At 71.8% G+C, this 113,409-nt stretch carries 108 protein-coding genes, 3 tRNA genes and 1 pseudogene (2 of these 112 cut by a window edge); 55 read left to right on the forward strand and 57 right to left on the reverse strand.

Translation table 11 applies throughout. From position 1 onward, the window contains the following. A protein-coding gene (locus O7634_RS09865; protein WP_278149828.1) for an epoxide hydrolase crosses the window boundary here: on the reverse strand, positions 1–1,161 show its 5' portion. Its footprint begins 24 nt before the window's first position; 1,161 of the gene's 1,185 nt are visible here — the first part of the coding sequence; its start codon is at positions 1,159–1,161; its stop codon lies beyond the left edge, outside the window. A gap of 87 nt (positions 1,162–1,248) precedes the next feature. On the opposite strand from O7634_RS09865, the gene O7634_RS09870 reads away from it, so the two are divergent. Beyond that, positions 1,249–1,902, forward strand: a complete 654-nt coding sequence (locus tag O7634_RS09870) for a TetR/AcrR family transcriptional regulator (protein WP_278149829.1) — start codon at positions 1,249–1,251, stop codon at positions 1,900–1,902. Positions 1,903–1,987: 85 nt separating this feature from the next. Then, on the forward strand, positions 1,988–4,573 hold the full coding sequence (gene clpB / locus O7634_RS09875) for an ATP-dependent chaperone ClpB (RefSeq protein ID WP_278149831.1): 2,586 nt from the start codon (positions 1,988–1,990) through the stop codon (positions 4,571–4,573). A 100-nt stretch (positions 4,574–4,673) separates the two neighbouring features. On the opposite strand, the gene O7634_RS09880 is transcribed toward clpB, so the two are convergent. Then, positions 4,674–5,777, reverse strand: coding sequence for an IS30 family transposase (locus O7634_RS09880; protein WP_347404239.1), 1,104 nt, complete (start codon positions 5,775–5,777; stop codon positions 4,674–4,676). Positions 5,778–5,864: 87 nt separating this feature from the next. Here O7634_RS09880 and O7634_RS09885 point away from each other — a divergent pair, with 87 nt between their 5' ends. From O7634_RS09885 to O7634_RS09915, 7 genes are all read left to right on the forward strand, one after another. Beyond that, positions 5,865–6,248, forward strand: coding sequence for a hypothetical protein (locus O7634_RS09885; protein ID WP_278149832.1), 384 nt, complete (start codon positions 5,865–5,867; stop codon positions 6,246–6,248). A 104-nt stretch (positions 6,249–6,352) separates the two neighbouring features. Continuing rightward, positions 6,353–6,940, forward strand: coding sequence for a DUF4178 domain-containing protein (locus tag O7634_RS09890; protein ID WP_278149833.1), 588 nt, complete (start codon positions 6,353–6,355; stop codon positions 6,938–6,940). Positions 6,941–7,029: 89 nt separating this feature from the next. Continuing rightward, positions 7,030–7,794, forward strand: a complete 765-nt coding sequence (locus O7634_RS09895) for a hypothetical protein (protein ID WP_278149834.1) — start codon at positions 7,030–7,032, stop codon at positions 7,792–7,794. Between the two features lie 72 nt (positions 7,795–7,866). Further along, the gene (locus tag O7634_RS09900; RefSeq protein ID WP_278149835.1) at positions 7,867–8,508 is read left to right on the forward strand and encodes a hypothetical protein; all 642 of its coding nucleotides are present in this window, start codon (positions 7,867–7,869) and stop codon (positions 8,506–8,508) included. A 9-nt stretch (positions 8,509–8,517) separates the two neighbouring features. Then, entirely contained in the window at positions 8,518–9,327 is an 810-nt protein-coding gene (locus O7634_RS09905; RefSeq protein ID WP_278149836.1) for an SDR family oxidoreductase, read from the forward strand. A gap of 168 nt (positions 9,328–9,495) precedes the next feature. Then, positions 9,496–10,035, forward strand: coding sequence for an orotate phosphoribosyltransferase (pyrE, locus tag O7634_RS09910; protein ID WP_278149837.1), 540 nt, complete (start codon positions 9,496–9,498; stop codon positions 10,033–10,035). 57 nt (positions 10,036–10,092) lie between these two features. Further along, the gene (locus O7634_RS09915) at positions 10,093–10,470 is read left to right on the forward strand and encodes a metalloregulator ArsR/SmtB family transcription factor (protein WP_030332125.1); all 378 of its coding nucleotides are present in this window, start codon (positions 10,093–10,095) and stop codon (positions 10,468–10,470) included. Positions 10,471–10,638: 168 nt separating this feature from the next. On the opposite strand, the gene O7634_RS09920 is transcribed toward O7634_RS09915, so the two are convergent. Both O7634_RS09920 and O7634_RS09925 read right to left on the reverse strand, forming a co-directional pair. Beyond that, on the reverse strand, positions 10,639–11,463 hold the full coding sequence (locus tag O7634_RS09920) for a DedA family protein (protein WP_278149838.1): 825 nt from the start codon (positions 11,461–11,463) through the stop codon (positions 10,639–10,641). Positions 11,464–11,590: 127 nt separating this feature from the next. Then, on the reverse strand, positions 11,591–13,153 hold the full coding sequence (locus O7634_RS09925) for an LPXTG cell wall anchor domain-containing protein (RefSeq protein ID WP_278149839.1): 1,563 nt from the start codon (positions 13,151–13,153) through the stop codon (positions 11,591–11,593). Positions 13,154–13,332: 179 nt separating this feature from the next. Here O7634_RS09925 and O7634_RS09930 point away from each other — a divergent pair, with 179 nt between their 5' ends. Then, positions 13,333–13,812, forward strand: coding sequence for a SigE family RNA polymerase sigma factor (locus tag O7634_RS09930; protein WP_278149840.1), 480 nt, complete (start codon positions 13,333–13,335; stop codon positions 13,810–13,812). Positions 13,813–13,814: 2 nt separating this feature from the next. Beyond that, entirely contained in the window at positions 13,815–14,882 is a 1,068-nt protein-coding gene (locus tag O7634_RS09935; protein ID WP_278149841.1) for an LCP family protein, read from the forward strand. Positions 14,883–14,894: 12 nt separating this feature from the next. Here the strand turns inward: O7634_RS09935 and O7634_RS09940 are convergent, their stop codons facing one another. Continuing rightward, positions 14,895–15,107 (reverse strand): hypothetical protein, encoded by a 213-nt coding sequence (locus O7634_RS09940; RefSeq protein WP_278149842.1) that lies wholly within the window; start codon positions 15,105–15,107, stop codon positions 14,895–14,897. Positions 15,108–15,232: 125 nt separating this feature from the next. Between O7634_RS09940 and O7634_RS09945 the strand changes: the two genes are divergently transcribed. Continuing rightward, a complete protein-coding gene (locus O7634_RS09945; RefSeq protein WP_278149843.1) occupies positions 15,233–15,616 on the forward strand; it encodes a phage holin family protein in 384 nt (127 codons plus the stop codon). A gap of 135 nt (positions 15,617–15,751) precedes the next feature. Then, complete coding sequence (gene fbaA / locus O7634_RS09950; protein ID WP_278149844.1) at positions 15,752–16,777, forward strand: class II fructose-bisphosphate aldolase; 1,026 nt, start codon at positions 15,752–15,754, stop codon at positions 16,775–16,777. Between the two features lie 51 nt (positions 16,778–16,828). Here the strand turns inward: fbaA and O7634_RS09955 are convergent, their stop codons facing one another. Continuing rightward, positions 16,829–18,022, reverse strand: coding sequence for a hypothetical protein (locus O7634_RS09955; RefSeq protein WP_278149845.1), 1,194 nt, complete (start codon positions 18,020–18,022; stop codon positions 16,829–16,831). A 249-nt stretch (positions 18,023–18,271) separates the two neighbouring features. Here O7634_RS09955 and O7634_RS09960 point away from each other — a divergent pair, with 249 nt between their 5' ends. Then, positions 18,272–18,700, forward strand: a complete 429-nt coding sequence (locus O7634_RS09960; RefSeq protein WP_278149846.1) for a DUF3151 domain-containing protein — start codon at positions 18,272–18,274, stop codon at positions 18,698–18,700. Positions 18,701–18,745: 45 nt separating this feature from the next. On the opposite strand, the gene O7634_RS09965 is transcribed toward O7634_RS09960, so the two are convergent. Then, positions 18,746–21,028, reverse strand: coding sequence for a chromosome partitioning protein (locus O7634_RS09965; protein WP_278149847.1), 2,283 nt, complete (start codon positions 21,026–21,028; stop codon positions 18,746–18,748). An 80-nt stretch (positions 21,029–21,108) separates the two neighbouring features. Beyond that, a complete protein-coding gene (locus tag O7634_RS09970) occupies positions 21,109–22,128 on the reverse strand; it encodes a diacylglycerol kinase family protein (protein ID WP_278149848.1) in 1,020 nt (339 codons plus the stop codon). A gap of 122 nt (positions 22,129–22,250) precedes the next feature. Between O7634_RS09970 and O7634_RS09975 the strand changes: the two genes are divergently transcribed. The 3 genes from O7634_RS09975 to purD all read left to right on the forward strand — a co-directional run bounded on the left by O7634_RS09975 (position 22,251) and on the right by purD (position 26,120). Beyond that, the gene (locus tag O7634_RS09975; RefSeq protein WP_278149849.1) at positions 22,251–23,540 is read left to right on the forward strand and encodes an adenylosuccinate synthase; all 1,290 of its coding nucleotides are present in this window, start codon (positions 22,251–22,253) and stop codon (positions 23,538–23,540) included. 215 nt (positions 23,541–23,755) lie between these two features. Further along, positions 23,756–24,688, forward strand: a complete 933-nt coding sequence (locus O7634_RS09980) for a type IV toxin-antitoxin system AbiEi family antitoxin domain-containing protein (RefSeq protein WP_278149850.1) — start codon at positions 23,756–23,758, stop codon at positions 24,686–24,688. Positions 24,689–24,869: 181 nt separating this feature from the next. Beyond that, positions 24,870–26,120, forward strand: coding sequence for a phosphoribosylamine--glycine ligase (purD, locus tag O7634_RS09985; RefSeq protein WP_278149851.1), 1,251 nt, complete (start codon positions 24,870–24,872; stop codon positions 26,118–26,120). Between the two features lie 39 nt (positions 26,121–26,159). Here purD and O7634_RS09990 read toward each other — a convergent pair whose 3' ends face one another. Beyond that, the gene (locus tag O7634_RS09990; RefSeq protein ID WP_278149852.1) at positions 26,160–27,239 is read right to left on the reverse strand and encodes a DUF418 domain-containing protein; all 1,080 of its coding nucleotides are present in this window, start codon (positions 27,237–27,239) and stop codon (positions 26,160–26,162) included. Between the two features lie 161 nt (positions 27,240–27,400). Between O7634_RS09990 and O7634_RS09995 the strand changes: the two genes are divergently transcribed. Together O7634_RS09995 and O7634_RS10000 are read left to right on the forward strand one after the other, a co-directional pair. Further along, a complete protein-coding gene (locus tag O7634_RS09995) occupies positions 27,401–28,531 on the forward strand; it encodes a histidine kinase (RefSeq protein WP_278149853.1) in 1,131 nt (376 codons plus the stop codon). Beyond that, positions 28,528–29,169 (forward strand): response regulator transcription factor, encoded by a 642-nt coding sequence (locus tag O7634_RS10000; RefSeq protein ID WP_278149854.1) that lies wholly within the window; start codon positions 28,528–28,530, stop codon positions 29,167–29,169. The genes O7634_RS09995 and O7634_RS10000 overlap by 4 nt, the downstream gene beginning before the upstream one ends. 14 nt (positions 29,170–29,183) lie before the next feature. On the opposite strand, the gene O7634_RS10005 is transcribed toward O7634_RS10000, so the two are convergent. From O7634_RS10005 to O7634_RS10015, 3 genes are all read right to left on the reverse strand, one after another. Beyond that, on the reverse strand, positions 29,184–30,746 hold the full coding sequence (locus O7634_RS10005) for an AMP-binding protein (RefSeq protein ID WP_278153925.1): 1,563 nt from the start codon (positions 30,744–30,746) through the stop codon (positions 29,184–29,186). Positions 30,747–30,994: 248 nt separating this feature from the next. Further along, positions 30,995–32,209, reverse strand: a complete 1,215-nt coding sequence (locus O7634_RS10010) for an acyl-CoA dehydrogenase family protein (RefSeq protein WP_278149855.1) — start codon at positions 32,207–32,209, stop codon at positions 30,995–30,997. 1 nt (position 32,210) lies between these two features. After that, complete coding sequence (locus O7634_RS10015) at positions 32,211–32,663, reverse strand: SCP2 sterol-binding domain-containing protein (RefSeq protein ID WP_278149856.1); 453 nt, start codon at positions 32,661–32,663, stop codon at positions 32,211–32,213. A gap of 68 nt (positions 32,664–32,731) precedes the next feature. On the opposite strand from O7634_RS10015, the gene O7634_RS10020 reads away from it, so the two are divergent. Continuing rightward, entirely contained in the window at positions 32,732–33,370 is a 639-nt protein-coding gene (locus O7634_RS10020) for a TetR/AcrR family transcriptional regulator (RefSeq protein WP_278149857.1), read from the forward strand. Positions 33,371–33,380: 10 nt separating this feature from the next. On the opposite strand, the gene O7634_RS10025 is transcribed toward O7634_RS10020, so the two are convergent. Then, positions 33,381–34,028 carry a DedA family protein gene (locus O7634_RS10025; protein WP_278153926.1) on the reverse strand — a complete coding sequence of 216 codons (648 nt, stop codon included), beginning with the start codon at positions 34,026–34,028 and terminating at the stop codon, positions 33,381–33,383. 167 nt (positions 34,029–34,195) lie between these two features. Between O7634_RS10025 and O7634_RS10030 the strand changes: the two genes are divergently transcribed. Both O7634_RS10030 and O7634_RS10035 read left to right on the forward strand, forming a co-directional pair. Beyond that, positions 34,196–35,365 carry a histidine kinase gene (locus O7634_RS10030; RefSeq protein WP_278149858.1) on the forward strand — a complete coding sequence of 390 codons (1,170 nt, stop codon included), beginning with the start codon at positions 34,196–34,198 and terminating at the stop codon, positions 35,363–35,365. Next, entirely contained in the window at positions 35,362–36,003 is a 642-nt protein-coding gene (locus O7634_RS10035; RefSeq protein WP_278149859.1) for a response regulator transcription factor, read from the forward strand. Before O7634_RS10030 ends, O7634_RS10035 begins: the two co-directional genes overlap by 4 nt. Before the next feature lie 24 nt (positions 36,004–36,027). Here the strand turns inward: O7634_RS10035 and O7634_RS10040 are convergent, their stop codons facing one another. Continuing rightward, on the reverse strand, positions 36,028–36,648 hold the full coding sequence (locus tag O7634_RS10040; RefSeq protein WP_278149860.1) for a DedA family protein: 621 nt from the start codon (positions 36,646–36,648) through the stop codon (positions 36,028–36,030). A 152-nt stretch (positions 36,649–36,800) separates the two neighbouring features. Continuing rightward, a complete protein-coding gene (locus tag O7634_RS10045; protein WP_278149861.1) occupies positions 36,801–37,730 on the reverse strand; it encodes an SMP-30/gluconolactonase/LRE family protein in 930 nt (309 codons plus the stop codon). A gap of 101 nt (positions 37,731–37,831) precedes the next feature. Between O7634_RS10045 and O7634_RS10050 the strand changes: the two genes are divergently transcribed. Beyond that, on the forward strand, positions 37,832–38,326 hold the full coding sequence (locus O7634_RS10050; protein WP_278149862.1) for an Lrp/AsnC family transcriptional regulator: 495 nt from the start codon (positions 37,832–37,834) through the stop codon (positions 38,324–38,326). Here the strand turns inward: O7634_RS10050 and O7634_RS10055 are convergent. The 6 genes from O7634_RS10055 to O7634_RS10080 form a co-directional block, all read right to left on the reverse strand. Further along, entirely contained in the window at positions 38,296–39,579 is a 1,284-nt protein-coding gene (locus tag O7634_RS10055) for an adenylosuccinate synthetase (RefSeq protein WP_278149863.1), read from the reverse strand. The genes O7634_RS10050 and O7634_RS10055 overlap by 31 nt on opposite strands. Beyond that, positions 39,576–40,535 (reverse strand): hypothetical protein, encoded by a 960-nt coding sequence (locus O7634_RS10060; protein WP_278149864.1) that lies wholly within the window; start codon positions 40,533–40,535, stop codon positions 39,576–39,578. The genes O7634_RS10055 and O7634_RS10060 overlap by 4 nt, the downstream gene beginning before the upstream one ends. A 9-nt stretch (positions 40,536–40,544) precedes the next feature. Beyond that, positions 40,545–41,516, reverse strand: a complete 972-nt coding sequence (locus O7634_RS10065; RefSeq protein ID WP_278149865.1) for a serine/threonine protein kinase — start codon at positions 41,514–41,516, stop codon at positions 40,545–40,547. Next, entirely contained in the window at positions 41,513–42,268 is a 756-nt protein-coding gene (locus O7634_RS10070; RefSeq protein ID WP_278149866.1) for an NUDIX domain-containing protein, read from the reverse strand. Before O7634_RS10070 ends, O7634_RS10065 begins: the two co-directional genes overlap by 4 nt. A 78-nt stretch (positions 42,269–42,346) precedes the next feature. After that, positions 42,347–43,162, reverse strand: a complete 816-nt coding sequence (locus O7634_RS10075; RefSeq protein WP_278153927.1) for a MaoC/PaaZ C-terminal domain-containing protein — start codon at positions 43,160–43,162, stop codon at positions 42,347–42,349. Positions 43,163–43,302: 140 nt separating this feature from the next. Beyond that, on the reverse strand, positions 43,303–44,649 hold the full coding sequence (locus tag O7634_RS10080; RefSeq protein WP_278149867.1) for a 3-oxoacyl-ACP reductase: 1,347 nt from the start codon (positions 44,647–44,649) through the stop codon (positions 43,303–43,305). Between the two features lie 56 nt (positions 44,650–44,705). Here O7634_RS10080 and O7634_RS10085 point away from each other — a divergent pair, with 56 nt between their 5' ends. Both O7634_RS10085 and purB read left to right on the forward strand, forming a co-directional pair. After that, a complete protein-coding gene (locus O7634_RS10085) occupies positions 44,706–45,998 on the forward strand; it encodes an acetyl-CoA C-acetyltransferase (protein ID WP_278149868.1) in 1,293 nt (430 codons plus the stop codon). Positions 45,999–46,052: 54 nt separating this feature from the next. Further along, on the forward strand, positions 46,053–47,477 hold the full coding sequence (purB, locus tag O7634_RS10090) for an adenylosuccinate lyase (RefSeq protein ID WP_278153928.1): 1,425 nt from the start codon (positions 46,053–46,055) through the stop codon (positions 47,475–47,477). A 167-nt stretch (positions 47,478–47,644) separates the two neighbouring features. On the opposite strand, the gene O7634_RS10095 is transcribed toward purB, so the two are convergent. Next, on the reverse strand, positions 47,645–48,208 hold the full coding sequence (locus O7634_RS10095; RefSeq protein WP_278149869.1) for a YbjQ family protein: 564 nt from the start codon (positions 48,206–48,208) through the stop codon (positions 47,645–47,647). 23 nt (positions 48,209–48,231) lie between these two features. Next, positions 48,232–48,915 (reverse strand): trypsin-like serine protease, encoded by a 684-nt coding sequence (locus tag O7634_RS10100; protein ID WP_278149870.1) that lies wholly within the window; start codon positions 48,913–48,915, stop codon positions 48,232–48,234. A 355-nt stretch (positions 48,916–49,270) separates the two neighbouring features. Between O7634_RS10100 and purS the strand changes: the two genes are divergently transcribed. Genes purS through O7634_RS10120 form a run of 4 tightly spaced genes read left to right on the forward strand, consistent with a single transcriptional unit; the run spans position 49,271 to position 53,681 of the window. Continuing rightward, positions 49,271–49,534 carry a phosphoribosylformylglycinamidine synthase subunit PurS gene (gene purS / locus O7634_RS10105; RefSeq protein WP_120779088.1) on the forward strand — a complete coding sequence of 88 codons (264 nt, stop codon included), beginning with the start codon at positions 49,271–49,273 and terminating at the stop codon, positions 49,532–49,534. Continuing rightward, a complete protein-coding gene (purQ, locus tag O7634_RS10110) occupies positions 49,531–50,214 on the forward strand; it encodes a phosphoribosylformylglycinamidine synthase subunit PurQ (protein ID WP_278149871.1) in 684 nt (227 codons plus the stop codon). Before purS ends, purQ begins: the two co-directional genes overlap by 4 nt. 46 nt (positions 50,215–50,260) lie before the next feature. Continuing rightward, positions 50,261–52,921 (forward strand): phosphoribosylformylglycinamidine synthase subunit PurL, encoded by a 2,661-nt coding sequence (gene purL / locus O7634_RS10115; RefSeq protein ID WP_278149872.1) that lies wholly within the window; start codon positions 50,261–50,263, stop codon positions 52,919–52,921. A 4-nt stretch (positions 52,922–52,925) separates the two neighbouring features. Next, positions 52,926–53,681, forward strand: coding sequence for a 2-phosphosulfolactate phosphatase (locus O7634_RS10120; protein ID WP_278149873.1), 756 nt, complete (start codon positions 52,926–52,928; stop codon positions 53,679–53,681). A 209-nt stretch (positions 53,682–53,890) separates the two neighbouring features. Here the strand turns inward: O7634_RS10120 and O7634_RS10125 are convergent, their stop codons facing one another. Further along, a complete protein-coding gene (locus tag O7634_RS10125) occupies positions 53,891–55,867 on the reverse strand; it encodes a carboxypeptidase-like regulatory domain-containing protein (RefSeq protein WP_278149874.1) in 1,977 nt (658 codons plus the stop codon). Between the two features lie 161 nt (positions 55,868–56,028). Between O7634_RS10125 and O7634_RS10130 the strand changes: the two genes are divergently transcribed. From O7634_RS10130 to amcA, 5 genes are all read left to right on the forward strand, one after another. Next, entirely contained in the window at positions 56,029–56,382 is a 354-nt protein-coding gene (locus O7634_RS10130; RefSeq protein ID WP_278149875.1) for a sterol carrier family protein, read from the forward strand. Between the two features lie 168 nt (positions 56,383–56,550). Next, positions 56,551–58,089 carry an amidophosphoribosyltransferase gene (purF, locus tag O7634_RS10135; protein ID WP_278149876.1) on the forward strand — a complete coding sequence of 513 codons (1,539 nt, stop codon included), beginning with the start codon at positions 56,551–56,553 and terminating at the stop codon, positions 58,087–58,089. A gap of 74 nt (positions 58,090–58,163) precedes the next feature. Beyond that, the gene (purM, locus tag O7634_RS10140; RefSeq protein ID WP_278149877.1) at positions 58,164–59,318 is read left to right on the forward strand and encodes a phosphoribosylformylglycinamidine cyclo-ligase; all 1,155 of its coding nucleotides are present in this window, start codon (positions 58,164–58,166) and stop codon (positions 59,316–59,318) included. Positions 59,319–59,449: 131 nt separating this feature from the next. Beyond that, positions 59,450–60,553, forward strand: a complete 1,104-nt coding sequence (gene amcB, locus O7634_RS10145) for a cyclophane-forming radical SAM peptide maturase AmcB (RefSeq protein ID WP_347404311.1) — start codon at positions 59,450–59,452, stop codon at positions 60,551–60,553. Next, positions 60,522–60,749, forward strand: coding sequence for a multiple cyclophane-containing RiPP AmcA (amcA, locus tag O7634_RS10150; RefSeq protein ID WP_278149879.1), 228 nt, complete (start codon positions 60,522–60,524; stop codon positions 60,747–60,749). Before amcB ends, amcA begins: the two co-directional genes overlap by 32 nt. A gap of 137 nt (positions 60,750–60,886) precedes the next feature. Here amcA and O7634_RS10155 read toward each other — a convergent pair whose 3' ends face one another. After that, complete coding sequence (locus tag O7634_RS10155; protein WP_030332207.1) at positions 60,887–61,102, reverse strand: DUF3073 domain-containing protein; 216 nt, start codon at positions 61,100–61,102, stop codon at positions 60,887–60,889. Between the two features lie 301 nt (positions 61,103–61,403). After that, positions 61,404–62,486 (reverse strand): Glu/Leu/Phe/Val dehydrogenase, encoded by a 1,083-nt coding sequence (locus O7634_RS10160; RefSeq protein ID WP_278149880.1) that lies wholly within the window; start codon positions 62,484–62,486, stop codon positions 61,404–61,406. A gap of 193 nt (positions 62,487–62,679) precedes the next feature. Between O7634_RS10160 and O7634_RS10165 the strand changes: the two genes are divergently transcribed. After that, complete coding sequence (locus O7634_RS10165; RefSeq protein ID WP_278149881.1) at positions 62,680–63,519, forward strand: hypothetical protein; 840 nt, start codon at positions 62,680–62,682, stop codon at positions 63,517–63,519. Between the two features lie 250 nt (positions 63,520–63,769). Next, a complete protein-coding gene (locus tag O7634_RS10170; RefSeq protein WP_007073996.1) occupies positions 63,770–63,979 on the forward strand; it encodes a BldC family transcriptional regulator in 210 nt (69 codons plus the stop codon). Positions 63,980–64,052: 73 nt separating this feature from the next. Here O7634_RS10170 and O7634_RS10175 read toward each other — a convergent pair whose 3' ends face one another. Then, the gene (locus tag O7634_RS10175) at positions 64,053–64,442 is read right to left on the reverse strand and encodes a PPOX class F420-dependent oxidoreductase (protein WP_278149882.1); all 390 of its coding nucleotides are present in this window, start codon (positions 64,440–64,442) and stop codon (positions 64,053–64,055) included. Positions 64,443–64,496: 54 nt separating this feature from the next. Between O7634_RS10175 and O7634_RS10180 the strand changes: the two genes are divergently transcribed. Beyond that, entirely contained in the window at positions 64,497–65,276 is a 780-nt protein-coding gene (locus tag O7634_RS10180; RefSeq protein ID WP_278149883.1) for a class I SAM-dependent methyltransferase, read from the forward strand. 49 nt (positions 65,277–65,325) lie between these two features. On the opposite strand, the gene O7634_RS10185 is transcribed toward O7634_RS10180, so the two are convergent. Then, positions 65,326–65,613 carry a hypothetical protein gene (locus O7634_RS10185; RefSeq protein WP_278149884.1) on the reverse strand — a complete coding sequence of 96 codons (288 nt, stop codon included), beginning with the start codon at positions 65,611–65,613 and terminating at the stop codon, positions 65,326–65,328. Positions 65,614–65,789: 176 nt separating this feature from the next. On the opposite strand from O7634_RS10185, the gene O7634_RS10190 reads away from it, so the two are divergent. After that, positions 65,790–66,647 carry a 3-hydroxyacyl-CoA dehydrogenase family protein gene (locus O7634_RS10190; protein ID WP_278149885.1) on the forward strand — a complete coding sequence of 286 codons (858 nt, stop codon included), beginning with the start codon at positions 65,790–65,792 and terminating at the stop codon, positions 66,645–66,647. Next, positions 66,644–67,387, forward strand: a complete 744-nt coding sequence (locus tag O7634_RS10195; RefSeq protein ID WP_278149886.1) for an enoyl-CoA hydratase/isomerase family protein — start codon at positions 66,644–66,646, stop codon at positions 67,385–67,387. The genes O7634_RS10190 and O7634_RS10195 overlap by 4 nt, the downstream gene beginning before the upstream one ends. A gap of 64 nt (positions 67,388–67,451) precedes the next feature. Here O7634_RS10195 and O7634_RS10200 read toward each other — a convergent pair whose 3' ends face one another. Further along, entirely contained in the window at positions 67,452–68,795 is a 1,344-nt protein-coding gene (locus O7634_RS10200) for an ABC transporter substrate-binding protein (RefSeq protein WP_278149887.1), read from the reverse strand. Between the two features lie 155 nt (positions 68,796–68,950). Between O7634_RS10200 and O7634_RS10205 the strand changes: the two genes are divergently transcribed. Continuing rightward, positions 68,951–69,340 (forward strand): hypothetical protein, encoded by a 390-nt coding sequence (locus tag O7634_RS10205; RefSeq protein WP_278149888.1) that lies wholly within the window; start codon positions 68,951–68,953, stop codon positions 69,338–69,340. A 55-nt stretch (positions 69,341–69,395) separates the two neighbouring features. Here O7634_RS10205 and O7634_RS10210 read toward each other — a convergent pair whose 3' ends face one another. Further along, complete coding sequence (locus O7634_RS10210; RefSeq protein ID WP_278149889.1) at positions 69,396–69,836, reverse strand: hypothetical protein; 441 nt, start codon at positions 69,834–69,836, stop codon at positions 69,396–69,398. Between the two features lie 117 nt (positions 69,837–69,953). Here O7634_RS10210 and O7634_RS10215 point away from each other — a divergent pair, with 117 nt between their 5' ends. After that, positions 69,954–70,661: a DUF2786 domain-containing protein gene (locus O7634_RS10215; protein WP_278153929.1), complete on the forward strand. Its 708-nt coding sequence runs from the start codon at positions 69,954–69,956 to the stop codon at positions 70,659–70,661. Positions 70,662–70,718: 57 nt separating this feature from the next. Here O7634_RS10215 and O7634_RS10220 read toward each other — a convergent pair whose 3' ends face one another. Continuing rightward, positions 70,719–71,243: an SRPBCC family protein gene (locus O7634_RS10220; protein ID WP_278149890.1), complete on the reverse strand. Its 525-nt coding sequence runs from the start codon at positions 71,241–71,243 to the stop codon at positions 70,719–70,721. Between the two features lie 166 nt (positions 71,244–71,409). Here O7634_RS10220 and O7634_RS10225 point away from each other — a divergent pair, with 166 nt between their 5' ends. Further along, positions 71,410–72,477 (forward strand): hypothetical protein, encoded by a 1,068-nt coding sequence (locus O7634_RS10225; RefSeq protein ID WP_278149891.1) that lies wholly within the window; start codon positions 71,410–71,412, stop codon positions 72,475–72,477. Between the two features lie 250 nt (positions 72,478–72,727). Here O7634_RS10225 and O7634_RS10230 read toward each other — a convergent pair. From O7634_RS10230 to O7634_RS10265, 8 genes are all read right to left on the reverse strand, one after another. Next, positions 72,728–72,801 (reverse strand) — tRNA-Phe (locus O7634_RS10230). Positions 72,802–72,900: 99 nt separating this feature from the next. Continuing rightward, a tRNA-Asp gene (locus O7634_RS10235) sits at positions 72,901–72,974 on the reverse strand. Positions 72,975–73,005: 31 nt separating this feature from the next. Continuing rightward, positions 73,006–73,078, reverse strand: a tRNA-Glu gene (locus tag O7634_RS10240). Between the two features lie 154 nt (positions 73,079–73,232). Further along, complete coding sequence (locus O7634_RS10245) at positions 73,233–74,015, reverse strand: polysaccharide deacetylase family protein (protein WP_278149892.1); 783 nt, start codon at positions 74,013–74,015, stop codon at positions 73,233–73,235. A 75-nt stretch (positions 74,016–74,090) separates the two neighbouring features. Then, complete coding sequence (locus O7634_RS10250; RefSeq protein ID WP_278153930.1) at positions 74,091–75,035, reverse strand: MerR family transcriptional regulator; 945 nt, start codon at positions 75,033–75,035, stop codon at positions 74,091–74,093. Beyond that, positions 75,025–75,633, reverse strand: coding sequence for an isopentenyl-diphosphate Delta-isomerase (gene idi, locus O7634_RS10255; protein WP_278149893.1), 609 nt, complete (start codon positions 75,631–75,633; stop codon positions 75,025–75,027). Before idi ends, O7634_RS10250 begins: the two co-directional genes overlap by 11 nt. Continuing rightward, on the reverse strand, positions 75,630–77,111 hold the full coding sequence (gene crtI, locus O7634_RS10260) for a phytoene desaturase family protein (protein ID WP_278149894.1): 1,482 nt from the start codon (positions 77,109–77,111) through the stop codon (positions 75,630–75,632). Before crtI ends, idi begins: the two co-directional genes overlap by 4 nt. 28 nt (positions 77,112–77,139) lie before the next feature. Beyond that, positions 77,140–78,282, reverse strand: coding sequence for a polyprenyl synthetase family protein (locus tag O7634_RS10265; protein WP_278149895.1), 1,143 nt, complete (start codon positions 78,280–78,282; stop codon positions 77,140–77,142). Between the two features lie 64 nt (positions 78,283–78,346). Here O7634_RS10265 and O7634_RS10270 point away from each other — a divergent pair, with 64 nt between their 5' ends. Together O7634_RS10270 and O7634_RS10275 are read left to right on the forward strand one after the other, a co-directional pair. Next, positions 78,347–79,270 (forward strand): phytoene/squalene synthase family protein, encoded by a 924-nt coding sequence (locus tag O7634_RS10270; RefSeq protein WP_278149896.1) that lies wholly within the window; start codon positions 78,347–78,349, stop codon positions 79,268–79,270. Then, complete coding sequence (locus tag O7634_RS10275; protein ID WP_278149897.1) at positions 79,267–80,592, forward strand: deoxyribodipyrimidine photo-lyase; 1,326 nt, start codon at positions 79,267–79,269, stop codon at positions 80,590–80,592. Before O7634_RS10270 ends, O7634_RS10275 begins: the two co-directional genes overlap by 4 nt. Before the next feature lie 9 nt (positions 80,593–80,601). On the opposite strand, the gene O7634_RS10280 is transcribed toward O7634_RS10275, so the two are convergent. Continuing rightward, entirely contained in the window at positions 80,602–81,678 is a 1,077-nt protein-coding gene (locus O7634_RS10280; RefSeq protein WP_278149898.1) for a serine hydrolase domain-containing protein, read from the reverse strand. A gap of 90 nt (positions 81,679–81,768) precedes the next feature. On the opposite strand from O7634_RS10280, the gene O7634_RS10285 reads away from it, so the two are divergent. The 7 genes from O7634_RS10285 to O7634_RS10315 all read left to right on the forward strand — a co-directional run bounded on the left by O7634_RS10285 (position 81,769) and on the right by O7634_RS10315 (position 93,577). Beyond that, positions 81,769–83,241, forward strand: a complete 1,473-nt coding sequence (locus O7634_RS10285) for an FAD-dependent oxidoreductase (protein ID WP_278149899.1) — start codon at positions 81,769–81,771, stop codon at positions 83,239–83,241. Positions 83,242–83,323: 82 nt separating this feature from the next. Next, entirely contained in the window at positions 83,324–84,328 is a 1,005-nt protein-coding gene (locus tag O7634_RS10290; RefSeq protein ID WP_278149900.1) for a LacI family DNA-binding transcriptional regulator, read from the forward strand. Between the two features lie 340 nt (positions 84,329–84,668). Next, positions 84,669–86,048, forward strand: a complete 1,380-nt coding sequence (locus tag O7634_RS10295; RefSeq protein ID WP_278149901.1) for an extracellular solute-binding protein — start codon at positions 84,669–84,671, stop codon at positions 86,046–86,048. Between the two features lie 182 nt (positions 86,049–86,230). After that, the gene (locus tag O7634_RS10300) at positions 86,231–87,091 is read left to right on the forward strand and encodes a sugar ABC transporter permease (RefSeq protein ID WP_278153931.1); all 861 of its coding nucleotides are present in this window, start codon (positions 86,231–86,233) and stop codon (positions 87,089–87,091) included. A 12-nt stretch (positions 87,092–87,103) separates the two neighbouring features. Continuing rightward, a complete protein-coding gene (locus tag O7634_RS10305) occupies positions 87,104–87,991 on the forward strand; it encodes a carbohydrate ABC transporter permease (RefSeq protein ID WP_278149902.1) in 888 nt (295 codons plus the stop codon). Positions 87,992–88,085: 94 nt separating this feature from the next. Further along, a complete protein-coding gene (locus O7634_RS10310; RefSeq protein WP_278149903.1) occupies positions 88,086–89,738 on the forward strand; it encodes a glycoside hydrolase family 13 protein in 1,653 nt (550 codons plus the stop codon). 146 nt (positions 89,739–89,884) lie between these two features. Continuing rightward, complete coding sequence (locus O7634_RS10315; protein WP_278149904.1) at positions 89,885–93,577, forward strand: discoidin domain-containing protein; 3,693 nt, start codon at positions 89,885–89,887, stop codon at positions 93,575–93,577. Position 93,578: 1 nt separating this feature from the next. On the opposite strand, the gene O7634_RS10320 is transcribed toward O7634_RS10315, so the two are convergent. Then, positions 93,579–94,379 (reverse strand): crotonase/enoyl-CoA hydratase family protein, encoded by an 801-nt coding sequence (locus O7634_RS10320; protein ID WP_278149905.1) that lies wholly within the window; start codon positions 94,377–94,379, stop codon positions 93,579–93,581. A gap of 218 nt (positions 94,380–94,597) precedes the next feature. Between O7634_RS10320 and O7634_RS10325 the strand changes: the two genes are divergently transcribed. Then, a complete protein-coding gene (locus O7634_RS10325) occupies positions 94,598–95,452 on the forward strand; it encodes a Rieske 2Fe-2S domain-containing protein (RefSeq protein ID WP_278149906.1) in 855 nt (284 codons plus the stop codon). A gap of 393 nt (positions 95,453–95,845) precedes the next feature. On the opposite strand, the pseudogene O7634_RS10330 reads toward O7634_RS10325, so the two are convergent. The 12 genes and pseudogenes from O7634_RS10330 to O7634_RS10385 all read right to left on the reverse strand — a co-directional run. Next, a pseudogene (locus tag O7634_RS10330) lies at positions 95,846–96,790 on the reverse strand (LysM domain-containing protein); the annotation flags it as partial. Positions 96,791–96,804: 14 nt separating this feature from the next. After that, positions 96,805–97,254: a pilus assembly protein TadG-related protein gene (locus O7634_RS10335; protein ID WP_278149907.1), complete on the reverse strand. Its 450-nt coding sequence runs from the start codon at positions 97,252–97,254 to the stop codon at positions 96,805–96,807. Then, on the reverse strand, positions 97,251–97,718 hold the full coding sequence (locus O7634_RS10340; RefSeq protein ID WP_278149908.1) for a TadE/TadG family type IV pilus assembly protein: 468 nt from the start codon (positions 97,716–97,718) through the stop codon (positions 97,251–97,253). Before O7634_RS10340 ends, O7634_RS10335 begins: the two co-directional genes overlap by 4 nt. Further along, positions 97,715–98,158 carry a TadE family protein gene (locus tag O7634_RS10345; protein WP_278149909.1) on the reverse strand — a complete coding sequence of 148 codons (444 nt, stop codon included), beginning with the start codon at positions 98,156–98,158 and terminating at the stop codon, positions 97,715–97,717. The genes O7634_RS10340 and O7634_RS10345 overlap by 4 nt, the downstream gene beginning before the upstream one ends. Before the next feature lie 5 nt (positions 98,159–98,163). Then, on the reverse strand, positions 98,164–98,367 hold the full coding sequence (locus O7634_RS10350) for a hypothetical protein (RefSeq protein WP_278149910.1): 204 nt from the start codon (positions 98,365–98,367) through the stop codon (positions 98,164–98,166). A gap of 25 nt (positions 98,368–98,392) precedes the next feature. Further along, complete coding sequence (locus O7634_RS10355) at positions 98,393–99,259, reverse strand: type II secretion system F family protein (RefSeq protein ID WP_278149912.1); 867 nt, start codon at positions 99,257–99,259, stop codon at positions 98,393–98,395. Beyond that, complete coding sequence (locus O7634_RS10360; RefSeq protein ID WP_278149913.1) at positions 99,256–100,158, reverse strand: type II secretion system F family protein; 903 nt, start codon at positions 100,156–100,158, stop codon at positions 99,256–99,258. The genes O7634_RS10355 and O7634_RS10360 overlap by 4 nt, the downstream gene beginning before the upstream one ends. Positions 100,159–100,162: 4 nt before the next feature. Continuing rightward, the gene (locus O7634_RS10365) at positions 100,163–101,704 is read right to left on the reverse strand and encodes an ATPase, T2SS/T4P/T4SS family (protein ID WP_278149914.1); all 1,542 of its coding nucleotides are present in this window, start codon (positions 101,702–101,704) and stop codon (positions 100,163–100,165) included. Continuing rightward, complete coding sequence (locus O7634_RS10370; RefSeq protein ID WP_278149915.1) at positions 101,694–102,494, reverse strand: ParA family protein; 801 nt, start codon at positions 102,492–102,494, stop codon at positions 101,694–101,696. The genes O7634_RS10365 and O7634_RS10370 overlap by 11 nt, the downstream gene beginning before the upstream one ends. 2 nt (positions 102,495–102,496) lie before the next feature. Then, a complete protein-coding gene (locus O7634_RS10375; protein ID WP_278149916.1) occupies positions 102,497–103,159 on the reverse strand; it encodes an SAF domain-containing protein in 663 nt (220 codons plus the stop codon). Beyond that, positions 103,156–104,025, reverse strand: a complete 870-nt coding sequence (locus O7634_RS10380; RefSeq protein WP_278153932.1) for a hypothetical protein — start codon at positions 104,023–104,025, stop codon at positions 103,156–103,158. Before O7634_RS10380 ends, O7634_RS10375 begins: the two co-directional genes overlap by 4 nt. Before the next feature lie 68 nt (positions 104,026–104,093). Next, the gene (locus O7634_RS10385; RefSeq protein WP_278149917.1) at positions 104,094–104,663 is read right to left on the reverse strand and encodes a hypothetical protein; all 570 of its coding nucleotides are present in this window, start codon (positions 104,661–104,663) and stop codon (positions 104,094–104,096) included. A gap of 473 nt (positions 104,664–105,136) precedes the next feature. Here O7634_RS10385 and O7634_RS10390 point away from each other — a divergent pair, with 473 nt between their 5' ends. Then, positions 105,137–105,952, forward strand: a complete 816-nt coding sequence (locus O7634_RS10390; protein WP_278149918.1) for an A24 family peptidase — start codon at positions 105,137–105,139, stop codon at positions 105,950–105,952. A gap of 31 nt (positions 105,953–105,983) precedes the next feature. Here the strand turns inward: O7634_RS10390 and O7634_RS10395 are convergent, their stop codons facing one another. Further along, on the reverse strand, positions 105,984–106,613 hold the full coding sequence (locus tag O7634_RS10395; protein ID WP_278149919.1) for a phosphatase PAP2 family protein: 630 nt from the start codon (positions 106,611–106,613) through the stop codon (positions 105,984–105,986). Between the two features lie 146 nt (positions 106,614–106,759). Here O7634_RS10395 and O7634_RS10400 point away from each other — a divergent pair, with 146 nt between their 5' ends. Beyond that, positions 106,760–109,159: a glycosyl hydrolase family 65 protein gene (locus tag O7634_RS10400; RefSeq protein WP_278149920.1), complete on the forward strand. Its 2,400-nt coding sequence runs from the start codon at positions 106,760–106,762 to the stop codon at positions 109,157–109,159. A gap of 28 nt (positions 109,160–109,187) precedes the next feature. Here the strand turns inward: O7634_RS10400 and O7634_RS10405 are convergent, their stop codons facing one another. Continuing rightward, positions 109,188–109,652 (reverse strand): hypothetical protein, encoded by a 465-nt coding sequence (locus O7634_RS10405; protein ID WP_278149921.1) that lies wholly within the window; start codon positions 109,650–109,652, stop codon positions 109,188–109,190. Positions 109,653–109,833: 181 nt separating this feature from the next. On the opposite strand from O7634_RS10405, the gene O7634_RS10410 reads away from it, so the two are divergent. Then, positions 109,834–110,994: a low temperature requirement protein A gene (locus O7634_RS10410; protein WP_278149922.1), complete on the forward strand. Its 1,161-nt coding sequence runs from the start codon at positions 109,834–109,836 to the stop codon at positions 110,992–110,994. A 181-nt stretch (positions 110,995–111,175) separates the two neighbouring features. Here O7634_RS10410 and O7634_RS10415 read toward each other — a convergent pair whose 3' ends face one another. Next, positions 111,176–113,206, reverse strand: coding sequence for an ABC transporter permease subunit (locus tag O7634_RS10415; protein ID WP_278149923.1), 2,031 nt, complete (start codon positions 113,204–113,206; stop codon positions 111,176–111,178). Further along, positions 113,203–113,409, reverse strand: partial view of an extracellular solute-binding protein gene (locus O7634_RS10420; RefSeq protein WP_278149924.1) — the 3' portion only. 1,230 nt of this gene lie beyond the right edge of the window; the window shows 207 of its 1,437 coding nt (coding positions 1,231–1,437); the start codon falls outside the window, past its right edge — the gene reads right to left on this strand; it ends in the stop codon at positions 113,203–113,205. The genes O7634_RS10415 and O7634_RS10420 overlap by 4 nt, the downstream gene beginning before the upstream one ends.

Below are 113,409 nucleotides of genomic sequence, written 5' to 3' on the forward strand. Positions count from 1 at the left end.
GCGGATGTCGCTCACCAGCACGTCGGTGGCCTGGTGCGCGGCGTAGTGACCGCCGTCGGCGCCGCCTGCGCCGCGCCCGTCCGCGCCGCGCCCGCCTGCGCCGCGCCCGTCCGCGCCGTCGGCGTCCGTTCCGTACGCGGTCCAGCGGACGATGTTCGCGTGGTCCCGGTCGGCGAAGCGCCGGATGGACTGGAAGTCGCCGGGGAGCATCGCCAGCGCGGTCGGTACGGTGGTCGGCTCGGTGGGTGGCTGCTCGGCATGCGCGTCCTCCCAGTAGAGCCGGATCGCTGACGCGGCGGTGCCGGTGAACCAGTAGAGCGCCACGTTCGCCAGGACGAACTCGGCGTCCAGGCTCTCGTCGAAGAGTTGCGCGTGCCAGGCGAGCAGTCCCACCGGCGAGTCGGCCAGCCCGAAGGCCAGGGTCTGCGGCTGCTGGCTGTGCACCTGGTTGAAGGAGAACTTGTTTTCGTAGAACCACTGGAGGTGGGCGAGCGCCGCCTGGTCCGCCTCGGAGAGCCCGGCGAACTCGGCCGGGTCGCCGGAGGGGAACGAGAAGAGTTGGGTGACGTGGACGCCCCGGACGTGTTCGCCGTCGATCCGCCCCAACTCCGGCGAGATCATCGAACCGGCGTCGTTGCCGACAGCGCCGTAGCTGTCGTACCCCAGTCGGTTCATCAGCTCGGCCCAGGCGCGGGCGATGCGGAACCGGTTCCAGCCGGCGCTGCGGGTCGGCCCGGAGAAGCCGAAGCCGGGCAGCGACGGGATGACCAGGTGGAAGGCCGGCGCGTCCGGGTCGGTCGGCTCGGTGAGCGGACCGATCACGTCGAGGTATTCCAGCACCGACCCGGGCCAGCCGTGGGTGAGCACCAGTGCGGTGGCGTCCGACCGGGAGGACCGGACGTGCAGGAAGTGGATGCGCCCGCCGTCGATCTCGGTGACGAACTGTGGGTGGGCGTTCAGCCGGGCCTCGACCGACCGCCAGTCGAACCCGTCGCGCCAGTGCTTGGCGAGGGTGCGGACCCGGTCGGCGCTGATCCCGTAGTCGTCGCCGGCGCCGGGCAGTTCGGCGGGCCAGCCGGTGCGGTCCAGCCGTGCGGCCAGGTCGTCGAGGGCGGTCTGCGGGATCTCGACGCGGAACGGACTGATGGCGGCGTCGGCCATGATGGCTCCTCAAGCTGGAACGGAATGCTTCGCTCTGTTGCGACAATAGCAGACCGGAATGGTCCGTTCCGCTGTTAGGATGGACCCATGCCGAGTTCTTCCCACAGGACAGCCGCGCCGCTGGCCGGCCGCCGCGCCCAGGCCGCCCGCAACGACGGCGTCATCCTCGACGCCGCCCGCGCGGTCTTCCTGGATGACCCGAAGGCGCCGATCGCCGCCGTCGCCGACCGCGCGGGCGTCGGCATCAGCGCGCTCTATCGGCGGTACGCGGGCAAGGAGGACCTGCTGCGCCAGCTCTGCCACGACGGGCTGCGCCGGTACGTCGCCGAGGCCGAGGAGGCCCTCGCCGAGCCGGACGACTGGACCGCCTTCACCACCTTCCTGGCCCGGGTGGTCGACGCCGACGTGCACTCGCTCACCGTGCACCTGGCCGGCACCTTCACCCCGACCGAGGAGATGGGGCGGGACGCGCGCCGCGCCGGGGAGCTGGCTACCGCCCTGTTCGACCGGGCGCGGGCCAGTGGGCGACTGCGCCCCGATGCCGTCGTACCGGATCTGGGGTTGCTGTTGGAGGCGTGCGCCGCGGTGCGCGTACCCGATCCGGAGCGCACCCGGGAACTGCGCCGCCGGCAGCTCGCGGTGTTGCTGGCCGGGCTGTCGACGGCGTCGGACGCGGACCCGCTGCCCGGCCCGCCGCCGGCGGCCGGGGAGTTCGACTGGCGGTGGCGGCGCTCGGAGTGATGGGCGTCACGCGGTAGAGTTGAGCGGAATACGCTCAACTCTGGTTGTGTCCAATCCAGTGGACAACGCCGATCCGGGGGAGCCCATGAACACCGAGAGACTCACCACCAAGAGCCGCGAGACCATCACCGGCGCCGTCGCGCTGGCCAACCAGCGTGGCCACGCCACAGTCGAGCCCTGGCACCTGCTGCTGTCACTGCTGGACACCGACGGCTCGACCGCCACCGGTCTGCTGCGCGCCGTCGGGGCCGACCCGACCGAGCTGCGCCAGGCCGCCCAGCGCGCCGTCGACGCCCTCCCCGCCGCGCGGGGCTCCAGCATCGCCGAGCCGACACTGGCCCGGGAGTTCGTCAACGCCATCGGCGCCGCCGAGCAGATCGCGCGACCGCTGGGCGACGAGTACACCTCCACCGAGCACCTGCTCGCCGGCCTGGCCCGGGTGGGCGGCGCGGTCTCCGGCGCGCTGAAGGCGGTTGGCGCCACCGAGGAGGCCCTGGTCGCGGCCTTCCCGACGGTGCGCGGTGGGGACCGGCGGGTCACCACCGCCGACCCCGAGCAGACCTACCAGGCGCTGAAGAAGTACGGCATCGACCTGACCGCCAGCGCGCGGGACGGCAAGATCGACCCGGTCATCGGTCGGGACTCGGAGATCCGTCGCGTCATCCAGGTGCTCTCCCGGCGTACCAAGAACAACCCGGTGCTGATCGGCGAGCCCGGCGTCGGCAAGACGGCGATCGTCGAGGGCCTGGCCCAGCGGATCGTCACCGGCGACGTGCCCGAGTCACTGCGCGACAAGAAGCTCATCTCGCTGGACCTCGGCGCGATGGTCGCCGGGGCGCAGTACCGGGGCCAGTTCGAGGAGCGGCTGAAGTCCGTCCTGGAGGAGATCAAGAACTCCAACGGGCAGGTCATCACCTTCCTCGACGAGCTGCACACGGTGGTCGGCGCGGGCAAGGGCGAGGGCTCGATGGACGCCGGCAACATGCTCAAGCCGATGCTGGCCCGTGGCGAGCTGCGGATGGTCGGCGCGACCACGCTCGACGAGTACCGCGAGCACATCGAGAAGGACCCGGCGCTGGAGCGGCGGTTCCAGCCGGTGCTCGTCGGTGAGCCGACGATCGAGGACACCATCGGCATCCTGCGTGGGCTCAAGGAGCGCTACGAGGTGCACCACGGCGTACGGATCACCGACGCCGCGCTGGTCGCCGCCGCGGCACTGTCGGACCGCTACATCACCGACCGCTTCCTGCCGGACAAGGCGATCGACCTGGTCGACGAGTCCGCGTCCCGGCTGCGAATGGAGATCGACTCCCGTCCGGTCGAGGTCGACGAGATCGAGCGGGCGGTCCGCCGGCTGGAGATCGAGGAGATGGCGCTGGCCAAGGAGCCGGACGCCGCGTCGGTCGAGCGGTTGGAGCGGCTCCGTAAGGAGTTGGCCGACAAGCGCGAGCAGCTCACAGTGCTCTCCGAGCGCTGGCAGACCGAGAAGAGCCACATCACCAAGCTCTCCACCGCCAAGGAGGAGCTGGAACGCCTCGGTGGCGAGGCCGAGCGGGCCGAGCGGGACGGTGAGCTGGAGCGCGCCGCCGAGCTGCGCTACGGCCGGATTCCCGCCCTCAAGGTCGAGCTTCAGCAGGCCGAGGAGGAGCTGGCCCAGCTCCAGGCCGACGGCGCGATGCTCAAGGAGGAGGTCGGCGCCGACGACATCGCCGCGGTGGTCGCCTCCTGGACCGGCATCCCCGCCGGTCGTCTCCTTGAGGGTGAGACGGCCAAGCTGCTGCGGATGGAGGAGTCGCTGGGCGGCCGGGTGGTCGGCCAGGGCGAGGCGGTCGGTGCGGTCGCCGACGCGGTACGCCGGGCCCGAGCCGGTATCGCCGACCCGGACCGCCCGACCGGCAGCTTCCTCTTCCTCGGCCCGACCGGTGTCGGCAAGACCGAGCTGGCCAAGGCCCTCGCCGAATTCCTCTTCGACGACGAGCGGGCGATGGTCCGCATCGACATGAGCGAGTACGGCGAGAAGCACTCGGTCGCCCGGCTGGTCGGTGCGCCCCCCGGCTACGTCGGCTACGACGAGGGCGGTCAGCTCACCGAGGCGGTGCGCCGTCGGCCGTACTCGGTGGTGCTGCTGGACGAGGTGGAGAAGGCCCACCCGGACGTCTTCGACGTGCTGCTCCAGGTGCTGGACGACGGCCGGCTCACCGACGGTCAGGGCCGTACCGTCGACTTCCGCAACGCGATCCTGATCCTCACGTCCAACCTCGGCTCGTCGGTGATCGGTGACCTGACGCTCGCCGACGAGCAGCGCCGTGAGGGCGTCCTGGCCGTGGTCCGGTCGCACTTCAAGCCGGAGTTCCTCAACCGGCTGGACGACATCGTGGTCTTCGCCTCGCTGCGGGGTGACGACCTGCGCTCCATCGTCGACATCCAGCTCGACCGGATGCGGAACCGTCTTGCGGACCGCCGGCTGGCGCTGGACGTCACCGAGTCCGCCCGGGACTGGTTGGCCGAGCACGGCTACGACCCGATCTACGGTGCCCGCCCGCTGCGCCGCCTGGTGCAGACCGCGATCGGCGACCAGTTGGCCAAGGCCCTGCTGGCCGGAAACATCCGCGACGGCGAAACGGTAAAGGTAGACCGCGAGTCCGACACCCTAACGGTCCAAACCGCCTAACCCCACCCCACCCCACCCGGTCCGCACCGACACCCGCACGCGTTGATCATGAAGTTATGGCCCGGCCGCGCGGCTTGGGGTCAAGGGGTGAGTGCAATCGTTAGGCGGCGATGAGGTGGTCTAGGCGTTCGGCTGGGGTTGCCCAGTCGAGTGTTTGGCGGGGGCGGGTGTTCAGTTCGTGGGCGATCTCGTCGAGGCCGCTCTGGTTGATGCTGCGGAAGTCGTAGCTGCCTTTGGGGAAGTACTGGCGTAGCAGGCCGTTGGTGTTCTCGTTGCTGCCGCGTTGCCAGGGGCTGTGGGGGTCGCAGAAGTAGACCGGGCAGCCGGTGGCGACGGTGAAGACCGCGTGGGCGGCCATCTCGCTGCCTTGGTCCCAGGTCAGTGAGCGGCGTAGGTGCGTCGGTAGTCGGGCGGTGAGGTCGGTGAGCACGCCGATGACGGCTTCGGTGTCACGCCCGTGCGGCAGCGCGCCGAGCATCACGTAGCGGGTGGCGCGTTCGACCAGTGTCACGATCGCCGAGCGGCCGCCCTTGCCGATGACCAGATCACCTTCCCAGTGACCCGGCACGGCCCGGTCGGTGGCCTCGGCGGGCCGGTTACTGATGTGCAGGTCCCCGATCCAGGGGCGGCGGCCCCGATCCGCTGCCGCCAGCCGCGACTGGGCACGCCGGTCGGCGCGTCCCGAGCGCAGAGCGACCTGCCGAGTCAACTCCTCCCGCAGGCTGCCCCGCGACTGAACGTAGATCGCCTGGTAGATCGTCTCGTGAGACACCTGCAACTCCGGCCGGTCAGCGAACATGGCCCGCAGCCACGCGGCGATCTGCGTCGGAGACCACCTACGCGCCAGTCTGCCCCGCACCACCTGCCGCAGCCGCGTCCCGGCCCCCAACTTCGTCGCCTTCGGCCGACGCCGCGCCGCGTCAGCACGCCGCTGCGCCCACTGCGCCTGATACCCCCACCGATACGGCGCCCGAGCCCGCCCCGACGGCAACGACCGCCCCAACGGGTTCTTCGTCCCATGCCGGGCACTGTGATACCGGCCCACCTCCCGCGAGACCGTGCTCACCGACACCCCGAGCACACCCGCGATCTGCGAAATCGTCCGCCCTGCCCCCCACAGATGCTCCAACACCTGCCGATGCCCAAACGTCACCACACCCGGCCTCGCCACCAGCACCCCCAGCCCAACCAAGATCAGTTGCACTGAAGCCTAGAAACCACCCGGCGTGTCGTGGCAATAACTTCATGATCAACAGGGTCGGGGCCGGGTGGGCGGGGAAAAGGTGGAGGCATGTTTGGTTTCGAAAGAAGGCAGTGGGAGCGGGATCTCGCCACCGCCGTCGACGAGGTGCGGACGGCTGACACCCTCGCCTTCGGCGGGGTCGGCATCGCGGGTTCGGTACTGCCCGTGACGCAGGCGTACGAGCGGATCTCCGCAGCGCTCGACGAGCACCCGGACGAGGTTCGCAGACACCTCGACCGGGTGCTGGCCGACGGCACCCCGGCCGGCCGGGCGTACGCGGCCACCCTGCTGGAGCGCGTCGACCCGGAGGCGGCCCGGGCGGCCTGGACGTCGCTGCGCGACGACCCGGGCGAGCTGACCACCTTCGTCGGCTGCGTCATGGACCGGGAAACCCTCGGCAACTACGCCAGCCAGCGCCTCGCCGCTGCCTGAGTCGTCCCCGGCGGCGTCGGTGGCTGAGCTGTCGGTCACGGTACGGGTCCCGCAGGCGCCGGAGGTTGTTACCGTTCGCGCCGACGAACCTGGGGAGGTGGTCGGTGGACGCGCTGGTGGCGGTGCTTGCCGTACTCGCGTTGGTCGTGCTCCTGACCGTCGTCGTGCGGGCCCGGCGGCGGGCGATGGTCCGGCCGGGCGGCGTGCCGCCCGCCACGGAGGTGCTGCGCGCGGGCCTGCGCCGCCTGGCCCCGGCTGACCGCGTGCGGATCCGCGAGCGGGAGTACGCGGTGCGCGCCACCATCCGACTGGTCGAGGGGGACTGGAGCTGGGTGCAGCACCTGCTCGACGACGACTCCGGCGCGCAGTACCGGCTCTCCGTCGAGGACGGCCCGGAGCTGGAGTTGGTGCTGTGGACCCCCGAACCGACAGCGACAGTCACCCCCGGCGCCCCGACCATCGACAGCGGCGGGCGGCGCTACACCTGGGTGGAGAGCGGGCAGGCACGCTACACCGCCACCGGGGAGACCGAGCTGCCCCCGGCCGGCACCATGCGCTATCACGACTACGAGGCCGGCGGCGGCGCGCGGCTCTCGTTCGAGGCGTACGGCGAGGACGGTTGGCGGATCGCCGGCGGCGACCTGCTCGACCCCGCCGACGTGGCGATCCGCGTGACGCCCGACGCGTCCTGAGGACCCGCCGGGCGCGCCGGGCCTGCCACGGCATGCCGAACTGGCTGGTTGTCGATACGGTGTGGGCGCGATCTTAGGGAAGGAGAATCGTGGTCGATTCCCAGAGCACGCCGGCCCGTCAGCGGCCATCCATTGTGTCGATTTCCAGCTATCTGCTCTTCCTGTTCCTGGCGTGCCAGGTGATCAGTCTGATCATCACGCTCAGCACCATCGGTAAGACCCGGGACGCCCTGCGTGACGCGTACGCGAACAGCACCATCGAGAACGCCGACCAGGTGGCGGACGTCTTCGTCGCCGTCGGCATCGGCAGCGCCATCCTGCTGGTGCTGCTCGCGGTCGTGCTGGCGGTGCTGGCCCTCTTCAACAACCAGGGCCGTAACGGTGCCCGCATCACCACCTGGATCATCGGCGGAATCATGGTCTGCTGCACGGGTGGTGGCCTGCTCAGCAGCGCGGCCGGCGGCCTGGCCACCGGTGGGAACACCGGCGGCGACGGGCCGAGCGCGGAGGAGATCCAGCGCCGGATGGAGGAGGCCCTGCCCTCCTGGGCCACCCCGGTCAGCCTGCTGCTCGGCGTGGTCAGCCTGATCGCGCTGGTCACGGCGCTGATCCTGCTGGCGCTGCCCAAGGCCAACCCGTTCTTCCGCAAGCAGGCGGCGGTCTGGGAGCCGCCGACCCCGGGAGCCAGCTACCCGGGGCAGGCTCCCGGCCAGCCGGGCTACCCGCAGGCGTCCGGTGAGCCGGGGTACCCGTCGAGCGGCGAGCCGGGCTACCCCCCGCCGCCGGCAGCGGGCCGGCCGGACGACACGCCGCCCACGGACCGACCCGGGTCGACCCCGCCGTCGACGAGTTGACAGCTCGATAACCACGACGCCGACGATCCCTCCGAGTAGGTTGCAACCCGACGCCTACCGGAGGGATTCGTCGTGTCGTACCCCCAACCGGCACCGCCCCGCCGGCCCGCCGTGGTGCTGTCGGCCGCGGTCGTGTTGCTGGTGATGGCTGTCGGCGCGCTCGCGTACACCGTCATCGACCTGGTGGTGCTGCGCGGCACGATCGACGCCTTCCGCTCCGCGGCCCGCGACACCTCGGCGGGCCAGCAGGAGATCGACGACGTGGTGACCCTGCTCCGCGCGTCCGCGCTGTTGTCGGCGGTGGTGGCGGCGCTGTCCGCGCCGGTGCTCGCCGGCCTCGCCCTCGGACTGCTGGCCGGTCGCAACGGCGTCCGGGTGGCCACCTGGGTGGTGAGCGGGCTCGGCCTGCTCGCCGGTTGTTGCAGTGTCGCGGTGCTCGTCGGCGAACGGGCCGCGCCCCTGCGGCTGGGCGCCGACGAGCGGGCGCTCGCCGAGTTGCTGGGCCTCGTCGGCGACGCCTACCCCTCCTGGTGGATCCCGCTCAACGCCGGGCTTTCCGTCGCGCAGGGGCTCGGTTACCTTGTAGTAGCTTCGCTGCTGGCCCTGCCCGCGGCGAACATCTGGTTCGGTCGCCGCCACTCGACCGCGCCGCCCGTACCGCCCACGTTCACGTCCGCACCGCACCAGCCGATGTCCCCGTACCCGCCCAGGTAAGGATCGCCAGTGCCGCTCGACCCCGCGACTGCCGAGCGTCGCGCTCTGATCACCGGGGCCACCGCCGGAATCGGGGCCGCGTTCACCCGCCGGCTGGCCGCCGACGGTTGGCATCTGGTGCTGGTCGCCCGGGACGCGACGCGGCTGTCCGACCTGGCCGCCGAACTGGGTTCCGCGTACGGCAACGAGGTCGAGACAATTCCGGCGGATCTGTCCACGGACGACGGCTGTGCCCTCGTCGAGCGACGGCTCACCGCCGGCAGTCCGGTGCGGCTGCTGGTCAACAATGCGGGGATCAGCCTGAACAAACCGTTCCTCCGCTCCACGGCCGAGGATGAGGCGCGCCTGCTGCGTCTCAACGTGCACGCGGTCATGCGACTGACCCTGGCGGCGCTGCGACCCATGACCGAACGGCGGAATGGGGCAGTGATAAATGTCTCTTCCGTAGCCGGTTTCGGAACGGTGATGCCCGGCTCGACCTACTCGGCCAGCAAGGCCTGGGTCACGAACTTCAGCGAGTCCGTGGGGCAATCCGTACGACCTCTCGGTGTTCGGGTGATGGCTCTCTGTCCCGGCTACACCCGCACGGAATTCCACCAGCGAGCCGGCATCAACATGACCAAGACGCCGGAGTGGCTGTGGCTGCGGGCCGAGGATGTGGTCGATGAAGCCCTGCGTGACCTGCGCAAAGGCAAGATGGTCAGCGTTCCGGCGTGGAAGTACAAGGTGGCTGTTGCCGGCCTGCGGCACACGCCACGGTGGCTGCTCCAGGCGGTCGCGCGAGACACCCGCGGTCGCATCGGTCGCGACGAACACTGACCGCCGAACGGCTCGCCGGTCGCCCCGCTCGGTATGACAACGTTGGCGCGCCGCTGTCCTGCCGGTCGCGCAGCGTAGTCGAACATAGTCAACCATCGGTCCCTCCCGAGGCTGATCAGGGTGGACCCCGCACGCGGCGTCCAGACTTGCGCAGTAACCTCTATCGCCATGGGGGACCACGACGACCTGCGTAAATTCATTACCGACCTGGCCGTGGTCCACGGACGGGTCGTGCTCTCGTCGGGGCGTGAGGCGGACTGGTACGTGGATCTGCGCCGCGTCACGCTCCATCACCAGGCCGCTCCACTCGTCGGCCGGGTGCTGCTCGACCTCACCGCCGACTGGGAGTACGACGCTGTCGGCGGCCTCACCCTGGGCGCGGACCCTGTCGCGCTCGCGATGCTGCACGCCGCCGCGCCGAACGGCCGAGCCCTGGACGCCTTCGTGGTGCGCAAGGAGGGCAAGGCCCACGGTCTGCAGCGGCGGATCGAGGGACCGGAGGTGGCCGGCCGGCGGGTGCTGGCGGTGGAGGACACGTCGACGACCGGCGGAAGCGTTCTGACCGCTGTCGAGGCGCTCCGTGAGGCCGGAGCGGAAGTCGTGGGCGTCGTGGTTATTGTTGATCGAGGCGCCGGCGACGCGGTGCGAGCCGCCGGATTGCCGTACCGGGCGGCCTATACGTTGGCTGACCTCGGCCTTGTGGCGTAAAAGTCTGCCGATTCGGATCTGCTGATATGCAGGCGGATCGATGCTGCTGGTGGAAGGATGGAATACGTGGGAACTGCGTTGGCCGAAATGACTATGCCTCAGATCTCGCCGCTAAACGGCGAGCCGATCGAACGTGCCGATGCCGAGCGCCTCGCCGGGGTCCTCAAGGCCCTTGCTGATCCTGCTCGGTTGCGGCTGCTCAGCCTGATCCAGTCGGCCCCCGAGGGCGAGGCGTGCGTCTGTGACCTGACCGCGCCGCTCGGCCTCTCCCAGCCGACGGTCAGTCACCACCTGCGCATCCTCACCGAGGCTGGCTTGTTGCAGCGGGAGAAGCGCGGTGTCTGGGCGTACTACAGCCTCGTTCCGAGTGCGATCGCGACGATCGCCGACCTGCTGACCCCGCCGCGCAAGCGAGCCACCAAGAAGGCTCGCTGACGTAGGCGGTACACGCCGTCCCGCGCCGGGGCGGTGTCCGATGGCGAACCAGGGGTGGCGCCATCGGTGGGTGACACCTGTGCTCGTCCCCGGTCGCACCACCGGAGGCCGGGTCCGACATGCCGACGGCCGACCCCCGTTCCAGGGGGCCGGCCGTCGTCGTAGCTGTCAGCGGTCCTGCCCGTGCTCCGGGCGCGCGTGGCCGCCGTGCTGGTGCCGGTCGTGGTCGAACGCCTCGCGGGCCGCCTCCACGGCGCCAGCGGCACTGGCTGCCGCGACCACCGCCACCGCCTCGCCGCGCTTGCGGGCCCGCCGGTCGCGGAGGAACTCGAAGAAGATCGGCAGCACCGAGATCACGATGATCAGGGCGACCACCGGCAGGATGTAGTGGTCGATCTTGTCGCCGATGGCCTGGTAGATCTGCTCGGCCAGCAGGTAGCCGATCAGCAGGATGCCGTCCACCCAGAGCAACGCGCCGACGATGTTCCAGAGCAGGAACTTGCGGGCCGGCATGCCGAGCGCGCCGGCGACCGGGTTGAGGAACGTCCGGACGATCGGAATGAAGCGCGCCAACACCACGGCCTTCGCCGGGCCGAACTTCTGGAAGTAGTACTCGGCCTTCTCCACGTACTCCTTCTTGAAGAGCCGGGAGTTCGGCCGCTCGAACATCGGACGGCCGTACCGCGCGCCGAGCCAGTGCCCCAGCTGGGCGCCGACGATCGCGCAGATCGGCCCGCCGATCAGCAGGCCGGCGAGCGAGAGGCGGGTGCCGTCGCCGAAGATCGCGTCAGCCACCGGCGACGAGGCGACCCCGGCGAGGAACAGCAGCGAGTCACCGGGGAAGAAGAAGCCCACCAGCAGACCGGTCTCGGCGAAGAGGATCACCCACACGCCGATCAACCCGAAGGTCTGCAACAACTCCTTGGGGTCGAGCGGGTTCAGGGCGACGCTCTCCACGAGAGCGCGAGTCGTCTCAGCTGTGTCCACGGCCACAAAGGGTACCGAAGCCCAGGTGCCGCACCACGCCGGACCGGCCCCCACCACTCCCCGGCGCAGCGGGGGTGAAAGGACGGCGCCCCGCCGACCGGACGGTCGACGGGGCACCGGTGGTGCGGGTGGGTCAGGCGACGAAGCGGGTTCGGCGACGCCTGGCCACCAGGTAGCCGCCGACGCCCGCGGCGAGCAGCAGCGCGCCGAGGCCGGCGATCAGGCCGGTGGACTGACCGGTGATCGGCAGGGCGCCACCGTCACCGCCGCCGCCCTGGCCTCCATCCCCGCCGCTGTTCACCAGGATCTGCGCGGTGTCGTTGGCCGGGTTCAGGTCCTTGATCTCGGTCTCCTCGCGCCCGGTTCGCAGCGTGACCTCGCCGGCCTGCTCGCCGGCCTTGTCGATCCGCACCTGGAACGCGTAGTCGACCTTGTCGCCCTTCTTGCTCGAGCCGTCCACGTAGCAGTAGTAGACCCGCGCGCCGGGCTTGCCCGGCTCCCACTCGTCGTCCTCGGAGTCGAAGCAGTTCTCCGGAGCGCGGACGGCGGTCACGCCGTTCGGCAGCGTGACAGTGGTGCCGATCCAGGGGGACTCGCCGCCACCCGTGTTGACGGCCGCCGGCCCGTTGTTGACGTAGCCAACCGTGAGCGCGACGGTGGTGCCGACGTCACCGGTCACCGTCGCGCCGCGCGCTACCACGTCGGCCCGCTGGTTGCCGGTCACCCGAAGGTCGATCCAGGTCGAGTTGTCTATCGGGTTGACGTCGGTCTGCCCGGAGCGCCGCGCGTCGACGACCGGCTCGAGCTTCAACTCACCCTCGGTGCCGGTCGGCCCGAGCTTGGCCGGGAGTTCGGCCTCGGACCTGTACTCGTCCCAGTCGGCGGGTGTGAACCAGGTGGAGAACCCGCCGAAGGTGTTCGGCGCCCAGGTGTCGGCGGGCACGGTGAACCCGAAGCTGTCGTCGAGGCGGAAGCTGCTGTTCGTGCCGATGGTGGTGTCGAAGCGGCAAACGAACGCGAAGTCGTGCGGCGTGCCCTCGGTGTACTCGCAGTTCTCGTAGCGCTTCGACGGCTGAAGACCGTCCGCGCCGACGACGTAGAGAACCGCGTCCTCCGCTGGGACCTCGCCCCGGTTCGTCACCCGGAGCGGGGCCTTCAGCGTCGCGCCGGGCGTGCCCTTGAGCTCCAGGGACTCGTTGGTGGTGAGGTCGACGCCCTCGCCGACTTCGACCGTCGAGCTGTAGGACACGGATCCGGACTTGCCGTTCGGCGTCACCGTGAAAGTCAGCTCGCCCCTCTGGTCGGGCTTGGCGTCGGCCTTCGCGCGAACGAGGAGCGAGACGAAATTCAGGTACGTGCCGTCGTCGTCCCGGTCCTCGACCTTGCAGGTCAGGATCGCACCGGCCTCGGTGCAGTCGTCCCCGGTGTTCTCGACGTCGGCGAAATCGTCGATCTTGCTCCGGTCCACCTTGACCGAGTAGTCGCCGGGCTGCCGCTCGGTGGTGAGCGAGAAGAGGTTGACCCACTTCTCGGTGCCGCCGGGAGCGACGATCACGCTGTTGGCGTACAGGTCGAGATTCTCCGCCCGTGGGGCGGGGGCCGCCGGTGCGGCGAAGGTAGGGGTGGCGGAGGCGGCGACGAACGCGCCTGCGACGCCCAGTCCGGCCAGCCAGCGCCGGGTGGAGTGCTTGAGCATGGGGTTCCCTCGTGTCGGGGGACGGAAGGTGAAGCCAGCGGATCTTAAGAAACAGCTAAGGTTCCCGCCGCCCGTCCCGGCCGGCGAGCTCGCATTGTGGCCGAACGGTTGATCAATATCGCCGCAATGTTTCGCCAGCCCGCTCCCGTCATCTGAGGCAGGGAGCCCCGGGAGGTGCAGTGACGTACGAGGAGTTCGCCGATGCGCGGCTGGCCCCGCTACTGCGGTACGCGGTGATGCTGACCGGCGATCCGCACCAGGCCCAGGATCTGGTCCAGGAGACCATGGTCCGGGTCCAGCTCAACTGGCGTCGGGTCGCCCGGGCGGACTCACCCGAGCGGTACGTGCGCCGCATGCTCACGAATCAGTACGTCGACTGGAAGCGCGGCTCCTGGATGCGTCGGGTGCTGCTCCGTGGCGAACCCGACGCGACGGTGCCGGTGTCCAGCGACCACGCGCAGTCGGCGGTGGACCGGGACCAGATCTGGTCCTGGCTGTCCCGGCTGCCGCGCCGGCAGCGCGCCGTCCTGGTGCTGCGCTACTACGAGGACCTGCCGGACGCCGAGATCGCCGACATCCTCGGCTGCGCCGTCGGGACGGTCCGTTCGTCCATCTCCCGGGCACTGGCGACGCTCCGGACCGAGTACGTGGAGGCGTGAACATGATCGAGGACGACCTGCGTGCCGCGTTCGCCCGGCACGAGCCGTTGACACCGTCGACCGGCCCGCTGCGGGCCGCCATCGACCGGCTGGCGGTACGTCGCCGTCGCCGGCGCCACCGCTGGCGGGCCGGCGGCGCGGCCCTGGCCGTGCTCGGCGTACTCGGAGTCGGGGTCCCGCTGTTCACCCCGGATCACGCCGGGCCGCCGCCGGCCGCCGAGTTGGCCGGCGAGTCGGGTCGGCCGGCGGCGGGCGCGGTGAACGTCCTGCTGCTCGGGGTGGACGGCTTCGGCGCCGATCCGTCCCACCGACTGGCGGACTCCGTCCTGTTGGTGCACATCCCGGCCGACCGCAGCCGGCCGTACCTCATCTCGCTGCCGCGCGACCTGGAGGTGTCGGTCCCGGGCCGGGGTTTCGACAAGCTCAACTCCGCGTTCTATTCCGGTACGGGCGAGGCCCGGCCCGACCTGGAGGCCGGCTACGACCTGACCCGCCAGGTGGTCGCCGACCTGACCGGGGTACGCGTCGACGCCGGCGCGGTGCTGACGTTCACCGGGCTGCGTCGGCTCACCGAGGCGGTCGACGGGGTCGACGTCTGTCTGCCGGATGCGGTCCGGTCCTGGCACACCCGGCGGACCTATCCGGCCGGCTGTCAGCGGCTCGACGGAGCCGCCTCCGTCGACCTGCTGCGGCAGCGGCGGTACCTGGCCGCAGGTGCGTTGGAGCGCGACGTGAACGCCCAGCGCTACGTGGTCGGGCTGATCCAGCGGGTGACCGCGCGGGACGTGGTGACCGACCCGGCCAGGCTCGCCGCGCTGTTGTCGGCTGCCGGGACCGGCCTGCGGGTCGACGATGGCGGCCTGTCGTTGGCCAGGTTGATGGCGTTGCTGCCGGAACTGCAAAGTGTCGACCCGGTGGGGCTCAGCCTTCCGGTCGGGCCGCCGGTCGACGACCGCACCCGGCTGCCGCTGGACCCGGCGCGTGCCCCGGCGTTCCTCGCCGCGCTCCGCGAGGACCGGATGGCCCAGTGGGTGACGCGGCACCCGGAACAGGTCAACCGCCTGCGGTGACGCGCGGGTGGTTCAGCGGTAGTCGTCCTCGTCCCCGGTGACCACCCGGGCCTGCTCCATCGCGTCCCAGTCGTCGACCTCCAGGCCGCGGTGCGGCTCACCGTCGACGTCGGCCGGCGCGACCACCGTGGCCTGCTCGACGGCGTCGGCCGGCTCGGCCTCGAGGTCGCGTTCGTCCGGGTCGAGGTGGTCGCCGGGGGTGAAGTCCTCAACGGGCTGACCCACAATTCCTCCCTGGTGTCTCGGGGCACGGCTCCTCACCCACCGTACGGGCTGGGCCGGCACCGCGCCGGGAGGCCGAGTAGCCGGAATCAGCCCTCGTGCACGCGGGGCGGTGCCAGGATGGTGTCGTGGGCTTCCTCATCAGACTGGCGATCACCGCCGTCGCGTTGTGGATAACCACGCTGATCGTGCCCGGCGTCGACGTGCACGCCCGCTCAGGTGGCAACACCGTTCTCACCCTGATCGTGGTGGCGCTGATCTTCGGTGTGATCAACGCGGTGCTCAAGCCGGTGATCCGGGTCGTCGGCTGCGTGTTCTACCTGTTGACGCTGGGGCTGTTCGCGCTCGTCGTCAACGCGCTGCTGTTCCTGCTCACCGATCGGATCGCCCGCGGTCTCGACCTGCCGTTCCAGGTGGACGGTTTCTGGGCGGCGTTCTGGGGCGCCATCGTGATGACAGTGGTCACCTGGCTGATCAGCGTCATCGTGCCGGACCGCCTGGACCGCCGATGAACGGCCGGCACCCGGGTCGGTTGTTCCGGCGCACCTCACCTACGGGATACTGCCGGCGGAGGACAGCGCGGTCCGGCGCAGACATGAAGAGCAGCGGCCAGCACGGCCGAGAGTGGTAACTAAGGAGCGCATCCCATGCCCATCGCTTCCCCCGAGGCTTACGCGGAGATGCTGGACCGCGCCAAGGCCGGCCGGTACGCGTACCCCGCGATCAACGTGACCTCGTCGCAGACGCTCAACGCGGCGCTGAAGGGTTTCGCCGACGCGGAGAGCGACGGCATCATCCAGGTCTCCACCGGTGGCGCGGAATACCTGTCCGGTCCGTCGATCAAGGACATGGTCACCGGCGCCGTGGCCTTCGCCGCGTACGCCCACGAGGTGGCGAAGAAGTACTCGGTCAACATCGCCCTGCACACCGACCACTGCCCGAAGGACAAGCTGGACAAGTTCGTGCGTCCGCTGATGGGCATCTCGCAGGAGCGGGTGAAGCGGGGCGAGGAGCCGCTGTACCAGTCGCACATGTGGGACGGCTCGGCCGTTCCGGTGGCGGAGAACCTGGAGATCGCCGCGCAGCTCCTCGACGAGGCCGCCAAGGCCAAGATCGTCCTGGAGATCGAGGTCGGCGTCGTGGGCGGCGAGGAGGACGGCGTCGAGAACGCCATCAACGACAAGCTCTACACCACCGTCGAGGACGGCCTGGCCATGGTCGAGGCGCTCGGCCTCGGCGAGAAGGGCCGCTACATGGCGGCGCTGACCTTCGGCAACGTGCACGGCGTCTACAAGCCGGGCAACGTCAAGCTGCGCCCCGAGATCCTCAACCAGATCCAGGAGGCGGTCGGCGCCAAGTACGGCAAGGACAAGCCGCTCAGCCTGGTGTTCCACGGCGGCTCCGGCTCCCTGCTGAGCGAGATCCGTGAGGCTCTCGACTACGGCGTGGTGAAGATGAACATCGACACCGACACCCAGTACGCCTTCACCCGGCCCGTCGCGGACCACATGCTCCGCAACTACGACGGCGTGCTCAAGATCGACGGCGAGGTCGGCAACAAGAAGCAGTACGACCCGCGTACCTGGGGCAAGGCGGCCGAGGCCGGCCTGGCCGCCCGGGTCGTCGAGGCGTGCGAGCACCTGCGCTCCACCGGCACCACGATGACCAAGTAACAACGGTCCACCGACGGCCGGCTCCCCGCGCGGGGAGCCGGCCGTCGCCGTTCACGTCGTCAGCAGGCGGACCGCCGCACGGACGTCGTCGGTGAGGTGGATCGTCGACGACAGGTCACCGAAGGGAGACGCGGCCAGCAGCGGACGCAGCAACGCCTCCACCGGCAGCTCCCGGGTCCAGTACGCCCGGTCCAGGAAGATGTACGCGCCGCTGGCCCCGTCGGTGCCGTAGTACGTCTTGGTGGCCGCCTGGAACACCTCCTGCACGGTGCCCGCCCGTCCCGGGGCGAAGACGATGCCGCCCCGGGCGAGCCGCAGGATGGTGTCCTCCCGGATCGCGTTCGAGAAGTACTTCGCGATCCGCCCCGCGAAGAGGTTCGCCGGCTCGTGCCCGTACAGCCAGGTCGGGATCGCCAGACCACCGGCACGCGCCCAGCCCGACTCGTCGCCACGTTGCCGGGGCACCCCCGCGTACCGCTGCCGCACCGTCAGCGCCGTGGCCGTGTACCGCTCGTGGTCGGTGAAGTCGGGGGCGGTGGCCAGCAGGTCGATCGCGGCCGTCACGTCCGTCGCCGGTCGGTCCGCCAGGTAGGCGCCGAGATTCGCCGCCTCCATCACACCCGGACCGCCGCCGGTCACCACCAACCGGTCGGCCCGCGCCAGCTCCCACCCCAGCACGGCAGCCATCCGGTACGCCGGACTACCGCGCCGTACCGCGTGGCCGCCCATGATGCCCACCACCGACTGCGGCCCGTACCCGGCCAGCCAGTCCCGGGTGGCGTCGGCCAGCGCGTTGTCCACGCCGTGGTCGTGCAGCCGTTGACCGAGCGCCTCCTTGACGTCCGGCAACGCGCCGCCGTGCGCCCGGTAGTGCTCGTACACGCGGGTGTCGTACATCCCGGCGAACCCGCCCTCGGCGAACCCGGCGGCCAGCTCCTCGGGGGTGTAGAGGTGCGTCGGCTGCGTCGGGTACGGCAGCCCGGAGAAGGGTGGCACCACGTTCGCGCCGCGCCGAACCAGGTCGGCGCCCACGTCCCGGGACGCGAACCGGCAACCGACGAAGAGGGTGCCGGCGACCTCGACGTCCGTCAGGTCGGGAACCGGCGCGAGGTCGAGACGCAGGCCCTGCACCGTCAATCCGGTCAGTCGGCCGGTCGCCAACTGCTGGTCGAACTCGGCCCGGGTCTGGATCTCACCGGCGTGCAGGTGCGGCTCGATGACGTCCGCGGGAGGTGGGGTCGGCACCGGGCCATCCTGCCCGTCCGCCGGGGCGGGTCAAACCTCGGGCCGGCCCGGGGACCGACAGGAGCCCGGTGGTCGTGGCCACCGGGCTCCTGCGTTACCGGTTCCTGGGGAGGCTCCGGACCAATAGTTGTAACGGAAAACACCTGGTGGCGGCATAGGCCGCAGGCGTGACCAACTCCTCAGCCGTTCAGCGGAACGCGTCGGCCGACCCGCTCGCGTGTCGCGCCGTGCAGCGGGTTGAATGGGGCGATGCAGAACCTCTTGCCAGAGCCACCGGCCACCCGCCTGCCGGGCAACGACGAGGCGGACGCGGCCCTGGCTGCCGCGAACGAGACCGGCACCGACGAGGCGTTCGCCAGCGTGGCGGCCGGCTTCCCGACGTACAGCGCGGCCTGGGCGGAGCTCGCGGCCCGGGCGTTCGCGCGGGACCAGGTCGTGACCGCGTACGCGTACGCGCGCACCGGCTACCACCGGGGCCTCGACCAGTTGCGCCGCAGTGGCTGGAAGGGGCACGGTCCGGTGCCGTGGGGGCACGAGCCGAACCGGGGCTTCCTCCGCTGCCTGTACGTGCTGTCCCGCGCCGCCGACGAGATCGGCGAGGCCGACGAGGCGGCCCGGTGCGCCCAGTTCCTGCGCGACTGCGACCCGGAGGCGGCCGACGCGCTGGCCAGCAACTGACAGCGGTCCGACGGCCGGCCCGACACCGGGCCGGCCGTCGGTCGGTCAGAGCCCTTCGGCGACCGCGGCGGCGATCTTCAGCCAGGCGTCCCGGGTGGCCGAGGAGAGTCCGCCGTACCGGATCGGCTCGCCACTGTCGATGAGCCGCTCGTAGGGGGCCAGCAGCACCGCCCGGGTGCGGGCCGCGAAGTGTTCCTGGATGGCCGGCAGATCGATTTCCTTGCGCGACGGCGGCATCGACACCACGGTCACGGCCTGCCGGACCAGCCGTTGCCGGCCGCTCTGCTCCAGGTGGTCGAGCATCCGGGCGGCGGTCTCCGCCGAGTCGTTACGGGCCGACATGGTCACCACCAACTGGTCGGTGGCGTCCATCGCGGCCTGCCAGTTCTGCGCCCGGACGTTGTTGCCGGTGTCCACGAAGATCAGCTTGTAGAACCGGCTGACCACCTCGCGGATCTCCGCGAACGCGGCAGCGGTCAGCATCTCGCCACCGGTGGCCGACTCGTCCGACGCCAACACGTCGAACATGCCCTCGCCCTGTGAGCGGACGTACTGCGACAGGTCGCCGACCCGCCCGTGCGCCCCCTGGAACTGACCGAGGTCCCGCAGCATGTCCCGGACGGTGCGGGAGTGGAAGTCCTGTTGGGCGCGCATCCCGAGGGTGCCCTGGGTCTCGTTGTTGTCCCAGGCCAGCACGTAGCCGCCGCGCTTCTGGCCGAACGTCATCGCGAGCAGCAGGATCGCCACGGTCTTGCCCGCGCCGCCCTTCGGGTTGACCACCGTCACCTGGCGCAGCCCGCCGAAGTTGCGGCGCACCATCTCGATGTCCCGCTTCAGCTCCTGCTCGTGCCGTCCCGGCGACAGCCGGAGCAGCCCGATCTTGTTGACCACTGCCCGTACGCCCATGGTCGCCACCGGCTCGGCGGGCCGGACCTGCCGGCGGCGGGCGAAGTCCTCGGCGGTCGGCGCCGCGCTGGCATCCGGCGTCCAGCTCGCGTCCGGGTAGCCGGTCGCGTCCGGGTAACCCGGGGCGGGCGTCCGGGCTTGCCCGTCGGCCTCCTGGTACGGCTGTCCGGGCGTGCCCTGCTGCCAGGGCGGCGGGTACCAGCCCGGCGAGGGCGGGAACGGGCCGGGCGGTGGCGTCGGCGGGCCCGCCTGCTGCGGTGTGTGGCCCATCGGCGGCGGACCGCCGAACTGCGCCAGCTCCGGCGGAGGCGGCATCTGCGCCGGACCGGCCTGGCCGGGGATCGCCGGCGGGAACGGCTGCGCCGGGTGCGCCGGCGCGGGATCGGTGGCCTGCGGCGGGGGCGGTGGTGGCGGGATCGGGGGCGGGGGAGCGGCGCCGTGGTCCGGGCTGACGGCGGTCGGCGCGGTTGGGCGCTGCGGCGGATGCGCCCAGGGCGAGTCCGCTGGTGGCCGGGGCGGCGCTCCGGCCGAAGCGTTCTCCCCGGCTCCGGCTCCGGCCCCGGCCCCGGCCCCAGCTCCGGCTCCGGCGGCCTGCGGGGTCGGGCGGGTCGCCGGGGGCTCGGCCACCGCTGGCGCGCCTGCCGTCGAGGCGGCGGCAGCGGCATCGGCCGGGGCCGCCGCGGCTGCCGACCGGATGGGCGGGACGCTGGCAGTCGTGCTGGTCGGTGCGGCGCTGGTGGGCGGGGCGCTGGGGGGTGCGGCGTTGGTGGGCGGGGCGCTGGCCGTCGTGCTGGTGGGCGCGGCGGGGCGGTCGGTGGGCGCGGCGCCGGCGGTCGGGTCCAGGGTGAAGGGCAGATCGAGGTCCACTCCACCCGGTGTGTTCGGCGTGCCGGGTGCTGCCGTACCCCGGTCACCGGCCTGGGTCGTTCCCGCCCCGCCTGCGCCGTTCACCGCCCCGCTGGCGGTGTCCGGACGGCCGTTCACCGCCGCAGAGTTCGGCGGTGCCGGGTGGGTGCCCGCCGCCGGCGGAGGCGCGGCGGCCGGATCGGTCGGCGGCGGCCAGCTCGGCTGTGCCGGTGCCCAGGGCGATGCGGCGCCGGACGGCCCGTTGGCTGCCCAACCACCGGGTGCCGGGACCGCCCCGGTCAGCGAGGGGTAGTCCGACGGTGAGGGCGGCGGCAGGGCCGGGGCGCCGGGTTGTCCGGGGACCGGCGGTCGTCCGATCGGCGGCGCGGCCACCGGGGGTGTCACCGGCGGCGGAACCGACGGGGGTCCACCCGGCTGCTCGGCTACCGCAGCCCAGGGCGGGACGGCACCGCCCGCGCCCCGCTCGCCCTGATCCGGCGGCCACAGTGGTTCGATGTCCCGCTCCGGCACCGGCTGCTGGCCGGGCACCTGAGCCCGGTCGGCGTTCTCGTCCATTACGGCCCTCCCCAGTCCTCCTGCGAGGATAGGCCCATTCGCCTGAAGCGACCGGTCGGCGCAGCCAGGTGGTGGCCGGGTCAGATCGACCAGACCGCCCAGGCCGCCGGCTCGACCCACCAGGAGCGCTTCCGGGTCAGCTCGCTCTCGACACCGTCGTCGAGGTACGGCACCTTGCCCTCCCTGGGCAGCACCGACACCGCGCGTCCACGGGTCCGTCGGACCTCCAGGCGTACCCGCCTGCGCCCCCACGACGAGCGGACGACCACCGGGACGGCCACCGCGACCTCGATCTGACCGTCGGCCGGGTCCGGCGCGGTCAGCAGCGTCACGTCGTCCAGCGTCGCGTACCCGCCGGCATTTCCCACCGCGCACGCCAGCAGCGGTTCGTCGCCGTTGGTGAGGACCGTGTCGTCCACCTCCACCCGGGCCCGCCAGTGCAACGGCCGGCCGGCGTCGTCGGCCGCGCCGAGCAGCGCGCCGTCGAGGGTCACCGAGCCGCCGTCGTTGCGGAGCAGGTCCAGCCGGCGCGGGGTGCCGTCCAGCACCGCGGCGGCCACCGTCGCCGGGTCCCGGGGCAGCCCGAGCTGCGCGGCAAGGTCACTGTGGGTGCCGCCGCGCGCCGGGTCGAGCGGGAGTACGGCCACCGGCGGCAGGTCGGGCAGCGTCCGGTCACCGGGCAGGTCCGCCGGACGACGACTCGGCGCCGGAGCGTACCGCCGGACCAGCCGGCGCAGCACGGCGCGCAACTGCCCGTCGCTGGCCGTGGCGACGACCAGCCGGAGCTTGCTGTCCAGGTCCGGCCAGGTGAGGCCGTCCGGGCGGGCGGGGCCGTCGAGCCGGGCCAGCACCGCGTCGATCTCCGCGTCCGAGCGGGCGGTGACCATCTCCACCCGCGCGCCCCGGGCGGTCAGCGCGTCGGCGCAGGCCAGCACCGGCACGCGGGGCCGCTCGGTGGCGCACTGCCCGGTGTCGGCGGCTGCCGGGTCCGTCGTCCCGGTGTCGGCGGCGGCCGCGCCGCCGCAGCAGGCTCCTCCGCTGCCACAGACCCCGGGAGCGTCCCGCTCCGAACCGAGGGTGAGCAGCACCACGTCGTACACGGAGAGCCTCCTGCCTCTCGACGCGACCCCTGCCGGCCACGCCGTCACTACTTGTTAACCTGACACCCCGGGCTCGCCGAGCGGTCGCCACCTGGCACCCGAGCCTTCTGGAGGCGGAAAAGATGCCAGCGATCGTGCTCATCGGCGCTCAGTGGGGCGACGAGGGCAAGGGCAAGGTTACCGACCTGCTGGGTGAGCGGGTCGACTACGTCGTGCGCTACTCCGGCGGCAACAACGCCGGCCACACGGTGATCACGCCGGACGGCCAGAAGTACGCGCTGCACCTGATGCCCTCCGGCGCGCTCTCACCCAACGCGATGATCATCATCGGTAACGGTGTGGTGGTCGACCCGAAGGTGCTGCTCGCCGAGATCGACGGCCTGGCCGAGCGCGGCGTCGACGTGTCCCGGCTGCGGATCTCCGGCGACGCGCACCTGATCATGCCGCACCACCGGGCGCTGGACCGGGTCATCGAGCGCTACCTCGGCTCGTCGAGGATCGGCACCACCGGCCGGGGCATCGGCCCCGCCTACGGCGACAAGGTCGCTCGGATCGGCATCCGCCTCCAGGACCTGCTCGACCCGGGCATCCTGCGCAAGAAGCTGGAGCTCGCGCTCCGCGAGAAGAACCAGATCCTGTTCAAGGTCTACAACCGCAAGGCGATCGACGTCGACGCCACCGTGGAGGAGTACCTGGCGTACGCGGAGCGGCTCAAGCCGTACATCGCGGAGACCCGGGCGATGCTCTGGGACGCCCTGGACCGGGGCGACACGGTGCTGCTGGAGGGCGCCCAGGCAACCATGCTCGACATGGACCACGGGACGTACCCCTTCGTGACCTCGTCCAACCCGACCGCCGGTGGCGCCTGCGTGGGCGCCGGCATCCCGCCGACGGCGATCAACCGGGTGATCGCGGTGAGCAAGGCGTACACCACGAGGGTCGGCGCCGGGCCGTTCCCGACCGAGCTGTTCGACGCCAACGGCGACCACCTGCGCAAGATCGGCGCGGAGTACGGCACCACCACCGGGCGGGAGCGCCGCTGCGGGTGGTTCGACGCGGTCGTGGCGCGGTACTCCTGCCGCCTCAACGGCGTCACCGACCTGGTCATCACCAAGCTGGACGTCCTGACCGGCATGCCCAAGGTGCCGATCTGCGTCGGCTACGAGATCAACGGCGTCCGGGTCGACGACATGCCGATGAGTCAGACGGACTTCCACCACGCCAAGCCGGTCTACGAGGAACTCGACGGCTGGTGGGAGGACATCACCAAGGCCCGCACCGCCGAAGACCTCCCGGAGAACGCCCGCCGCTACATCGCCAGGGTCGAGGAGCTCTGCAACACCAGGGTCAGCGTGGTAGGCGTAGGCCCCGGCCGAGACGAAAACGTCCACCTCCACCCCCTCCTCCCCTAACCCCACCCCACCCCTGCCCCCTCCCCCGCCCCGCCCCGCCCCCGCCCCGCCCCCGCCCCGCCCCCGTTGATCATGAAGTTATGACCACTCGCGTCGGCGTGTCCTGGCCATAACTTCATGATCAACCGGGTTGGGGTCTGTTTGGGTTATCCACAGGGGGCGGTGGTTATCCACAGGGGGTTTCGGGTGGTTCCTCGGTGCTTCAGGGTGGCTGGGTGGACGCCTTGGATGTGGTGCGGCGGGTTGCGGCCGCGCGGGACGGGATCGTGACACTCGCCCAGGCGCGGTCTGCCGGTCTGAGCGTGTACGACGTGCGGCGGCTCTGCCGCGCTGGCCGTTGGCGGGCGGTGGCGCGGAACAGCTATCTGGTGGATGCCGACCGGTACGACGGCGTACCCCGTCGCGCGAAGATCAGGGCGGTGGTGGCGTCGTTCGGCCCGGGGGCGACCGCCGTGCTGTCGACCGCCGCCGAGCTGCACGGTCTGGCCGGTCTGCCTGTGACGAATCGGATTCACCTGTCGGTTCCCGGTCCACTCTCCAGGCCGGCCCGCCCCGCCCAGCCGGAGGTGCTGGTCCACCAGTTCGTCATCCCGCCGGAGCAGGTCGTACGGCTGGACGGGATCAGCGTCAGCGCGCCTGTTCGTACCCTTGCCGACCTGTGTCTGTGGGCGGACCGCTACTCGGCGGTGAGCGTGCTGGACTCCGCGCTGAACCGTCGGGTCGTGGACGTCGACGACCTGTTGGCTGTCCCGCGCCTCATCCGTGGGCGTCGCGGTGCGGTCGCGGCTCGTGGCTATCTCGCCGAGGTTGATGGCCGTGCCCAGTCGCCGCTGGAGACGCGTGCCCGCCTCCGCTGTGTCGACGGCGGTGTGCCGCCCGACGTGTTGCAGCTCGAGGTCCGCGACGATGACGGGTATCTCGTTGGCGTCGGTGATCTCGGTTGGCGCGGGCCGCGGGTCATCGCTGAGGCCGACGGTCGTGGCCCGCACGGCGCTCCCGCGGCAGTCTTCGCCGACCGACGTCGGCAGAACCAGCTGGTGAACGCCGGCTGGACCGTCCTCCGCTTCACCTGGTCGGACACCCTCCGCCCCGACTACATCCCGTGGACCGTCCGCCAGGCGATAACCACCGCCACCCGCCGCCGCTAACAGACCCCACCCACCCCGCCCACCTCCACCCACCCCCCCGCAGCGTTGATCATGAGGTTGTGCTCACGACACGCCGCGACAACTGGCGATAACTTCATGATCAACCAAGGCGGGGCGGGGCAGGGGCGGGGCAGGGGCGGGGCGGGGGCGGGTGGGGGCGGGGGACAGTAGGATCTCGGGCGTGCGGGTTCTCTTGGTTGGTGGGGGTGGGCGGGAGCACGCGCTCGCCCTTGGTCTGGTGGCGGATCCGGCTGTCGACGCGCTCCTCGCCGCGCCCGGTAATCCGGGCATCGCCGGGGTTGCCGAGGTGCGGGCCGTCAACGCCTCCGACCCGTCCGCGGTGGCGGCGCTGGCCGTGGAGACGGCGGCTGACCTGGTGGTGATCGGGCCCGAGGCGCCGTTGGTCGCCGGTGTGGCCGACGCCGTACGCGCGAAGGGCATCGCGGTGTTCGGTCCGTCCGGCGCGGCCGCGCAGTTGGAGGGCTCCAAGGCGTTCGCCAAGGACGTGATGACCGCCGCCGCTGTGCCGACCGCCCGCGCGTACGTCTGCACGGACGAGGAGAGCGCAGCGCGGGCGCTGGACGAGTTCGGCGCGCCGTACGTGGTGAAGGACGACGGGCTCGCCGCCGGCAAGGGCGTGGTGGTGACCGACGACCGGTCCGCCGCGCTGGCGCACGCACGGGAGTGTGGTCGGGTGGTGGTCGAGGAGTTCCTCGACGGCCCGGAGGTCAGCCTCTTCGTGGTCACCGACGGCGAGGCGGCGCTGCCGCTGCTGCCGGCACAGGACTTCAAGCGGCTCGGCGACGGGGACACCGGGCCGAACACCGGCGGTATGGGCGCGTACACGCCGCTGCCCTGGGCTCCACCCGGCCTGGTCGACGACGTGCTGCGGGACGTGGTGCACCCGACGCTCGCGGAGATGCGTCGGCGGGGCACGCCGTTCGCCGGGTTGCTCTACGTCGGGCTCGCGATCACCGCCGCCGGCCCCCGGGTGATCGAGTTCAACGCCCGCTTCGGCGACCCGGAGACCCAGGTGGTGCTGGCGTTGCTGGAGACACCGCTGGGCGGGCTGCTGCACGCTGCGGCCACCGGCACGTTGGCCGAGCATCCGCCGCTGCGGTGGCGGGACGGCAGCGCCGTCACTGTGGTGCTCGCCTCCCAGGGCTATCCCGCCGCGCCGCGCACCGGCGACGTGATCACCGGCGCGGACGGTCCGGGCATCATCCACGCCGGCACCGCCCGACGGGCTGACGACGGCGCGTTGCTCTCCGCCGGCGGCCGTGTGCTCTGCGGTACGGCCACCGGCGTCGACCTGACCGCCGCGCGGGAAGCCGCGTATGCGCTGGTGGAGGGTGTGGAGTTGGCCGGCTCGCAGTACCGCACCGACATCGCCGCCGCCGCGATCGACGGCCGGATCACGATTCCCGGCTGACCACGCCGGTCGGGGCCGGTGTGCCCACGCCGGGGAGTGTCAGTCCGCGGCGGTGACCGCGGTCGACGACTCGGCGCTCCGCCGCCGGATCGGGGCGCGCCGCCACCACGTCAGGCACCGCCACGCCCACTCGACCGGGCCGTACCGGAACGACCGGAGCCACAGCACGCTCCACACCGCCTGCACGATGATGATGCCGATGGTCAGGCCCACGATCCGGGGAAGGTCGTCGGTGCTGTCGATGCCCAACGCCGGGCCGGCGAGCAGGAACAGCGCCGTGGCGCTCAGGTAGTTCGTCAGGGCCATCCGACCCAGCGGCGAGAACACCGCGGACAGCGCCGGTCCGGCCGGCGTCCGGAGCAGGAGCAGCAGGCCGCAGCAGTACGCGAGGCCGGTGGCGATGCCGGCGAGCGGGGGCAGCAGGCTCACACCCCCACCCGGTCCCCCGAGGACGTTCAGGAACGGCAACTCCACCTCGCTGATGGTCAGCACGATCCAGGTCACCGTGAGCGTGGTGCAGACGGCGAACACGATCGCCACCCGACCGACGCGACGCTCGAGCGCGTCCGGCACGCCCAGCGCCGCCAGCGCGTAGCCGAGGGCGAGTAGGCCCGGGATGGGCCCGTAACCGACGACGAGTTGCGCGCCGACGAGCAACAACACGACCGCGACGACGAGAGCCGTGCGCCCACCGAGGTAACTCAGCGGCAGCAGCACCACCAGACCGGCCAGCGCGTACGCGGTCAGCGCCTCCCCGGGGTGGACGACGAAGTGCGCGGCGCCGATCAGCAGGAGGAACACGAGTCGCCGGGTGAGCACCATCCGGGGCCGGCTGGTCCGGGTCGCGGCGCGCCGGAGGAAGATGCCGAAACCGATGCCGAACAGGATCGAGAAGATCGGATAGAACCGCTCGTAGAAGAGCAGTCGCACCGCCTCGGGAAGCTGCGTGGACGTGCCGGCCGCCTCGCCACCGAAGACGACCTGCTGATAGATGTTGATGATCAGGATGCCGCAGAGCGCGAAGCCGCGTAGCGCGTCCAGCGCGCCGATCCGCGGTCCGACAGTGGACACGTCGGTCGGTGCCGGTGGTCGGTCAGTCGTCCGTACCGATTCGGTCATCCGTCGATCCCACAGGGCGTCCGCCGCGCGTCGTCAGCGGAGAAAGTCGTGACCGCACCCTCCTTTCGTCGTACGGCGGTGGGGGGTTCGTCGGGTCTGACCACGCGTGGCGGGCCGTTTCCCGCAGGCCCGGTTACTGTGCTGCCATAGGCCGAGGCCGGGTGCTCCGGGTCGCCGTGGACGTGCTGCTCGCGCTCGTGGCGACGGCGGTCGGCGGTGGTCTGGAACTGGCCGACCCGGACGTCGACACCAAGCTGATCGCGGCGCCCACCTGGGCCTACCTGGCCGCGCAGGCCACCGCCGCGGCCATGTTGCTGGTCCGGCGGCAGCGCCCGTACCCGGCCGCGCTGGCCATCGCCGGGATCAGCCTCTTCGCGCCGGCCTGGGCCGCTCTGCTCGTCCCCTATGCCGTCACGGCGTACGGCCGGGGCCGGCGGTGGCGACAGTGGACGGTGATCGCGGTGCTGACGGTGGCGTTCCTGGTGGGGGCGAGCGCCTGGTCGATCGGCGATCCGTTCACCGCTCCGACGGTCATCCTCGTCGCGGGGCTGTTGGGCATGTACGTCCGGGCCCGGCGCAGCCTGCTGGCGGAGTTGACCGACCGGGCGGAGCGGGCCGAGCGGGAGCGGTTGCTCCTTGCCGATCAGGCCCGCGCCGACGAGCGGGTGCGGCTCGCCGCCGAGATGCACGACGTGGTCACCCACCGGATCAACCTGATGGTGTTGCAGGCGGGCGCGTTGGGGGTCACCACCACCGATCCGACGGTCCGGGCGGCGGCCGAGGAGCTGCGGGCGACGGGTTGCCAGGCTCTGACGGAGCTGCGCGACCTGGTCGGGGTGTTGCGTGGCGAGGACCGGTCCGCGCCGGTCGATCGGGTCCCGGACGACGCACCCGAGCTGGTCCGGTTGGTGGACGATTCCCGCGCGGTCGGCCTGCCTGTGCGACTGACCGAGGTGGGCGAGCCGGAGGGGGTCGCGCCGACGGTGCGGAGGACGCTGTTCCGGCTGGTCCAGGAGTCGCTGACGAACGTGCGCAAGCACGCTCCGGGCGCCGCCGCCACCGTGTCGATCGAGTACGGCAGGCGCACGGTGTCCGTCACGGTGTCGAACACCCCGGCCGGCCGGTCACCCGACGCCGTCCTGGCTGCCGCCGGTGGTGGCACCGGCCTGGCCGGGTTGCGGCACCGCGTCGAGGTGCTGGGCGGAACGTTCACGGCCGGACCGACGGCGGACTGCGGCTTCGCCGTGCACGCGGTGCTGCCGGCGCGGGTGTCGATGGCGGTGCGGTCGTGATCCGGGTCCTCGTCGTCGACGACGAGCGGATGGTCTGTGCCCACCTGTGCACGATCCTCGGGTCCGCGCCGGACCTGGAGGTGGTCGGCGAGGCGTACGACGGCGCGGACGCCGTGGAGGCCGCGGTGCGGCTACGGCCCGACGTGGTGCTGATGGACCTGCGGATGCCGGGTGTCGACGGGATCGGGGCCACCGAGCGGATCATGACCCTGCCCGCGCCACCACGGGTGCTGGCTCTCACCACGTTCGACCTGGACGACTACGTCACCGGCGCGCTCCGGGCCGGCGCGGCCGGTTTCCTGCTCAAGTCGACGCCGCCCGATGACCTGCTCGCTTTGGTACGCGTGGCGGCTGCCGGACACACGGTGCTCTCCGCGGTGGCGGCCGACCGGCTCGTCGCCCAGACCGGGCGTAGCCGGCGTGCCCGTGACCTGGTCCTGTCGCTCACCGATCGCGAGGTGGAGGTGCTGGAGTGCCTCGGGGCCGGGCGCTCCAACCAGCAGATCGCCCGTCGCCTGCACCTGTCCGAGGCCACCGTCAAGGGCTACGTCTCACGGCTTCTGGTCAAGCTCGGGTGCGCCAACCGGACCCAGGCGGCGCTGTTGGCGCGGGAGGCGGGTCTGGATCAACGTCGGTGAGGTCCCGCGCGGTTTCAGCCGTAGTAGCGGCGCAGCTCGCGGGCGAGGACCTTGCCGGTGGCGTTGCGGGGCAGGTACTTCACGAAGACCACGTCCCGGGGGACGCTGAAGCGCGCCAGGTAGTGCCGGACGTACTCGCGTACCGCCTCGGGGTCCAGCGTCTCGCCGGGGTGCAGGGCGAGGAACGCGGAGAGGCGCTGGCCGTACTCGTCGTCGGGTACCCCGATCACGGCGGCCTCGCGGACCTGCGGCAGTTGCGCGAGCAGGTCCTCGACCTCGGACGGGAAGACGTTCTCCCCACCGGAGACGATCATGTCGTCCGCCCGGCCGTCGACGAAGAGCAGCCCGTCGGCGTTGAGCCGGCCGAGGTCGCCGGTGTCCAGCAGGCCGTCGTGGCTCTCCCGGGTGGCGCCGGAGGTGTAGCCCTCGAAGAGCATCTCGTTGCCGACGAAGATCCGCCCGACCCGCCCGTCCGGCACCGCCTGGCCGTTGTCGTCGAGCATCGCCAGTCGGGTGCCGTGCGGCGGCCGGCCGGCGGTGGTCGGTGCCTGGCGCAGATCCTCGGGGCCGGCGATGGAGGCCCAGGAGACCTCGGTGGAGCCGTAGAGGTTGTAGAGAACGTCCCCGTAGACGTCCATGAACTTCGGGGCGAGGCCGCCGGGCAGGGCGGACCCGCTGACCGCGACGACGGTGAGCGGGGGGCGCGGCTCGGGCGGGGGAACCTCCAGCAGCCGTTGCAGCATCACCGGTACGGCGAACAGCGCGTTGCAGCGGTGTGTGGTCAGGGCGGTGAGCGTGGCGGCCGGGTCGAAGCGACGGTGCAGCACGATGGTGGCCCGCAGCGCCAGGCAGACCTGGAGGGCGGCGAGTCCCCAGGTGTGGAAGATCGGGGCGGCGATCAGCACCCGGTCCCGCACGTGCAGCGGGATGCGGTCGATGATGGACACCAGCGGACCGAAGCCGCCGGGCGTCGGTCGGCGGGCGCCCTTGGGGGTGCCGGTGGTGCCCGACGTCAGCACGATGATCCGGCCGTCGCGCTCCGGCGGGTGCAGGTCACCGGGCAGCGCGCCGGCCACCAGCTCCTCGCGGGCACGTTCGTCGACCCGGGGCAGCTCGGCGGGGAGGCCGAGGACCCGATCGGCGAACTCGTCGTCGTGCACCAGGACGCGCAGCCCCTGCTCCTCGGCGACGGTGCCCAGTTGGGCCGCGGAGAGCCCGGTGTTGACCAGCACCGCGTCGACACCGAGCACAGTGGCGGCGACGATCGTCTCGATCAGTCCGTGGTGGTTGCGGCAGAGCACGCCGATCCGGTCCCCGGCCTGTACGCCGAGCCCGGCACGCATCGACCGGGCCATCCGTTCGGCCCGATCGAGCAGCTCGTGGTAGGTCAGCTCGACGCCGTTCTCGTCGATGACGGCCGCGCGACCGGGGTCCCGCGCGGCTGCCTGGCGTAGCTCGCCGGCCAGACTCCACCCCCAGTTGCGCAGCGCGTTGAGCTGCGAGGCGATCCGGATCGGGCTTCCTGGGGTGAGCAGTCCGCGACGGGTCAGCGTGGCGACCATGAACGGCAGGTCCATGCCGCAGACCTCCTCGGGGTGGTGCGCGGGCGGGGCGACGCGGCTCCCCACCCAGCAGGGCTTCTTCCCTTGATCATGCACCGGGCGTGGTCAGGGGCCCAGTCGGCGTCGGCACGGGGTGACGAAGACAGCACAGGTCGTGGATTGCCGCCGGCCGGGTCCGACCGGGCGCGGGTGTGCCACGCCCGGCCGCCGACCGACGGGCGGGAGCCCGACGACGGACGACCGGGCGGGCCGGGCCCGCGAACTCAGCGGATCTGCATTCCGGAGACCGCCCGGGAGATGACCAGTCGCTGGATCTCGGAGGTGCCCTCGAAGATGGTGTAGATCTTGGCGTCCCGGTACCAGCGCTCGACCGGGTGGTCGCGCAGGAAGCCGGCCCCGCCGAGCAGTTGCACCGCCTTCTCGGTGACCGACACCGCCACCTCGCCGGCCTTGAGCTTCGACATCGATCCCTCGCCGGCGGTGAACGGGCGGTTGTTGCGGCCCATCCACGAGGCGCGCCACACCAGCAGCCGCGCCGCGTCGATCTCCATCCGCATGTCGGCCAGCGCGAACGCGACAGCCTGGTTCTCGATGATCGGGCGTCCGAACTGGACGCGTTCCTTCGCGTAGTCCAGGGCGTACTCGTAGGCGGCCCGGGCCACGCCGAGCGCCTGCGCGCCGACCGTGGGTCGGGACAGCTCGAAGGTGCGCATCGCGGCCTGCCCGCTGGCCCGTTGACCGGAGCGGGCCCGGGACAACCGCTCGTCCAGCGCGTCCTTGCCGCCGAGCAGGCAACGGCCGGGTACGCGTACCCCGTCGAGGAAGACGTCGGCGGTGTGCGACGCGCGCAGGCCGAGTTTGCGCAGCTTGCGGGTGGCGGCCAGGCCGGGGGTGCCGGGCGGTACGACGAACGCGGCCTGGCCGCGCGAGCCGAGCGCGGGATCGACGGAGGCGGTGACCACGTGCACGCCGGCGATGCCGCCGTTGGTGGCGTACGCCTTCTGCCCGGTCAGCACCCACTCGTCGGTGGCCTCGTCGTAGACGGCCCGGGTGCGCATGGCGCCGACGTCGGAGCCGGCCTCGGGCTCGCTGGTGCAGAACGCGGCGACCGCTGGCGAGTCGACGTCGCCGAAGCACTGCGGCACCCACTCGACCATCTGGTCGGGCGTGCCGGCGCCGTAGATGGCGGCGACGGCGAGCGAGGTGCCGAAGATGCTGAGGCCGATGCCGGCGTCACCCCAGAACAGTTCCTCGCTGGCGATCGGCAGGGAGAGCCCGGTCGGGTCGGCCCAGCAGGTGGCGAGGAACTCGAAGCCGTAGAGGCCGACCTTGGCGGCCTCCTGGATGACCGGCCACGGGGTGTCCTCGCGCTCGTCCCACTCGGCCGCGGCCGGGCGCACGACCTCGGCGGCGAAGCCGTGCACCCAGTCGCGGAGATCCCGCTGTTCCTCGTTCAGGTCGAGCGAGAACTCGGCCATGTCAGGCCTTGGGGATGTCGAACAGGTTGGCGATGTTGGCAGCGAGGCCCAGGTCGCCCTTCGCCTTCAGCTTGCCCGTCATGAACATCATCACCGGGTTCGCGCCACCGGAGACGATCTTCAGGAACTCGACCGGGCCCATGGTGAGGCTGAGCTTCGGGTCGTGCTGCGGGGTCTCGTTGACCACGCAGGTGCCGTCGGCGATGACCACCTCGTAGGTGTCGTTGCCGCCGTCGGGGCGACCGGTGATGATCCAGTGGATGACCGCGTTTGTGGAACCGGCCCGGTCCGCGCGGAACAGCGACGGCATCCGGCCGAACACCTCACCGAGGATCTTGCCGCGCAGGTCACCGGACATCACCTTGGCGATCTTGTCGTCCGGGGTGGACTTGACCAACTGGGCGAACTCCTTGGGGCCGACGCTGGCGAAGGTGGCCGGGTCGAAGTCAGTCATCAGGTGCGCCTTCCGGAAGTTTTGGCTACTCGCGCGTAACCCTACGCACGAGTAGGTATGCTCGCAAGGTGTCCACCGCCCCCGCCTTCAAACGCCTGCCCCGGGCCGTCCGCGAGCAGCAGATGCTCGACGCGGCGGTGCGGGTCTTCTCCCGGCGCGGCTACCACGCCGCCAGCATGGACGAGATCGCGGAGGACGCCGGCATCTCCAAACCCATGGTCTACGCGTACCTGGGCACCAAGGAGGAGCTGTTCGTCGCCTGCCTGCACCGCGAGGCCACCCGGATGATGCAGGCCATCGCCGGCGCGGCGGCCCCCGAGCTACCGGCCGACGAGCGGTTGTGGCGCGGGCTGCGGGCGTTCTTCGGCTTCGTCGGCGCGTACCGGGACGGTTGGGCGGTGCTCTACCGGCAGGCCCGGGGCGAGCAGCCGTTCGCCGGTGAGCTGGCCGCCATGCGCGCCCGGCTGGTCGAGGTGGTCGCCGGGATGCTCGATGACGCGCTGCGCGCCGAGGGTCGCGAGATCAGCGCGGTCGACCTGGAGGTCGTCGCGTACGCCCTGGTCGGCGCGAGTGAGTCGCTCGCCGACTGGCTCGCGGACCACCCGGAGGCCGACCCGGAGAAGACCGCCACCCGGATGATGAACGTGGCGTGGCTCGGCGCGGCCCAGCTCCTGCACGGCGCGACCTGGCGTCCACCGGCGCACTGACCGCCCGCCGTCACCGCGCCACGCCTCGAACCGCCGGCTCGACCACCGGAGCCGGCCGGGCGGAGCGCCGACGGTTGCGCAGCCAGCGGACCACCTCGACGACGAGCGTCACGGTCAGGGCGAGGCCCAGGCCGAGCAGGAGACCGCGCAGCGGGTTCTGCTCGAAGGCCAGCCCGCCGAGGTAGCCGACCAGCGCCGAGTAGAGCCCCCACGAGCCGGCGGCGAGCGCGTCGAAGGCCAGGAAACGTCGCCGGGGATACCGCACCGCCCCCATGGTCAGGGTGACGGCGGTCCGGCCGCCCGGCACGTAGCGGGCCACCGTGAGGATCAGGCCGCCCCGGGTCGCGATCCCCCTGCGGGCCCAGTCGACGGCGGCCCGGCGACGCCCGTCGGGCGGCAGCCGGTCGAGCAGTCGCGTGCCACCCCTGCGCCCGATGGCGTACGAGATGTGGTCACCGACCAGCGCGCCGGCGGCCGCCACCACGATCACCAACGGGAGGTACGGCGCGCCGGAGGCCGCGAACACCCCCGCGGTGATCACCGCCGTCTCGCTCGGCACCACCGGGAAGAAGCCGTCGAGCACCGCGATCGCGAAGATCGCCAGGTACACCCAGGGCGAGGACATCGTCTCGTGCAGCAGGTCGAGCACTTCCATGATCCTGATGCTGCTGTGCGGGGCGGTTCCCGCCATCGGCCAGTGGTCAGGCGGGCGGCACTACTTAGGTAGCGACCCGCCCGGAGGATGGCTCAGGGTCTTCCCCCACAGCACCCCGGTCCGGTGACGCGCGGCGGGCCGGGCGGTCCGCGAGGACCTACGCTCACTGCGTGGCCTCCACCGCCGTCGCCGTCCAGCGGTACGCCTCGGTGCGGCTCGCCGTCCAGCGGTACGCCTCGCCGCTGCTCGCGACAGTGGTCGCCGCGGCGGTGTGGGCCAGCGCGACCGGTGACATCGGGGTCCGCTCTCCGTTGCCCGGCGTCGTCCCGCTGGTCCTCGCTGTCGCCTCCGGGTGGGCCGCCGGCGTCGTCCGCACCCGCCGCTGGCCGTTGTTCCTGGTCGCGGCGGTCGGTTGGCTGGTGCTCGCCGCCGCGGCGGCCGGGGTGGTCGCCTCGTACCAGGCGGGCCTGCGGATGCGTGGTCGGCGACTCGCCGGCTACCTCGCCGGTGTGGCAGTGGTGCTGGCCGGCGGGGTGCTGGTCGGGCTGGCCGTGGGCGACCCCCGTCGGATCACCACCGCCACTCCCGCCAATGTCCTGCTGCTCGCCGCCTGCCTGGTCGGGCTTCCCCTGGTCCTCGGCCTCTGGGTGCGGGCACGCCGGGACACCCTCGCCGCGCTGCGGGACCGGGCGCGGCGGCTGGAACGCGAGCGGGAGGCGCACGCCGACCGGGTCCGCGCCGAGGAGCGGACGCGGATCGCCCGGGAGATGCACGACGTGGTGGCGCACCGGGTCTCGCTCATGGTGGTGCACGCCGGGGCGCTGGAGGTGACCGCCGCCGATCCGGCGACCGTCGAGGCCGCTGCGCTGATCAGGGCGACCGGCCGGCAGGCGCTCACCGATCTGCGCGAGGTGCTGGGCGTCCTGCGACAGGAGGGTCCGGCCGGGTCGCCGGAGCGGGGGATCGAAGCGGTGGACGAGTTGATCGCGGAGTCCCGTACCGCCGGCCTGCGGGTCCGCCGGCAGGACGAGGGGGCGCCGACAGCGGTACCGGAGACGCTGGGGCGCACCGCGTACCGGGTGGTCCGGGAGGCGTTGACGAACGTCCGTAAGCACGCCGCCGACGCCGACACGGTCGTCTGTCTGCGCTACCTCCCGGATGGGTTGGAGGTGGTGGTCCGTAACGGGCCGTCCGACGGTGGCTCGACGCTGCCCGGGTCCGGGCAGGGACTGCTCGGGCTGCGCGAGCGGGTGGAGTTGCTCGGCGGCCGGCTGGAGTCGACCGCCGTGGACGGTGGCTTCCTGGTCCGCGCCCTGCTTCCGTTGAAGGGGGCGGCGTGATCCGGGTGGTGGTGGTCGACGACGAGCAGTTGGTCCGCGCCGGCCTACGGCTGATCCTCGAGGCGGCCGAGGACATCGCCGTCGTCGGCGAGGCGGCGGACGGCGTCGCCGCGCTGGAACAGGTGCGCCGGTTGTGCCCCGACGTGGTGCTGCTCGACGTGCGGATGCCGGGCGTCGACGGGCTGACCGTCGCGCCCGAGGTGGTCGCCGCCGGCCCGAAGGTGATCATGCTGACCACCTTCGACCTCGACGAGTACGTGCACCGGGCGCTGCGGGCGGGCGCTGTCGGCTTCCTGCTCAAGGACACCCCGCCCCGCGAGTTGGCCGCTGCCGTCAGGACGGTGGCCGCCGGTCACGCGATGCTGGCCCCGACGGTGACCCGCCGACTCATCAGCTCGTTCGCCGAGCGGGGTCCGGCCCGCCGGGACGCGGCCCGTGCACGGCTGCGGACGCTCACCGAACGGGAACTGGAGATCGTCCGGGAGGTGGCGCACGGGCACGGCAACGCGGAGATCGCCCGGCGGCTGACGATGAGCGAGGCCACCGTGAAGGGACATGTCAGCAGGGCGCTGGCGAAACTGCACGCGGACAACCGGGTGCAGTTGGCGATCCTGGTGTACGACGCCGACCTGCTGTGACGCGACCCGGGCCGGTCGCGCCGGTCAGCGGCGGGAGGCGGCGCGACGGTGTGCCCGGCGGCGCAGCCACCGAATCCCCTCCAGGCCGAAAGTGATCACCACCGAGAGCCCCACGCCGACCAGCACCCCCTTGACCGGCTCCTGTTCGAAGGCCAGCCCGCCGAAGTAGCCCAGCAGCCCGCAGTAGAGCGCCCAGGTGACCGTCGCGATGCTGTCGTACAGCAGGAACGCCCGGCGCGGATAGCCCACCGCGCCCATGGTGAGGGTGACGGCGGTCCGGCCGCCGGGCACGTAGCGGGCGGTCGTCAAAATGATCCCGCCGCGCCGGTCCACAGCGCGGCGGGCCCAGTCGGAGCTGGCCCGGCGGCGGCTGCCGTCCGGCAACCGCGCCAGCCGGTGCGCCCCTCCACCCCGCCCGATGGCGTACGAGATGTGGTCACCCACCAGCGCGCCGAGTGCGGCGCTGACGATCACCAGGGTCAGGCTGGGATGTCCCGCGCTGGCCGACAGCACCCCGGCGGTGATCACGGCCGCCTCGCCCGGCACCGCGGGAAAGAACGCGTCGACAGCGGTGAGGCCGAAGATCACCAGGTACACCCATGGCGAGGTGACCGTCCCACGCAGGAGGTCGAGCAGGGCGTCCATGCCCCCATGCTCGGTGGCTCGACGACGGTCGGTGGCGCTTCACGGACATTGCGTCGACCGGTCAGCCCTGCGCCGCCTCAATCGCCCTCGTCAACCGGTACTGCCGGGACTGCTGGTGTTCGGCGCCTGCGCGATCGCGGCCGTCGTGTTGCTCATCGCCTCTCGCCGCCAGCCTCCGGATAGCGGGCGCCGTTGAAGGTGACCCGCAACGCGTACACCGACGTGCCGGCGGTGATGAACAGGTGGTTGCGTTTCGGGCCACCGAATGTGAGGTTGGCAACCGGCTCGGGCAGCAACAGCTTGCCGATGAGGGTGCCGTCCGGATCGAAGCAGTGCACACCGTCCCAGGCCGCGGCCCACACACGTCCGGCGTCGTCGAGACGGAGGCCGTCGAATCGGCCGAAGTCACACTCGGCGAAAATTTTCCCCTGGTCGAGGGTGCCGTCGCTCAGGACGTCGAAGACGCGGATGTGACTGGGGTTCTGCCGCGTATCCACGATGTAGAGCTGCCGCTCGTCCGCAGAGAACGCCAGGCCGTTGGGGCGGCAGAAGTCGGTCGCCACGATGCGCAGGTCGCCGCTGGCCGGGTCCAGGCGGAACACGTAGCAGGCCCCGCCGAACTCGCTGTCGCCCTTGTTGCCCTCGTAGTCGCCCTGGATGCCGTAGATCGGGTCGGTGAACCAGATCGTGCCGTCGGCGCGGACGACAACGTCGTTGGGACTGTTGAGCCGTTTGCCGTCGAAGCGGTCGGCGAGCACGGTGATCGTGCCGTCGTGCTCGGTCCGGGTGACCCGCCGGTTGCCCTGCTCGCACGTGACGAGCCGGCCCTGACGGTCTACCGTGTTGCCGTTGGCGTAGCCCGAGCCGTGGCGGTAGACGCCGACGGCGCCGGTGGTTTCCTCCCAGCGCAGCAGCCGGTCATTGGGGATGTCGCTCCACACCAGGTAGCGGCCGGCCGGGAAGTACGCCGGCCCTTCGGTCTTACGCGCGCCGGTGTGCAGCCGTTCGACCACGAAGTCGCCGTCGCAGGTGCGGAACCGCTCGTCGAGAAGGTGGAACTCGGCGGGAAGAGTGTCGACCATCCGTGCCTCCAGTCTCGGATCAACGTTCGGTTGAACCATCTTTATGCAGAACCTAGTATGGTCAGCACGTCAATAGCTGAACCACATTCGAGGATGCGCGAGTGGTAGACGACGTCGACCGGGCGCTGCTGGCACACCTGCAGCACGACGCCACCCAGTCCTACGCGGCGCTGGGCAAGGCGGTCGGGCTGTCCGCCGGCTCGGCCCACGACCGGGTACGCAAGCTGCGCGAACGTGGCGTGATCCGGCGGACCACCGTCGACGTCGATCCGGCGGCCGTGAACCGGGGTGTCTCGGCCTTCGTGATGGTCAGCGCGAACTCGTGGATGGGGGACGCTCCCACCCGCGACGGGCTTGCTGCCATCCCGGAGATCCAGGAAGCACACGTCATCGCCGGTTCGGCATCGCTGCTGCTGAAGATCCGTACCGCGACCACCGAAGACCTGCAAGCGGCGCTGCGCCGCATCTTCGGCATCGACGGGGTGACCGGCACCCAGGCCATCGTGGTGTTGGAGACGTTCTTCGAACGTTCGGTGAGCGTGCTCGACCAGGACACCGAACCGGATCAGGCGGACGTCGACACGCCACCGCGGTGAGACGCCAGGGCCGGTGAGGTGAGCAGCGGCCCGTACGGGCGCTTGTCGTCTGCGGTGGGCCCGTGCGAGGTCAGCACGACGGGCGTGCCCAGCTCCACGCCGACCGTGGTCACCCAGTCGGCGGGCGGGTCGTCGTAGACCGGACGCGAGCGCAGCAGGCGGGCGGTCAGCGCGGCCTGCCGGTCCAGGTCGCCGGGCGGGCCGGGGACGAGCCGGTCGGTGCTGTCGTAGTGCCGGCAGATCCGCAGGTCGGGCCCGGCGAGATCGAGGTGGGTCAGGGCCAGGCCGTCGACGCCACCGGCCACGTCGAGGGCGTACCGGTGGGCGACGGCGTCGAAGTGACCGAACCGGAACGCGCCCTGCCACTGGTTCGTCGGGTTGTGCCGGTCCAGAAACGGCAGGGCCGGGTCCTCGGTCACCAGCGGACCGGGTCCGTGTCGGGTGGTGATCACGCGCAGCACCCCGATCCGGGTCACCTCCCCGGGCAGACCCGCCTCGGCGAGCAGCGCGTCGACGTTGGCGAACGTGGTGGTGCTCCAGGTGGTGTACGGGTGGAAGCCGTGCCACTCGTCGAGCAGCACCCCCTGGGCGCCCTCGAAGACGCAGGTCCCGGCGCGTAGCGCCCCGGCGAGCCAGCCGCCGTCGACGATCTCCACCCGTTCGGCGAACCCGGTGAACGCGGGCAGGCAGTCCTCGACCGGCGGCGCGTCCAGCGGGCCCAGCTCGGCGGTCAGCCGGTCGCGCAGATTCGTCAACCGGCGACGCAGCGCGGCCCTGTCGTGGCAGTCGGCGACCCGGGGCGCGTCGGCGGGGTGGGCGAGGCCGTACGCGACGGCCTCGCCCACCCCCAGCCCGCAGGAGCCGTGCCGGTCGGCTCCCCGGCCGATCTCCCGGGCCCGGTTGGCGGCCCGGTGGTACGGGGTGGCGAGCAGCGCCCGCCCGTCGACTGTCAGCCGGTCCAGCGCGTCGGTCACCCCCACCGTGGCGAGATGGTCGGCCTCGGCGGCCAACGCCAGCGGGTCCACCACCACGTGCCGCGTCAGGTGCGTACCGACGCCAGGGTGGAACGTGCCGGCGCCGAACTGCGCGAACGTGTGGTGCCGCCCGTCGCGCAGCACGACGTTGTGTGCCGCCTGCGCGCCCCCGTTGAAGCGGACCACCGTGTGCACCGGGCGGGTGGCGCAGAGCCAGTCCACGACCGTGCCCTTGCCCGCGTCGCCGTACCCGAGGTCGACCACCGCCACGTGGTTCACAGCCGGGTCACCCCGCCGGTGGTGTCCCGGAACGCCGGCAGCGTGGACACCTCGGCCCGCCGCCCCCGGCCGAGCCGGGCCAGCGCCCTGGACACGGTGCCGGTGGCGCCGGAGCCGGCGCGGTCCAGCTGACGCAGGCCCTCGTCCAGGTCGATGGCCTGCTCGCCGAGGCCGATGGTGAGCGCGATGGTCTCGCAGACCGCGTCCAGGTCGTCGAGCACGACGGCGTTCTGGCCGAGCAGGTCCCGCCAGAAGTCGAGCACCGTCGCGTTGCCGGCGTGGCTGCTGCCGGCGGGTAGCAGGTAGTAGGTGTCCCAACGACGGGTGACCTCGTCGACGACCTGCCGCAGCGACACGTCCTCGGCCAGCTCGTCGCCGATCAGCCGGGCCACCTCCCGGGCCTTCACCCGCTGGTACGCCAACTCGTCGCCGATGATGAACAGGTAGCCCCGCCGGCCGCGCTTCTCCCAGCTGTCGGTGACGGTGTGCCGGGCCATGAAGTACATGGCCAACTCGTACGACTCGGTCATCTGTCCGCCACCACCGCCTTCCAGGACGATCCGGCCGAGGTCGTCGTCCATCCGGTTGTCCGACTCGAACTGGCCCACCTGCAACGGCACCCGGTCGCAGGTGGCGTCCCCGATCGCGCCGAACATGATCTGCGGGTCGCTGGCGTAGCCCTGCCGTTGCAGCAGCCCGAGCAGTTGCGGCAGCTTGGTCTGCAGGACCCGGGGAACAGTGCGCATCGAGCCGGTCACGTCGAAGAGCACAGCGATCGGCGTCGACCGGGGGTGCTCGGCGGAGTCACGGCTCTCCCGGCTCGCGCCCCGGGGGTCGAGCGCGGGGTGCACGGTGCGCGCCCCGCTGTCGCTGTAGGAGAACGCGCTGCGACCGGTGGAGCGCCGGTAGCGGTCGGCGGCGTCGTACACGTCGGTGGACCAGATTCCACTGCCCATGACAGCTCCTTAGGGGGTGAGGGTGAAGGGTCGGAAGGTGCGTGGCCCGTAGAGCCGGTCCAGCACCTGGTCGAGGTCGCGCAGCAGGGCCCAGGCGTCGTCGGGCCGGGCGTCCAGGGCCCGTTGCTGGCAGCCCTGCGCGAAGGCGTGCAGCTCACCGGGTGCGCGCGAGCCCATCAGCCAACTCATGCAGCGGCTGGCCAGCGCGATGTCGGTGCCCGGCCCGCACTGCCGCTTCCGGACGACCTCCGGCGGGTACCAGTCCTCGTGGCCGGGCACCAGCGCCGGGACCGTGCTGCCGACCGGGGTGGAGAAACACCAGTCGACAAGCACCACGCCGTGGGCGTCCGGCTCGATCAGCACGTGTCGCGGCAGGACCGCGCCGTGCACGATGCCCGCGCGGTGGGCCAGGCCGAGCACCACCAGCAGCCGCCGCCACATCCAGGCCACGTCCCGGGCGTCCAACCCGTCGGGGTACGCCCGCCGCACCTCGTCGAGATCGTGCAGGTTCGGCGCGGTGGCGAGCACCGTGACCCGCCGTTGCGCGCCGGTCGCGGCGTCACGGTGCGGGAACTCGTCGACGAGCCGGGGCACGTACGGCAGGTAGCGCGGGTCGCCGCGCTCGGCGATCGTGTGCAGGGCGTGCGCCTCGCGGGCCATCAGGTCGTTGTCGGTGGGTCGCCGGGGGAGCTTGAGCAGCCGGTCGTCGCCCACGTCGTAGAGGTCGGCCAGGTCGCCCGAGTGGGCGGGCGCGCCGATCCGGTAGTCGCCGAGGACGGTGACCTGGCGGGCCCGCCACCGGGTGGTGACGTGGACGAACGCGTCGAGGGCTTCGGCGCGTACCCCTGCATCGGCCGGCAGGCGGTCGGGGTGCAGGGCCGCGACCAGCTCGCGGTAGCGGTGGGCCGGCTGGTCCGTGCCGAACAGGTCGGCGTCGGTGCGGGCCGCGGCGACCACGCCGATGGCCTCCGCCGCCCTCACCGCACCGTCTCCTCGCGGGCGGGGCGCAGCAGCGCCGGGTGCAGCAGCCGGGCGTCGCCGGCCCGGTAGAGCCGGGCGCGCGGGCCGCCCCGGCTGCCACCGCGCTCGGTGTGGGCGCCGGTGCTCTCCACGAAGCCCGGCACCGAGAGCACCTTGCGGTGGAAGTTGCCGGCGTGCAGCGGGTGACCCCACACCGTCTCGTAGACGTCGCGCAGCTCGCTGACGGTGAACTCGGCGGCCAGGAAGCGGGTGGCGAGCGGCGTGTACTCCAGCTTGGACCGGGCCCGCTCCAGCGCGTCGTCGATGATCCGGCCGTGGTCGAAGGCGAGCTGCCGGCTGGTCAACGCGGTGACCGGCAGCCACATCGCCTCGTCGGCGTCGCTGCCGGCGGCCGTGTCGGGCAGGTCCGGGGCGAACGCGAGGTGGGCGACCGAGACGACGCGCATCCGCGGGTCGCGGTCCGGAGCGCCGTAACTGCCCAACTGCTCGAGGTGTACGCGGCGCAGCTGCTCGCCGCCGAGCCCGGTCTCCTCGGCCAGCTCCCGCCGCGCGCCGGTGGTCAGGTCCTCGTCGGGGCGGACGAAGCCGCCGGGCAGAGCCCAGTGCCCCACGAAGGGTGCCTGACCACGCCGGATCAGCAGCAGGTGCAGTGCGCCCTCGCGGATGGTCAGCGCGACAACGTCGACGGTCACCGCGACCGCCGGATAGTCCCGCGGGTCGTACGCGGCCAGGAACTCCTGCTCGTTCAGCATGTCGCTCTCATTCTGAGAATATCTCTTGGTGAGAACAACTTAGCGTACGACGATGCCGCTGCCAACCCCGGGAACGCGTCAGCGCAGCAGACCCGCCAGATGCGGTCGACCGCGGGAGTCGTGCAGCGCGAACCCGCCCTCCGGCAGCAGGGCGAAGTTCACCGTGCTCGGCAGCGGCACGGGCAGCTTGAACGCCACCTCGACCGTGTACGCGTCCGGCAGTCGACTCTCCAGCGCGGCCAGGCAGCGCGCCTTGCTCCACATGCCGTGCGCGATCGGCCGGCGGAACCCGAACAGCCGCGCCCCGAGCCGAGAGGTGTGGATCGGGTTGTGGTCACCGGAGACCCGCGCGTACCGCGTGCCGACGCTGGGTTCCACCCGCCAGCGGGCGGTGCCGGCCGGCGCCTCGGGGCGATCCCCCCGCGCACCGCCGCCGGACGTGCCGTCCCGACCCAGGTACGTCGAGACGCCGCGCCAGACCTCCTCCCCGTCGACCGAGGCGGTCAGCACCACGTCCACCTGCCGCCCCCGGTCGTGCGGGCGCAGGTTCTCCGCGTACGTGCCGAAGTCGAGGACCTCGTCGGCGGTGATCGGGCGGTGCACGGTGATCCGGTTGCCCACGTGCACCAGGCCGGTGAGGGGCAGCGGGAACGCCGGAAGAGTCATCAGCCGCAGGGCCAGCGGAAATCCCAGGACGTGCGGGAAGGTCCCCGGCAGTCGATCGGTGAGCCGGAACCCGCACACCCGGTCGTAGTCCGCCAGGCGTGCCCGGTCGACAGTCACCCCGCCGACCGCCAGCCGGACCGCCGGCAGGCCGGAACCGCGCCGCCGACCGCCGAGCCCCGGTAGCGCGCCGAGCAACGCCCGCCGGTTGAGCGCCCCGACCGCCGGCATTCGCGGCACGTCGATCCGGGTCCGGCCGTCCGCCGCCGGGTCGACAGCCGCGGCCAGGGTCTCCGCCGTCAGCGTCTCGGTCGGGCCGTCGATCAGCTCGTGCAGGGAAAGGTCGTCATCCGGCTCCCGCGCTTCCCGCATCACGCCCCCAGCAGGCTCTGGCCGCAGACCCGGATCACGTTGCCGCTGACCGCGCCGGACGCCGGCCAGGCCAGCCAGCTGATCGTCTCGGCCACGTCCACCGGCAACCCGCCCTGGGCCAGGCTGTTCATCCGCCGGCCCGCCTCGCGGACCACCAGCGGGATGCGCGCGGTCAGCCGGGTCTCGATGAAGCCGGGAGCGACGGCGTTGACGCTGATCTTCCGCTCGCGCAGGGCCGGCGCGAGGGCGTCGACCAGCCCGATCACGCCGGCCTTGCTGGTGGCGTAGTTGGTCTGCCCCCGGTTCCCGGCGATCCCGGCGATCGAGGAGACCGACACGATCCGCCCTCCGGCCGGGATCAGGTCCCGTTCCAGCAGGACGTCGTTGATCCGCTCCTGACTGGAGAGGTTGACGTCGATCACCTGGTCCCAGCGGTCGGCGTCCATCCGGCCGAGCGTCTTGTCCCTGGTGATGCCGGCGTTGTGCACCACCACGTCGACCCGGCCGTGCCGGCTCGCCAGGTGCTCGGCGAGCCGGGTCGGCGCGTCCGGCGCGGTCAGGTCGAGCTGGAGGGCGGTGCCGCCGATGTCGTTCGCCACCGCCGCGAGGGCGTCCCCGGCGGCCGGGACGTCCAGCGCCACCACCCGCGCGCCGTCCCGGGCGAGCACCGCCGCCAGCGCCGCGCCGATGCCCCGCGCCGCCCCGGTGACCAGCACGACCTGGCCGTCCAGCGGGCGGTCCCAGTCCGCCGGAACTGTCGCCGCGCCCGCGCCGACCCGGACGACCTGCCCCGAGACGTACGCGGACCGGCCGGAGAGCAGGAACCGTAGCGTCGACTCCAGGCTCGTGTGGCTGCCGTCCCCGGCGCGACTGACGTGGACGAGCTGCGCGGTGACGCCCCGACCGAACTCCTTGCCGATGCTGCGGACCAACCCTTCGAGGGCACGCTGGGCGGTCGCCTCACGCGGGGTGGGGCACTCCTCGGGCGGAGTGCCCAGCACGATCACCCGACCGCTGGGCAGCACCGAGCGGGCGTGCGGGTGGAAGAAGTCGTAGAGCTGGCGGAGCTGGCTGGATTCGGTGATGCCGCTGGCGTCGTACACCAGGGCTCCGAAGCGGTCCTCCGCGCGGGCGTCGTCGCGCAGCTCGACACCGGCGGAGGTCAGGATCGCGGCGGCCGGTTCGGCGAGCCGGCCGCCGGTTGCCGCGCCGAGCAGGGCGGGCCCCGGCAGCAACGGGTCGCCGGGGTGGTGCCGACGCAGCCTGGGCGGATCGGGCAGCCCGAGGCGCTTGACCAGCGCGCGGCCGGCGGCCGATTGGACGAAGCTCGCGTACCTGTCGGTCATGGGCGTAGCCTACTGGCGAGTAGGGTCTGAGCAAACACATCTCCAGGAGGCGGATCGTGCAGAGCATCCGGCGCGTCGCGGTCATCGGGGGCAACCGCATCCCCTTCGCCCGGTCGAACTCCCGCTACGCCGACGCGTCGAACGCCGACCTGCTCGGCGCCGCCCTGGACGGCCTGATCGCCCGGTACGGGCTGGCCGGGCAGCGGATGGGTGAGGTGGTCACCGGCGCGGTGCTCAAGCACTCCCGGGACTTCAACCTCACCCGCGAGGTGGTCCTCGGCTCCCGGCTCGACCCGCACACCCCGGCGTACGACATCCAGCAGGCCTGCGGCACCGGACTGGAGGCGACCATCCTGGTCGCCAACAAGATCGCGCTCGGTCAGCTCGACGTCGGCATCGCCGGTGGCGTCGACACCACCTCGGACGCCCCGCTCGCGGTCAACGAGGAGATGCGACGCACGCTGCTCAAGCTCAACTCGGCCCGGACGCTCGGCGAACGACTCAGGATCGCGGCGAAGCTGCGCCCGCTCCAGCCGTTCCAGCCGGAGATCCCCCGCAACGCCGAGCCACGGACCGGCCTCTCCATGGGCGACCACGCCGCCCGCACCGCTCTGCGCTGGCAGATCGGCCGCCGCGCCCAGGACGAGCTGGCCCTACGCTCACACCAGCGGCTCGCCGCCGCCTACGACAGGGGTTTCTTCGACGACCTGATGACCCCGTACCTCGGGCTGACCCGCGACCAGAACCTGCGCCCGGACACCAGCGTGGAGAAGCTCGGCGCGCTGAAGCCGGTCTTCGGCACCCGCGGCCCGGACGCCGAGCAGGCCACCATGACCGCCGGCAACTCGTCACCGCTCACCGACGGCGCGTCCACCGTGCTGCTGGCCAGCGAGGAGTGGGCCGCCGCGCACCAGCTCCCGGTGCTGGCCTGGTTCACCTGGTCGGAGACGGCGGCGGTGGACTTCGTGCACGGCGACGAAGGGCTGCTGATGGCACCCGCGTACGCGGTGCCCCGGATGCTGGCCCGGGCCGGGCTGACGTTGCAGGACTTCGACTACTACGAGATTCACGAGGCGTTCGCCTCACAGGTGCTGGCCACCCTCGCCGCCTGGGAGTCACCGGAGTTCTGCGAGGACCGACTCGGCCTGGACGCCCCGCTCGGCGCGATCGACACCGACCGGCTCAACGTCAACGGGTCGTCGCTGGCCGCCGGGCACCCGTTCGCCGCCACCGGCGGGCGGATCGTGGCGACGCTGGCCAAGCTGCTCTCGGAGAAGGGCAGCGGGCGCGGGCTGATCTCGATCTGCGCGGCGGGTGGCCAGGGCGTGACGGCGATCCTGGAGCGCTGAACCGCGCCGGCCCTCCTGACCGGGCCGTTCGCGGGGTGCGGGACAATGAGGTACGTGACGACGATCCCCAACGTGCTGGCCAGCCGGTACGCCTCGCCCGAATTGGTCGCCCTCTGGTCTCCGGAGGAGAAGGTGCGGATGGAGCGGCGGCTCTGGCTCGCCGTGCTGCGCGCGCAGCGCGACCTGGGCGTGCCGGTCCCGGACGGGGTGGTCGAGGCGTACGAGCGGGTGCTCGACCAGGTCGACCTGGCCTCGATCGCGGAGCGCGAGCGGGTCACCCGGCACGACGTGAAGGCCCGGATCGAGGAGTTCAGCGCGCTCGCCGGGCACGAGCACGTGCACAAGGGGATGACCTCGCGGGACCTCACCGAGAACGTCGAGCAGCTCCAGGTGCGCGCCTCGCTGGAGCTGATCCGGGACCGCGTGGTGGCCACCCTCGCCCGGTTGGCCTGGCTGGCGTACGAGCACTCCGAGCTGGTCATGACCGGTCGCTCGCACAACGTGGCGGCGCAGGCCACCACGCTGGGCAAGCGCTTCGCGTCGGCGGCGGAGGAGCTGCTGATCGCGTACCAGCGGCTGGAGGAGTTGATCGCCCGCTACCCGCTGCGCGGCATCAAGGGACCGGTCGGCACCGCCGCCGACCAGCTCGACCTCTTCGACGGCGACGCCGACAAGGTGGCCGAGCTGGAGCGTCGGGTCGCCGAGCACCTCGGCTTCTCCCGGGTGCTGGACAGCGTCGGGCAGGTCTACCCGCGCTCACTGGACTTCGACGTGCTGGCCGCGCTGGCCCAGACCGCCGCCGCGCCGTCGTCGCTGGCCACCACGATCCGGCTGATGGTCGGCCAGGAGTTGGCGACCGAGGGCTTCAAGCCGGGCCAGGTCGGCTCCAGCGCGATGCCGCACAAGATGAACACCCGCTCGTCGGAGCGGGTGAACGGCTTCGCGGTGATCATCCGGGGCTACCTGTCGATGGTCGGCGAGCTGGCCGGCGACCAGTGGAACGAGGGGGACGTGTCCTGCTCGGTGGTCCGTCGGGTGGCCCTGCCGGACGCCTTCTTCGCCGCCGACGGCCTCTTCCAGACCTTCCTCACCGTGCTGGACGAGTTCGGCGCGTACCCGGCGGTGATCAACCGGGAGCTGGAGCGGTTCCTGCCGTTCCTCGCCACCACGAAGATCCTGGTGGCGGCGGTCCGGCGGGGTGTCGGCCGGGAGGTGGCCCACGAGGTGATCAAGGAGCACGCCGTCGCGGTGGCCCTGGCGATGCGGGAGAAGGGCAACCCGGAGAACGACCTCTTCGACCGGCTGGCGGCGGACGGCCGGCTCGGCCTGTCCCGGGCCGACATCGACACCCTGGTCGCCGACCGCAGCGCCTTCGTGGGCGCCGCCCAGGCCCAGGTGGCCGCGATCACCAGCCGCATCACCAAGGTAGTAGAAACCCACCCCAACGCCGCAACCTACACCCCACCCCCCATCCTCTAACCCCACCCCACCCCACCCCCGGCCCACCCCACCCCCACCCCCGCCCCACCCCCCAGCTCCGGCCGGGTTGATCATGAAGTTATGACCACTCCGCCCGGCGTGTCTTGGTCATAACTTCATGATCAACCGGACGAGACCGGGCTGGGAGGTGCCGGGCCTGGGTGGGGTTAGTCGCCGGTGGGGGTTTCGGCTGCGGTTCTCAGGGTGGGGGCGCTGGCCGGTTCGGCGATGGCGCCGGGCGATCCGGTGAAGCCCGCCTCGTGCGTGCTGTCCGCGGCGACCGCGGGCTGGTCGGGCGGCATGACTTCGGGCATCTTGGGTACGGCGACCACCGCTGTCCCGTACGCGCAGATCTCCATCCACATCTCGCCGCAGTCCCGGCTGTCGAAGCGCATGCCGATCACCGCGTTCGCGCCGAGTCGGAGGGCCTCCTCGCCGAGGCGGGCCACCGAGTCGGTGCGCCACCGGGTGAGGTTGTCCGGCGCCATCGGGTCGTACGCGCCACCGCGCAGGTTCTTCACGCCCTCGCGGTACGGGTTGCGCGTCCTGGCCATCGATGACACCACCTCACCGAGAACCTGGCGGATCTCGTAACCGGGTAGTTGCTCCGTCGTCACGACCAGCACGTTTCCGATGCTGTCAGGAGTTGCGTGACCCGATCGGGTGGCGTGTTCACCTGATCGGATGCTGCAAAACGGCGCGGCGCGGACGGCCGGCGCGGGGCCGGCCATCCGCGCCAGTGTGGCGCTAACCGTCAGACACCGGCCGTCGAGGTGATCCAGGCCCGGTTGTACGCGACACTGCCGTAGTTCTGGATGCTCGACCCGTCGGCGGTGGAGGCGACGCCGACCTGCTGGCCGTTGTAGAACTGGGGGCCACCGGAGTCGCCCCGCCAGGCGTTGCCGTTGATCCGGGTGCTGCGGATCGCCTGCCCCCCGTACGCGTCGGTCACGCTGTTGCTGGTCACCCGGACGGTGGCGGTCTTCAGCACTGTCGACGCGGAGCAGCCGCTGTAGCAGGTCATGCCCCACCCGTAGATCGAGTTCGTGGAGTTGATCGGCGGGTTGCTGTTGGCCAGGGTCACCGTCGAGGTGCTGACCGTGCTGGAGAGCCGCATGAGCGCGAGGTCGCTGCGGGTGTAGGTGGCGCTGACCGTACGGGTGACCCCGCCGGAGGTGCGGTACACGCTGCCGATCCGGACGGACATGGTGCCGCTGATGCAGTGCCGGGCGGTGAGCACCCACTGCGGGGCGATGACGCTCCCCGAGCAGGTGAACGAGCCGTTGCTGAACACCGCGGCGGCCCAGGGGGCTGACGAGACGGTTTCGCCGCCGATGATGGGTTGCGGGCCGGCGGGGGCGGCGACAGCGCCGGACGAGGCGCCGAGGACGCCGATCATCGCGGTGCCGAGCAGGGCGAGCAGGGGGCGGATGCGCATCGGGGGGGCTCCTTGGACGGGGCGGGCCCGGGGTCGCCGGGTGCGGAAAGGAGCGGCAGCGGGGTTCCCGCTGACGCTGGATCGACTTACGTCGATGTACAGTAGGGTCCGGCGCTGCCGATATCAAGGACTCTATCGAGATCAGCCTATGTAACGATTCGGCCACCCGCTGCGCCATGAATGCCCTGCTGGGGGCACTTGTCGCGGCTTGCACACCCTTCCCGGGGTCGGTAATGTTGATCACTGTCTGAACTGCGGCCGGCCGGTGCGTCCGTGGCGGTATCTGCCAGGTAGGCTGGCTGCGCTCGCCCGTTGTGGGTCGGCACCCAACTGCGTACACAGTCAGGAGTGCCCAGTGCCTCGCGTCGTCGTCGACGTCATGCTCAAGCCCGAGATCCTCGATCCTCAGGGCCAGGCCGTCGCAAACGCGCTGCCCCGGCTCGGCGTCAGTGATGTCGCCTCGGTTCGGATCGGCAGGCGGATCGAGATCGAGTTCACCGGTGAACCGGACCTGGACCGCGCTCGGGAGATCGCCGACAAGCTGCTCGCCAACCCGGTCATCGAGGACTTCACCGTCCGCCTGGTCGAGGCCGACGAGACCGCGGGCGCCCGCTCGTGACCGCCCGGGTCGGAGTGGTCACCTTCCCCGGCTCGCTCGACGACGGGGACGCGGCCCGGGCCGTGCGGATCGCCGGCGCCGAGCCGGTCCGGCTCTGGCACGGCGACCCGGACCTGCACGGCGTGGACGCTGTCGTCCTGCCCGGCGGGTTCTCCTACGGTGACTACCTGCGGTGTGGTGCCATCGCCCGGTTCGCCCCGGTGATGGAGACGATCGTGGACGCCGCCCAGGGCGGGCTGCCGGTGCTCGGCATCTGCAACGGCTTCCAGATCCTGTGCGAGGCGCACCTGCTGCCCGGCGCGCTCACCCGCAACCAGCACCTGCACTTCCGCAACCGGGACCAGGTCCTGCGCATCGAGTCGGCCGGGACCGCGTGGACCAACGCGTTCCAGCCCGGCCAGGAGGTGCTGATCCCGGTCAAGAACGGCGAGGGGTGCTACGTCGCGGACACCACGACGCTGGACCAGCTCGAAGCCGAGGGTCGGGTGGTGGCCCGGTACGTCGGCGGCAACCCGAACGGCTCGCAGCGTGACATCGCCGCGATCACCAACGCCGCCGGCAACGTGGTCGGCATCATGCCGCACCCCGAGCACGCGGTGGAGGCGCTCACCGGCCCCTCGCTCGACGGTCTCGGCTTCTTCACGTCGGCCCTCAAGCACCTGGTTGGGGCGCCGGCATGAGCGCGAGCAGCGGCTCCGGCGGGCACCAGCGCAGCGAGGAGAGGTCATGACCACCCATCCGGATCCGGTGCGGGACGCCCCGGAGGCATACTCCGGCCCGACGCGGCCGGCCGAGCCCAACCCGGCGCAGCCGGTCGCACCGGCGAACCCGCCGGCTGCCGCCGTCTGGGCGGAGGGCGTGGACACCGTCCCGCGCGCCGGCGGCACCCCCGGTGAGCTCCAGCCGTACACCGAGCTGGGTCTGCGTGACGACGAGTACGACCGGATCCGACAGATCCTCGGCCGTCGTCCCACGCAGTCCGAGCTGGCGATGTATTCGATCATGTGGAGCGAGCACTGCTCCTACAAGTCGAGCAAGGTGCACCTGCGCCAGTTCGGTGAGAAGGCGCCGCACAGCGACCGCCTGCTCGCCGGCATCGGCGAGAACGCCGGTGTCGTGCGGGTCTCCGAGGACCTGGCGGTGACCTTCAAGGTCGAGTCGCACAACCACCCGAGCTTCGTCGAGCCGTACCAGGGTGCGGCCACCGGCGTCGGCGGCATCGTCCGGGACATCCTCGCCATGGGCGCGCGCCCGGTCGCGGTGATGGACCCGCTGCGGTTCGGCGCCGCGGACCACCCGGACACCGCCCGGGTCCTCACCGGCGTGGTGGCCGGTGTCGGCGGCTACGGCAACTGCCTCGGCCTGCCCAACATCGGTGGCGAGTTGGTCTTCGACCCCTCCTACCAGGGCAACCCGCTGCTCAACGCGCTCTGCGTGGGCGTGCTCCCGGTCGACCGGTTGCAGAACAAGGCGGCCGCCGGGCCGGGCAACGTTGTCGTCCTGATGGGCGCCAAGACCGGCCGCGACGGCATCGGCGGCGTCTCGGTGCTGGCGAGCGCCACCTTCGACGAGGCCAGCGAGCAGCGGCGTCCCGCCGTGCAGGTCGGCGACCCGTTCACCGAGAAGCTGCTCATCGAGGCGTGCCTGGAGCTGTACGACGGGCAACTGGTCGTCGGCATCCAGGATCTCGGCGGCGCCGGTCTGACCTGCGCGCTCACCGAGACGGCCGCCGCCGCCGGCACCGGCATGCGGGTCTGGCTGGAGCGGGTGCCGCTGCGGGAGCCCTCGATGGAGCCGCACGAGATCCTGGCCAGCGAGTCGCAGGAGCGGATGCTGCTGGTCGTCGAGCCGGAGAAGCTCGAAGCGGTGCTCAAGACCTGCGAGAAGTGGGGCGTCCTCGGCACCGCGATCGGTGAGGTCACCGCACCGGAGCCGGACGGCCGCCCGGGTCGACTGCTGATCACCTGGCAGGACCACCTGGTCGTGGACGTGCCGCCGGGTTCGCTCGTCGACGACGGCCCGGTCTACGCCCGGCCGATGCGGGAGCCGGCCGACCTGATCCTGCTCCAGGCGGACCGGGCCGAGACGCTGCCCCGCCCGGCCGACCCGCAGGCTCTGCGGGACACCGTGCTGCGCATGATCGCGTCGCCCAACCTGGCCGACAAGACCTGGGTCACCGAGCAGTACGACCGCTACGTGCTGGGCAACACGGTGCTCGCCCAGCCGGAGGACGGCGGCGTGATCCGGATCGACGAGCGCACCGGCCTCGGTGTGGCGCTGTCGGTGGACGGCAACGGCCGGTACGCCCGACTGGACCCGTACAACGGCACCAAGCTCGCCCTCGCCGAGGCGTACCGGAACGTGGCGGTGACCGGCGCGAAGCCGATCGCCGTGACCAACTGCCTCAACTTCGGCTCGCCGGAGGACCCGGGCGTGATGTGGCAGTTCGCCGAGGCCGTGCGCGGCCTGGCGGACGGCTGCCTCGAGCTGGGCATCCCGGTGACCGGCGGCAACGTCAGCTTCTACAACCAGACCGGCGCGGCGGCCATCCACCCGACCCCGGTGGTCGGCGTGCTGGGTGTGCTGGACAACGTCGCCGACCGGGTGCCGATGGGCTTCGTGCCGCGTCCCGGTGGTGACCACGACCAGCTCTACCTGCTCGGTGAGACCAACGTGGAGCTGTCCGGCTCGGAGTGGGCCTGGGTGGCGCACGAGCACCTCGGCGGCATCCCGCCGCAGGTCGACCTCGGCCGGGAGAAGGCGCTCGCCGACCTGCTGGCCGAGGCTGCCCGGGTGGGCCACCTCAGCTCGGCGCACGACCTCTCCGACGGCGGGCTCGCGCAGAGCCTTGTCGAGTCCTGCCTGCGTCGTGGCGTCGGCGCCCGGATCGCGGTGCCGGAGCAGTTCGCCGAGGGTTCGATGCCGTTCGTCTACCTCTTCAGCGAGTCCGCCACCCGGGCGCTGGTGTCGGTGCCGCGCGGTCACGACAAGGCGTTCGCGGCGCTCTGCGCCGAGCGGGGCGTGCCGTTCGAGCTGATCGGCGTCACCGACCCGTCCGGCGGTGCGCTGGAGGTGCACGGTCAGTTCCGGATCGAGCTGGACGAGCTGCGCGCCGCCCACAGCGAGACGCTGCCGCGCCTGTTCGGTGGCTCGGCGGCCGTCGAGGTGCCCGCGCCGGCTGCCGGCGTGGCGGGTGCGGTCGAGGCCGTTCCGCTGCCGGGCGAGCCGGCCACGCCGGTCGACCCGGCCGAGGTGGTCTCGGAGCCGATCGCCTCGTCGGGGCCCTCCCCGGAGACCGGCGCGGTCGAGCCGATCGCTGCCGAGCGCTCCGACGGGGCGTCCGAGTCTGACTCCGGTGCCGACGAACCGGCGCCTGACCAGCGCTGAGGCGGTGGCTGCCACCGTTTACGGCCAACCCGGTTCCGGTGCCCGGTTCGACTGGGGGCTGACCGGGGCAGCCGAACTCGGTCGGGTGTGCGCCGCGCTGGTGGTGGTGGACGTGTTGTCGTTCACCACCGCCGTGGAGGTCGCGGTTGCCCGTGGCATGCGGGTGCACCCGTTCCCCTGGGGCGAGCAGGCCGCCGACTACGCGGTGCGGGTCGGCGCGGTCGCCGCCGTCGGTCGGCGCCAGGTGACAGCGGCGCATCCGTGGTCGCTGTCGCCCGCCGCGCTGAGCAGCGCACCGGTGGTCAGCGACCTGGTGCTGCCGTCACCGAACGGCTCCGCCATCAGCGCCGCCGCCAGCGCCACCGGTCTGCCGGTGGTGGCGGCGTGTCTGCGTAACGCACGCGCCGTCGGGCATTGGCTGCGCCGCCAGGGGTACGGGACGGCAGACGCGCCGATCGGCGTGGTCGCCTCGGGTGAGCGGTGGCCGGACGGGTCGCTGCGCCCGTCCGTGGAGGACCAGCTCGGCGCCGCCTCCGTCCTGGACGCCCTCTCCGGTGTGCCGGGTGGGCTCTCGGTGGAGGCGGCCATGGCGCTCGCCGCGCTGGCGAGCACGCCGGACGTCCCGGCGGCGGTGCGGGGCAGTGTCTCCGGGCGGGAGTTGACCGAGAGCGGCTTCGCCGCAGACGTGGAAATCGCGGTCCGGATCGGCGTGTCGAACGTCGTCCCCGTGCTGCGCCAAGGCGTCTTCTCCGCAGCCTGACCCGCCCCTGACCCGCCCCTGACTCGCGCCGATCTTGCAGTTTCTGTCCCGGCATAGGGGACTTTCCGCGCGTAAAGGCCACCGAAACTGCAAGATCGACGCGGAGGGTCGGGTTGGTCTTGTGAGAGAGCGACGCGGCCACCCGGAGATCCGGATGGCCGCGTCGCGGTGCTGTGGTGGGTGGGGTGGGTGGGGTGGGTGGGGGTGGGTCAGTCGTCCAGCCAGTCGAGGCGTCGACCGCCCCGCTCGGTCGGCGGGTTGTCCGGCCGGTTCCGGCCGCCCTGTTGGCCGTAGCCGCCCTGGTCGTAGCCGCGGTCGTCGTAGCCGCCGCGCTGTTGCGGGGGTTCCTGGCCGTAGCCGCCGCCCTGGTCGTACCCGCCGCCGGCCTGTTGGCCGTAGCCGCCCTGGTCGTAGCCGCGGTCGTCGTAGCCGCCGCGTTGCTGCGGGGGTTCCTGGCCGTAGCCGCCGCCCTGGTCGTACCCGCCGCCGGCCTGTTGGCCGTAGCCACCCTGGCCGTAGCCGCCGGACTCGCCAGCGCCGTAGCCGCCGGTCGACTCGGCCGCCCGACCGGCGTACGGAGTGGCGTCGGGCTGGCCGTACCCCTGCGCCTGCTCGGGCTGGTAGACCCCGGTCGCGTACGGGTCGGCGGGAGCCGGGTACTGCGTGTTGTCGCCGTTGTACCGACCGGTCGGCTCGTCGTACCGCTGCTCGCCGTAGCCCCCGGCGCCAGCGGGAGCCGGTGGGTAGGCGGCGGTCCCGGCCGGGGCGTCGTAGTCCCGGCCGCCGTAGCCACCACCGGAGGCCGGCTCGTTGCCGTAACCGCCACCGGAGGTCGGCGCGCCGCCGTAGCCGGCGCCGTAGGCACCGTCGGCGCCGGCCGGGGCGCCGTAGCCGCCGCCGGACGCGGGCGCGTTGCCGTAACCGCCGGCGCCGTAACCGCCGCCGGCCGGCTCGTCGCCGTAGCCGCCGCCGGCCCAGCCCTGCTGGCCCGCGCCGCCGTAGGTCGGGGCCGGCGCGCCGTACGGGTCCGGCGGGACGTCGTCGACCACCGGGCGGTGCATCATCGTCGGCGCCTCGCTCAGCGCCGCGCCACCGACCATCGTCGGGTCCGCGCCGCCGGGGCGGCCACCGACCACCCGGGTCTGGTCGTCGGCGCCGCGGAACCCGCCGCGCGCCGGAGGCACCACACCGCCGGCGCCGGTCGCCGCCGGAGCGTCGTCGTCGCCGTTCTCCCTGCGCTTCATCCAGAGCAGCACGATCGTGCCGACGCCGGCGGCCACCAGGAGACCGCCGAGCAGGATGATCAGGTACGAGCCGATGCCGCCGCCGCTGTCCTCGTTGTTCGAGGCGTTCGCCGGGGCGCCGGCGCTGGCCTCCTCGCTGGGCTGCTCCTCGGCACCCTCCTCGGCCACCTCCTCGGAGGGCGTGGCCTCCGGGGTGGCGGAGGGGGTGGCGCTCGGCGTCGTCTCGACCCTGAGCGCCAGGCTGATCCGCTGGCCGCTGATGGACTGTCCGGCGGCGGCGTTGATGGACTTGGTGGCCACCACGCTGTCGAAGGAGGCGCCCAGGTCGATGCGGCCGGGCGCGATCCGCCGGTCGGACGTCCCGTTGAACCGGAAGTCGCCGCTGCCGTTGCTCGTGGTGTCGTACCGCCGGCCGGTGCTGTCCTGGAGCATGACCACCGCGTTCGCGACGGGCCTGCTGTCGGCCTGCGAGATCACCTTGCCGGAGATCGACCGCACTGTCTCGTTCTGTGGCGGCGGCGGAGCGGCGGCCTTTGCCTTCACGGTCAGCGCGACGGTGGCGGTGTCCGGTCCCGACTCGGCCTCGACGGCCACCGTGGCCGTCGCGGTGGCGTCGCCGGCGTTGTCGGCGGCGGCGATCCGGACCAGCACCGACTTCGTCGGGTTGCCCAACCCCTGGAGGTCGACCTCGCCGCAACCACTCGCGCAGCGGACGCCCGAGGGGAGGCCGGCGAGACTGATCGTGGCTTTCTCGTCACCGTTACCCGCCGTGACGCGCACGGTGATCGTGGCGTCGCTGCCGGCGTTCACGGTGACCGAGCCGGGCGAGACCTCGACGTCTGCGGCCATTGCCGGTGTGGCGGGGACGGCGAGCAGAGCGCCGGCAACCAGCGCTACGACCACACCGGCCCGCTGCTTCCAGGCACGTCGGTGTGTTGACACGTCCACCGCCTTCCGGGCTGACTTCCCTCTGACCGGCGGGGCGCCGGGCCGGGGATCATCACGGTACGAATACGCCGTCGGCAACTATGCCTTGTCCGACTGCGTCAGCGCGACCCAGGGCCAGCGTCGGGTGTCCGGCCTGGGAGTCGTATCGTCCCGTCGTGTCCTCTCCGCACAGTAAGTCCGCCGCCGTTGTGGCGGCGTTGTCGGCGCTCGACGAGGGGCGTACGCCCGAACGGCCGGTGTTCCGAGAGGCGGTCCGGTCGTTGTTGGCCGTCCTCGCGGAGCGCGCCCCCGGCCGATCGGTGGAGGTGCGCGTTCCACCATACGGTGCGATCCAGTGCGTACCCGGGCCTCGACACACCAGAGGAAACCCGCCGAATGTGGTCGAGATGTCCCCGGATACCTGGTTGCGGGTGGCGACCGGGCTACTCGACTGGGATGTGGCGGTCACTGAGGGTCGCGTTCAGGTGAGCGGGAACCGGGCGGACCTCTCGGCCTACCTGCCGCTCTAGCGGACCGGATGTCCAACCTGTGGTGACTGTGAGTGACGAAATCGTGACTTACTGTGCCGACAGCGATTCGCGTACACTGTCAGGCGATGACAGTGGTCCCGGCAGCGGAGTGTGGATCGGCAAGTGATTCCCACCCGGCCGGTCCAGACCAGCATGAGGGAGCGGTAGGTGCCCCGAGGCGACGGCCGGCTGAGCCACGACCTTGACCCCCAACGACCCGGCCCCCAGGACGCCTGTGGCGTCTTCGGCGTCTGGGCCCCCGGCGAAGAGGTCGCCAACCTGACCTACTTCGGCCTCTACGCCCTCCAGCACCGTGGTCAGGAGGCGGCGGGCATCGCCGTCAGCGACGGCTCCGGTGTGGTGGTCTACAAGGATCTCGGCCTGGTGGCCCAGGTCTTCGACGAGCCGACCCTGGCGAGCCTGCGCGGTCACGTGGCGATCGGGCACGCCCGCTACTCCACCACCGGCGCGTCAAACTGGGAAAACGCCCAGCCGACCATCCGCTCGACCACCTCGGGCACGACCATCGCGCTGGCCCACAACGGCAACCTGGTCAACACCGCCGAGCTGGAGAAGGAGGTCGCCGAGCGCGGCCTCATCGCCGACGGCTCGACGAACGACACCTCTCTGGTGACGATGCTGCTCGCCGGCCGACCGGACCTGTCGGTCGAGGCGGCGGCGCTGGAGGTGCTGCCCCAACTGCGTGGCGCGTTCAGCTTCGTGTTCATGGACGAGTCGACGCTCTACGCGGCCCGCGACCCGCACGGTGTCCGTCCGCTGGTGCTCGGCCGCCTGGAGCGCGGTTGGGTGGTGGCCAGCGAGACTGCCGCACTGGACATCGTCGGCGCCAGCGTGGTGCGCGAGGTCGAGCCCGGTGAGCTGATTGCGATCGACGAGAACGGGCTGCGCTCGACCCGCTTCGCCGCGCCGGAGCCGAAGGGCTGCCTCTTCGAGTACGTCTACATCGCCCGCCCGGACGCCACGATCGCCGGCCGCAACGTCCACGCGGCACGGGTGCAGATCGGCCGGCAGTTGGCCAAGGAGCACCCCGTCGAGGCCGACCTGGTGATTCCGGTGCCCGAGTCGGGCACCCCGGCCGCGATCGGCTACGCGGAGGCGTCCGGCATCACCTACGGCGCCGGCCTGATGAAGAACCCCTATGTCGGGCGCACCTTCATCCAACCGTCGCAGACCCTCCGGCAGCTCGGCATCCGGCTCAAGCTCAATCCGCTGCGGGAGAACGTCCGGGGCAAGCGGTTGGTGGTCGTGGACGACTCGATCGTGCGCGGCAACACCCAGCGCGCCATCGTGCGGATGCTGCGCGAGGCGGGTGCGCTTGAGGTCCACGTCCGGATCTCCTCCCCGCCGGTCAGCTGGCCGTGCTTCTACGGCATCGACTTCGCCACCCGGGCGGAGCTGCTGGCCAACGGGTTGGACAACGACGGCATCCGGCGCTCCATCGGCGCCGACACGCTGGGTTACGTCTCGCTTCCCGGCCTGATCGCCGCGACCGAGCAGCCGAAGACCCGGCTGTGTCGGGCGTGTTTCGATGGTGAATACCCGATCGAGTTGCCGGCCGGCAACCTGATCGGCAAGCACGTGCTCGAAGGGGTGGGTCGACGGGTCGCCAACTCGACGCCGGAGGCCCCGCGCACCAACGGCTCGTCCGTCGCCACTCCGGGTGGCGTTACCGCAAACCGCCCGTAGCACCAACCGGCGCGGCCCGGCCACCGCCGGCGCGGCACCGAGAAACGCGGCACCGAGAAACAAAGGGGAGAACCGTGACGCACGTGTCCGAGCGCAGCGGCGCAGGAAGCAGCCCGACCGGCGCCGGTGGTGACCGCCAGCCCTGGACGGCCGGCGCTGGCCGCCAGCCGCGCAAGCGCTCGGTCTCGTACGCCGACGCCGGGGTCTCCATCGACGCGGGCGACCGCGCGGTGGAGCTGCTCAAGTCGAAGGTGCGCCAGACCCGCCGTCCCGAGGTGCTCGGTGACCTCGGTGGGTTCGCCGGTCTGTTCCGGCTGGACACGAAGAAGTACAAGAACCCGATCCTCGCGTCCTCCACTGACGGCGTGGGCACCAAGCTGGTGATCGCCCAGCAGATGGACATCCACGACACGGTCGGCATCGACCTGGTCGCGATGGTCGTGGACGACCTGGTGGCCTGCGGCGCCGAGCCGCTGTTCCTGCTCGACTACATCGCCACCGGCGAGGTCGTTCCGGACAAGGTCGCCGAGATCGGCGCGGGCATCGCCGACGGCTGCCGCTACGCCGGCTGCGCCCTGCTGGGTGGGGAGACCGCCGAGCACCCCGGCGTGCTGCGCCCGGACGAGTACGACATCTCCGCGACCGGCGTCGGGGTGGTCGAGGAGGCAGACATCCTCAGCCCCGAGCGGGTCGAGGTGGGTGACGTGGTGATCGCCATGCGCTCGTCCGGTCTGCACTCCAACGGCTACTCGCTGGTGCGGCACGTGCTGCTCGGCGCGGCCCGGATGCGTCTGGACATCGTGATCGACGACTTCGGCCGGCAGCGCACCCTGGGCGAGGAGCTGCTCACCCCGACCAAGATCTACGCCAAGGACTGCCTCAAGCTGATCGCCGAGGCCGAGGTGCGGGCGCTGTCGCACATCACCGGTGGCGGTATCCCCGGCAACCTGGTCCGGGTGCTGCCCGAGAACGTCGACGCGGTGGTCAACCGGTCCACCTGGAAGCCGCAGCCGATCTTCGACCTGATCCAGTCGAAGGGCCGCATCGACGACCAGGAGATGGAGTCGACCTTCAACATGGGCGTCGGCATGTTCGCGATCGTGTCGGCCGAGGACGCCGACCGGGCGCTGGCCACGCTGACCGGCCGTGGGGTCGAGGCGTGGCAGGCCGGCGAGATCATCGAGGGCACCGGCAACGTGCAGATGGTCGGCCAGCACACCCGAGGATGATCACTTTCTGGTGATCGTACGGGCACCTGATCAGGGCTTCACCCGAGTGGCTCATGCCGCCTAGCCTGAAGGGCACCCCTCAGGCTAGGTGGAGGAGGGCGATGGCTGCTCGGGGACAGTCGTTCAGCGGGATGCGCGGTCTGGCGGCCATCCCGTCGTACGTCGTCATGCAGCCCACCACGCTCTGCAATCTCGACTGCGCCTACTGCTACCTGCCGTTTCGTGCGGACGACAGACCGATGCCGGTGGCGGTGGCCGAGGCGGTGGCGGCGACCGTCAACCCCTGGGCCAGGGCGGGCCGGTTCTCCGTGGTGTGGCACGGCGGCGAGCCGTTGGCGGCCGGTCGGGAGCACCTGGCCGCCCTGATGGCCCCGTTCGGGCCCGAGGTCGAGCACCACGTGCAGACGAACGCCACCCTGATCGACGACGACTGGTGCGATTTCTTCGATCGGCACCAGGTGCGGGTGAGCGTGAGCGTGGACGGGCCCCGGGCGCGCAACGGCGATCGGGTCAACCGTGCCGGCCGGCCGGCGTACGACCGGATCGTGCGCGGGGTGGCGGTGCTGCGCCGCCGTGGTCTGCCGTTCTCCGCGCTCGCTGTGGTGTCCCGGCCGCAGCCGGGGCTCGCCACCGAGCTGTACGACTACTTCCTCGACCTGGGCTGTGACGTGCTGGGCATCAACATCGAGGAGACCGAGGGCGTCAACACCCGGGACAACCGCAACGACCCGGCGGCGGTGACCGCGTTCTGGGCGGAGCTGGTCGCGGCGTGGCGCCGTGCGCCCCGGATTCACCTTCGGGAGGTCGAGTGGTCGTTGCGGTACGCCGCGGCGGTGCTCGACAACTCCGCGGACGCGGTGCTGCCCCGCCAGTTGGACCCGATCCCCACCATCGGTCACGACGGGTCGGTGGTCGTGCTCTCGCCGGAGTTGGCCGGCTTCACCGATCCTCGCTATGGCGATTTCAGCAGCGGCAACGTGCTGACCACCCCACTGGCGGACATCCTCGGCCGGGCGGCGACGACGCCGTGGGTCGGCGAGTTCCTGGCCGGGGTGGAGGCGTGCCGGGCCTCCTGCCCGTACTTCGGCTTCTGTGGCGGTGGCCACGCGGCCAACCGGTACTTCGAGCTGGGGCGTTTTGACGGTACGGAGACCGAGCACTGCCGCAACAGCAAGATCCGCCTATTGGAGGGAGTGTTGGAGCATGCCCGAGACCACGAGTCACCGACGGCGTGAGCACGCAGCGAACGACGGAGTCACCGAACGGGTGCGGGAGGTAGCGCCAGCGCTCGTCGCGTTGCTCCAGGAGGCCGAGGACGCGCGTCGGATGCGCTCGGAGGTGTCGGGCGGGGGTGACGCCAGCGCCGTCTGCGCGTGGAACCACTTCGAGAACATCCCGACGTTCTACAACTGGAACAACCGACCGCGCTGACGGCTGCCGTTGTCAGGGGCCTGCCGAGTGCCGGATTGGCTCCGGGTCGGGCCAGGCCCCTGATCGTCGGCGACTGCACCCGCACGGAACGTGCGTGAGCACGCGGGGGCTACCGCGTGCTCAGCTGCGTCGAGAGGTCAGCGGGTCGGACGAACCCAGGGATCCGGGTCGTCGTCCGCGTGATCCTCATCATCGTCGTCGACGAACTCTTTAGAGTCGTCGTCGAAGTGGTGCTCAGACTTACCAGCACCCGCCAGTTCGCGCTGCAAGGCGGTGAGGTCGGTGTTCGGGGAGTGGTACTTCAACTCCCGGGCCACCTTCGTCTGCTTGGCCTTAGCACGGCCGCGCCCCATGGCTCGACCCCCTCGCACAGAATGCGGGGCAGCCCGAAGGCGGGCCCCGATGACGTCAGGCATCTCTCGTGGCTCTTACGGTACATGGGGATGCCACCGTTCGGCACCTCGGGTTACCGTCAGCCGGGTCTGCGCGTCGCGTCGATCCGGCCATCACCCAGTGTACCGGGTAAGGAGCGGAGCGTTTGGCACCCGTGACACCGGACAAACCGCAGCAGAAACGGACCGGGCCCCAGCCTACCGAGCCGCGCTCGCGCAGGAGGCCCGGAGGCGGATCCGGTCGACCCGCCCCCGGAAGCGCTCAGCGGAGGTGGATCGCGCGGAGCCGACCGACGTCCGCCATCCGCCGCTCCGCCAGCCGGTCGGCGGCCACCGCCGGCGGCACCCCCTCGGCGTCGGCCAGGCGCAGGATCTCGCGGGTGGTGTCGTAGATCCGGGTCGCCCGCAGCTTGGCCCGGTCGAAGTTGAAGCCCTCGATCTCGTCGGCCACCTGGATCACGCCGCCCGCGTTGACCACGTAGTCCGGGGCGTAGAGGATGCCTCGGTCCGCGAGCAGCTTCTCGATGCCGGGGTGGGCGAGTTGGTTGTTCGCCGCCCCGGCGACCACCTTGGCGCGCAGCGCCGGCACGGTGTCGTCGTTCAGGGCGCCGCCCAGCGCGCACGGGGCGTACACGTCGATGTCGGCCGCGACCAGCGCGCTCGCGTCGTCCACCAGGCTGACCTGCGGGTGGTTGGTACGGACCCAGGCCAGCGCCTTTGGGTTGACGTCGGTGGCGACCACCTCGGCGCCGTCCTCCAGCAGGTGCCCGGTGAGGTACTTGCCGACCTTGCCCAGGCCGGCCACGCCGACCCGCCGGCCCCGCAGGCTCGGGGTGCCCCACACGTGCTCGGCCGCCGCCCGCATGCCCTGGAAGACGCCCCAGGCGGTCAGGATCGACGAGTCGCCCGCTCCGCCGTGCTCCACGCTGCGCCCGGTGACGTAGCGGGTCTCCCGGGCCACCACGTCCATGTCGGGGACGTAGGTGCCGACGTCGCAGGCGGTGTAGTAGCGGCCGCCCAGCGACTCCACGAAGCGGCCGTACGCGCGCAGCAACGCCTCGCTCTTGAGCTCCTCCGGGTCACCCCAGATGACGGCCTTGCCGCCGCCCAGGTCAAGACCCGCGAGCGCGTTCTTGTACGCCATCCCGCGGGACAGGTCGAGCACGTCGGCGAGGGCCTCGTCCTCGCTCGCGTACGGGTAGAAGCGGGTGCCGCCGAGCGCCGGCCCCAGCGCGGTGGAGTAGATCCCGATGATCGCCTTCAGGCCGCTCTGCTTGTCCTGGCAGAACACGACCTGTTCGTGACCGGCCGACGCCGGGTCGTCGGTGCTCGCGAATACGCCCATGACTGGCTCCTACGGTGGGTGCGCCCTTGTGGGACGCGGACCTGGATGTACCCCGGCGGGGATGCTGCCGGTGTGATCGAGCCTAGTATCGGTGCCCGCGCGGGCGTTCGACGCGGCAGCGCCGTCCCACGTTGCGGCGCGCGCGCTCCGGCCGCTGGCCGCGTACCGGTGCGGTTCGTGGGAGGATCGCGCGGTGCCGTCGCTCTTCGCTTCTTACCTGCGCGTGTACGAACCATTGGCCGCCTTCGACCGGGACCGGCAGAGCTACTGGCGCCGCTACGTCTCGGAGGGGCGCGCGGTCGCCCCGGTCGAGGGCCCCGGTCGCCAGCGGACGGCGGTGATCGAGGCGCTCGGCGCCGGCTGGACCCGACTGCCGGACCTGCCGGAGGAGGCGTACGTCCTGGAGTCGGACGACAGCCTCCTGGTCTGCCCGTGGAACCTGCGGATCCGGGTCGCCGAGGCGGCGCTCAGCGCCCGGGACGGGGTGCCCTCGGTGCTCGCCGACGCTTTCGTGCCGCCGGTGCTCGCCGGTCAGGCGCGGGCGGTGGTGGACGACTGGCGCAGTGGCGCCCGGGTGCTGGAGCACGGGGTGCCCCGGGTGCACGAGCAGATCGCCACCTGGGGGGTGCCGCTGCGGTGGTTCGTGCTCTTCGATCCGGGGGAGCGCGACCTGGTCACCCAGCCCGGTCGGCGGGCGCTGCGCTACCGCACCGAGATATCCAAGGCACGACGGCGCTCGTCGCGGGCGCTGTCGGTGTTGCGCAAGTCGGTGGGCGAGGCGCCGATCACCGAGGCGGTGGAGGAGGCGGCCCGCTGGCTGGAGGAGTTCCATCCGCGGTCGGTGGTCGAGTTGGACTACGGCGGTCTCGTCGACCTGCTCTCGGACGAGACGCTGGCCGCCGACGACTCGCCCGAGCTGGTCGCCAGTGGCCTGGCCGGGCTGTCCCGTGGGGAGGCCGAGGAGGCGTCCGCCGCGTACGACAAGTTGGTGGCCCGATGGCGTGCGGTGCAGCTGCTCGAGCGGTGCAACTAGGGCATATCCCCGTTGGAGCGCTCCCAAGGTGAGGGGCGCTCGTAGTTGACGCATCACGAACCGTGATCATGAGTCCGAATAAGGTACTTTCTGACGTGTAAAAGTCGTAAAAATCGGGCATGGTTCATCCGTCCGTCTAGGGACCTTCATCCGTTCGGCCCATGTCGGACATCGGGGACTAGCCGGACCATGGGAGACGCGTCGGCCGGCGGGACCCCGGCCGATGTCTATACATGTGGAGGAGTGACCGATGGCATCGCGAACGCACGAACCAGAGCCGCTGCTCACACCGGCCGAGGTGGCGTCGATGTTCCGTGTCGACCCGAAGACGGTGACCCGGTGGGCCAAGGCGGGCAAGCTCAGCGCCATCCGCACCCTGGGTGGCCACCGTCGCTACCGCGAGTCGGAGGTCAGGGCGCTGTTGCAGGGCCAGATCCCGCAGCAGCGGCAGGGCGACTGAGCCAGCAGCGACATAGTTTCCGGTCAGGGGCGGTGGATCTCGATCCGCCGCCCCTGACCATGTCCGCGCTGGGTCAGCGCTGCCCCTCGGTCAGCGTCAACCGGATGCCGACGGTCCCGCCCTCGCCCCGGCGGAGCCGGCTGCCCAGCAGACTCAGCCGACCGATCAGCCGGTACTTGTGTTTCAACAGGTCGCGGACCCGACCGGTGTCGCCGCTCCCGTAGAGCGTGGCGCGCGCCGGCAGCTCCGCGCCGTGTGGCCGGCCCCGCACGTCGCACGGGGCCACAGTCACCGCGCCGTTGTTGCGGATCCGCTTCACCTTGCCGGAGTCGGCCCGGGTCCAGACCGCCAACGCGTCACCGTCGCGTACCGCCCAGACCGGGGTCGGCACCGCCCGACCGTCCCTGCGGAAGGTCGTGAGCAGGATGTACTTCTCGGCCGACAGTCGGTCCAGCGCGGTCACGCCGCCAGGATACGACCGCGGTGGGCCGCTGAGTGGTCGGATAGCGTGAACGTCGTGACGGCGCAGCCTCGAATCGGTGACGTGGTCGGCGAGCTGCTGCGGGACACCCTCGCGGTGGCCACCGGCGTGGGACCCCGACCGCTCGTCGGCGGTCGACTGCCGCGACCGGTCATCGAGATCATCGAGCGGGACGACGGTCTGATCAACGGTGCGCCGGCAGCGCACTACCTGGACGGGCCGGCGCACTGGCAACCGTACGACCACCGGGCGGTGGAGCGGGCCGAGGGCGAGACGCTCGACATCGGCACCGGCGCCGGCCGGATCGCGCTGCTGCTCCAGGAGCGCGGAGTGCCGGTCACCGGGCTGGACACCTCGGCGGGCGCGCTGGAGGTGAGCCGGCGTCGTGGGGTGCGGCGGCTGGTGCACGGCACCGTCGACACGCACGTGGCCGACAACGCGCGGTACGACACGTTCCTGCTGCTCGGCAACAATCTCGGACTGTTCGAGGGGCGGGAGCGGGCACCGGAGCTGCTGGCGGCGCTCGCCGCGCTGGCCCGGCCGGGAGCGCGGATCATCGCGCAGGGCACCGACCCGTACGGCACCCGCGACCCGGTGCACACCGGCTACCACGAGCGCAACCGTCGACGCGGCCGGCTGGGCGGCCAGCTGCGCCTGCGGCTGCGCTACCGGGAGTTGGGCACCGAGTGGTTCGACTACCTGGTCTGCTCGGCCGACGAGTTCGCCGAGCTGGTGCACGGCAGCGGCTGGCGGCTGACCGACGTGGACGACCGCGACGCGCCCTACTACCTCGCCACCCTGCGCCTCGGGCGCTGAGCGCGGCCCCGGCGCCCGACGGTGCCGAGCGCCGGGGCCGCCGTACGCCTCAGACCTGGACGGTCGGGGGAAGCTGCTCGGGCGGGAGGCCGCCGTCGCCGTCGACGACCTCGTCCGGGGTGCCGTCCTCGTCGATGTCGACCATGGTGATGTCCACCTTGCCGTCACCGTCGGTGTCGAACTGGAACAGGTCGGCCTTGCCGTCGCCGTCGGTGTCCACCACCCACACGTCGGTCTGGCCGTCGTTGTTGGTGTCCGCGCGCAGCAGTTCGACCCGCTCGTCGCCCCGGGTCTCCACGATCTCGGTATCGGTGACGCTCTCCGGTGCCTGGCTCATGTCGATGCGGTCCTTCCCTCGGTTGACAGGCCGTCAGTACCCGATCCCGCGCTCCCCCACGCATGGCCGGATCGTCGTGCTGAATAGGGTCGCACCATGAGCGAACGGAGCGGTCGGAAGACCCGGGTCGACGCCGCGGTGACCCCGCACGCCGGCGGGCCGGAGAGGGAGGCGTGATGAGCGATCGTTTCGTGGTCGTCGGGGCCGGCACCATGGGGCTCGGCATCGCGTACGTGGCGGCCGGCGCCGGGCACACGGTGGAGCTGGTCGAGGTGGACCCCGCGCGCGGCGCGACGGCGCTGAACCGGCTCGCCGACCTGTGGGAGCGCGCCGTGCAGCGCGGCAGGCTGAGCGCCGACGAGGCCGCCGCGAACCGGCAGCGGGTGACGCTGCGCCCCACCCTCGCCGAGGTCGCCGAGGCGCCCGAGGTGATCGTGGAGGCGGTGCCCGAGCGCCTGGACCTGAAGCGCGCGGTGCTGCGGGACGCCGCCGCGCTGCGCCCGGCGCTGCTGGGCAGCAACACCTCCAGCATCGCCATCGGCGAGCTGGCCGCCGGACTGGACGCTCCCGAGCGCTTCCTCGGCCTGCACTTCTTCAACCCGGTCTGGGCGATGACGCTGCTGGAGATCGTGGTGGGCCCGGCCACCGCCGACGACACCACCGCCGCGGCCGTCGCGCTCGCCGGCCGGTTGGGCAAGGACCCCGTTGTCGTACGCGACCTGCCCGGCTTCGCCACCTCCCGACTCGGGGTCACCCTCGGGCTGGAGGCGATCCGGATGGTCGCCGACGGGGTGGCCAGCCCGGCGGACATCGACAAGGCGATGGTGCTGGGCTACCGGCACCCGATCGGCCCGTTGGAACTCACCGACCTGGTCGGCCTCGACGTGCGGCTGGACATCGCCCGAACCCTCCAGGCCGCGTACGGGGACCGGTTCGCGCCACCGCCGCTGCTGGAGGAGCTGGTCGCGCAGGGGCGGCTCGGTAAGAAGTCGGGGCATGGCTTCTACCAGTGGAAAGACGGGGTGAAGCAATGAGTGGGCTGCGGATCGAGGAGCGCCCGGACCGGCTGGTGGTCACCCTCGACCGGCCGGAGAAGCGCAACGCCATCGACGCCGACCTGATCGCCGAGTTGCACGAGGTCTGCGCAGAGCTGGAGGCGCGTCCCCGGCTGCTGCTGCTCACCGGCGGCACGACGGGCATCTTCGCCGGGGGCGCCGACATCGGTCAGCTCCGCGAACGGGGGCGCGCCGACGCGCTCGCCGCGATCAACTCGGCCGCCTTCGCCCGGATCCGGGCGCTGCCGATGCCGACAGTGGCTGCCGTGGACGGGCCGGCGCTGGGCGGTGGGGCGGAGCTGGCGTACGCCTGCGACCTGCGGGTGTGCACGGCCCGGGCGGTCTTCGGTCAGCCGGAGGTGCGGTTGGGCATCCTGGCCGGCGCCGGCGCGACCCACCGGCTGCCCGCGCTGATCGGTGAGGGCCGGGCCAAGGAGCTGCTCTTCACCGGCCGGCGGGTGGACGCCGCGGAGGCGCTGCGGATCGGCCTGGTGAACCGGGTGGTGGAGGAGCCTGAGGAGCTGCCGGTGGTGGCGCACGCGCTGTTGGACGAGATCGCCCTGGGCTCGCCGTTGGCGTTGCGGCTGACCAAGCTGGCGGTGGACGCGCCCGCCGCCGCGCACCCGCAGCTCGACCTGGTCAGTCAGGCGGTGCTCTTCGAGGACGAGGAGAAGCGCCGGCGGATGACCGAGTTCCTGGACCGCCGCCGGTCCCGCTGATCCCGGGAGACAGAACGGCCGCACCGGCGTGCTGCCGGTGCGGCCGTCGTGGGCCGGGTTCGTCCTACTGCCGGATCTGCACCCCGGCCTCGGCCAGGCCACGGATCACCTGGGCGGACTCGCCGAAGCCGATGATCAGCACGGCGTCCGCGCCGAAGTCCTTGATCTCCTTAGCGCCGCCGCTGAAGTCGACCGGAGCCGCCTTGGCGTCGGCCGGCGGTTCGTACGTCAGCAGCTTGAGCCGGTCGCCGGCGACACCGGCCTTCTCCAGCTCCTCGCGGACGGTGGCCTGGAGGCCCTCGCCGTAGGAGTCCTTCCGGGCGACGATGACGATCTTCTGTGACCCGTCGCGGAGGATGACGTCGGCGAGCGCGCGACCCTGGAGGCTGTCCGGGGGCGCGGTCCGGAAGTAGAGGCCGTCGTCCTCCACGTCGGTCAGGCTGCTGTCGGTGTTCGAGGGCGAGAAGAGAACCTTGCCGGCCCGCACCACGTCCGGCAGCACCGCCCGGGAGATACCCGAACCACCCGCGCCGATGATCACGCTGACTCCGGCCGTCACGTGCCGGGCCACCGTCGCCTTGGCCACCGCCGGGTTGGTGCCGTCGTCGCCGTCGGTCCAGGCGACCGGCTTGCCCAGCGCGCCACCGGCGGCGTTGACCTCCTTGATGGCCAGCGCGGCGCCGGCGGCCATCGGGGGGTACGCGATCGCCAGGTCGCCGGTCTTCGGCAGCAGGCCGCCGAGCTTCAGCGGCTCCTGGTCCGGGTCCCCGCCGGCGCGCTGCTTCTTCGGCCTCGGCGGCGTCTTGGTGCTGGCCGCCGACTCGATGCCCGCGCCGACGAACTCGGTCTTGCCGTCGTTGATCTGCTGGCCGTCGAAGGTCAGCGTGGCGTAGCTCGCGGTGGCCGGCTCACCCTTGTCGGTGAAGCCCGCGCGGGACAACGACACGCCGCGGTACTCGATGTCCTGGCCGTTGCGCGCCAGCGCGAGGCAGCTGACCGGGTCCTCACACCGCTGCCCGTCGTTGGTGACGGCGACGATCTGCTTCGCGATGGCGGCCGGGTCGGTGCTGCCGGCCAACTGGGCGGCGAGCACGGCGATCACCACCGCGTCGTACGTCTCGGCGGAGTACAGGTAGTCCGTCAACGCCGGATCGATGGCCTTCAGACGGCTCTTGAAGTCGTCCGGCAGCGGGACCAGCGGCGTGGTGCCCTTCATCCCGTTGACCAGACTGGCGCGTTCCTTCAACTCCGCGGGGTAGGAGTTGAGCATGTTGCCGTCCGTGCCGTAGAGCCGCACCTGTTGGGTGCCAGCCTCCTTGGCCTTGTCATCCCCGCAAGCGCTCGTGGCAAGCAGGATCGTCGCGCAGGCAGCCAGTGTGGCCACCCGCGAGCGGCGCGATACGAACATGGTCGTCCTTCCTCCGGCGAAGGTCCGCTGCGCACATTAGCGTGCCGACGCCTGCGGCGGGACCGTGGAGGTGTGGTAATGCGCAGGTAACTCGCGTTACATACGGAGAGTGACGAACGGCGGGAGCCTTGACGCCCCGTCCTACTGTGCGCTGCGTGACGGATCTACCACAGCAGACGTTCGACGATGCGGCCGCCGTGCTCCGCTCGGCGTTGGCCGGCGATGGGGAAGCGGTGGTGGGAGCGTTCGACGCGGTCGTCGACCGGGCCGGCCTGAGCGGAGCGTACGGGGTCGCCTGGTGCCTGGCCGCGACGATGCTCGGTGACGTGCCGGCGGCGAGCGGGGCGGCGCTGGACTTTCCGGGGATCGAGCAGGCCGCCTACGACACCCGGTGGGTGGCCCGCTTCGTCAGCGCGTGCGCCAACCAGGACCAACCGACCGGGGAGGCGCTGTTCGGCGCTGCGGCGGCCGACGGTCAGCTCCCCGACTGCCTGCTCACCCTCGCCGGCTCGACGATCGCCACCCTGCGGAGTCGGGCCGACTGACCGGCAGCCGGGTCGCGGCGTCCGTCAGGGCGGACGCCGCGACCGCGCGGGCCGCTCAGAACGCGTGGTACGCGACCAGTGGCTCGTACTCGTAGCGCAGGTTCTCGAAGCGGACCCGGAAGTCCACCCCGTCCCGGACGTTCGTCGCCACGGTGATCCAGCCCGAGTTGGCCGGGAGGTAGGTCCAGTAGTTGCAGGCGCTCGTCTTGTCGACGAAGATCACGCACGCCTCGGTGGCGTACACGCTGGCGTTGCGGACGTTGATGTCCCGACAGCGGGTCGTGGTGCGGTACTCCCCGGCCGAGCCGCCGTAGCGGCCGGTTGCGAAGTACGAGCGCACCGCCCCGCCGTAACAGGTGGCGAGCGGGGCGAAGATGTTCGTCGCGGAGTTGGCCGGTGTGTCGGGTGCGGTCCCGGTCGCCTGGGCGGGCGTGCCGGCGAACAGCAGCGTGGTGGCCGTGGCGACGGCGAACAGGCGGGCGGCCGGAGATGGCATAGGTGCCTCCAGAGACGGTTGGCTGACCATCCGTGTTGGACTGATCATCAATCGTGACGATGATACGGATCGATGAATGCGCTGTCGGTGTCCGGCCCGTGTGATAGCTCTTTGAGCATGTCCGAGGCCATGCTCAGCAAGGTCCGTAAGCTGCTGGCCCAGGCCGAGGACCCGGCCTGCACGCCGGCCGAGTCGGCCGCGTTCACCGCCAAGGCGACCGAGTTGATCGCCCGCTACGGCGTGGACCGGGCGCTGCTCGCCGTCCAGGACCCGACGACCGACCCGGTCGGCGACCGGGTGCTGGACGTCGTCGCCCCGTACGCCCGCGACAAGGTCGGCCTGCTCGCCGCCGTGGCCGAGCCGCTGCGCTGCCGCTGCGTTCGCCGCCGGCAGGGCAACGGCTTCACCGTGCACCTGTTCGGCTTCGCCAGCGACCTGGAACGGGTCGACCTGCTCTTCACCTCGCTGCTCGTGCAGGCGGCGCACGGTCTGGCCGCAACCGAGGTGCCCCCGGACGACCACCCCGCAGCCTTTCGCCGGTCCTGGCTGGCCGGTTTCGCGGAGGTCATCGGCGGCCGGCTCTGGGCGGCCGAGAGGGTGGCGGCAAGCGAGTCCGGCACGACCTCGATGGCCCTGGTGCTGGCGGACCGGTCCGACCGGGTGCAGCGCCGGCTCACCGAGGAGTACCCACGGCTGCGCACAGCGCCCCCGCGCAGGCTGGCCGGCACCGGCTTCGACTCGGGGGCGGAGGCGGGTCGACGCGCGCACCTGGGCGGTCGGGGTGTAGACGCGGGCGGCGTCGCTGAACGACGCCTCAGCCGCTGATCCGGCCGGGCGCGCCGTGGCGGGGAGGTGGCCGCGCTCGACGGCGCAGCCGGTGCGTCAGGCGGAGGTGGTGGGGTGGCGGGACACGGTGGCGACGTACCGGGTCAGCAACTCGTGCCACCCTGCGGTGAGCGCCTTGCGGTAGCCCTCGGCGGCCTCGCCGTGCCTGTCGAAGTGCCGGTGCTCCAACTCGACCCGGGTGCGCTCCGGCCCTTCGGGATGAAACAACACCTCGACCTCGCTGGCGCGGGCCGGGTCCGGCACCGGAGCCCGGTCGGGGCCGATCTGCCAGACGAAGACCAGTCGGCGCGGTGGGTCCCAGGTGAGCACCCGCCCCCAGTCGGCACGGAAGCCGTACGGGCCGATCTCGTAGAGCATGCCTCCGGCGCGCGGCTCCATGCCCAGCTCGACGAGGGCGTCCGGGCCGGACCAGGTGTATTCGATGACCCACCACTCGGTCAGCGACGCGGTGAAGACCGCGAACGCGTGCTCGGCCGAGCCCGGGACGAGGAGACCGCACCGCAGGGAGAAGCGGTCGACGTCCTGCCGGAACTCGGCCGGATCAGTCATTTCCTGTCCCATAGGCCCGGACCATACCGGCTGATGCCCGGGTGTGCAGCTTCGCACGGTGCCCGGTTCCGGACAGCGGGTCGCGGGGTCAGCACGCCCGGGATGGCCCGCCGGAAAGCGGGTAACCGCGCCGGACGGCCCGGACGATCCGGACCGGTGTGCGGCGGGGCGGGAGAGCATGACTGACAGCGCGCGGCAACGAGAACCGGGCCGGGACGTCGACAGCACGGACCCGGACGTCCTGCTCGACATCCCCCGGGTGTCCGTCGACTCGATCCGGCTCGCGGTCGACGGCCTGGACGCCGACCTGTCGCTACGGGCCCGGGTCGCCAATCTGCTCCAGGTCGACGCCGGCGTACGGGTGCACCTGAGCGGCTGCGAACTCGACGTCAACGAGGTGCAGGCCGAGGCGCAACTGCGGGTCCGGCTGGAGCAGTTGACCAGGATCCTGGGGCGAGCCCTCGACACACTCGACAACAACCCGCAGGTCATCGACGCGCTGGCGCGTACGGCGGGCACCGCCATCGACGACGTGAACCGCAGCACCCAGCAGTTGGCCGCCGGAGCCGCCGAGATCAGGGCGTCGGCCGAGCGCCCCGACGTCCTACCCGGAGAGTCGGGGCGGCAGGCCGGCGCCGACCGGGGCCGACCGGGACCGGTACGCACCGGTCCCACCCCCGCCGGTCCGAAGCCGGGCGGTGGACCCGGGCAGCCCGGCGAGGGACCGGGGCCGCATGCCGGAGGACCCGGGCCGCAGGGCGGGGAGTCCGGGCCCCGCGTGGGCGGACCGGGCCAGTCTGGCGGTGGTCCGGGTCAGTCTGGCGGTGCAGGTAGGCCCGGCGGTGGACCGGGCCAGGCCGGTGGGGGATCGGGGCCGCCGCGCCCGGGGGGACAACGGCGCGAGGCGAAGGCTCCCTTGGAGCCAGCGCCAGGAGCAGGCCGGAACGCCGAGGAGTCGGATCGCGGGGAGCGGCCGCCTGGGGCCGACCGGCGGCCGGAGGGGCAGGCGGGGTCGTCGGCGGCCGGTGTGGCCGGTGACCGGTCCGGCCAACCCGCGCCGCCCGGTCCGGCGCCCTCCGCTGACGGGGATGGTGGTCTGCCGGGGGTGGCCCAGGCGGCCGCGCAGAGCGCTGCCCAGTTCGCCGAGCAGGCGGGGGAGACGCTGCGTCAGGCCGGACGCAGCGTGTGGGAGGCGATCCAACACAACCTGGGGCAGCACCGCCCGCCGGACCGCCCCGACCACTGACCTGCCCGCCGTGAGGCTCGCCCGGAAGGGCTTGGTCGACTCGTGTTCCTCGAACGCGGGGTATCGCGGGCGCCGGAAGGCCCCGACTTCCTTGAACGCCGGGTATCGCGGGCGCCGAGAGGCCACGACCTCAGGAAAGTAGGGTGGATCACACCGCGCCCGCACCGAACGCCGACCGGTGCCGGGAACAGCAAGATCCCCACCTGCGAATCCGCTGGTGGGGATCTCTGTAGCCCGGCGAAAGGCTATGTGGCCAGGGGCGGGGTCGAACCGCCGACCTTCCGATTTTCAGTCGGACGCTCGTACCAACTGAGCTACCTGGCCGTGTTGCTCGGCTCATGCTACCCGGCAACCGGACGAACCGGTGGCAGGGCTACCTGCTCCGATACGCAGAACGCCGCGCGGGGCGCGGCGTCAGCGCTGCGGTCCTGACGGGACTTGAACCCGCGACCTCCGCCTTGACAGGGCGGCGAGCACTCCAACTGCTCCACAGGACCTAGCTTGTGTTGCTCCGGCTTGCGCCGGTCGTGCCCCCAACGGGATTCGAACCCGTGCTACCGCCTTGAAAGGGCGGCGTCCTGGGCCGCTAGACGATGAGGGCGGCCCCGCCATCATTGCACACTCGCAACTTCAAGCGGACTTGCTCCCATCCGGCCCCGCCGGAGGCTTCGAAAGCATACGTGATGCTCCGTCGGTCGACAAAATCGGTATCCGCAGGGGGCGTGATCGCGGCATAACCCCAGGTCCGGGCGCTTCTAGCGGAGTCGGGTGATGCCGAAGCGCTTCTTCAGGTCGGCGATCACCTTGGGGCAGGCGGCGAGGGTCGCGGCCCGGTTTCCGCCCCCGTCGTGCAGCAGCACGATGCCTCCGGGGCGGGTGGCGGCGTGGATGCGCTTGCCGATCGTCGCCGCGCTCGGCTTGTCCCAGTCCTGCGGGTCGACCGACCAGTGCAGTGGACGCATGCCGAGTTCCTTGGCCACGCCCAGCACCTCCGCCGTCCACCGGCCGCCCGGCTGCCGGTAGAACGGCACCTTCGCGCCCGGTACGGCGGTCTGGATGGCCTTGTTGGTGCGGGCCAGGTCGGACCGGATCTCGGCGACCGGACGGCGGGCGAGGTCGAGGTCGTGTCGCCAGCTGTGGTTGCAGAGCTGGTGTCCCTCCCGGACGATCCGCCGGATCAGTTCCGGATGGCGTTGCGCCTCACGACCGACGACGCAGAACGTGGCGGTCACCTTGGCGGCCTTGAGCTGGTCGAGCACCTTGGGTGTCCAGGCCGGGTTGGGTCCGTCGTCGAACGTCAGGGCCACCGGGCGTACGCCGGTGTTGCGCCCCAGGCCGGCGGGGAGCTTGGCCGGCAACGGCCGCAGCGGCGGCTTGGCCGGCTTCTTGACTGTGGGGTGTGGGGACGGGGTGGCTGGCGCTGTCGACCGCTCCGGCTGTGCTGCGCCGGCGGGGGCGATGGTGTGGTGTGGTCGAGCGCAGCCAGACAAGATCAGCGCCACGGCGAGGACGGACGCCAGGGCGGCGCGGGCTTGCATCTGCTTGCTCCCGGAGGGTCGGGGTAGGCGGACCCGCCCGACGGTAGTTCACGCCGGCGGCCGGCGACAGTGCGATCAGTCACGCCCCGACTGGTCCAGGGAGTCTCGGACGGCGACGGAAAGCGACACCGCCTCGGCAAGATCGACCGGCCGTACCACTCCGGCGGGGAGTGTGTCGGCGCGCCACCCGGGACCCGCGGCGAGCACCAGCAGCGGCCGTCGGGGCACGGCGAGCAGCGCGCTGAGCTGGACCGGATCGGCTGTCGCCCGGGTGTGCGACCACAGCACCACGGCGGCCGGCCCGGTCCGGGTGACCGCCTCGACGAGCGCCGCGACCGGCACCCGGGCGCCGAGCATCCGGTAGCTGACCCCGGCCTCCGCGAGAGCCGCGGCCAACGCCTCGAGCGGCAGCGTGTGCTGTTCCTCGTCGGCGCAGGAGAGCAGGATTCGGGCCGGCCCGGTGGGGAGGGTGGCCCGAGCGGCAGCGGTGAGGGCCTCCGAGACGCAGCGGGACACCAGGTGCTCCACCTCGATCAGCCCGGCGGTGGCGGCGTGCCGTTCGCCGATGCCGGCGAGCACCGGGCGCAGCAGGTTCTCCCAGGTCGCGATGACCCCGCCGGAGGCCAGCGCGTGCGCGATCGTCTCGCTGATCGTCGCCGCGTCCAACCGCATGGCGGCCCGGGCCAGCCCGCGTGCCGCCGGCCCGGCGCGGCCGACCGGGATGGCACCACCGCCGTCGCGACCGGCCGGGTGCGGTCGGGTCGGGCCGACAGTGCCCGTCGGCGTCGGGTCCGGTGCCTGGCGAGCCCACCGTGCCGCCTCGGCGGGGCTCACCCCTTCGGCGGTGAGTCGCCGCATGATCTCGAGGCGGGCCAGGTCGCTGGGGGTGTAGCGGCGGTGGTGACCGGGGATGTGCTCGCTCGGTCCGAGCCCGTAACGCTGGTGCCAGGTGCGCAGGGTCGTCACCGCGACCCCGAGGCGACGGGCCACCGCGCCCGCGCTCAGCGCCTCATCGACCACCCGACCGCTCCGCTGCGTCATCCGCCGGGGAACCGGGGGTGGTCGTCGCCGCCGTCGGGAAGCTGCTGGGGCGCAGCAACCGGCCGACCACTCCGGCCAGCCAGGGCGCGTACGATCGGGGGTCCCGGTCCAACTCGGCCTCCAGCGCGGCGGGGTCCGCCCAGCGCAGCTCGGCCACCTCGCCCGGGTCCGGCAGCAGTGGGGCGGAGGGCAGGAACTCCCCCCGCAGCACGTGGTCGTACTCGAACTCGACGCGACCGGTCGCCGGGTCCTCGGCATAGTAGGTGTAGACGCCGACCTCTGTCAGCTCGACCGGGCCGGCCCCCAACTCCTCACGGAGCCGTCGGTTGGCGGCCTCGGCGAGCGATTCGCCGGGCCGGGGATGACCGCAGCACGAGTTGGCCCAACGCAGCGGGAACCGGGTCTTGACGGCGGCTCGACGCTGGAGCAGGACCTGGCCGTCCGGGTCGACGAGCAGCACCGAGAAGGCCCGGTGCAGTTGCCCCGGTGGCTGGTGCGCGGTGGCGACCGTCGTTTGGCCGTGCGCCGCGCCGGTCTCGTCGACCAACTCGACGAGGTGGTCCTCGCGGCTGCTCATCGGCCTTCCCCGGTGACCCGGTTGGCGGCGAGCTTGCCGGAGATCAGCACCATCGGCACGCCGACGCCGGGCTGGGTCCCCGAGCCCACGAACACCACGTTCGACAGGTCGCGGTGCAGGTTCGACGGGCGGAACGGGCCGGTCTGGAAGAGGGTGTGGGCGGCGGCGAACGGGGTGCCGGCGGCCATGCCCTGCTCCTCCCACTCGGCGGGAGTGATCGCCTGGAGCACCTCGACCCCCGCGCCGAAGCCGACGTAGCCGCGCTCCTCCAGGGTGCCGATCAACTGGTCGGTGTAGCGCTGGGTCAGGTCGCCGCGCCACTCGAACGGGGCCCGGTGCAGGTTGGGCACCGGGGCGAGCACGTAGTAGGTGTGCCGGTCCGGCGGGGCGACCGTCGGGTCGGTCCGGCTCGGGTTCGTCACCAGCAGCGACGGATCGGTCATCAACTCGCCCCGCCGGATGACCTCGTCGAAGGTGCCCTTCCACGCCCGTCCGATGTGGATGTTGTGATGGGCGATCTTCGAGTATGCCTGCCGCGAGCCGACGTGCAGGACGACGCAGGACGGCGAGTAGGTGAGCCGTCGTTTCGGTGCGGCGGGGAGCAGGTCCCGGTAGGCGATCGGCAGGTCGGGGTTGAGCACCACCACGTCCGCCGGCACCAGGTCACCGTCGGCGGTGAGCACGCCGGTGGCCCGGCCGTTGGCGGTCTCCACCCGGGTCACCGTGGTGTCGTAGCGGATGCGGACGCCGTGCTTCTCGGCCGCGCCGGCCATCGCCCGGGAGACCGCGTGGATGCCGCCGCGCGGGAAGTAGACCCCGGCCACCGAGTCGAGGTACGTGATGACCGCGTAGATGGCCAGCGCGTCGTGTGGGGCCAGGCCGGCGTACATGGCCTGGAAGGAGAAGATCCGCTGGGTACGCGGGTCCCGGAAGAACTGGTTGATCTTCGTCTGGAGCCGACGGAAGGCGCCCCCGGCGAGCAGCTTGAGCAGGTTGCCGGTGATCAGGTCGGTCGGCGCGTCGAGGTTGCGCTCGATGAAGTCGGCCCGCTCCAGGCGCCACAGCTCCCGCGCGTAGTCGACGAAGCGCAGGTAGCCGTCCGCCTCGCGCGGCCCGCAGACCCGGGAGATCTCCGCCGCCATCCGGGTGGTGTCGGTGAGCACGTCGAGCGTCGACCCGTCCGGGTAGTACGCCCGGTAGGCGGGGTCGAGCGGCGTCAGGTCGAGCCAGTCGCGCAGCTCCTCCCCGACCGCGCCGAGCGCCTCGGCGATCAGGTCGGGCATGGTGAGCACCGTCGGGCCGGTGTCGAACTCGTAGCCGTCCACGCCGAGGCGGCCCGCTCGGCCGCCGGGCACCGACTCGCGTTCCAGCAGCGTCACCTGTCGGCCGCTGCCCGCCAGGTGCAACGCGCAGGCGAGCCCGCCCAGCCCGGCCCCGACGACCACCACCCGGTCTGTCCGTCCGGTCACCGTCCGCACGGGACCACCTCCTCGAAGAAGTCGCTCATCAGGCCCGCCGGTTCGCGGCGGCGCTGGCCAGACCGGTCAGCGCGGTCCGCGCCGTCTGGTCCACTGGTGCGGCGTCGAGCGCGTCGAGCGCGTCGCCCACCCGCTCGGTGATCATCTGCTCCACCCGGGCCACCGCGCCGGTCTCGGTGACCACCTCGGCGAGCCGGTCGACCGGCAGGTCGGTGGCACGCTCCAACGCGCCGAGCTGAGCCGGTGTGGCCAGCTCACGGGCCAGCATGAGCAGCGTGGTCGGCTTGCCGGCGCGGAGATCGTCACCCGCCGGCTTGCCGGTGGCGGCGGGGTCGCCGTAGACGCCGAGCAGGTCGTCACGGAGTTGGAACGCTTCGCCGACCGCGAGGCCGTAGCGGGTGTACGCGGACACCAGCGGGTCGTCGGCGGGCACCCCGGCCAGGCAGGCGCCGAACAGGAGTGGCCGCTGGACGGTGTAGCTCGCGGTCTTGTAGCGGGCCACCCGCAGCGCCCGGTCGACCGACCAGTTGGCCGGGTCGTTCTCCCCGAGCACGTCGAGATATTGGCCGGCGACCGTCTCCACCCGCATCTGGTCGTAGCAGCGGCGGACCTCGAACAGTCGCGTCGACGGCACCGTGGCGTGCGCCAGCAGTTGGTCGGCCCAGACCATGCACAGGTCACCGATGAGCACCGCCACGGCCTCGCCGAAGCGACCGGGGTCGCCGCGGTGGCCGGCGGCGATGTGGTGCTCGGCGAGGGCGATGTGCGCGGTCGGTCGTCCCCGCCGGGTGGTGGAGGCGTCCATCACGTCGTCGTGCACGAGCGCGAACGTGTGCAGCAGTTCCAGCGCGGCCAGCGCAGGCAGCACCGGAGGCAGGTCGGCGGTGCCGCCGACCGCTCCGCGCCAGCCCCAGTAGGCGAACGTGGAGCGGATGCGCTTGCCGCCGGCCAGCACGGTGTCACGGGCGGTGGCGGCGAAGCTACCCATCGACGCGTCGATCGCGGTGAGCGAGTCGACCTCGGCGGTGAGGAAGGTGGTCAGCGTCTCGTCGACGGCGGTGATCAGGTCGTGGGTGTACGCGGCCAGAACGGCGCGGACCGGATCGTCCCCGTCCCCCGGCCCTGCCGGCGCCACGCGGGTCGCATTACCCGCAACTGCGTCGTTGGCCATGCGAGTGAGCGTACCCTAGGCTACGAGTTGCGTCGATTGGTGCGTCGATAATTGAGGAGGGCCGGTGGAAACTGATCTCGCCGCTGCCTATGACCGGTGCCGTGAGCTGCACAAACGACATGGGCGCACCTACTATCTCGCCACCCGGCTGCTCCCCGCTTGGAAACGCCGGCATGTGCACGCCCTCTACGGGTTCACCCGCTACGCGGACGAGATCGTCGACCGCACCGAGGACCTGCCGCCGGCCGAGCGGGCCGCCCGCCTGGACGACTGGGCCAGCAAGTTCCTGGCCGGTCTGCACGGCGCGTCGGTCGACGACCCGCTGCTGCCGGCAGTCCTGCACACGATCGCCGTCTTCGATCTCGACCGGGACGACTTTGCGTCGTTTCTGAAGAGCATGGCGATGGACCTGACGGTGACCTCGTACCCCACCTACGACCACCTGCTCGACTACATGGAGGGGTCGGCGGCGGTCATCGGCACGATGATGCTGCCCATCCTGGGCAGCTCCGACCCGGCGGCGGCCCGGGAGCCGGCCCGACAGCTCGGCTTCGCCTTCCAGCTCACCAACTTCATCCGGGACGTCGCCGAGGACCTGGACCGGGGCCGCACCTATCTGCCGGACGAGGACCTGGCGAAGTTCGGCGTCACCCGCGACGACCTGGTCGAGGCCCGCACGCGAGGTCACGGCACGCCCCGGCTTCGCGAGCTGATCGAGTACGAGGTGACGCGCGCCCAGGCGCACTACGCCGCCGCCGCGCCGGGCATCACCATGCTGGCCCCCGCCTCGCAGGCCTGCATGCGCACCGCGTACGCGCTGTACGGCGGCATCCTCGACGAGGTGGCCGCGCAGGACTACGACGTCTTCGTCCGGCGGGCCCTGGTGCCGCAGCGCCGACGGATGGCGGTCGCCGCGCGGGCCCTGCTCAGCTCGACCGGCACCCCTGTCGTCATCCCCGGGCCGACGGTCCACCCGGAGGACCGGTGACCGGGAGCACGGCGATCGTGCTGCTCACCCGCGACCTGCGGGTGCACGACCACCCGGCGCTGGCCACCACCTGTGCGGCCTTCGACCGGGTGGTGCCGCTGTACGTGCTCGACCCGGCCCTGGCCGACCTCTCGGCCAACCGCACCCGCTTCCTGCACCAGGCCCTCGCCGAGCTGCGCGCCGAACTGCGCGAGCGCGGCGGTGACCTGGTGGTCCGGCAGGGCGACCCGGTCGCCGAGACGATCCGGCTGGCCGGCGAGGTCGGTGCCAGCGGGGTGGCGCTCTCCGCCGACGTGAGCCACTACGCCCGCCGGCGGGAGCGACGGCTGCGTGCCGAGTGCGAGCGACACCGGCTGCACCTGCGTCTCTTCCCCGGGCTGACGGTGGTCGAGCCGGGCACGCTGCGTCCCGGTGGCGGCGGTGACCACTACCGGGTGTTCAGCCCGTACCACAGGGCCTGGGCCGCCCACCGGTGGCGCGAGGAGCTGGCCCCGCCGGACCGCGTCACGCTGCCCGACGGTGTCCGCGTCGGTCGGCTGCCGGCGCTGCCGGCCGGCGACTCGCCCGACGCGGCGGTCGGCGGGGAGCGGGTGGCCCGGCAGCGACTCTCCGACTGGCTGCCCGACCTGGACCGGTACGACGATCAGCACGACGACATGGCCGGCGACGACACCTCCCGGCTCAGCCCGTACCTGCGCTTCGGTTGTCTCTCGCCGCTGGCGGTGGCCAACCGGGCCGGCGACCGCTCCGGCCCGTTCGTCAGGCAGATCTGCTGGCGGGACTTCTACTACCAGGTCACCGCCGCCTTTCCGGACATCTCGACCGCCGCGTACCGCCGGGGCGCCACCGAGCAGTGGCGGTACGACGACGACGCGCTGTCGGCGTGGGCCGAGGGACGCACCGGGACGCCGATCGTGGACGCCGGGATGCGGCAGCTACGGGCGCAGGGCTGGATGCACAACCGCGCCCGGCTGATCACCGCCGGCTATCTGACGAAGCACCTCGGGCAGGACTGGCGGGCCGGGGTGGCGGTGTTCTTCCGGTGGCTGCTCGACGGGGACGTGGCCAACAACTCCGGCAACTGGCAGTGGGTCGCCGGCACCGGCAACGACACCAAGCCGTACCGGGGGTTCAACCCGGTGCGGCAGGCCGAGCGGTACGACCCGGACGGCGACTACGTACGCCGCTGGGTGCCGGAGCTGGCGGGTGTGCGGGGCAAGGCCGTGCACCAGCCGTGGCGACTGCCCGACCAGATCCGCAACGCGCTCGACTACCCGCCGCCGCTCTCCGTCCCCGGCGCCGATCCCGTCTGGCTGCGCTGACCGACTCCGTCAGAGCACCGAGTGCAGCGCCTCGACCAGCTCGTCGACCCGGTCGTGTTCGGCGAGGTGGGCAGTGGTGTACGCGAAGGCGTAGCCACGTTCCGGGTCCGCCCAGGCGCTGCTGCCGCCGATGCCGCCCATGCCCCAGCTGTCGTCCGGCTCCATTTGCATGCCCAACGTCCACCGGACCGGGCGGTCCAGCAGCAGGTCCGGCCCGTCGTACTGGACCCGGGTCGCCTCGGCCACCAACTCCCCGCTGAACAGCCGGACGCCGTCCAGGACGCCACCGGCCAGCAGACCCGCGTAGAGGCGGGCCAGGCTGGACGCGGTGGCGTGCAGGTTGACGGCGGGCATCTCCGCGCCCCGCCACAGCGGGCTGTTGACCACTGCCGGGTCCAGGCCCCCGGCCGGGTTGCCCAGCGCCCGCGCCCGCAGTGAGCCCGGCTCGCCGAGCTTCCGGTCCGGCCACCGTGCGTCGCCGTACCGCAGGTCCGCGCAGCGCCGCTGGGCCGCCTCGTCGAGCCCGAAGGCGAGGTCGAGGTGCCACCGGTCAGTGATCTCCTCGGCCAGGAACCGGCCCACCGACCGCCCGTCCACGCGGCGGACCAGCTCACCCACCAGGTGCCCGTACGTCCAGGCGTGTTCGGCGGCGACCGAGCCCGGCGGCCACTCGGGGTCGGCGGCGGCCAGGTCGCCGGTGAGCAGCGCCCAGTCGGCGACGGCGGTGGCCGGCCGGGGCACCGGGAAGGCGGGCAGCCCGGCGGTGTGCGACAACACCTGACGCACTGTGGCCGGCGTGCGGAACTCCGGCCAGTACCGGTCCACCCGGGCATCGAGGTCGACGGCTCCCCGGTCGACGAGCAGCAGCAGGCAGAGCGCGGCGACCGGCTTGCCGACCGAGTAGACGTTCACGAGCGTGTCCGGCCGCCAGGCCGCGCCACCCGGCCCGCCGCCGGTGCGCGAACCACCGACCAGGTCCACCACCGGCTGCCCGTCGTACCAGATGGTCAGGCTGGCGCCGGTCTCCCGGCCGGCGGTGAGCAGGTCGTGGAAGCAGTCCCGGACCAGGTCGAAGCGTGCGCGCATCCGGCCACGGTAGGCGCCCGGCCGGTGAGCGCGGCGACTTTTCCGCCGACCCGGGTTATCGGGCCGGGGCGACTGGGGGATGCTGGTGCTGTGGCAGAGCCGGAGCTGGTGGATGTGGTCGTGGTGGGGCTCGGGGTCGGCGGCGAGGAGGTGGCCGAACGGCTCGCCGAGGCCGGCCTGAGCGTCGTCGGCGTCGAACGGAACCTGGTCGGCGGGGAGTGCCCCTACTGGGGCTGCATCCCGAGCAAGATGATGATCAGGGCGGCCAACGCTGTCGCCGAGGCCCGCCGGGTGGACGGGCTCGCCGGCACGGCGCAGGTCCAGCCGGACTGGGCGCCGGTGGCGAAGCGCATCCGTGAGGAGGCCACCGACACCTGGGACGACACGGTGGCGGCGGAGCGGTTCATCGGTAAGGGTGGCCGGCTCGTGCGGGGCAGCGGCCGGCTCGACGGTCCGCGCCGGGTCCGCGTCGGCGACCAGGTGTTCGAGGCCCGGTACGGGGTCGTGCTGGGCACCGGCACCCGCCCGTCGGTGCCGCCGATCGACGGCCTGGCCGACACCCCGTACTGGACGAACCACCAGGCGATCGAGGTCGAGGAACTGCCGGAGTCGCTGCTGGTGCTCGGCGGCGGCGCGATCGGTCTGGAGCTGGCCCAGGTCTTCGCCCGCTTCGGGGTCCGGGTCACGGTGATCGAGGCGCTGGACCGGGTGCTGGCCGTCGAGGAGCCGGAGGCGTCCGAGGTCGCCGCCGCCGCGCTGCGCGCCGACGGCGTGGAGATCCACACCGGGGTACGCGCCGAGCGTGTCGAGCACGACGGCGGTCGCTTCACACTGCGCGGTGGCGGCGCCGAGTTCACCGCCGAGCGGCTGCTCGTGGTGACCGGGCGTAAGGCGCACCTGGCCGAGCTGGGTCTGGACACGATCGGGCTGGACGCCAGTCAGCGTTACCTGCCGGTGGACGACCGGCTGCACGTCACCGAGCACGTCTGGGCGGTCGGCGACCTGACCGGTGAGGGCGCGTTCACCCACATCGCCATGTACCAGGCGGGCATCGTGATCGCCGACATCCTGGCCCGTGCCCGCCAGGCGAAGGCCGGTGCGGACGCCAGCGGCACCGCCAGCGTGGTGGGCGGCGCGATGGGCGCGTCCAGCGCGTTGGCCGCCAGCGGGTCGAGCGGGTCGGCCGGCACGGTCCCGCGCGCCGACTACCGCGCGCTGCCCCGGGTGACCTTCACCGACCCCGAGGTCGGCGCGGTCGGGCTCACCGAGGAGCAGGCCCGCGAACGCGGCATCAACGTGCAGGTGGGCTTCACGAAGCTCGGCACCTCCACCAGAGGCTGGATCCACCGGGTCGGCGACGACGGCTTCATCAAGCTCGTCGCGGACGCCGACCAGGGCGTGCTGATCGGCGCGACCTCGGTCGGCCCTGCCGGCGGCGAGGTGCTCTCCGCGCTGGTGGTGGCCGTGCACGCGGCGGTGCCGCTGAGCCAGCTCCGACACATGATCTACGCGTACCCGACCTTCCACCGGGCCATCGGCGACGCCCTGCGCGACCTCTCCTGACGCTCCGACATGGCAACTGGACAGCAAACGTAGGACATTCTGCTGTTCATTTCTTTCATAACCGTGACGTACGATTGCGGCCGTGACCAAGCGGTTGACTGAAGTTGCCAAGAAGGCGGGCGTCAGCGAGGCCACCGTCAGCCGGGTGCTCAACGGCCGCGACGGGGTGTCCGAGGCGACCCGGACCGCCGTGCTGACCGCGCTGGACGTGCTCGGTTACGAGCGGCCGACCAAGCTGCGGGGCGAGCGGGCCCGGCTGGTCGGGCTGGTGCTGCCCGAGTTGCAGAACCCGATCTTCCCGGCGCTGGCCGAGGTCGTCACCGGCACGCTCGCCCAGCGCGGTTACACCCCGGCCCTCTGCGCCCGCACCATCGGCGGCGTGTCCGAGATGGACTACGTGGAGATGCTCCTCGACCACCAGGTCTCCGGAGTGATCTTCGCCGGTGGTTCGTACGCGCTCGCCGACGCGCGGCACGACCACTACCGCCGCCTGACCGACCGGGGGCTTCCGGTGGTGCTCGTCAACGCTGGCGTGGACGAGCTGGGCTTCCCGCGCGTCTCCACCGACGACGCGGTGGCGGTGGAGCAGGCGTACGGGCATCTGCGCTCGCTCGGGCACGAGCGGATCGGGATGGTGCTCGGCCCGGAGGGGCACGTGCCGTCCCGGCGCAAGCTGGACGCGATGGTCCGGGCCGCGGGTTGGGGTGACGCCGACGCCGAGTGTGTCGAGCGGTCCAGCTTCTCCATGGAGGGGGCGCGGGTCGCCGCGACGAAGCTCCTCGAGCGTGGCGTCACCGGCATCATCTGCGCCAGCGACGTCCTCGCGTTGGGCACGATCCGCGCGGTCCGGCGGCTGGGTCGCGCGGTGCCCGCCGACGTGTCGGTGGTGGGCTTCGACGACTCGGCGTTCATGACCTGCACCGACCCGCCGCTGACGACGGTGCGGCAGCCCATCGAGACGATGGGGCAGGCCGCCGTGGATCTGCTGGTCACCCAGATCGAGGGTGCCGGCGTGTTGCAGGACGAGCTGCTGTTCGAGCCCGAGCTTGTGGTCCGGGGGTCCACCGCTCCCGCTCCCGGGCGCTGACCGCCCCCACCCCACCACGACGACACCTGGGGCCGTCGACCGCATCGCGCGGTCGACGGCCCCTGTCGTGTTGCGCGATGGGGACGACATCGATGCGGTCGAATGAGCTGGCAAAAGCGGCGCAAGTCCCGTAAATCCGGCTACTTTCACAGGCTTGCCATAATCTGTCGTCATCGCGTCGTGTCCTTTCGGAACACCGTCGACACCTTGCCGAAATGAGTCGACGTCGTTACAGTGACTCCACTCACACCTGGCTCCGACGTAGCTACTGGGCGTCAGGTCGTATCACCACGAATCAGCGAAGGTCACTGGAGACACCCGTTCCCGAAGGGATGGACAGATGTCCGTACCGCAATATCGAAAGGCTGCGGCGGTCGCGCTCGTGGCCGGCCTGGGGCTCAGCCTCACGGCGTGCTCCACGAAGAGCGACGACAAGGGCGCCAGCGCCGGCGGCAAGGTGACCATCACCGTCGACTGCCAGCCGGTCGGCGCCCAGAAGGAGCTGCTGAAGAACTGGAACGACGACGTCGCCGAGTTCCAGAAGCAGAACCCGGACATCATCATCAAGAGCGTCAGCGTCGGCGAGCAGTGCAACAACCCGCCGGACTTCACCGCCCGGCTCGCCGGGGGCACCGTCACCGACGTCTTCTACGGGTACATGACCGACCTGCAGCAGGTGCTCGACTCCGGCCAGGCGATGGACATCACCCAGTACGCCACCAAGGACACCATCCCGACCTGGGACAGCGTCGACCCGGCGCTCAAGGAGGTCTTCACCGACAACGGCAAGCTCTACGCCGTACCGGTGAAGAACTACTCGATGGGGCTGGTCTACAACAAGGTGCTGTTCCAGCAGGCCGGGCTGGACGTGAACAACCCGCCGAAGACCTGGGCGGACGTCCGGGCCGCCGCCAAGAAGATCTCCGCGCTCGGCAACGGCATCGCCGGCTACTCGGAGTACAGCGCCGGCAACACCGGCGGCTGGCACTTCACCTCGCTGCTCTACTCGCAGGGCGGCCAGGTGCTCACGGCCGACGGCAAGAAGGCCGACTTCAACAACGCCATGGGCAAGCAGGTCCTGCAGAACCTCAAGGACATGCGGTACGGCGACAACAGCATGGGCTCCCGCCAACTGCTGCAGTGGGGTGACCTGCTCACGAACGCCGGCGCCAACAAGGTCGGCATGTTCATCGGCGCGCCGGACGCCACCCAGGCGATCGTCAGCCAGTTCCAGGGCAAGTTCCAGGACTGGGCGATGAGCCCGCTGCCCGGCCAGGACGGGCCGGCGAAGGGCACGCTCGGCGGCGGCGAGGGCTACTTCTTCAAGAAGGACCTCACCCCGGAGCAGGTCAAGGCCGGTCTGAAGTGGATCGCGTACCAGAAGCTGACCCCGGGCAAGGGCCAGTTCGACTACGTCCGGGCCAAGCCGCAGAACTACCCGGTGGGTCTGCCGCAGCCGCTGCTCTTCGCCAACGGCAGCGACGCGCAGAAGCAGGAATTGGAGCTGCGCAAGGCCAACGCGAACCTGGACACCGCCAACTTCGCGCTCTTCGAGGCGACCCCGGTGCCGATCAAGGGTGAGCCGCGCAACGCCCAGGCCATCTACGCGGTCCTCGACGCCGCGATGTCCGGGGTGCTGACCAACCCGAACTCGAACATCGACGCGCTGCTCAAGACCGCCGAGGACAAGGTCAACCAGCTCCTCGCCGCCGAGAGCTGACCGAGCGGGTGGGGGCCGGGACGCCGACCCGGCCCCCACGCCAACCGCACCGCACCTCGACCCCACCCGCTCACCCAGGAGTTGCCGTGACGGTCATCCTCACCCCGAAGACCAGCAGGAAAACGGGCCGCCCACCGTCGCCGTACGCCGCGAGGCCGCAGCGTACGAGCCTCGGCCGCAAGGTGCGCGACAACCTCACCGGTCACGCGTTCCTCATCGGGGCGGTGCTCTGCTTCGTCGTCTTCTCCTGGTACCCGATGGTCCGTGGCATCGTGATGAGCTTCCAGCGCACCCGGCGCGGTGAGACGACCTGGGTGGGCTGGGACAACTACTCCCGCATCCTGGCCGACCCGAGCTTCTGGCCGGCCTGGCAGAACACCATCTACTTCACCCTGCTCGCGCTCCTGCTCGGGTACGCGGTGCCGTTCTTCGTCGCGATCCTGCTCAACGAGTTCCGGCACGCCAAGGGATACCTGCGCATCCTGGTCTACCTGCCGGTGATGCTGCCGCCGGCCTCGGCGCTCTACCTGTTCAAGTTCTACGCGTACGACCCGAGCGAGGCGGGTCTGTTCAACGCGGTGCTGAAGGCGCTGCACCTGCCCACCTCGCAGTGGATGCAGTCGCCCGACATGACCATGCCGGCGATGGTGCTGGCCTCGACCTGGATGAACATGGGCGGCGCGGTGCTGATCTACCTCGCCTCGCTGCAGAACATCCCCGGCGAGCTGTACGAGGCGGCCGAACTCGACGGCGCCGGGATCTGGAAGCGGATCCGGCACGTGACGATCCCGCAGACCCGGCTGATCCTCGCGCTCCTGGCGATGATCCAGATCGTCGCCACCATGCAGCTCTTCATCGAGCCACTGATCCTCGCCAACGGCGCGGGCGCTGAGGATTCCGCGACGTCCGTCGCGTACCTCATCTACCAGCACGGCTTCTTCCAGAACGACCTCAACGGCGCTGCGGCGCTCGGCGTGATCATGCTCGTGGTGTTGGCCGGCTTCTCCGCCGCCTACCTGCGGCTGAGCGCGAAACAGGACTAGGACGGGCGGGACATGGCACAGGACTCCGGCACCCGGACCCTCATCTCTCACGCGCAGCTCCGCCGTGGGCGGGGCAGGTTCCTCTACTGGACGCTGCTCACCGTCGTCGTCGTGGGTTTCACCCTGGTCTTCCTCGGGCCGCTCTACTGGATGGTGACCGGCGCGCTGAAGTCCGGCCAGGAGATCGCGCAGACCCCACCGACGCTGTTCCCCAACGACCCGCAGCCGCAGAACTACATCGACGCGTGGAACAACCTGGACCTGGCGAAACTGCTGTTCAACACGTTCTACTACGCGGCCGGCGCGGTGCTCTTCCAACTCGTGTTCGACACCGCCGCCGCGTACTCGATGTCGAAGCTGCGGCCGATCTTCGGCAACGTCATCCTCAGCCTGATGCTCGCCACGCTGATGATCCCGGCGATGGTGCTGATCGTCCCGCAGTACGTGACGGTGATCGACCTGCCGATCCTGCACCTCAACCTGCTCGACTCGCCGTTCGCCATCTGGCTGCCGCTGGTCGCCAACGCGTTCAACATCTTCCTGTTGAAGCGGTTCTTCGACTCGATCCCCGAGGAGCTGATGGCGGCCGCCCTGATGGACGGGGCGTCGGCGCTGCGCACCCTGTGGTCCATCATCCTGCCGCTGTCGCGTCCCATCCTCGGGGTGGTCTCGATCTTCGCGGTGACGGCGGTCTGGAAGGACTTCCTCTGGCCGAAGCTGGTCATGCCGTCGCCCGAGACCCGGACGGTGAGCGTCGGCATCTACGCCTTCGCCGGTGGTACGCCGATGAACGTGGTCATCGCCGCGTCGGTCATCGCCGCGATCCCGACGGTCATCATCTTCCTGATCTTCCAGCGGAACATCATGTCCGGGCTCACCACCGGCAGCCTCAAGGGGTAGCCGCCAGCGCACGTCCCGAGGCGAACAACAGGGTTCGCCCGACACACCCAGGCCGGCGAACCCGCCGACGTACTGACCCAGAAAGCAGGTGCTCGTGTCCACAGCAGACAGCAGTCCGTGGTGGCGTGGAGCGGTTATCTACCAGGTGTATCCGCGGAGCTTCGCGGACGGCAACGGCGACGGCATCGGCGACGTCGCCGGCATCCGGTCCCGGCTGAACCACCTGTCCGCGCTCGGCGTCGACGCGATCTGGTTCAGCCCCTGGTACCCCTCGCCGATGGCGGACGCCGGCTACGACGTGTCCGACTACCGCGACATCGACCCGGTCTTCGGCTCGCTCGGCGAGGTGGAGGCGTTGATCGCCGAGGCGCACGACCTGGGCATCCGGACCATCGTCGACGTGGTGCCGAACCACTGCTCGGACGCGCACCCGTGGTTCCAGGCCGCACTCGCCGGTGGGCCCGGCGCGCCCGAGCGGGACCTGTTCTGGTTCCGCCCCGGCCGGGGCCCGAACGGTGACCAGCGGCCGACCGACTGGGTCGGCGAGTTCGGCGGCGAAACCTGGACCCGGACCACCAACCCGGACGGCACCCCCGGCGACTGGTACCTGCACCTGTTCGCCCCGCAGCAGCCGGACTTCAACTGGGAGCACCCGAGGGTGCGCGCCGAGTTCGAGGACATCCTGCGGTTCTGGTTCGACAGGGGGGTGGACGGCATCCGGATCGACTCGGCCGGTCTGCTGGTCAAGGACGCCACCCTGCCCGAGGTACGCCCCGACGAGCCGCACCCCTTCCACGACCTCGACGGTGTGCACGACATCTACCGGGGCTGGCGGCGGGTCGCCGACGAGTACCCGGACCGGGCGCTGATCGGTGAGGTGTGGTTGCCGGACCGGCAGCGGTTCGCCAACTACCTGCGTGCGGACGAGCTGCACGCCGCGTTCAACTTCGACTTCCTCGGCTGCGCCTGGGACGCCGCGGCGCTGCGCGAGAGCATCGACGGGACGCTCAACGCGCACGCGCCGGTCAACGCGCCGGCCACCTGGGTGCTCTCCAACCACGACGTCACCCGACACGTCACCCGCTACGGCCGGGCGGACACCAGGTTCAGCTTCGCCGCCAAGCGCGAGGGGATCCCCACCGACCTGGAGCTGGGCACCCGCCGGGCCCGGGCCGCCGCGCTGCTGTCGCTGTCGCTGCCCGGCGCGGCCTACGTCTACCAGGGCGAGGAGCTGGGGCTCTGGGAGGTCGAGGACATCCCGTACGCGCTGCGTCAGGACCCGATGTGGGAGCGCTCCGGGCGGATCGACCCCGGTCGGGACGGCTGCCGCGTACCGCTGCCCTGGGGCGGCGACGAGCCGCCGTTCGAGTTCAGCCCGCGCGGCACGGCAACGCCCTGGCTGCCCCAACCCGCCGACTGGAAGGACCGGACGGTCAGCGCCCAGACCGGCGACCCCGCCTCGATGCTGGAGCTGTACCGGGCGGCGATCCAGATCCGACGCTCCGACCCGGCGCTCGGCGACGGCGAGATGAGCTGGCTGCCCGCCCCGGAGGGCGTGCTCGCCTTCAGTCGCGGCGGTGGTTTCCACTGCCTGGTCAACCTCACCGACGCGTCGGTGCCGCTGCCTGTCGACGGAGAGCTGCTGCTGGCCAGCGGACCACTCGACGAGGGTCTGCTGCCGTCGGACACCGCGGTCTGGCTGCGTACCCCCGAATCGGCGGACGGACCCGGCGCCACCCGACAGTGATCGCGTGGTGCCGGCGGTCCGTCCCGCCGCCGGCACCACGCCAACCAGGAGAGGAGGAGGTAGGTCGCGGACGAACGGGTGTGCCCCCCGCACCCGGCACCGGGCAACGCATCCACACCCACCCCCGAAAGAGGTGTAGCGACCCCATGTCCAGTAACGGCACCAGACGAGGCACGCCGCCGACCGGCGCGCCCCATCCCGTCCCCCGCACGGGGCACCGACGGCTCCTCGCCGGAGTGCTCGCCGGCGCGCTCCTCGCCACCGCCCCGGTCGTCATCCCCGCGGCGAGCGCGGCGCCGGCCGCCGACGCGTCAGCGGCCGCCGCGCGGGTGGCCATGCTCGCCGGGCTCTCCGCCACAATGACCGCGAGCAGTTACAACCAGAACTACGTGGCCGGCAACGCCAACGACGGCAACGCGTCGACCTACTGGGAGAGCGCCAACAACGCGTTCCCGCAGTGGATCCAGGCGGACCTGGGCGCGACGGTCAGTGTGGACCGGGTGGTGCTGAAGCTGCCGCCCTCGTCGGACTGGCAGACCCGCACCCAGACGCTGACGGTGCTCGGCTCGACGAACGGCTCGTCGTTCAGCACGCTGAAGGCGTCCGCCGGCTACACCTTCAACCCGAGCAGCGGCAACACCGCCACCGTCACCTTCACCGCCACCAGCACCCGCTACGTACGGTTGCAGGTCACCGGCAACACCGGCTGGCCGGCCGCGCAGTTCTCCGAGGTCGAGGTGTACGGCGCCACCGGCAGCCCGGACACCCAGGCCCCGAGCGTCCCCGGCAACCTGGCCTACACCCAGCCGGCCAGCGGGCAGATCCGGCTCACCTGGTCGGCGTCGACCGACAACGTCGGCGTCACCGGGTACGACATCTACGCCAACGGGGCTCTGCGCGGCAGCGTCAACGGCTCGACGCTCGCGTACACCGACAGCCAGGCGGACAGCGCCACCGTCTCGTACCACGTTCGGGCCAAGGACGCGGCCGGCAACCAGTCGGCGAACAGCAACACGGTGACCCGCACCGGCACCGGCAACCCGCCGACCGGCAGCAACCTGGCGATCGGCAAGCCGATCACCGCCTCCGGGTACGTGCACACGTTCGTCGCCACCAACGCGAACGACAACAACGTGGCCACCTACTGGGAGGGCAACGGCAACCCGAGCACGCTGACCGTGCAGCTCGGCGCGAACGCCACCCTCAGCCAGGTCGTGCTGAAGCTCAACCCGGACTCGGCGTGGGGCACGCGTACCCAGAACATCACCGTGCTCGGCCGGGACCAGGGCTCGTCGAGCTTCACCACGCTGGTCGGCGCGGCGAACTACACCTTCAACCCGGGCAGCGGCAACACGGTGACCATCCCGGTCTCCGGCTCGGCTGCCGACGTACGGCTCTCGATCGCCTCGAACACCGGCGCGCCGGCCGGGCAGGTGGCCGAGTTCCAGGTCTTCGGCACCCCCGCGCCAAACCCGGACCTGACCGTCACCGGCATGTCGTTCAGCCCGTCCGCGCCGGTGGAGACCAGCGCCATCACGCTCTCCGCGACGGTCCGCAACGCGGGTTCGGCGGCCTCCGGCGCGACGAACGTCAACTTCTACCTGGGCTCCACCCGGGTCGGCACCGCGTCGGTAGGCGGCCTCGCGGCCGGCGCGTCGACGACGGTCAGCGCCAGCATCGGCACCCGGGACTCGGGTAGCTACCCGCTCAGCGCGAAGGTCGACGAGTCGAACACCGTCGTCGAGCAGGACGACACCAACAACAGCTACACCAACCCCAGCCCGCTGGTGGTCGGCGCTGTCGCCAGCTCCGACCTGGTCGCCTCGGCCGTCGACTGGTCGCCGGGCAACCCGCCGCCGGGCAGCACCGTCAGCTTCTCCGTGTCGATCCGCAACGCCGGCAACCAGGCGTCCGCGTCCGGCGCGCACGGCATCACGCTGACGGTGCTCAACGAGTCCGGCACCGCCGTGCGTACCCTGACCGGCTCGTACTCCGGTGTGATCAACGCCGGCGCGACGGTCGGCCCGGTCAACCTGGGCACCTGGACCGCTGCGAACGGCAAGTACACCGTCCGGGTGGTGCTCGCCGCGGACGGCAACGAGTTGCCGGTGAAGCAGACCAACAACACCACCGACCGGCCGCTCTTCGTGGGTCGCGGCGCCAACCTGGGCTACGACATGTACGAGGCCGAGGACGGCACGACCGGCGGCGGCGCCGGGCAGGTCGGCCCGAACCGGGAGATCGGCAACCTGGGCGGCGAGGCGTCCGGCCGTCGGGCGGTCACCCTGAACAGCACCGGCGCGTACGTCGAGTGGACCACCCGGGCGGCGACCAACACCCTGGTCACCCGCTTCTCGATCCCCGACGCGCCGGGCGGCGGCGGCATCGACTCGACGCTCAACATCTACGTCAACGGCGCCCTGCACAAGCCGATCAACCTGACCTCCAAGCACATCTGGCTCTACGGCGCGGAGGCCAGCCCCAGCGACTCGCCGAGCGCGGGCCCGCCTCGCCACCTGTACGACGAGGCGAACGTCATGCTGAACTCGACGATCCCGGCCGGCAGCAGGATCCGTTTGCAGAAGGACCCGGCCAACACCACCACGTACGCGATCGACTTCGTCAACCTGGAGCTGGTCGCGCCACGGGCGAACCCGGACCCCTCCCGCTACCGGGTGCCGAGCGGCTTCAGCCACCAGGACGTCCAGAACGCGCTCGACGCGGTCCGGATGGACACCACCGGCAACCTGGTGGGCGTCTACCTGCCGGCCGGCACCTACGAGACCGCGCAGAAGTTCCAGGTGTACGGGAAGCCGGTGACCGTCACGGGCGCGGGTATGTGGTACACCCGCTTCCAGACGCCGACCGGCCAGCAGAACACCGACGCGGGCTTCCGGGTGGAGTCCTCGGCCAGCGGGTCGACCTTCTCGCACCTGGCCTTCTTCGGCAACTACACCAACCGCATCGACGGGCCGGGCAAGGTCTGGGGTGAGTTGAAGGACGTCGACAACATGACGCTCGACAGCGTCTGGGTCGAGCACACCGTCTGCGCGTACTGGGGGGTGAGCGTCAGCGGGTTGACCATCCGCGACAGCCGCTTCCGGAACACCTTCGCCGACGCCGTGAACCTGACCAACGGCAGTACCAACAACCTGGTCACCAACTCCGAGGGCCGGTCGAACGGCGACGACGCGTTCGCCCTCTTCTCGGCCACCGACCAGGGCGCGTCGGTCGGCAACAACGGCAACGTGTTCGAGAACCTCTCGGCCACGCTGACCTGGCGGGCGGCCGGGGTGGCGGTCTACGGCGGCTACAACAACATCTTCCGCAACCTGTACATCGCGGACATGTTGACGTACTCCGGGATCACCATCAGCTCGCTGGACTTCGGTTATCCGTTCGTCGGCTTCGGCTCCAGCCCACCGACCCAGTTCCAGAACATCTCGATCGTCAGAGCGGGTGGACACTTCTGGGGCTCCCAGACATTCCCCGCGATCTGGGTGTTCTCCGCGTCGAAGGAGTTCCGCGGCATCCGGGTGTCCGACGTGGACATCGTCGACCCGACGTACACCGGCATCATGTTCCAGACCAAGTACACCGGGTCGCAGCCGGAGAACCCGATCACCGACACGGTCTTCACCAACGTCTCGATCAGCGGCGTGCGCAAGAGCGGTGACGCCTACGACGCGAAGTCCGGCTACGCGATCTGGGCGAACGAGATGCCGGAACCCGGTCAGGGTCCGGCGGTCGGTTCGGTCACCTTCAACAACCTGCGGCTGACCAACAACTACCAGGACATTCGCAACACGACGACGACCTTCACCATCAACCGCAACTGATTCACCCGGTAGCCGACGCCGTCGGGGGGCTCACCCCTCCCGGCGGCGTCGCGCCGTGCCGCCCCTCACCCGCCGCGAACCGGGCCGCGCCGGCCAGCGCGTCCGCCGCCAGCGAGTCCATCCCGTACGCCAACTCGGTCGCCAGCGCCTCCGCCTCCGGCCGTCCCGCGCCGGCCAGCACCGCAGCCCGGTCGTTGCGCAGGCAGGTCTGCGGATGTCGGGCGATCGTCGCCGCCAACTCCTCGGCCGCGGCCCGCGCCTGGCCGGGCGGCACGACCCGATTGACCAAACCCATCGCGTACGCCTCGTCGGCCGGCACCGGGCGGCCGGTGAGGATCAGGTCCATCGCCCGACTCTCGCCGATCAAGCGGGGCAGCCGGACGGTGCCACCGTCGATCAGCGGCACTCCCCAGCGACGGCAGAACACCCCGAGCGTGGCGTCGGACTCGGCGACCCGCAGGTCACACCAGAGCGCCAGTTCGAGCCCGCCCGCCACGGCGTACCCGGAGATCGCCGCGATCACCGGCTTGCTGAGCGCCATCCGGGTCGGACCCATCGGGCCGTCCCCCTCCGGCTCGACCCGGTTGCCGCTCGGCGTGCCGATCGCCTTGAGGTCGGCACCGGCGCAGAACGTGCCACCGGCACCCCAGAGCACCGCCACCGCAGCCTCGGAGTCGGCCTCGAAGGCCCGGAAGGCGTCCGCCAGCGCCCGAGCCGTCGGCCCGTCCACGGCGTTCCGAGCCTGTGCCCGATCGAGCACAACAGTGGTGACGGCCCCGCGACGCTCCACCCGCACACTCACCGCCCCAGCATGCCCACCCCACCCCACCCCCACAATCCCGCGCCCCAACACCCCCGTCGATCTTGGACTTTCGGTCGTTGTTTCGCGGCTTATCTCCATTATTGGGACATCGCGAACTGCAAGATCGGCGAAGAGGGTGGGGTGGGTCTCGGGGCCCGTGGGGTGGGTTTGTCGTGGGAGGTCGGTTTGCGGCGTTCGTTGCCGGGAAGTCGGTAGTTGTGCGAGAGCTTCTGACGCGAGTTGAGCAGGATTCCCGGCTGGATCGGACGGGTGACCGGTTGCAGCGTGTCGTCCTGGGCGCGCTGCGCCCGCGGCGGCTGCGCGACCTACTGCACGGGGTGAGCATCGGGCATCCGCTGCACCCGGCAATGGTGCAGGTGCCGGTCGGCGCGTGGATCAGCGCTGCCGTGCTGGACCTGATGCCGGGCCAACGCAAGCCCGCCACGGTGCTTGTCGGCCTAGGCACCGTCAGCGCTCTGCCGGCGGCGGTCGCCGGGCTCAACGACTGGGCGGCGCTCTCCCGGGACCAGCGCCGGGTCGGCCTGGTGCACGCCGCCGCCAACAGCGTCGGGCTGGTGTTCTACGCCGGCTCGCTGGCCGCCCGGCTGTCCGGCCGCACCGGGATGGGCCGTGCGCTCGGCTTCCTGGGGCTCTCCACGGTGAGCCTCGGCGCCTACATCGGGGGGCATCTCGCGTACAAGCAGGGGGCGCAGGTCAACCAGAGCATCTCCGAGCTGCACCGGATGAGCGACGGCTGGCACTCGCTGGGGGACATGGCGACCCTGCCGCAACGCACCCTGATCACCCGCGAGGTGGACGACGACGTCTCGGTGATCCTCTACCGGCACGGTGACGAGGTGACGGTGATGCTGGAGCGCTGCCCGCACCAGAGTGGGCCGCTCGGCGAGGGTGAGGTGCAGGAGATCGACGGCCACGCCTGCGTGGTCTGCCCCTGGCACGGCAGCGCGTTCCGGCTCAACGGCGGCGAGGTGGTGCAGGGGCCGTCCGGCAACGACCAGCAGATCCTGCCCACCAGGGTGGAGAACGGCGTGCTCCAGACCCGCCTGCCCTGACCGGCAAGGCGGCCGTATTGCTCTCGATGCACATACCTGTGAGTCATGAATATGACTCACAGGTATGTCGCTCTCCCCCTAGGTGCGCCGGTGGCGGCCGATCGGTGGTCCGTCGGGCACCGAGTCGAGCCCGTGCTCGCCCCAGCTCGACAGGTCACCGGGCGCCGCCGCACCGCCGGGAGAGGCCATCCCGCCGGCCGCAGCCGTGCCGCCGCTCCCCGACGCCGGAGCCTCGATGGCTGCGGCTGCCCGGCTGGCGGCCCACGCGGCACCGCTGCCGGTCGCCTTACCGCCGGTCTGCCGGATGCCGCTGTCGCTCCGGGCCGTGCCGCTCCGGGCCGTGCCGCCGTGCGGCTTGCGGGACGAGGCGGCCAGTCGGGGAGTCACCCCGGCGGTGGCGGGCCGACGACGCAGCCCCAGGACCGCGCCGATCTGGGCGCCGACGATGCTCGCCACGGCCAGTACGGCGGAGACCGCCAGCGGCCGGTTCACTCGCTCGACCGCACCGGCCCGCGCCGCGCCGACGGTCATCGCCGGTGGTTGGCCCGGTGACTCCGTACCGCTGGATGGTGCCGGGTCCACCCGCGGCGGGGCGGCGCGCTCGGGCGCCGGCCGGGGCGGCTTCGGCGCGGCGGGCCGGTCGACCAGCCGGCCGGTGGCGTGCTGGCGGGCACCCTGGTCGGCCGCCTCGTCCGGTAGGCGGAGCAGTTGGCCGGGGCGGATCCGGTCCGGGTCGTCGAGCTTGTTGAGCTTGGCCAACTGCCGGTAGTCGCCGAACTCGTCCAGATACCGTTCGGCCACCTCGCCCAGGTAGTCGCCCCGCGCGACCCGGTACACCGGCGCGGCCGTGTCCGGCGGCGCGCTCGCCCGGGTCGGCGCGGCGACGGCGGTGGCGGCCGGTGCGGCCGGGCTCGCGTACGCCGGTGCGCCGTAGACCGCAGCCGCGCTGGCGGCGGCCGGGCTGGCGGCGAGGATCAGCACGACCGAGCCGACGAGCGCGGCGGCGGCCTTCTGCTGGCGGCCCATGCCGGGCAGTTTCGGTGCCGGCCGGCGCAGGATCTGCGCGCCCAGCTCGACGAGTACGGAGAAGGCGAAGGTGGCCCAGCCGAACCAACCGGCCACCGCCAACGCCCGTAGGAACAGTTGCCCGTCGTCCCGGCTGGTCAGCGCGGTGCCCACCGCGTCGATCGTGGGAAGGTGGTCGGGCAGGGGATTGCCGGCGAAGGCCAGCAGCGCGATCGGCGCGCCGACCAGCAGCACGACGAGTGTGGCCAGTGCGCCGATGCCGGTGAGGACCCGGCCGGTCCGCCGCATCACGGACCCACCCGATACAGGCATGGCTGCCTCCCTTCCTACGGTCCTGCGGTGATTGCTCGCGCGGTCGCCTCGCCGGTGACGGTGACCGTCTTCTCCTGAACGAAAAGCCCGAGCATGGTGCGCTGGTAGGTGATCGTGACCCGGACCCGGATCAGGGTCTCCCCGTCGATCACCGGGAAGCTCACCGTGTGTCCGGAGGTGCCGGCGGTGGCCAGGTAGGTGTTCACCGCCACGACGGCGCTCGGCTGGTGGATCCGCTTCGCCCCGCCCTCGATGGCGGTGGCCCGGTCGATGGCCTGGCCGCCGGCGCGGGCGGCCTCGGCGGCCAGGTTGTCGGCGCGTTGCAGGGTGCGGAGTTGCCCGGCGCCGTCGAAGGAGAGGCCGACGATGGCCAGTACGCCGATCATCGTCACCGCCAGGAAGATGCTCACCCGCCCGTGCTCGCCGGCGGGCGGCTGCCCGGCGGGTGGCCCGGCGGCGGTCATTGTCGGCTCCGGTAGCGGTCCAGCGGCGAGGTGAAATGCGACGTGACCCGCCTCTCGACGGGCATCCCGGGCAGGACGCCGAGGGTGATGTCCCGGAAGGACACCCGGCAGGTGATCGTCACGGTCACCGTGGCGTCCGTGCCGACCTCGCTGGCGAAGGCGGCGTCGATGTCGGTCCTCGTGCTGCCCACCGTGCCAGCGAACGTCAGGTTCAGGCCGTCGGCGCAGGACAGCCCGCGCCAGTCCAACTGCTGCTCGGCGGCCTCCTCCGCCTCCCGCTTGGCGGTGCCCGCGTCCCGGGAGATCGAGGCGGCGCGGGCCGCGTCGTGGGCGGCGGCGTCCAGCGCCTCGGCCGCCACCGCGGTGCGCCCGACCATGCCGGCGAGCACCATCAGGGCTATGAAGGCGGGCGCGAGCACCGCCACCTCGATGGAGACCGAGCCGCGCTCGGCGGTACGGCTCACGGTTCCGTCACCCGTTCCACGGTCCCGTGCGCGGTCTGCCGGATCGCGAACTCCACGCCCGGCACCACGGACAGGGAACGGCCGGTGACAGTGCAGGTCACGTCGGTTGCGGTGGCCTCGCAGGTCGGGCCGGTCCGGTCCCAGCCCACCAGCCATCCGCCGGCGGCCCGCAGGAAGCGGGTGGCGCTCTGCGCTCCGGCGCCGTCGGGAGCGTCGTACAGCCGCTCGGCGTTCACGCCGCTCTGCGCGGCGTTCAGCGCCGTGGAGCGGGCGAGGAACACCGCCGCGATCTGGATCGAGGCGAAGAGCAGCACCAGGATCAGCGGCATCAGCACGGCGAGCTCCACCGGGTTCGCGCCCCGCTCCCGGCCGCCGGCCGCGACGCGACGCCGGGCGGTGGAGACCGCCCGGCGCCACCTCGGGTACGCGGCTCGACCCATGCCGGTTACTTCGGGTTGGTGTGGTTCGGGATGCCGGTCATCCAGTTGTTGGCCTTGGCCAACGCCAGGGCGGTGACGGCCATGGCGACGGCGACCAGGCCGGCGATGATCACCGCGGTCGGCACCGGGCTGTCGCCGCGCTCACCGTCGTGGCGCAGCTCGGCCAGGCGCGTCGTCAGTGCGACGTGCAGGTAGCTGATGATGAACATGACGTTCTCCTTCGGGGTGACGGGGTCAGACACGGGCGACGAACGGATAGAGGACGAACCCGAGCAGCACGAAAACGAGCAGCGCGCCGGGGATGTCGAGCTTGCTGGTCACCGCCTCGGCGCGGGCCAGGTTGTCGGTGCGGATCTGGTCGCGCAGCGAGTCGGCCCGGCTGCGCAGGGTCTCGTGCACCTGGGCGCCCTCGCTGCCGGACGAGCGCATGATCGCGCCGACGTCGCCCAACTCCGGAATGCCGATCTTGTCGGCGAGGTCGCGCAACTCGTCCCAGGGCGCGTGCATCTGCATCTGCGCGATCCGCAGCGACTCCTGGAGCCTGTCGAACACCCAGCCGTGGCAGACCGCGGCCGCGCGCTCCAGCGACTGCACCGGCCCGTGCGCCGCGGAGAGTTGCAAGGCCACCAGGTCCAGGTAGGTGCAGACCGCCTGCCGGAACTGGTCGCGGGCGGCGTCCGCCTTGGCCAACACCGCCCGGTGCGCCAGTAGACCACCGACCAGCGCCAGCCCGAGGCTGCCGAGCACCGGCACGACGAGCGGGATCGAGATGCCGAGCACCCACAGCGCCATCCCGAGCAGTGTCGGCAGGGCCAGCCCGAAGAGCGCGGAGAGCAGCACCGACAGCGCGTACTGCTCGGGGGTCTGGTCGATCAGGGCGAGCTGCCGGTGCGGCGGGCGCAGCCAGCGGGACATTCCGGTCAGGTAGTCCAGCCGGCGGGACGCGGGCGTGGTGACCCGACCGGCACTGGGCGGTTGGTGCAGCCGGCGCAGCGCCGGCCCGAGCGCCGGGGTCGCCGGCGCCAGTTCCCGGATCACCAGGAACACCCCGAGCCCGACACCGGCGCCACCGCAGACGGCGATGGCCAGCTGCCAGTTCACGCGACCACCTCGCTCGGGTCGGGCGTCGGTAGGAACCGGGCCGGCCGCTGCGGCTGGCTCATCGACCGCACCCAGGCCAGCAGGCCGATGAAGGCGGCGCCGAGGATGGCCATCACCAGCTGGCCGAACGGTGTGCCGTACGGCCTGATGTACTCGGTGTTGACCAGGCCGTACGCCAGGGTCGCCAACGTCATCCCGGTGAGGAAGCGGACCGCGAACCGGGGCTGGGTGCGCTTGGCCTCGATCTCCCGCCGGGTGGCCACCTCCGCGGACGCCGCGCCGGCGATCGAGCCGAGCACGTCTCCCAGCCGTTCACCCCGGTCGGACAGGTGCAGGATCAGCGCCGCGACGACCTGGTCGCAGACCGGGTCGGCGATCTCGTCGGCGAACGCCAACAGCGCGGAGCGGGCCATCCAGCCGGCCTGTAGCCGGGCGGCGAGCAGGCGCACCTCGTCCTCGATGCCGGGTGGCACGCTGCCGATGGTGCCGACGATGGACTGCTGGAGGCCCTGCCCGGTGCCGGAGACGTCCTTGAGCCGGCGGGTCCACTCGCCGACCGCCTCGATCCGCGCGATCGCCCGCTGCTCGGCCTTGCCGACCCCGAACAGCCACGGGGTGCCGGGCACCGCCACCGCCACCAGCAGGCCGACCACCGGCAGCCCGGTGAGCAGGAAGGCCAGGGCGCCAGCCACCAGCGCGGCGAGCAGCAACCCCTGGTAGGCCCGCTGCTCGGCGGGGGTGCTTCCCGGCCCGCGCCACAGTCGACTCAGCCCCGGGCCGGCACCCGGGCGCGGGCCTGGAGGTCGACGGGTGCCGACCAGCGCGACGACGGCCAGCAGCAGCCCCGCCACACAGGCGGCTCCGGAGAGGACCGCGACCAACTCCAGGCTGACGGGCATCAGGTCACCGCCTCGCCAGTCGGGTCTGCCGGGCACGCCGCCACGCGCCCGCGCCGGCCTCGACCCAGCGGGTCAGCAACCGCGCGTCGTACCCCACCCGTAGGAGCTGGTCGCGGACCCGCTCGGGCAGGTGCCGGGGGACGGCCCGACCGTCCGGACCGGGTCCGAACACGGTGGTGGTGGTGATCCGACCCGCCTCACCGGCCCCGATCACCTCCTCCACGTGCGACACGAACCGGTGTTTGCGCCCGCCGATCGCCGTCTCGTCCTCGACGGTGACGTAGACGATCAGGTCGAGGGCGTTGCCGGCCATCCGGCGGGCCTGGTCGACTGTCATCTCCCGGCCGTGCGCCAGCGCGAGTTCGACGATCCGTTCGCCCACCCCGGCGGCCGTACGGGCGTGGATGGTGCACATCGAGCCCCGGCTCGTGGTCATCGCCTGGAGCATCGGCACGATCTCCCGGGACCGCACCTCGCCGACGATGATCCGCAGCACGCCCATCCGCAGCGACAGCGGGATCAGGTCGGCGATGGTCACCTCGCCGGCCGGGCGACCGTCGAAGCCGCGCTCGCCGTGCCCCTCCCGGGCCTCGAAGCTCATCACCGCCCGGTGCCGTTCCCTGCGTCGGGCGGGCAGCAGCTCGCGGCTCTCCTCCAGCAGCACGTACGGCTCGTCGGGCGGGATCTCGTTCATCAGCGCCCGGATGATCGTGGTCTTTCCCGCGCCGGCCAGCCCGGCGACCATGATGTTCAGGCCGGCGCGCATCGCCGCCCGGAGGAAGTCGCGCAGCAGCGGGTCGATCATCTCGTCCAGGTCGCCCCGACCGCCCGCGAGGTCGTCGAGGCTGACGTCCAGCGTGTTGTGCTTCCGGATCACCGCGTACGGGCGGTGGCTGACCAGGAACACCGCCGCCAGCCGGCTGCCGTCGGGCAGTTGCAGGTCGAGCGTGGGCTTCACGGTGGACAGGGAGCGTTCGGTGGCGCCCGCCCGCCGGGCCGCCGCCTGGAGGATCTCCACCAGCTCGGCGTCGCTGTCGGCGATCGGCTCGGCCCAGTCCACGCCACCGCCGTGCCGGGTGATGCGCACCTGGTCACAGCCGAGGATGTGCACCTCCTCGATGGTGTCGTCGACCAGCAGGGTCTGTAGCCGGCCGAGCCCGACCAGCTCGGCGGTCACCTGGTCGAGCAGCAGGCGCTCCTCACCGGCGGCCATCGGCGTGCCGGCCCGGCGCACCGCGTCGGCGTACGCGGCGACCACGGCGACGGCGAGCCGGGCCCGCTCGGTGTCCTCCTCGTCGACTGTGAACTCCCGGCCGCGCTGCCACAGGGTGAGCCGTTCGGTGAGTTCCCGACGCAGCTCCCGGACCACCTGGAAGTCGATCCGCGGTCGGGGCGGCGACTCCGGCGGCGGGGTGGCCGCGGGCATCGGTTGCGGCATCGGCACTGCCGGATGGTGGCGGCCGTTCGGAGCGGCCAGCGGCGGCGTCGTGGAGGTCGCGCCGGGTGGTTGTTGACGCGGGTCGGCGGAGACCGGCTCAAACCGCATCCGGCACCCCCTGCTGCACCGGCCACGCCAGGCGGGCGCGACGGCGCTCCAGCAGCGCCCCGACCGGCACCTCCAGCGCGGCCGCCGCCCGCATCAGCGGCCGTCCGGTGCGCACCGTCCCGCCCAGGGCCAGCACCCCGGCGGTACGCGGATCGTGCGGCAGTCGTGCGATCACCGGTAGTTTCAGGGCGCGGCTGATCTCGGCCCGTCCGTGCCCGTCACCGACCAGGAGCAGTCGCAGGGTGCCCGGTGGCACCCGGTGCTCGGCGAAGTCCCGTTCGACAGCGGTGACCGCCGCCCGGGTGCCGGACAGGTCCGGTAGCTGCGCCCGGCTCACCAGCAGCACCACCGACGCGGCGCGCAGCACCGGCCATGGTGGCCCGTTGACGTGGAGCCGACCGCAGTCGACCAGGACGTCGTAGCCCGGTGTGCCCCGGTCCAGCGCGTCGAAGTAGTCCGCGAAGCGCTGCCACAGCGGGGTGACGCTGCCGCCCTGGGCGGGATCGACGAGCCCGGGTAGCAGCAGCCGTTCCCGCCGGGGCGCGTCCAGGTCGACGAGCTGCGACCAGAACGCGGTCTCCAGGTTGCCGTCGCGCAACTCCCCGACGGCCAGCTCGCCGATGCCGCGGGGGCCGTCGAGTTGGCCACCCAGGTAGCCGGCGAGGATCGAGCCGCCGGCCGGGTCGCACTCGGCGAGCACCAGTCGGCGGTGCCAGGCCAGCGCGCAGGCCAGCGCCGACGTGGTGACGCCGGGTGAACCCTTCGCGGACAGCAGCGCGATGATCGCCATGCTCAGGCCGCCTCGGTCAGCACGACGGCGAGTCGTTCCTGCGCGGCGAGCGCCACCACGGCGGGCACGTCGCGGGTGAGCAGCGCCAGGTACAGGACCTTGTCGTCGTTGCCCGGGCTGACCATGTCGATCACGGTGGCCGAGAAGCGGGTGCCCGCGGCGGTGGCGGACTCTCCGTCGGCGTCGTTGTCGGGCGTGCTGACCAGCAGGACCTTGTCCCCGGGGTGGAGCTGGCGGGCCGGGACCTGGGCGGTCTTCAGACCGAGCGCGATCTGCTGCTGGCCGGGGCCGAGCAGCGGGTCGTCGGTGACCTGCCCGAGGGTGAGCAGCGTGCCCGGGACCAGCGCGACAGCGGCCCGTTTGCCGACCACCTCGTCGAGTCGACCGGCGGGCACCGGCCGTAGCCCCTGACCCCCGGCGACCTGCACGCTGACCAGGTCGGCGGCGCTGATCTCCCGGCCCACCTCCACCGGCCGGGCCACCGCGAGATAGCTGCCGGTGGCCCGTACCGAGGTGACGGCGAAGGCGGCGCCCAGCCCGCCCAGGGCGATCAGCAGCACGGCGAGGCCGAGCAGCCCGGGGCGGACCCGACGTTGCCGGATCACCGTGGGCGGGCTGACCGGCGCGTCCACCGACCCGGTCCCGTTACGCGTCGCGAGGCTCATCGGGTCACCACCTGGAGTTCGTTGATCTGGATCGGCACGACGCCGCTGTTGCGGGTCACCAGGATTTCTCCGCTCTCGCCACCGCCGCGCCAGGTCACCGTCCAGTGCGTGGTCGCGGTGACCCGGTAGGTGCCGGCCTTCTGGTAGCCCTTGTCGTAACCGCAGTCGGGGGAGGTTCTGCCCGCCCGCTCACCTCGCGACTTGTACTCGGTGCCGGCGTCGTCACAGGTCACCGTGTCTCCGTTGCCCATGTCCCAGACGATCCGGTCGACCAGCGCGGTGATCTCGACGGTCACCCCCCGATCAGACGCGCGGGCGCCGATCGGACCGAAGTACGCGGTGCTCTGTTCGGACCACATCCACACGGGCAGGCCGACCAGGCCGGGGCCGACGCGCTTGCGGGGCGCGACGCCCAGCGGGGCCGGCAGCAACTTGATCGACGCGAGCGCGCGGCGGGCCAGCTCCTCCGGGTCGGGCGGAGCGCCGAAGCCGGGCGGCGGCCCGTCCAACAGCACGGTGTCCTGGGCCCCCACGTCGCCGCCGTTGCACGTCTGGAGATACCACTGCTGACCCGCGGGCGGCTCGACCGGCCCCTCGGTCGTCTTGTAGTAGCAGCCGTCGCCTCTGTTGAACCACCCCAGCAGGTCGTCGTAGCAGGGGATGGTCCGCCCGTTCCACTGACAGACGCTGCTACCACCGCCGCCGCCGCTCTCCCCGTCGTCCCCACCACCGCCGTTGTCGCCGCCGCCACCCGGGGTGCCCGGCTCGTCGTCCCACACGCTGCAGTCGGGCTGGTCGGGCGGGCAGCCGGCCCCCGGGTCGGCGCGCCGACCGGCGGCGGCCGGCACGCCCGCGCCGATCACCAGGAGGAGCGCGACGCCGATTGCGGCGAGCCCTCTCCGGGTACGCGCCGGAGCACGCTCACCGACCCGGGTCAGCACGGCTGGTCCCGGTGCGTCGTGCCGGCGTTGATGAGCCAGCGACCGTCGGGATATCGGGTCGCGGTGGCGGTGGAGAGGTGCCTGCCGCCGCCACTGCCGGGAACCGGGCGCTTGTCCTTGGCGTAGACCAGCCGGTAGCCGGTGGTGTCCAGGCAGTCCTGGATCTCCACTGTGGCCGGCTTCACGTCCAGACTGACGGCGGTCACGGTCGGGTCGGACTTCAGTGTCCCGGTACGCATGGCACCGTGCTCCTTGGCGTCACGAATGGACAGCTGGACCCGGGTGAGAAGTGGATCAGCCAGGAACCGGGACAGTTCCGGTGCCCGCGGATCACTGCGTACGCCGGCCGCACGAGAGGCCGCCAGATAACCGGAGTACGCGTCCAGCGCCGCTTTTTCGGCAGCTCGCCGTGCGGCGTCGGGATCGGTCAGTTGTGCGTTGTCGCGGGCTGTCGTCGGCCGTTCGACCGTCGCCTCCCGTCCGCTGGCGCATCCGGTGACCGGCACTGCCGCCACGACCGCCAGCAGGCAGATTGCCGCTCGTCTGAGCTGCCGTCCGCGCACCGTCGAGCCTCCTCGGGGTCGCCCGTGGCGATGCCGGTGCACCGCCGGCGGGCATGCGGAAGCGCGCCCGGATCAGCACATCCGGTGCCGTTCATTGCGCTTCTGCATTCACCGTTACGGATCTTTTACAAATTCCAGGTCCTGTGTCGTCCGGTGGTGTTGGTGAGGCTTGCGTCACACCCAAGGGGCGAGCATAGGCTGACGTCAGCCGATGCAACAGAGGCAATTCATTTGAACACTCTGCGTGATGTCAGGTGGTGGTGACGGGTGTGCGCGGTGCGTGCCGACCAACGGCCGTGCAAAAAGTCGCGAATGGTGGGGCATCGACGTGCCGGAGCGGTATCGGTCGGCCACGTGGCCGGCGCCGAGCCGGCGAGACGGGCCGGCCGACAGTTCGGCGGGCGGGTCTCTTTCCGCACCATCCGCCACACCCGAGCGATCGTCCCGTCACGATCCGTGTTCAGTTTCACCGGGTGGCGGAGCGTCCGTACGGGGATGACATGGCGCTGACCGACCCTCCAGCGGCGGTGCCCGGCCGGGGCAACCCATCCGAACGGAGCCCGGCGACGGTGCCGGGTCGGGTGTTGGCGGTCCTCGCGGTCAGTCCGCTCATCCGGATGGCGGCCGCGCGCTACGCCGTACCCCCGGGTCTGCCCGACCGGACCGGCTGCGCTGCCTGCGGCGCGCCGGTCAGCCTGACCCGGCCCTGGCCGGCGCTGGGTCCGACGGCCCGGTGCCCGCGCTGCCGTGCCCGGGTCGGGCCGCCGCCGGGAACCGTCGAGGTGGCGGTGCTCGCGGCGGTGACGCTGCTGGCGCTGGGTGGCCCGTGGGGCGGGACGCTGCCGGCGCTGGCCTGGTGGCTGGGCTGGACGATTCCGGCGGTCTTCGTCGACCTGGCCGTGCACCGGTTGCCGGATCGGCTCACGGTGCCGGCGGCGGCCGGAACGTGGTTGCTGCTCGGCGTGGCCGCTCTCGACGCCGAACCGGAGCACTGGTTGCGGGCCGTGCTCGCCGGTGCGGGACTGGCGTCGTTCTTCGCCGCCACCACGCTGCTGCTCGGTCGCCGGGGTTTCGGACTGGGCGACGCCAAGCTGGCGCTCGGCGTGGGGGCGCTGCTCGGCTGGCACGGCTGGCCGGTGCTGCTGCTCGGGATGCTGCTCGCGTTCGGGTTGTCCGCCCTGGTCAGTCTGGGTCTGCTGAGCACCCGCCGCGCCTCCTGGAGCACCCACCTGCCGCTCGGCCCGTTCCTGCTCGTCGGCACCACCGGCGCTCTCCTGCTGATCACCTGACCGTGCGCGCGCCGTCCGGCGCGGCTCGGCGTCAGGGGCGGGAGCGGCTGGCCAGTTTGGCGACCGGGTCGTCGGCCCGCTCGGCGCGGCGGCGGAGCACCTCAGTGGCCGGGCGGGTCAGCAACGGGGTCGCCACCACGGCGACCAGGGCGCCGAAGAGCACGCCCGCGATCACGTCGTGCGGGTAGTGCACGCCGACGAAGACCCGGGAGAAGGCGCCGAGCGCGGCGAGCGGCAGTGCGACAAGGCCGATCCGGCGGGAGAGCAGCAGCGTGGTGACCGCGAGCGCACCGGCGATGGTGGCGTGGTTGCTGGGGAACGACCAGTCGCCGGTGGGTGGACAGACATCCGCGATGATCGCCCGGCCGATGGTCCGGCAGGGGCGCTCCTCGTCCACCACCGTCTTGAACCACTCGCTGCCCGCGTACGCCAGCACCGCCGGCAGCGGCGCGATCAACGCGAGGGCCCGGCCGTGCGGGCCGCCGGACCAGCGACTCAGCGCGGCCAGCAGTAGCAGCGCGCCGAGCAGCAGGATCACGCCCTCGGTGGCGTGCCCGACGAACCACCGCACCGGCTCGGGGCTGCGGGCGGCGGCGTCGACGACGTCGCGGTACCACTCCGCGCTGATCTCCGGAACATCAATGCTCTCGGTGTCGACCATGCATCACCTCACCTCTCGTTCATACCCTGTTCACCTTGCATACACCTGGGGAACGGGTAACGGGAAACGCCCACATCCGTCCCTCAGGAACCGCACAGCCGGCTCTGCTTGGCTGGCCCGGGACGTCGGCATCCGCGGGAGGCTTCGTGCACAGCAGTTCGGCCACCGATCGGCAGTCGCCGGTCGACGGCGTCGGGGACGACGAGACCTGGCGGATCCGGCGTACGGCGGACGACGCGGACCGGCTCGGGGAGACCGAGTCGATCTTCGCCTTGGGTAACGGGTGGGTCGGCTGGCGCGGTGTCCTCGACGAGGGCGCCCCGTGCGGGATGCCGGGCAGTTACCTCAACGGCTTCCACGAGCGGCGCGAACTGAGCTACCCCGAGGAGGGGTACGCGTTCCCGCTAGCCAGCGACACCGTCATCAGCGCACCGAACGCGGCGCTGATCCGGCTCTGGGTCGACGACGAGCCGCTGGACATCCGGACCGGCACGCTGCGCCGCCACGACCGGGTGCTCGACCTGCGCGCCGGAGTGCTGCGCCGGGAGACCGAGTGGATCTCACCGGCCGGTCGGGGTGTCCGCGTCCGCAGCACCCGGCTGGTGTCGTTGCCGCGTCGCCCGGTGGCCGCCGTCCGGTACGAGGTCGAGCCGTTGGACGCCGCCGTCGAGCTGCGGGTGTGCTCGGATCTGCTGGCGAACGAGAAGGTGCCGGAGCGCTCGGACGACCCCCGCGCCGCCTCGGTGCCCACCGATCCGCTGACCGGCGAGCTGCACCGGGCGTCCGGCCTGGACGGGGTGCTGGCGCACCGCACCGAGCGCAGCGGCCAGCGCGTCGCGGTCGCGGTCAGTCACCTGGTGGACGGACCGGGCACGGTGGCCGTCACGGGTGACAGCAGTCCGGACCGGGTACGGCTGACAGTCGCCGGCCGGCTGGGCCCGGGGGAGCGGCTGCGGCTGACGAAGTTCGCCGCCTACGAGTGGGCGCCGGTCGACGGGACGCCCGCCGACGAGTTGGCCGCCCTCGTCGCCGCCGAGGCCGACGCGGCCCGCGCGGACGGCTTCGACGCGCTCGGCGAGGACCAGCGAGCCGCCCTGGACGCGGCCTGGCAGGTCGCCGACGTGCGGCTCGACGGCGATCCGGAGCTCCAGCAGGCTGTCCGGTTCGCGATGTTCCACCTGATCCAGGCCGGTCGCCCGGACTCCGACCGGACCATCTCGGCCAAGGGGTTGACCGGCAACGGCTACGACGGGCACGTCCTCTGGGACACCGAGAGCTACGTCCTGCCGGTGCTCACCTACCTGGCCCCGGCGGTGGCCCGTTCGGCGCTGACCTGGCGGCACGCCCACCTGCCGGAGGCGCGCGAGCGCGCCGCCGAGCTGCGGTTGACGGGTGCGACCTTCCCGTGGCGCACCATCGGCGGCCGGGAGAGCTCCGGTTACTGGCCGGCGGGCACCGCAGCGCTGCACGTCAACGCCGACATCGCCGACGCGGTGCTGCGCTACCTGGCGGTCACCGACGACCAGCGTTTCCTCGCCGAGGCGGGGCTGGAGCTGCTGGTGCAGACCGCGCGGCTCTGGCACGGGTTCGGTCACTTCTCCGCCGACGGCACCTTCCACCTGTACGGTGTGACCGGCCCGGACGAGTACGCCGCGCTGGTCGACGACAACGTCTTCACGAACCTGATGGCCAGGCGCAACCTGCGGGGCGCCGCGGATGCCGCCGAGCGCCACCCCGACCTGGCCGACCGTCTCGGAGTCGACAGGGGCGAGCCGGCCCGCTGGCGGGCCGCCGCCGACGCGATGGCCATCCCGTACGACAGCGAGCGGCGGGTGCACGAGCAGGCCGCCGGGTTCACCCGGCAGCCCGAGTGGGACTTCGCGAACACCACCGACGAGGACTATCCGCTGCTGCTGCACTTCCCGTATTTGGAGTTGTACCGCAAGCAGGTGGTCAAGCAGGCCGACCTGGTGCTGGCCATGCAGCTCTGCCCCGGCGAGTTCACCGCCGACGAGAAGGCCCGCAACCTGGCCTACTACCAGGCCCGCACCGTCCGCGACTCGTCGCTGTCGGCCGCCCCGCAGGCCGTCCTGGCCGCCGAGGTCGGCCACCTGGATCTGGCGTACGACCTGTTCGCCGAGTCGGTGCTCCAGGATCTGGCCGACCTGGGCGACAAGACCGCCGACGGGCTGCACCTGGCCTCGCTGGCCGGCGCGTGGCTCGCGCTGGTGCAGGGCTTCGGTGGGCTGCGCGACGATCGGGGCGTGCTCTCCTTCGACCCTCGACTGCCGGACCGGATCGACCGGTTGGCGTTCAGCCTGCGATGGCGCGGCCACCGGCTACGGGTCACGCTGACAGCGGCCGAGGCCCGCTACGAGCTGCCCGACGCCGCGCCCGACGTCGAGGTGGAGCTGTGGCACCACGGCGCGGCGCTGCGGCTCACCGGCGCCGATCCGGTCACCCGGCCGATGCCGCCGGTGCCCGACCCCGGCCCGGAACCGCCCTCCCCACCGGGGCGACGCCCCACCCGCCGCTCGGCCGACTGAACCGCCGCATCCGCCCGGCCGGCGTGGCTCAGGCCGGCACGGGACCGCCGGCCATCCGCTCCCGGACGGCCTCCAGCGCCTCGAAGGCGTACGCCCAGTTGTGGCACTTGAAGCTGCGCAGGCCGTCGATCGCGGTGTGACAGTCGGAGCAGCGTACGCCGGCGATGGCGGCCGGGATCTCGGTGTTGACGTACTTGCGGTCGCCGAGGATGACAGTGGCGATCATGTTCTTGTCGTGCAGCCCGGAGAGCGCGGACGAGACGATGTCGTACCAGGTGACCCGCCGGCCGCACTTCGGGCAGTCGGGCTCGTCGCCGCTGACCCAGAGCGGTGCGCCGATGCTGCGCGCCGGCATGCCCAGCAGCTTCTCCAACCGCCGGACGTCCGACTCCGGGGTGGTCCAGCGGTGCCGGCCGGGCAGTGATGCGGGCGAGTCGTACACGGCGCGGAACAGGTCGTGATCGACCTGCACGGTCTCGCGCTGAGCGGTCATCGGCGTCCCTCCTCGTTGAGTCGGTGCCCCCACCGTGGTCAGCGGTGACCATGGGCGCAGTCGGATCAACGACAGGAGGGGCCCGGGGGTCGTTCCTCGAAGTCGCCGCTTCCGCCCTCGGTGCCCGGTCGCGGGTGGTACGACGGATGCGGGGCGGGTGTGCCACCCGGGGGGAGCGCCGATGCCGAGCCGAGCCGACCGGCTGCTGCGGCGAACTGACTCGCCGCTGAACGCGTCGTTCCTCGAACTCTTCTTCGACCTGGCCTTCGTGCTCGCGCTCAGCCAGTTGGCCGAACACCTGCTCGACGACCTCACTGTGGCCGGCGCGCTGCGGACCGCGCTGCTGTTGACCGGCGTCTGGTGGATCTGGGTGCCGACCACCTGGTTCGCCGACTGGTACGACCCGCAGAGCCCCGCCGTACGGTGGTTGCTGGTGGGTTCCGCGCTGGGCAGCCTGCTGGCCGGGGTGGCGATCCCGCAGGCGTTGGACGGGCGGGGTCTGCTCTTCGCCGGCGCGTACGTCGCGGTGCACATCGCACGCGGCGTGGTCACCACCTTCGCGCTGCGCGGGCATCCCCGGCAGGGCCGGACGCTGCGGATCCTGTGCTGGTTCAGCGTCTCCGCCGTGCCGTGGCTGGTCGGTGGGTTCCTGCCGGAGTGGCGGGTGCCGCTCTGGCTGCTCGCCCTCGCCATCGACCTGGTCGGCCCACGACTCGGCTGGCCGACGCCCCTGATGGGCCGGAGCGGGCAGAGGGAGCTGCACCTCGCCGGTGGGCACTTCGCCGAGCGGTACCAACAAATCATGATCATCGCGCTCGGCGAGCTGGTCCTGGTCGCCGGTCTCTCGTACGCCGGCACCGACCTGCACCTCACGCGGACCATCGCGTTCCTGCTGGTCTTCGCCACCGCGGTGCTGATCGGCCTGCTCTACGTCACGCCCGCCGGGCAGCGGCTGGGCCGGGCCATCGAACACGCCGATCCGTCCCGGCTCGGCGTCATCACCGGATACCTGCACCTGGTGATGATCGCCGGATTGGTTCTCACCGCGGTGGGCGCCGAGCTGAGCATCACCCACCCGCTGCGTACCGACGACACGACGGCTGTCGTCGTCATCCTGAGCGGCCCGACGCTGTTCCTCGTCGGGCGGATCCTGTTCTCCATGGCGATCCACCGGCGGCTCTCCTGGCCGCGGGTCGCCGCCCTGTTCGTGCTCTCCATCGCGGCGTCGTTGCTGCGGCTGCCGCTGCTGGCGGTCAGCGCGGTCGCCACCACAGTGGTGCTCGTGGTGGTCGTCCTGGACCACGCCGGCATCACCTACTCCCGACGCCGAACCGGAGCGTAGGTGGATCGGCTGTGCCGGGTCCTGTCGGTGCCAACCGCGCCCAGACGCCCGGCTCATCGAGATCGCCGAGCGCTGGGCGCCGACCCATCGTCAGTCGGCGGGTGAGGTCATCGTGGCGGCGCGGGAGGAGTTCCCCGCCTTCGACGAGCTGATCGACTCACTCTGCCGATAACGTGCCACCTCATCCCTTCACCGCGCCGGCGGTGAGTCCCTCGGTCAGGAAGCGCTGCCCGAAGGCGTACATGATGACCACGGGAATGCTGACGAGCAGCGACGCGGCGGCGAGTTGTCCCTGGGGGACGACGTCTCCGGCGATCATCGACTGCATCCCCACCGGGAGCGTCTTGTACTCGTCCTTCGTGATGAACACGAAGGCGAAGAGGAACTCGTTCCAGGCGTTGGTCAGCGTGAAGAGCGCGACCGCCAGGAGCCCTGGCTTGGCGAGGGGCAGCACCACCCGGCCGAACGCCTGGATGCGGCTGCAGCCGTCGACGAGCGCCGCCTCCTCCAGCTCGATGGGGATCGACGAGAAGTACCCCACCAGCAGCCAGGTGGCGAACGGCAGCGTGAAGGTCGGGTACGTCAGCACCAGCGACCACAGCGAGTCGGTGAGTCGTGCGCCGATGAGCATCTGGTAGAGCGGGATGAACAGCAGCGCGCCCGGCATCACGTAGGTGAGCAGCACCGTGACGGTGAAGCCCTGTGCCCCCCGGAAGCGCAGCCGGGCCAGCGCGTAGCCGGCCAGCGCGGCGCAGACCAGCGCCACCGCTGTGGACGCGGCGGACACCAGCAGCGTGTTCAGATACCAGCGGCCGAACGGCTGGTTGCTGAACAACGCGGTGAACTGCTCAAGGGTCCACGGCGTGGGCCACAGGTCGTGCTCGCGCATCACCACCTGGCCTTCGGACTTGAAGGCCGTGACGGCGATCCAGTAGAGCGGACCCAGCACGAAGAGGAGCAGCCCGGCCAGCGCGACACCGGACCCGAGGCCCGACACCACCGACGAAGACCGGCGACCGCCGCGGGACTTCAGCAACGAGACCACCTGACCGACCGCCGCCGCGATCAGCAGGATCACGCCGAGGACCACAGCGGCCTTCCAGAAGATCTGTGGCGATGCCCAGAACAGCAGGATGGTGACGACCGCGGCGACGACCCACGGCAACGCCCGGCGCACCGGTCCGGCCCACTGCCCGACCCGTCGCGCCACCCGGTTGCGCCGGGGAAGCGGGCTGCCGGCGTCCTGGCGCAGCAACCGGACCAGGACGAAGACCAGCCCGCCGATGATCGGCAGCATGACGAGGGTGACCGCCGCTCCCGCGCCGTACTGCAACTGCAGAATCGCCTTCGAGTACGCGACGAGCACGTACGGCGCGGTCACGTCACCCGGGCCGCCCTGGGTCAGCAACCAGACCAGGTCGAAGTTGTTGAACGTCCAGATCGACGACAGGGTCACCGTCACCGTGATCACGTGGCGCAGTCCGGGCAGCGTCACGTGCGTGAACCGCTGCCACGAGGAGGCGCCGTCGATCGTCGCCGCCTCGTACAGGTCGGCCGGGATCGCCTTCAAACCGGCGAGGAAACACACCGTGAAGAACGGCACGCCCTTCCAGACGTTGACGAGGATCACCGACGGCATGGCCAGCGACGGGTCGGACAGCCAGCCCGCCGGCCAACTGTCGACCAGGTGGGCGCTGGCCAGCAGCGGTCCGATCCCCGAGGCGGTGAGCAGCGTGTTGACGCTGCCGAAGATCGGGTCGAAGAGCGCGCGCCAACTGAACGCGGTCACCACCGTCGGCACCACCCACGGCAGCAGGAGCAGCCCGGCCAGCACGGCCCGCCCACGCCGGCGATGATGCAGCAGCAGGGCTGCGGCCAGCCCCAGCACGACCTTGAAGATCTCGGCGTACGCGGTGAAGACGAACGAGTTCACCACGCCCGTGTGGAACTGGTCGTCACCGATGAGGGAGAGGTAGTTGTCCAGGCCGACGAAGACGGTGTCCTGCCCGTGCCGCTCGGTCGTGCTGGTGACGACCGACCGGGCGATCGGCACCAGCACCAGACCGCCGACCAGCACGGCCATGGGGGCCAGGAACAGTGTGGCCAGCCGCCAGTCCCGACCCAGTCGTCTCTGGGTGGCGGTGAGTGAGCCGGACCCCGGCGTCGGGAGCTTTCCCGACGCCGGGACCCGCACCGGACGGGCCGTCCTCACTGTGGCAGCCCCTGCTGGTTGAAGATCTGCACCATCTTGGCGTGCGCGGCGGTGACCGCCTGCGCGGGCGCCGTACCCTGCACGACCTGCTGCATCATGTCGGTGAGCACGTAGGCCGCGCCGACGGCCTGCTGGCCGGCGCTGGCCTTCTGCGGGAAGGACAGGCCGTTCGTGGTGGTCAGCGGCAGCTGCATCTGGGTGAT

This window comes from Micromonospora sp. WMMD1120 (assembly GCF_029626235.1).
Taxonomy (GTDB): Bacteria; Actinomycetota; Actinomycetes; order Mycobacteriales; family Micromonosporaceae; genus Micromonospora.

Bases quoted from the DNA above. Each gene is read 5' to 3' on its own strand.
- amcA (WP_278149879.1), top strand. From the start codon at position 60,522: ATGCCCGAGACCACGAGTCACCGACGGCGTGAGCACGCAGCGAACGAC.
- O7634_RS10315 (WP_278149904.1), top strand. From the start codon at position 89,885: ATGTCCAGTAACGGCACCAGACGAGGCACGCCGCCGACCGGCGCGCCC.
- O7634_RS10395 (WP_278149919.1), bottom strand. From the start codon at position 106,613: ATGGTCGACACCGAGAGCATTGATGTTCCGGAGATCAGCGCGGAGTGG.
- O7634_RS10070 (WP_278149866.1), bottom strand. From the start codon at position 42,268: ATGCTGAACGAGCAGGAGTTCCTGGCCGCGTACGACCCGCGGGACTAT.
- O7634_RS10010 (WP_278149855.1), bottom strand. From the start codon at position 32,209: ATGGCCGAGTTCTCGCTCGACCTGAACGAGGAACAGCGGGATCTCCGC.
- O7634_RS10060 (WP_278149864.1), bottom strand. From the start codon at position 40,535: ATGGGCAGTGGAATCTGGTCCACCGACGTGTACGACGCCGCCGACCGC.
- O7634_RS09870 (WP_278149829.1), top strand. From the start codon at position 1,249: ATGCCGAGTTCTTCCCACAGGACAGCCGCGCCGCTGGCCGGCCGCCGC.
- O7634_RS10295 (WP_278149901.1), top strand. From the start codon at position 84,669: ATGTCCGTACCGCAATATCGAAAGGCTGCGGCGGTCGCGCTCGTGGCC.
- O7634_RS09960 (WP_278149846.1), top strand. From the start codon at position 18,272: ATGCAGAACCTCTTGCCAGAGCCACCGGCCACCCGCCTGCCGGGCAAC.
- O7634_RS10185 (WP_278149884.1), bottom strand. From the start codon at position 65,613: ATGAGCCAGGCACCGGAGAGCGTCACCGATACCGAGATCGTGGAGACC.
- O7634_RS10100 (WP_278149870.1), bottom strand. From the start codon at position 48,915: ATGCGCATCCGCCCCCTGCTCGCCCTGCTCGGCACCGCGATGATCGGC.
- O7634_RS10405 (WP_278149921.1), bottom strand. From the start codon at position 109,652: ATGACCGCTCAGCGCGAGACCGTGCAGGTCGATCACGACCTGTTCCGC.
- O7634_RS10220 (WP_278149890.1), bottom strand. From the start codon at position 71,243: ATGGGACAGGAAATGACTGATCCGGCCGAGTTCCGGCAGGACGTCGAC.
- O7634_RS10305 (WP_278149902.1), top strand. From the start codon at position 87,104: ATGGCACAGGACTCCGGCACCCGGACCCTCATCTCTCACGCGCAGCTC.
- clpB (WP_278149831.1), top strand. From the start codon at position 1,988: ATGAACACCGAGAGACTCACCACCAAGAGCCGCGAGACCATCACCGGC.
- purL (WP_278149872.1), top strand. From the start codon at position 50,261: ATGACCACCCATCCGGATCCGGTGCGGGACGCCCCGGAGGCATACTCC.
- O7634_RS10215 (WP_278153929.1), top strand. From the start codon at position 69,954: ATGTCCGAGGCCATGCTCAGCAAGGTCCGTAAGCTGCTGGCCCAGGCC.
- O7634_RS09935 (WP_278149841.1), top strand. From the start codon at position 13,815: ATGATCGAGGACGACCTGCGTGCCGCGTTCGCCCGGCACGAGCCGTTG.
- O7634_RS10345 (WP_278149909.1), bottom strand. From the start codon at position 98,158: ATGGGTCGAGCCGCGTACCCGAGGTGGCGCCGGGCGGTCTCCACCGCC.
- O7634_RS10370 (WP_278149915.1), bottom strand. From the start codon at position 102,494: ATGGCGATCATCGCGCTGCTGTCCGCGAAGGGTTCACCCGGCGTCACC.
- O7634_RS10190 (WP_278149885.1), top strand. From the start codon at position 65,790: ATGAGCGATCGTTTCGTGGTCGTCGGGGCCGGCACCATGGGGCTCGGC.
- O7634_RS09975 (WP_278149849.1), top strand. From the start codon at position 22,251: ATGCCAGCGATCGTGCTCATCGGCGCTCAGTGGGGCGACGAGGGCAAG.
- O7634_RS10160 (WP_278149880.1), bottom strand. From the start codon at position 62,486: ATGGGCGTATTCGCGAGCACCGACGACCCGGCGTCGGCCGGTCACGAA.
- O7634_RS10170 (WP_007073996.1), top strand. From the start codon at position 63,770: ATGGCATCGCGAACGCACGAACCAGAGCCGCTGCTCACACCGGCCGAG.
- amcB (WP_347404311.1), top strand. From the start codon at position 59,450: ATGCGCGGTCTGGCGGCCATCCCGTCGTACGTCGTCATGCAGCCCACC.
- O7634_RS10265 (WP_278149895.1), bottom strand. From the start codon at position 78,282: ATGGCCAACGACGCAGTTGCGGGTAATGCGACCCGCGTGGCGCCGGCA.
- O7634_RS10200 (WP_278149887.1), bottom strand. From the start codon at position 68,795: ATGTTCGTATCGCGCCGCTCGCGGGTGGCCACACTGGCTGCCTGCGCG.
- O7634_RS10245 (WP_278149892.1), bottom strand. From the start codon at position 74,015: ATGCAAGCCCGCGCCGCCCTGGCGTCCGTCCTCGCCGTGGCGCTGATC.
- O7634_RS10225 (WP_278149891.1), top strand. From the start codon at position 71,410: ATGACTGACAGCGCGCGGCAACGAGAACCGGGCCGGGACGTCGACAGC.
- O7634_RS10080 (WP_278149867.1), bottom strand. From the start codon at position 44,649: ATGACCGACAGGTACGCGAGCTTCGTCCAATCGGCCGCCGGCCGCGCG.
- O7634_RS10350 (WP_278149910.1), bottom strand. From the start codon at position 98,367: ATGTTCATCATCAGCTACCTGCACGTCGCACTGACGACGCGCCTGGCC.
- O7634_RS10365 (WP_278149914.1), bottom strand. From the start codon at position 101,704: ATGCGGTTTGAGCCGGTCTCCGCCGACCCGCGTCAACAACCACCCGGC.
- O7634_RS10195 (WP_278149886.1), top strand. From the start codon at position 66,644: ATGAGTGGGCTGCGGATCGAGGAGCGCCCGGACCGGCTGGTGGTCACC.
- O7634_RS09990 (WP_278149852.1), bottom strand. From the start codon at position 27,239: ATGACCGAATCGGTACGGACGACTGACCGACCACCGGCACCGACCGAC.
- O7634_RS10095 (WP_278149869.1), bottom strand. From the start codon at position 48,208: ATGGCCGGCCCCGCGCCGGCCGTCCGCGCCGCGCCGTTTTGCAGCATC.
- O7634_RS10005 (WP_278153925.1), bottom strand. From the start codon at position 30,746: ATGGACCTGCCGTTCATGGTCGCCACGCTGACCCGTCGCGGACTGCTC.
- O7634_RS10045 (WP_278149861.1), bottom strand. From the start codon at position 37,730: ATGGTCGACACTCTTCCCGCCGAGTTCCACCTTCTCGACGAGCGGTTC.
- O7634_RS09915 (WP_030332125.1), top strand. From the start codon at position 10,093: ATGGAATACGTGGGAACTGCGTTGGCCGAAATGACTATGCCTCAGATC.
- O7634_RS09925 (WP_278149839.1), bottom strand. From the start codon at position 13,153: ATGCTCAAGCACTCCACCCGGCGCTGGCTGGCCGGACTGGGCGTCGCA.
- O7634_RS10210 (WP_278149889.1), bottom strand. From the start codon at position 69,836: ATGCCATCTCCGGCCGCCCGCCTGTTCGCCGTCGCCACGGCCACCACG.
- fbaA (WP_278149844.1), top strand. From the start codon at position 15,752: ATGCCCATCGCTTCCCCCGAGGCTTACGCGGAGATGCTGGACCGCGCC.
- O7634_RS10015 (WP_278149856.1), bottom strand. From the start codon at position 32,663: ATGACTGACTTCGACCCGGCCACCTTCGCCAGCGTCGGCCCCAAGGAG.
- O7634_RS10040 (WP_278149860.1), bottom strand. From the start codon at position 36,648: ATGGACGCCCTGCTCGACCTCCTGCGTGGGACGGTCACCTCGCCATGG.
- O7634_RS10410 (WP_278149922.1), top strand. From the start codon at position 109,834: ATGCCGAGCCGAGCCGACCGGCTGCTGCGGCGAACTGACTCGCCGCTG.
- O7634_RS10155 (WP_030332207.1), bottom strand. From the start codon at position 61,102: ATGGGGCGCGGCCGTGCTAAGGCCAAGCAGACGAAGGTGGCCCGGGAG.
- O7634_RS10335 (WP_278149907.1), bottom strand. From the start codon at position 97,254: ATGACCGCCGCCGGGCCACCCGCCGGGCAGCCGCCCGCCGGCGAGCAC.
- idi (WP_278149893.1), bottom strand. From the start codon at position 75,633: ATGAGCAGCCGCGAGGACCACCTCGTCGAGTTGGTCGACGAGACCGGC.
- O7634_RS10075 (WP_278153927.1), bottom strand. From the start codon at position 43,162: ATGCCGGCGGTCGGGGCGCTCAACCGGCGGGCGTTGCTCGGCGCGCTA.
- pyrE (WP_278149837.1), top strand. From the start codon at position 9,496: ATGGGGGACCACGACGACCTGCGTAAATTCATTACCGACCTGGCCGTG.
- O7634_RS10375 (WP_278149916.1), bottom strand. From the start codon at position 103,159: ATGAGCCTCGCGACGCGTAACGGGACCGGGTCGGTGGACGCGCCGGTC.
- O7634_RS10360 (WP_278149913.1), bottom strand. From the start codon at position 100,158: ATGCCCGTCAGCCTGGAGTTGGTCGCGGTCCTCTCCGGAGCCGCCTGT.
- O7634_RS09885 (WP_278149832.1), top strand. From the start codon at position 5,865: ATGTTTGGTTTCGAAAGAAGGCAGTGGGAGCGGGATCTCGCCACCGCC.
- O7634_RS10280 (WP_278149898.1), bottom strand. From the start codon at position 81,678: ATGCGCGCACGCTTCGACCTGGTCCGGGACTGCTTCCACGACCTGCTC.
- O7634_RS09965 (WP_278149847.1), bottom strand. From the start codon at position 21,028: ATGGACGAGAACGCCGACCGGGCTCAGGTGCCCGGCCAGCAGCCGGTG.